Genomic DNA, 115,343 nt, shown 5'->3' with positions numbered 1-115,343 from the left:
CAACCATGCCTGGGGCGTCATGGACGTGCTGGCCGTCACCGACTTTCCGGATGTCCGCTTCAAGTCATTGATACAGTCCGCCAACCACGGCAGCATCATCATCATCCCGCGGGAAGGCGGCTATCTTTTCAGGCTGTATATCGAACTCGACAAGCTCGATGCCGGCGAGAGGATTTCCAATCGCAACATCACGGCCGACGACCTGATCGCGGCGGCGCGGCGCATTTTCAAACCCTATTCGCTCGACGTGAAAGAGGTTCCGTGGTGGTCGGTCTATGAGATCGGCCAGCGCCTGTGCGACAAGTTCGATGACGTGCCGGAAGCGGACGTCGCGAAACGTCTGCCGCGTGTGTTCATCGCCGGCGACGCCTGCCACACCCACAGCCCGAAAGCGGGCCAGGGCATGAACGTATCCATGCAGGACGGCTTCAATCTCGGATGGAAGCTGGCGTCAGTCTTGCGGAAGCGCTGCCTACCCAGCCTCCTGCACAGCTATTCGGCCGAACGCCAGGCTATCGCCAGGGAACTGATCGACTTCGACCGCGAATGGGCTGCCTTGCTCGCGTCGAGCAAGGGGTTCGATCCGGCCGAGACGCAGCGCTATTTCGTGAGGCACGGGCGCTACACCGCGGGAACCGCGGCCCGTTACCGGCCCTCGCTCCTGACCGGCGAACCAACTTATCAGCATCTGGCCGAGGGGCTGACGATCGGCATGCGCTTTCATTCCGCGCCGGTCGTCCGTCTGGCCGACGCCAAGCCGGTTCACCTCGGCCACGCGGTCAAGGCGGACGGCCGCTGGCGCATTTTTGCCTTTGCCGGCGCGGAGGATCCCGCGGCGCCCAACTCCGGCATCCGGGCCCTGTGCGACTTCCTCGCCGAGGCGCAGGCCTCTCCTGTGCGGAAATACACCCCTGATAACAAGGACATCGACTCGGTGATCGATGTTCGCGCGGTTTTCCAGCAACATCATCACGCGCTCATCATCGAGGCGATGCCGTCCTTCCTGCTTCCGGGGAAGGGGCGTTATGGACTTCGCGACTACGAAAAAATGTTCTGCGCCGACCTGACAGGCGACAACGACATCTTCACGATGCGTGGCATCGATCGCGAACGGGGATGCATGGTGGTTGTGCGGCCAGACCAGTACGTGGCGCACGTTCTGCCGCTCGATGGCTATCGGCCGCTCACGACATTCTTCGATGGCTTCATGACCCAACCGGACTGAACGCAGCCAACGCCCACTATTTGAGGTTTTGAGGACGTCGGCCGTAGCTTTTGCTTTGGCGTAAACGCGGACGCACAGCTTCCACGAAAGTGCGTTTCACACCTGGAACGAGGCATTCCTCGGTCGCTGCAGACCTAAATGGTCGCGCAGGGTCGTCCCGTGATAGTCGGTGCGGAACAGGCCCCGCTCCTGAAGTATCGGCACCACGAGCTGCACGAAGTCCTCAAAACCCTCGTGGAAATACGGCGGCATCACGTTGAATCCGTCAGCTGCGTATTCTTCGAACCATTGCTGCAGGGTGTCGGCGATGCGCTCTGCCGAGCCGCACAGCACCCAATGGCCCCGCGCTGCGGCGGTGAGATTATAGAGATCACGCAGCGTCATGTTCTCGCGCCGGGCCTTGGCGAGCATGACGCTGGCGAAGCTGTGATAAGCGTCCGACGGCTGAAGGTCGGGAACAGGTCCATCCAGGTCGTAGGCCGACATGTCCCGGCCGAAGCGTTCGGAGAGCATGGCGATCGCGTTGCTGCCGCTGACAAAGCTCTGCAGCACGTTGAGCTTCTCGAACGCCTCCTTGTCGGTGCGGCCAACGATCGGCATGACGCCGGGTAGTACCGTAACGTCCTCGGCCTTGCGCCCAAAGGCCGACAGGCGGTCCTTGAGTGACGCATAGCCGGCCTTGGCTTCGTCGATGTCCTGCACGACCGAGAACACGATGTCCGCCGTGCGCGCAGCGAGCGATTGGCCGGCCTCGGATCCACCGGCTTGCAGCACCACCGGATGGCCCTGGGGGCTGCGGCCGATGTTGAGCGGTCCCTTCACCTTGAAGAACGCGCCATCGTGGTCGATCGAGCGCAGCTTGGTGGGATCGATGTAGAGCCCGCTCATGCGGTTGGCGACGATGGCATCATCCGCCCAGCCGTCCCACAGTCCCTTGACGACGTCGAGGAATTCGCCCGCCATCTCGTAGCGGCGGGCGTGGTCGGGATGAATGGTGCCGAAATTGGCGGCGGTCGCGGGATTAGCCGTCGTCACCGCATTCCACGCGGCGCGGCCGTTGCTGATGTGATCAAGCGAGGCGAACACGCGCGCGACCGTGAAGGGATCGCTGTAGGTGGTGGAGACGGTGGCGCCCAATCCGATGTGGCTGGTCGACGTCGAGAGTGCGGCCAGCATCGTCAGCGGTTCGAGCCGCAGCGTGTAGGACGGGTGCGCGGCAGCGTCAGCATAGAGGTTGTCGCCCATGAAGATCAGGTCGAACTTGCCGCGCTCGGCGATGCGGCCGATCTCCTGAATCGCGGAAAAATCCTGAAAACTGTCCACCGCGCCTGGATATCGCCAGCCGGCGACATGGCTGCCGGTGCCCAGGATGAACAGGCCGAGATGCATCTGTCGTTTCATCGGGTCACGTCCAAAACAGAACTTTGCGTTCGAGAAAGCCGATCAGGCCGAAGAAGCTCAGGCTCGCCGCCGAGGCAACGAAGATCGCCGCCCAGACCTGCACGAAGTCGATCTGCAGCACGGCCTGGTAGATCACCCAGCCGAGCCCGCCATAGGCGCCGAGCATTTCGGTGATGATCGCCACGATGACGCTGCGGACGGTGGAGACGCGCATCCCGGCAAGCAGCAGCGGCAAGGCGGTCGGCAGGCGCAGGCGCCACAGGATGTTCAGCCGCCCCGCGCCAAAACTGCGCATCAGATCGATGGCGCGGCGATCGACACGATCAAGCCCGGCAAGCGTCGACAGGAAGACGGTGAAGCTCACCGCCATCGCCACCATCACCATCTTTGACGCCACGCCGATGCCGAACCAGAGCAGGATCAGCGGCGAGTAGGCGACCACGGGCACCGAGTTGATGGCGGTGGCTGCAGGCAGGATCACGGCGCGGAGCGGCGGAAGCATGGTGATGGCGACCGCAAGGCCGATGCCGATGAGGCAGCCGAGCCCGTAGCCCACCAGCGCTTCGAGCACGGTGTAGCCCGCGGCCTCACCCAGCAGCGCGCGCTTGGACCAGACGCCGGCCAGAATTTCGCTGACGGCGGGAAGGACGTAGGACGGCAGATGCAGTCCGCGCGCGAGCCCTTCCCAGCAAACCACCAGCAGGACCGCGCCGAGAATGCCCCGTTGCACGGCAAGTGGAGAAGAGGCGAGGGGCGAGCTGCTCATTGCTCCGCGCTCCAGAAAACCAGCCGCCGTTCGGCCGCGGCGACGACGGCGTAGAAGCTGGTGCCGAGCAGCGCCGAGGCCAGCAGCGCGCCCCAGATCGCGACCACGTTCTCGGTGAACATGGCCTGCAGCAGCAATACGCCAAGACCGGTGGTGTCACCGAACCATTCGCCGACAATCGCGCCGACAAGGCTGAGCGATGAAGCGAGCCGCAGCGCCACGAATATCTGCGGCAGCGCGGTGGGAAGCTGCAGGCGGAGCAGCAGCTGGCCGTTCGAGGCGCCAAAGCTCCTCATCAGCGCCACCTGCTTGGGATCGACCGTCTCGAGGCCGAGCAGCGTGTTGACCGTCACGGGGAAGAATGTGAGATAGAACGCGATCACCGCCTTGGCGAGCAGGGTATTGCCGAACCAAAGCACCACCAGCGCGCCAAAAGCGATGACGGGAATGGTCTGCGACACCACGAAGATCGGGAAGATCATCTCACGCAGCGTCCGCACGCGAAAGAAGGCGATGCCGGTAAGCACGCCGAAGGCGCTGCCAGTGACGAATCCGATCAGCGTTTCGGAAAGCGTCCGCAGGAAACCGTTGACATAGGCACCGGGCGTCGCCGCGATTGCCATCAGGATCGTGCTGAGGCGCGGCAGGTAAGCGGGCCTGATGCCGAACAGGAGCACCGCAGCTTCCCAGATCAGGGCCGTGGCGGCTAGCCCGAGCAGCAGACGCAGTGCCTTCCGCAACCAGCCGGGCAGGCCGGCCGGTCGCAAGCCTGCTGCTGTCTTGTCTTCGACGAGCGATGCCGTCGAACCGGTGCTCACGGCAACCGCTCGGTAACAGGCACGCTCCCGATGAAGCTTGCGTCATAGGCGACGGCAAGATCGAGCGATTTGGAGATCACGCCGTATTTCAGGAAGAAGTCGTGAGCGGTCTTGACGGCGTCGGGGTCGATCCAGAACAGGCCGCTTTGCGCTGCCTTGCCCGCCGTCATCAGACGCTTCACTTCCGTGAGCATGAACTCCTGTTGCGGGCGATCGAGCGTCGGAGCAACGGCCATCACGGCGTCGACGGCGCCTTTCGGATCGGCGAAGGCGTCTTTCCAGCCCTTGATCGAGGCACGCAGGAACGCCTTGACGAGGTCGGGTTTTTCCTTGGCGGTCGTCTCCGCGACGATCAGCGTATCGCGAGGGAACGTGATGCCGTAGTCCTCGGCGACGAAGGTCTTCAGGCTGTCCTTCGGCATGCGCGACTGGATGGTGTAGAATTCGTTGTAATAGGTCGCCGTGATCACATCGACATTGCCGTCGACGAACGGCGTCACCGAGACCTGCTGCGGCTGGATTTTGAGTTCGTCGGCCTTGATGCCTTCCTTCGCCAGCATGCCGTTCAGCACGTGGTTGGCGCCGGTGAACCAGGTGGTGACGGTCTTGCCCTTGAAGTCCTGCAGCGTCTTGACCGGTCCGTCCTTGCGGGTGACGAAGATGAACGGCGTGATCTGGTGCGAAACGCCGATGCAGACGATCGGCAGGCCCTTGTCGCGCGCGGCGAACACGCTGTCGGTACCGCCGGACAGGCCGAACGTATCGGCGCCGGTCGCGACCAGATTTTCAGTCAGCAGGTTGGGGCCGCCCGGATTGATGGCGAGATCGATGCCTTCGGCCTTGTAGTAGCCCTTGGCCAGCGCGACGTAGAAGCCGGCGAACTGGGCCTGCGGCAGCCATTTCAGTCGAAGGCTCGCTTTGGTGAGGGTTTGGGCCGCGGCGGGAAGCGAGGTTGGCAGCGAGCCGGCTGTCAGCGCGACGGCGGTAAAGGCGGCGAGGGCGTGGCGTCGGCTCAGCATGGTTTACTCCTGGCGTCGGTATGAGGATCAGTTGCGATAGGACGGATCGGTGCGGTCGAGCTGGCGCATCAGTGCCGGCCATTCGCGCTCGCCGGGAACCAGGATGTCGCCCTGCAATTCCCAGAACTGCCGAGCGGCCTTCTCGCAAATTTCGTGCGGCGGCATCACCAGGGCGGCGCCGGCGGCGGCCGCCGACTGCATCTGCAGCTGGATGCGCGCGGCGCGTTCGAAATAATACAGCAGCATGAAGGCCTCGCCCGGCGTGCGGCCGACGGTCAGGATGCCGTGGTTGCGCATCAACATGACCTTGTGCACTCCGAGGTCGCGCACCAGCCGCGCCTGCTCGTCGAGATCGATGGCGACGCCTTCGTAGTCGTGGAAGGCCTGACGGTCATAGAAGCGCATCGCGAACTGGCTGAGCGGCAGCAAGCCCTTCTCCTGGCCGGAGACCGCGACGCTGGCGTCGGAATGGGTGTGCAGCACGCAGGCGGCGTCGTGGTTCGACGTGTGGATCGCGGCATGGATGACGAAGGCGGCGACATTGACGCTGTGCGGGGTGTCGTCGAGCTTGTCGCCTCTGGTGTTGATCTTCACCAGGGTCGACGCGGTGATCTCGTCGAACAGCAGGCCGTAGGGGTTGATGAGGAACTGGTCTTCATGTCCCGGCACGCGCGCCGAAATGTGGTTGTAGATCAGGTCGTCCATGCCGAGCCTGGCGACCATGCGATAGCAGGCGGCGAGCTTGACGCGAGCCTCCCATTCGGCGGGATCGATGCTGCGCGCCGCGGGAGAGGGCGGTTGGCTGATTGATTTGACGTTCACGTGGCCTTCTCCTGGGCAACGGCGGACTGGAAGGATTTCATGCTCTCCTCCTCGATGGCATCGAGCAGGGTGCGCTTGAGGCGGACGAATTCGGGAGCGGTGACGATCTCCGGCCGGCGCGGGCGCGGCAGATCGACGACCTGTTCGAGCTTCACCGAGCCGGGGCGGGCGGTCATGACAAGCACGCGATCGCCGAGGAAGATCGCCTCGTCGACGTCATGGGTGATGAAAAGAATGGTGCGCCGGTATTTTTGCCAGACGTCGAGCAGCCAGCGCTGCATCATCGCGCGCGTCAGCGCATCGAGCGCGCCGAACGGTTCGTCCAGCAGCATCAGGTCGCGCTCGAACAGAAACGTGCGCATCAGCGCCACGCGCTGACGCATACCGCCGGACAATTGATGCGGATACTGCTTCTCGAAACCGGCGAGGCCGAACTCGGGCAGCATCTTGAGCGCCTTCGCCCGGGCCTCCGCGCGCGGCACGCCCTCGACCTCGAGCGCGAGGATGGCGTTGTCCACGACATTGCGCCAGGGCAAGAGCAGATCCCGCTGCGGCATGAAGGAAACGCGGCCGAGCAGATTTGCGGCGTGGCAGCTGTTGCCTTCAAAGCGCAGGATGCCGCCGGCGTCCGGCTCTTCCAGGCCCGCGACGATATTGAAGAGCGTGCTCTTGCCGCAGCCGCTGGGGCCGACCACGGTGACGAACTCGCCCGGGGCGACGCTGGCCTCGAGGCCCGACAGAGCCGTGACCGCGCCGTACGTCTTGGTCAGCGCGCGCAGCTCAAGCAGCGGTGCGGGCTTCGCTGCAGCCTCCGGCGATCCGGCAATGGGCATGTCTTTGGTTTGGATCGCAGCCTGCACGGAGGGCCCTTTGTATAATGATGGCCATCTCACGCATACGCAGATGGGCCGCTCCCGCTTTGCTTAGCAACTCGTGTGCCAGAGCTGTTTTCGACAGATTGGGCATGAAATTTGCCGGGCTTTGGCGTCTAATGTGGGCGAGTCGCTGGCATCTTCGGGTGAATCCGGGCTTCTGATTGGAACAATCTGAGCCATCTTGTATACTCAGTGGATGGTTGGAGAAACAATGTGACGATCCTTGGTGCACAGAATGCAGGCAAACGTGCCAAAAATGGGCAGGCTTCCGTTGCCCAGATCCCCGGCGTGACGCTGGCGGAGAGCCTGCGCCAACAGCTCGAAGGGGCGATCGCGGCCGGCCACCTCGAGCCCGGTAGCCGGCTCGATGAACAGGAGATCGCGCAGCGCTTCGGCGTCTCGCGGACCCCGGTGCGGGAGGCATTCCGACTGATGGCCGCCAACAATCTGGTCGAGTTACGCGGGCGTCAGGGCGCGACCGTGCGCGCCATCAAGGCCGAGGCGCTGATCGAGATGTTCCAGGTGATGGCCGAGCTCGAAGGGCTATGCGCGCGGCTCGCCGCGCGGCGGGTGTCGCAGGCCTGGGGGATTGAAATATCAGAGATTCATCAACGGCTTGTGGCTGCCGGCGAAACCGGCGACATCGATGTGTTTTATGACGTCAATCAGGAATTCCACGAGGCGATCTACGAAGCTTCGCGCAACGCCTTTCTGGCCGATCAGACACGAAAACTGCGCAACCAGGTGGCGGCCTATCGCCGCCGGGTGACGCGAATGCCGAACCGGATCGCCGACACCGTGCGCGAGCACGAGGCGATCATGCAGGCGATCCTGGCCCATGATCCGGAGCGGGCTCACAACACCATGCGCGACCACGTCAATCTGCTTGGCGACAACCTCCTGGACTTTCTCGCAGCCTTTAAGTAGCCGTCGGATCTCTTGGTATGCAAATTGCTTAGATTTGTATATCTGAATTGCGTCCTGGAGATTTGGCGTGGAACTTAAGCTGAGAAACAAGACGGCTCTGATCACTGGCGCCTCGAAAGGCATCGGGCTTGCGGTGGCCGAGGTGTTTGCCGCCGAAGGATGCCATTTGCATCTGGCGGCCCGCAACGGCGAGGCCATGCTGACGGCCAAGCAAGATCTCGAAGCCCGCCATGGCGTGAAGGTGACGATTCACGCGCTGGACCTGTCGGGCACGGCGGCGATGGAGCAACTCGCGGCAGAAGTCGGCGACATCGACATCCTGATCAACAATGCCGGCGATATACCGGCCGGTTCGCTGGAGATTCTCGACGACGCCGCCTGGCGCCGCGGCTTCGATCTCAAGGTGTTCGGCTACATCACCCTGTCGCGTCTTTACTATCCGCGGATGAAGGGCAAGGACGGCGTCATCCTCAACATCATCGGCAATTCCGGTGAGAACTGGGATGCGAGCTATATCGCGGGCAGCACAGGTAATGCGGCGCTGATGTCCTTTACCAAAGCGCTCGGCGGGGCCAGCCTCAATCACGGGGTTCGCGTCGTTGCCGTCAATCCGGGTCCGGTCGCCACCGACCGCATGCTCAAGATCATGAAGCGCAAGGCGATCGACATGCTCGGCGACGAGGGCCGCTGGGAAGAACTGTTCGACAAATATCCCGGCAAGCGTCCGGCCACATCAGAGGAAGTCGCAGATCTCGTCGCGTTCCTGTCCTCACCCAAGGCCGGCTACATCACGGGCACCGTGGTGACGATCGACGGCGGCATCGCCGCCCGCGGCTCCGTGATCTGAGACGCAAGGCCATGTCCAAGCTTGAATCCACTGCGCTGACCCGTAACCGCTATTTCGACGAGCTTTCGGCGACGCCGGGCCTCTATTGGCTCGGGCAGAACACCAATCACATCGAAAGCCATCCGGCGGTGCGCGAGGCGATGCTGCACTCCATCGAGGCCGGCGAGTTCAACGCCTATGCGCCGCCGCTGGGCTTCGAGGCGCTGCGCAGCGCGATCGTGACCGATCTCGGCACGCCCGGCGCGGAAGCGCTCGTGACCGAAGGCGGCGTCAATGCGCTGGCGATGATCTGCCGCGCGCGGTGCAGGCCAGGCACAACGCTCGTCACCACCGATCCGACCTGGAAATGGCCGTGCCTGTTCGCGCGCCAGCAGGGCGCGGAGGTGATCGAGATCCCGATCTACGATCCCGCCTGTAACTACCGCCTGACGGCAGACGCGCTGAAGGCGCATGTCGACGAGCGCACAGCGATCATCTATCTGGTCGATCCCAACAATCCGCTCGGCATCCGCTATTCCAGCGAGGAGATCGAAAGCTTTGCGGCGATCGCGCGCGATTGCGGTGCGCTGCTGGTGCACGATTGCACCTATCGTGATTTCGCCGATGGCCATACCCCGGCACTACATGCGGCACCGGAAGGCGCCGTCGTCTCGATGAGTTTTTCCAAATGGCTCGGCCTCGCCGGGCTGCGCATCGGGGCTCTGGTCGCGGCACCCAGGCTGTTCGAGGAATTGGCGCAGACCTCGACCAGCGTGCTGGGCGCGAGCGTCGTTGCCCAGCGTGCCGCGCAAGCCGGGCTCGCCGTCAAGAGCGAATGGATGAGCAAGGTCCGCAGCATCGATCGCGCCAACAAGGCAATGATCCGGGAGGCAGCGGTAGCGATCGAGGGGCTTGTGCTGCCGATTTTCCCTTCGCACGGCAATTTCCTGGTGCTGGAAACCATCGCGGCCGGCATCCGTCCCGAAGCCCTGGTCGAATGCTATCGCCGGCAGGGCATCATGATCCGCCAGGGCACCTATCACACGCAACGCTTCGGCGATCGCTTCGTGAAGGTGAGCACCTCCGTTCCGTCGTCCTGGGTGGAAAAGTTCTGCACGCTGCTGCCGGAGATGGTGGCGCAGGCGCGCACGCTGAACGATTTGCCGCCGCAATTCTGAAAGGTCTTGCCGATGTCAGTTATCACCACCAGGGATGACGTTAAGCTGTATGTCGAGGAGGCGGGCGAGGGCACGCCAATCCTCTTTATCCATGAATTCGGCGGCAACCACGCGAGCTGGGAGCCGCAGCTGCGCTATTTCAGCCGCCGTCACCGCTGCATTACCTATGCCGCGCGCGGCTATCCGCCGTCGGACGTACCTGACAGCGTTGATGCCTATTCGCAAGCCATCGCTGCGGACGATGCCGTCGCCGTGCTCGACGCCCTGAAAATCGACAAGGCGCACATCGTCGGGCTTTCGATGGGCGGCTTCTGCACCGTGCATTTTGGGCTGCGGACGCCGCAGCGCGCGCGCTCGCTCACCGTCGCCGGCGCCGGCTATGGCTGCGAGAAGGAGTACGAGGAGTATTTTCGCGGTGTTTCGCTGGAAGTTGCCGACAATTTTGAAAAGCAGGGAGCCAGGGAATTCTCGAAGATCTATGCGCTCGGCGCGAGCAGGGTGCAGTTCCAGAACAAGGATCCGCGCGGCTGGCAGGAGTTCGCCGACCGCCTCGCCACCCATTCCGATCGCGGCGCAGCCAACACCATGCGCGGCGTACAGGCGCGCCGGCCCTCGTTCTACGATCTCGAGGACGAACTGAAACAGATGCAGGTGCCGACCCTGGTGGTGGTCGGCGACGAGGACGATCACTGCCTGCAGCCGGGCATCTTCCTGAAGAAGACGATTCCGGCTTGCGGGCTCTCGGTTTTCCCGAAAACTGGCCACACCCTCAATCTCGAGGAGCCTGCGGCGTTCAATGCGCTGCTGGCCGAGTTCATCGCCCAGGTCGAGGCCGGCCGCTGGCTGCCGCGCGATCCGCGCGCGCTGCCGGGCCAAATCATGCGCACCAAATAGATCGATGGCCCCCATTTGCATGATCAACGCCGATCGACTCTGGACGCGGTTGATGGCGCTCGCCGAGATCGGCGCGACGCCGGCCGGCGGCGTCAACCGTCAGGCGTTGAGCGACGGCGAGATTGCTGCCTGGCACCGCGTCATCGGCTGGGCGCGGGAAGCCGGTTTGACGGCGGCGACCGATGCGGCGGGTAATTTGTTCCTGACGCTGGCCGGACGCGATCGCGCCGCGCCGCCGCTCCTCGTCGGCAGTCATCTTGACAGTCAGCCGACCGGCGGAAAGTTCGATGGTGCGGCGGGCGTCATGGCCGCGCTTGAGGTGGCAGTGTCTTTCACGGAGCGTGGCGAGACGCCAGCGCGTGATCTGGTCGTGGTCGCCTGGATGAACGAGGAAGGTTGTCGCTTCGCGCCCGGCATGATGGGCTCGGAAGCGTTTATCGGCGTGCGCGGCATCGAGGCGATCCGCGCCGTGCGCGATGCGAGCGGTATCAGCGTCGGCGAAGCACTTGACCGGTTGCATGCGGCGTTTCCCGACCTGCCGCGCAAGCCGCTCGGCTTTGCGGCCGCGGCGTATCTCGAACTGCACATCGAGCAGGGGCCGCTGCTGGAAGCTGCAGGCCACACTATCGGCGTCGTCACCGGCATCCAGGGCAAAAAGACGTTTGAGGGCGTGGTCGCGGGTGCTGAGGGGCACGCCGGCACGCTGCCGCAACAGCAGCGACGCGATGCGCTGGCTGCTTTCGCGCGGATAGCGGCAGCGCTTCACGCCCAGATCGGCGCCATCGATGCCGAGATCAAGTTCACCATCGGCCGGGTCACGGTCGAACCGAACGCGCCATCGGTGGTGCCGTCGCGTGTTACCTTCAGCATTGACCTGCGGCATCCGGACAATGCCGTGCTCGATGCGGCCGCCGCCCGCGTCGCCGCGCTCTGCCATCAGCACGCGCCGCCCTGCACCGTCATGATTGACCCGCTGGTTGATGCGCCATCGAATGACTTCGATCTCAATCTGCGGGAGCGCATCGGGCGAGCGGCGCACAACCAGGGCTTGCCTTTCATGGCCATCCTGTCCGCTGCCGGCCACGACGCGCGCCATCTCGCCAAGATGTGCCCGGCCGCGATGATTTTCATCCCTTGCCGGGACGGTGTGAGCCATGTCGAGCACGAATGGGCCGAGCCTGATCATGTTGCCGCAGGCGCTTCCGTCCTGGCGCAGGTGTTGCGTGAGCTTGCACTTGCCGATCAGCCATTCGTCGTCGGGGCCTGAGGAGCGCTTCATGTCGATAGTTTCCAGCCAGGATTACCGCGATGCGATGTCGTGTCTTGGCGCCGCGGTCAATATCGTCACTACCGATGGTAACGCAGGACGAGCCGGCTTCACCGCATCCGCCATCTGCAGCGTGACCGATGATCCGCCGACTTTGCTGGTATGCATGAACCGCGGATCATCCGCCTATGCCAGCGTGACAGGGAATGGCGTGCTTTGTGTGAACGTACTATCGGGCCGACACGAGCGACTGTCGCGGCTGTTCGGCGGCGGGATCCCGGTCGACGAACGATTTGCGGCGGCGGCGTGGTCGACCTTGGAAACGGGTGCGTCCGTTTTGATCGACTGCGCGGTCTCCTTCGACTGCAGCATCGTCGACGTCGCCAACGTTGGTACGCATGACGTATTGTTCTGCCGTGTGGTCGCACTGCGGAGATCGGACTGCACGGACAATTTGATCTACTTTGGCCGCGACTACCACGTGGTGAGGGCCGGTCTGACCTGAGGTCGGCGACGCTTGGCACCGCGGCCACGTGCTCTCGCGCCCGGTCCGTTTTTATGTGCGAGCTGAGGCGCCGTGGGGGCGCACCAGATTGTCCGCCCATGCCTCTGCAATGTGCGCCAAAATGAGTTCCTGATTGCGGTCGAGCAGGAGCTCGAGCACGCGCGGTGGCGTCAGTGGCAGTTCCTGGACGCGCTTTCCTGTCGCATTCGCGACCGCGCATGCGATGGCCGCGCCGACATTGAGGATGGGCACTTCGCCGGCACCCTTGGTGCCGAACGGTCCGATTGACGGCGCACCCTCGTAGAGGCTGATTTCGACCGGCACGACATCAAGCGCCAGCGGCACGCGATAGGTTTCGAAGCCGCTCTGGTTGACGCGGCCGTTGGTGCCGATCGTGACCTCTTCGTGCAAGGCATAGCCCAGTCCCTGCACGACGCCGCCCTGGATCTGGCCCTGGATAGCGCGCGGGTTCAGCGCGCGGCCGACATCCTGGACGACGCGATAGCAGAGCACTTCGACATGTCCAGTCTCCCTGTCGACGGCGACCTCGCAGTCATGGACAGCGAATACGGGGATGTCGATCGCGTCGATGAAGTGGCCAGCAACGCATCCCGGCATCGCCGGCACGCCGGCTCCCGTGAAGGCGCCGGTGCCGGAGACCGGTCCGATCTGGGCCTGGGCGCGGGTCGCAACCTCCGCGACCGTGCGGCCCGAACCGGGCGCGCCGGCGATCTCGATTCGTCCCTGGCGCATCACGAGGTCTTCCGGGGCCGCCTCGATCATGTCAGAGGCGACCTTGAGCAGCTTTGTGCGTACTTCCTGCGCGGCCGACAGACTGGCTGCGCCGAGCGCGACCGTGGTGCGGCCGCCGCCGACGCCGACATCGTAGCCGGCCGCATCGGTGTCGGCGGCGCGCACGATCACGTTTTCTGGGTCAATGCCGAGCGTGCTGGCGACGATCTGGGGAAGGCTCTGCATCATCGAACCGGAGCCGATCTCGACGCCTGACGTCACCAGCGTGACGGTGCCATCGGCGTTCATGTTCACGGTTGCCGCCGAAGGACCGACAAAGACGAACCAGGTGCCGACCGTGGTGGCGCGGCCAAACAGCCGGCCGTCGGCAAGCTTGCGGGGCGGGGCGGCCGCGTCGCGCAGCGTGTCCATCCGCGCGAGCATCGGGCCGAGCACGTCGCCCTCGAACACCTGGCCGGTGGCGCCGAGATCGCCATCGCCGAGCACGTTGCGGCGGCGGAAGGCGAGGGGATCGATACCGATCCGGGCGGCGATCTCGTCGGTGTGCCGTTCCAACGCGAAGGTGTTGTAGACGCCGTTGCAACAGCGGAACGCCCCGTTCGGAGCGGTGTTGGTGTAGACCGCACGCGAGACCAGCCTCACCGCGCCGAGCCGGTAGTTGCCGCCGAGCGTGTGCGCGGTCATGGTGGTCAGGAAGATCTGTTCTCCGCCATAGGCCCCGCAGTCCATCAGGACGACGGCTTCGCGCCCGACGATCTCGCCTTCGCGTGTCACCGCCGAGCGAATGCGGATCTCGGCATTCTCGCGGAACAGGCAGGTCAGCATCTCCTCCTCCCGCGAGTTGACCAGCCGGACCGGCCGGCCGCTGGCGCGGGCAAGCAGGGCGGCGAAGGGTTCGACAGCAAGATCGAATTTGAGGCCGAAGCCGCCGCCGACCGGCGGTACCGTGACGCGCACCTGCGATGCGGCGACACCCAGGAGCCGTGCGGTTGCGTTGCGGATGCCCCAGGGTACCTGGGTCGAGGTTTCGATGTGGAAACGGCCGTCTTCGTAGCTTGCGACCACCGCGCGTGGCTCGAAGGCGACATGGTTTTGGCGGCCGACGCGGAAGACGCTCTCGATGATCTCGACGTCCGGTCTCGCGAAGGCGCCATCGACATCGCCGCGGACCACGGTCGCCTCCCAGGCGACGTTACCTTCGCGTGCCCCGCCCTCAAGCAGGATCTCATGGTCGCGCCAGCCGGGATGAACGAGCGGCGCGTCAGGCGCAAGCGCCTCTGCCATGGTGAGCACGGCCGTCACGGGCGCGATCTCGACCTCGATTGCCGCGAGGGCAGCCTGGGCCTGGGCAAACGTGTCGGCGGCGATGGCGGCCAGCGGTTCGCCGTCGTAGCGGACCACGTCGCGAGCAAACAGCGGATGATCGGCGATGCCGATTCCGATCTTGCCGGGCGCGTCGGCGGCGGTCACCACGGCGCGCACGCCGGGCATGCGCGCGGCTTTGGCGGTGTCGAGGCGGACGATGCGTCCCGAGGGGACGCTGGCGCGTAGCACCGCGGCGTGCAACATGCCCGGTAGATAACGATCGACGGTGTAGCGCGTGTGGCCGCGCAGCTTGTCGCCGGCATCGCGGCGTCGGAAATCCATGGTTGCGGAAACGTCGGCCATCGCTGGGCCTCCCATCATGTCGCGGTGAGCGCCCGCACGGCCGCTTCGACGATGCTCTCATATCCGGTGCACCGGCAGATGTTGCCGGTCAGCGCGGAGCGGACGTCGTCGCGCGTTGCGCCCGGCGTTGCCTTCAGGAGATGCGTCAAGGTCACCACCATGCCGGGAAAACACATGCCGCATTGCACGGCGTCGCAGGCTTCGAGCGCCTGCTGGATCGGGTTCAATGTGCCATTTGCGGCGAGGCCTTCGACGGTGCGGACCTCGCAACCCTGCGCGAGCGCCGCGGGCATCAGACACGATAAAGTGGGCCTGTCGTCGACCAGCACCATACAGGCGCCGCAAAAGCCCTCGCGGCAGACCGGCTTGACGCCGGTCAGGTGAAACTCCTCGCGCAGGACGTCGACCAGCGGCGTGACGGGATCGGCGGTGAAGCCGCGACGATCGCCGTTGACGTTCAGGCTCAGGGCCATGTTCACCTCCATCAACATCGGCGCTCAGCTGCCAAGCGCGGCGACGGCCGCGCGACGCACAAGGCTTGGCAACACGCTCACGCGGTACCAGGCCGGCACCTCGACGCTGTCGCGGCCGGTGAATTCATCGGCCAGTTCGGCCGCGACCTTGGTAGCCTGTGTCGGATCCAGCACGTGGCCGAGCAACGCCGCTTCGAGCCGGACCCAGCGGCGCCCGACCGGTTCGACCGAACCGACGGCGATCCGAACGGCCTGCACACGGTTTGCCGGATCGATCGCCACCGCGAGGCTGACGATGGCGACCGGGTAGTCGCCCGACTGGCGCAGCGGCAGGCGGGCATGGGCGGTCTTGCGCGCGTTCCGCGGCACGACGATCCGCGTGAGCAGCCGGCCGGGTGCGAGTCTCGATCGCATCCTGAGGAACTGTTCCAGACCGATCCGCTCACGATCGTTTCGGCTGGCAATTTCGACCTCGGCGTTGAGGCAGAGCAGCGCCGGCACACAATCCGCCGCGGCGAACGCCGACGCCGAGAGGTTGCCCCCGATCGTTGCCATCGTGCGGATCGCCGGGTTGGCGGAGCGGCCGGCGGCCGCCGCGAGGACGCCGAACTCGGGGAGACCGGCCAAAGCCATTGCCAACGCCGCGTGTGTGACCGCGGCGCCAATCTCGATCGTGTCGGTGCCGATCTGGACCGCGCTCAGTTCGGGGATTTTCCCGATCGCGACATAGTGCGCCTTGAGCTGCTCGTGCCGGATCGCAGACCGCATGATCCAGGTGCCACCGGCAAAGGGAGCGCCAGCGGCGCCGTAGTCGCTCAGCGCATCGAGTGCTGCCGGCAGCGAGGGCGCGACGTAGAACGATCCCGCCGGACCGCTTTGCAGGAGGGGATTAGTCGTCATTGGCGCCGCTCCAGTCGCAGGCGATCGAGCAGCACGCCGATGATGACGATCGCGCCCAGCACGACCATCTGGACGTACCCGTCGATGCGGGTGAGATTCATGCCGTTGGAGAGGATGGTGACGAACAAGGCGCCGAGCACCGCGGTGCCGACCCCGCCGCGTCCGCCGGCGAGGCTAGTTCCGCCGACCACGGCGCCTGCAATCGCCTGCAGCGACAGCGAGCCGCCGAGATTAGGTTCGCCCGAGCCGGTGCGTGCCGTCATCATGATGGCGCCGAGGGCGGCGAGGGCCGAGCACAGCACATAGGTGAGAACCAGGATGCGCTTCACCGGCAAGCCCGCCACCGCTGCGGCGCGCGGGTTGGTGCCGATGATGTAGAGCGAGCGACCGAAGACGGTACGTGCCAGCATCAGTTGCAGCACGATGCCGATCGCGACGGTGATTGCGATGGCGGCGGGGACACCGAATATGTTGCCGCCGTAGAAGATCTGCGAGAACGGGCCCGGCACGCCCTGCACGGGCCGTCCGGCCGACAGCGTCGTCGCAACGCCGATCGCGATATTGTAGCTGCCGAGGGTTGCGACAAAGGGGTTCACGCCGAGCAGTGCGATCACCACGCCATTGAACAGGCCGCACGCGATGCCAAGGCCGAAGCCGGCGCCAAGTCCGGCGAGCAGGACGGTGGCCGTATCGTGGCCCGATGCGGTGGCGCCGGCCATCGCCAGCGCGGTGCCGACACTGACCATCGATACCGTCGGACCAAGGGCAAGATCGAAGCCGCGTGTCAGGATGACCACGGTCTGCGCCATGGCGAAGAGCGCGAGATAGCTGGTCTGCTGGGCGATGTTGAGCAGATTGGCCGGGGACAGCACCCGGCTGTCGACGGCGGCAAAGCCGAGCAGCAGCACGACCAGCGCGATCGGCAGCATCGCGCGCCAGAGCCATTCGGCCGGAAGCCATTTCGTATGGCCGGTGTCCTTGGCGGCGACCGACAATTCGAGGTCAGACACGGGACTTCCTCCGTCGGCTGAGTTCGTCGAGCGCCACGGCCGCTACCATGATGACGCCAAGGAAAACCGGCTGCAGGCGGGAGTCGATGTGCAGGAGGTTGAGCGCGTTGCCGAGGATGGTCAGAAACAGCGCGCTGATGGCGACGATCTCGACCCGGCCGACGCCACCGCGCAGGCTGACCCCGCCGATCACGGCGGCGGCGATCGACTGCAGCATCATGCGGTCGCCGCCAAAGCTGGCCTGGCCGGAGCCTACCTGCGCGGTAAGCAATATGCCGGCGAGGGCGGCGAGCACGCTGGAGAGGACATAGGTGCCGACGATGTGGCGCTGGATCGACACGCCGGACACCACGGCCGCATCGACGTTGCCGCCGATCGCATAGACGTAGCGGCCGAACAAGGTTCGCCGCTGCGCGAACATCGTCACGAGGATGACGGCGAGTGCGAGGTAGACAGCGGTCGGCAGGCCGAACACCTGGGCGCGCCCAAAACCTTTTACGAAAGCCTCGGGCATGCCGTAGACCGGGATGCCGCTGGTGATCATGAGGCCGACGCCGGCGGTCGCCGACATCGTGCCGAGCGTCACCACGAAGCCCGAGACCTTGAGTTTCGCCACGCAGAAGCCGTTGACGAGCCCGACCAGCAGTCCGCAGCCGAGCCCGGCAGCGACGCCACTTGCGATGACGAGGGCGTTGTTGCCGGGATACGCGACCGCCGCGGCCGCCATGGTCTTTGCGGTCACCACACTGGCGAGCGCGACGACGGCGCCGACCGAGAGGTCAAAACCGCCCGCGATGATCACCAGCGCCTGGCCGCAAGCGACGATCGCGAGAAACGATGCGTTGCGCAGGATGTTGAGGATGTTGATGATGCCGTAAAACTGGGGATCGATCGCCGACATGCCGGCGATAAGCGCGACCAGCAGCGCCGGCAGCAATCCGATCCGTCCGGCGATCGATCGGCCAGAGCCGATGGAAGTCCGAGGTTGGGTGGCGGTGAGGGCCGTGCTCATGCGACCTCCGCCGCAAGGTGATCGCGGAAGAAGCTCGCAAGCACGTTCTGCTCGGTCTTCTCGGCGCCTTTCAGCTCGGTGGCGACCCGGCCATGGTGCATGACGTAGAGCCGGTTCGATAGCGCCAGCACCTCCGGCAATTCGGACGACACCACGATGACCGCGGCGCCGGCCTCGACGAGACGCTTCATGAATTCGTAGACCTCGAGCTTGGCGCCGACGTCGATACCGACGCTCGGCTCGTCGAACAGGAAGACGGTCAGCTCGCGCGTCAGCGCGCGCCCGAGCATCACCTTCTGGCGGTTGCCGCCGGACAGCGCGCCTGCTGCCCGCTCGATGTTGGGCGGCCTGAGCTGCAACTGCTCCATGATGCCGGAGATCGTGATGCGCTCCGCAGCCTGTCGCAGCACGCCGAAGCGGGCGAACGCGGGCAGGTCTAGTCCGGTCATCGAGGCGTTCTCGCGGATCGGACGCGACAGCGCGAGCCCTTCGGCGATCCGGTTGGCGGGAAAATAGGCGATGCCATGCTTCAGGCTGCGCCGCGGCGCCGGGAATTCGTAACGCAAGCCATCGATCCGGACCACGCCCGAAGCCATCGGCTCCAGCCCGTAGATGGCGCGGATCAGCTCCGATTTGCCGCAGCCGACGAGGCCTGCAATGCCGGTGATCTCGCCAGCCTGGGCGTAGAAGTTCACGTCGCGAACGCTGCCGTCGGTCAAGGTGAGGTTTTCGACGTCGACCATAACCTTGCCCGGCTTGTGCGCGATCGTCGGAAACAGCAGGTCGATCTTGCGGCCAGTCATCAGTTCGACCAGTTCGCCGTCGGTCGACGTGGCGGCATCGAGGGTGCGGATATGGCGGCCGTCGCGCAGCACGGTGACGCGGTCGGCAAGCGCCCGGATCTCGCGCATGCGGTGCGAGACATAGATCAGCCCGACATTCTGGCTCTTCAGCCGGGCAATCAGCTCGAACAGCCGTCCGGTCTCGCGCTCTGTCAGCGAGGCGGTCGGCTCGTCGAGGATGAGCAGGCGCACCCGGCCGAGCAGCGCCTTGGCGATCTCCGTCATCTGCTGGTGCGCGCGCGAGAGATCGTCGACCCGCTGCGACGGATCAAGGTCGAAGCCGAGTTCGTCGATCAGCGCCCGGGCTCGCTTGCGCATCTCGCGCGCCCGCAACACGCCGCCGCTCGAGACTTCGCGGCCGAGGAACAGGTTCTCTTCCACCGTGAGGCTTGGAACCAGCGAGAATTCCTGGAACACCGGGCTGATGCCGATCGCGCGCGCCCGCTGCGGCGTGAGGTGGCGGATTTCCTCGCCGCCGAAATGGAATGTGCCTTCGTCGGGCGGAAACGTCCCTGACACCACATTGATCAGGGTCGATTTGCCGGCGCCGTTCTCGCCGAACAGCACATGCAGTTCGCCGGCACGGACATCGAGATCGACCCGGTCGAGCGCGCGGACGCCGGTGAATCGTTTTGAGGTCCCCCGCAATGCGAGCAGGGGTTCGGCCTGCTTCAAGTCGATGCCGACATCCATCCGCGTCTCCGTAGGCGGCCGGTAGCGGGCGGGAGTTGCTTGTCTCCCGCCGTATTGCCGGGGCTTACTTAGGACTTACTTGGCCTTGACCGAGTAGACCGGCTTCCAGCTTCCGGGCGCCAGCACGAGGCCCATCTGCAGCTTCGGCACGGTGGTCTTGTCGACTGCCGAGGCCAGCGGCTGGGCCAGGCTCATCACCGGCTTCTTCTCGATCAGACGCACGGCCTGATCGACCGAGACGGCGCCTTCGCCGACCGGGTACTGGGTCGCAAAGGCGAGGACGTCGCCGCGGTTCAGTGCATCGAGCATGGCCTGGTTCTCGTAGGAGGACATGATCTTCATGTCGCTGCGGCCGGCTTCCGCGACCGCGCCGATCGCCGCTTCAGCGGTGGGTGCGGTGCCCCAGATCACGTTCATGCCCGGATAGGCCTGCAGCGCGTCCTGAATCAACTGGAGTTGGACCGCAACGCCGGAGTCGCCGAACTTCTCGGCAAGGACCTTGGCGTTCGGATTCTTCGCCACCGCCTTCTTGAAACCTTCGTTGAAGGATTCCGCCCAGCCCGAGCCGGCGGGGCCTGGGAATGTCACGATGTTGAGCTTGGCGTCGGGCTTGGCCTGCGCCAGCAGGCCTTCGCCGGTCACCCCGCCCATGGCGACGAAGTCGACATAGATCGCGGCGGGCAGGGCGTTGGGCGGCAGCGGATTGGCGACACCGACGACCGGCACGCCCTTGGCCTTGGCTTCCTCGAATTTCTTGCTGAGACCCGCACCGGATATCGCGCCGACGATGATCGCGTCGGCGCCGCTCGCCATGCAATCGTCGAATTGCGAGAGCTGCTTCGGCAGGTTCTCGTAGCCGCCGGCCTCGTAGAGGGTCATGTTGACGTTCATCGTCTCGGCCTGCTTGACGATGCCGTAGGCGACCGCCACCCAAAAGCTGTCCTTCATATGCGGAAACAGCACGCAGAGCTTGTAGGGCTTCTCGGCCTTCGGCAGCGGTGTGTACTCCGCCGGCTTCGGTGTACCGGACGAGGCGTCGTAGACCTTCATCGGAAACCAGGGCGTCTCGGCCGCGGCGGGCGAGATCGCCGCAAGTGCGAGGCCCGCGGCGATGCAGAGCGTCGAGCGGATCGGCCGAAGCCGGTTGACGGGAAGGTACGTCGTACGGGTCATAGCTCTATCCTCATGGTTCGAATGAAAGGGCGAGGGCCGACGAGTTCGGATCCTCATTTGCATGCGCGCGCCGCGCCGCCCGTGGGCGACGCGGTTGCCGGCGGGGATTAGTCCGCGGCCCAATTTGCGACCGAGCGTCGCTCGAATACCTCGCGGAACTGACGCGTGGATTCAGGAAGGAGAGCGCCGGTGCCCCAGTCGAGGATCACGGCGTGCTGGCGGATCACGTCGAGCGTATCGATCGCGCCGCTGCGAAAACGTTGCGCCACCACTTCCGGGTCGAGCCGCGCCTTGGCGACGCGTTCGGCCCTGATTTTAGCGCGGAGTGCATCGGTAGCGGCCCGGTCGATCTCATATTCGCAGAGCTCGGCGTCGATGGTCTGAACCACCACACCATAGTCCTTGGCGGCGCGTGCGACCGAGACGTAGTCGTCCTTGATGTCTTCGATCACAAGACGCGGGTCGCGCAAGAGCGGATCGCCGAACCCGCCGCCACCGGCGGTGGGACGCGAGAACACGTCGCCTTCACCGATCGGCACATCGGAGAAGATCGAACCCAGCCGTTCTTCGGCGGCGGCGCCGGCGCGATGCAAGGTCAGGCCATGCGGCATCGAAGGCAAGCCGCCTTCAATGCCCCAGACCACGGCGCGCTCGCGGTCGCAGATATAGGAGATCACCGTCTTCTCCGCCTGCAACATCCGCGAGGTCTTCACCACCCCTGCACCGCCGCGCCATTTGCCGGGGCCGGGCGAGTCCGTGAGGATTTCACACTTGGTGGTCAGGATCGGATTGGCGCGCTCCTGGCCCTCGACAGGCTGCGACATCAGGCCGGTGCCGAAGCAGGCGGTCGTGACGTTGCTGCCGTCCTTGCCATTGCGTCCGCCCCAGCCGCCCGGCAGCCAGTCGTAGAACATGAAGATCGGCTTGTCGGAGCTGCGGGCGTCGAGACCGCCGGTCAGCAGATACTCGAGATTGAAGGCGCAGGCGAGCGCGCGCTCCGGCATCAGCTTCGACCACATCTCGTAGATCGAGTTCATGATCTTCTCGAACGGCATCAGGAAGCCGGTGACTGCGATTGGCCATTTGGCATCGACGATCGAGCCCTCGGGCGCGATGATGTCGAAGCAACGGTAGAAGCCGGAGTTGAGTGGCAAGTCGGGAAAGAAGGTCTTCATGCCCGCCGCAACGGCCGAGAAGGTGGCGCCGAAGGCCGAATTGTAGATCGAGCCTATGGTCGGATGGCTGCCGGTGAAATCATAGATCGCACGGTCGCCCTTGATCGTCATCTTGATTCGGATCGGGATCATCCCTTCGCCACCGGCCGGGTCGCGATCGATGAAGTCGACTGTCTCCCATTCACCGTCGGGGAGCGCGGCGATGCGCTGGCGCGCCGAGCGCTCGACATAGTCCTGGACCGCGGCAAGTCCCGTCTCGACGGTGTCGCGGCCGTATTTGTTGACGAGGCGAAGGATTTCGCGCTCACAGACTTGCGTTGCCTGGGCCTGCGCCTGGATGTCGCCAATGATCGAAGCCGGATCGCGCGTGTTCGAGGCGATCAAGTGCGCGACGTCCCTGCGCAGGCCGGCCTTGTCAAACAGGCGTACCGGGGTGATGCGCAGCCCCTCGCGGAACATCTCGCGGGCGGCGACGTCGAACGACCCGGGCACGCTGCCGCCGACATCAGACCAGTGTCCGTTCGACTGGCTGAAGGCGATGATCTTGCCGTCGGCAAAGATCGGCCGGATCAGGCGCACGTCGGAAAAATGCGTGCCGCCGGCATAGGGGTCATTGATCGCATAGACGTCGCCTTCATGCATGTCGCCCTCGAAGTGGCGCATGACGTCCTGGCAGGTGAAGTGCAGCGTTCCGACATGGACGGCGATGTCCTGATTGCCCTGGGCTGCACATTCGCCCTTGGCGTCGTGCAGCGCACTCGAGAAATCGCGGTTATAGATCACGAAGGAATAGCAGGTCCGCAGCACCTGCTCGCCCATCTGGTCGACGCTGGTGATGAAGGAGTTCTTCAGGACTTCGAAGGTTACAGGGTCGAGCGCAAGATTGCCGGCCATCGGCTCACTCCTTCACGCGGATGATGATGTTGAGGTATTTATCGACTTCCGCGCTGGCGCCGGGCGGCACCACGGTGGTCGCGTCGACTTGTTCGATGATCGCGGGACCCTGGAAGCTGAAGCCGCAGGGCAGGTCGTCGCGCTGGAACACCGGCGTGTCGAGCCCGTTGCCGTCGAACCATACCCGGCGCCGGTCGACCGGCTCCGGGATCGCTCCGGTAGGTTTGTGCACGGCGAACTCGGCCTTGGGGACGATGCCAACGGCCTTCAGGTTGAGACGGAAGAAGCTGACGGGAGAATCGTCGCGGCGGAAATTGTATTCGCGCTGATGCTCGGCGTGGAAGCTCTTGACGAGGTCGGCGATCCCGCCGATCGGGCGCGGCGCGCTGACGGCGAGCGACCGCCACTGGCCGCGATACATCATATCGATCGACCTCTGCAGCACGATGTCCTGCTGGGCGACGCCTTCGTGGGTCAGCCGCGCCAGGGCTTCTTTCTCCAGCGCGGCGAACTGCGCCTCGATGTCGGCGGAATCGGCCTCGTCGGCGCCGACCATGCAGCTTTGCGAGAAGTCGTGCTGCATGTCGACCAGGAGGCATCCGAGCGCCGAGGTCACGCCGGGATTGGGCGGCACGATCACGACGGGGATCGCGAGTTCGCGGGCGACATCGACGCCATGCAGGGCGCCGGCGCCGCCAAAAGCGACGAGTGCGAAGTCGCGCGGATCGTAGCCGCGGCTGATCGAGATCAGCCGTACCGCATCCGACATGTTGGCGTTGGCAACTTTCAGGATCGCGTCGGCTGCCTCGTGCAGGCCGAAACCGAACGGCTTTGCGACGCCTTCCTCGACGGCCTTGCGCGCAAGCTCGGGATCGAGCATCACCTTGCCGCCGGCCAGGCTGGTGCCGAGTCGACCCATCGTGACATTGGCGTCGGTATTGGTCGGCTGCGTATTGCCATTGCCGTAACAGGCCGGGCCTGGATAGGCGCCGGCCGATTGCGGGCCGTTGCGCAGGGAGCCGGCCGGATCGGTCCAGGCGAGCGATCCCCCGCCCGCGCCGATGGTGAGCACCTCGATGGACGCAAAGCGGATCGGGTAGCCGTATTCGATGTACCAGTCCTTGGTGATGCGTGACTGACCCTCATAGGCCAGCGACACGTCGGTCGAGGTACCGCCCATGTCGAGGCCGATCGAATTGGGAAAGCCGCAGAGGCCCGCGATATAGCGGCTGGCAATCGCGCCGGCGGCAATGCCGGAACCTGCGAGGCGTGCGGCGAAATCCTTGACGCTCGCCGGTGTCATGACGCCGCCGCCGGTGTGCAGCAGCAGGAGATCGCGGGTGTAGCCTTCATCGGCAAGGCGGTCGCCGAGGCGGCTCGTATAGCTGACGACGACCGGGCTGACGACGGCGTTGACGACCGTCGTCGAGAATCGCTCGTGCTCGAAGATTTCGGGAAGCACCTGCGAGGAGATCGACACCGGAATGTCCGGCATCTCCGCCAGCAGGATGTCGCGCATCGCGCGCTCATTCTCGCCATTGAGGTAGGCGTTCATGAAACAGACCGCGATCGCGGCCACGCCCCGGCGCTTTAGAATGCGCGCGACCTGGCGTGCGGCGTCAGTGTCGAGCGGCTGGATCACCTTGCCGGCCGCATCGACGCGTTCGGGTACGGTCAGCCGGTCGCGTCGCGGCACGTAGGGTTTGACGACGTCCTTGTAGGTGTCCCAGAGGTCTTCCTTGTTGGCGCGCCGGATCTCGATGACGTCGCGGAAGCCTTCGGTAGTCACCACGGCCGTGCGCGGAAGGCGGCGCGTGATCAGTGCGTTGGTCGCAACCGTGGTGCCGTGCGAGAACAGCGCCACCCTGGACAAATCGATGCCGGCCTTGGAGACGCCGCCCATGATCCCCTCGATGGGATCCCGGGTCGTGGATGTTTTCTCGATGCGGATGAGGCCGGTGGCCTCGTCCATGATGCAGATGTCGGTAAAGGTGCCGCCGACGTCGACGGCCACGCGAAGATTTTGCACGATACGGCTTCCTTTCCAACGCGTGCCGGGCGAGGTCGGGACGACGGTTCAGGCGCGCCGGATCGATGATCCGGCTGCCGCTGACGGCCCGTTCGACCGGCGGATTTCGAAAGTTGTCGCGAGGATTATAGGCAGGCCTTCGGTGAGGCTTCTTGACGCTGAGCGCAGGAAGATTTGTGCCAGAGAGCACGAACGGCTCAGCCGTCGCGTCGACTCCAGCCTGCCCAGGAAGCAATCAAGGGTCGGATCAGGAAGAGTACTGGCGCCGTCATTGCTTCATGGATAGGCTGCGCGCGACGCTGCCCGCGCCTCGCTCGGCGTGCAGCCGAACCGGCCGCGGTAGTTGCGGCTGAACTGCGCCTGGTCGCCGAATCCCCAATGGTAGGCAATTTCGGAGATGCTCTTGCGACAGTGCGGATCGCGCAGCATGGCATCGCACATCAGCAGGCGCTGGGCGCGGATATAGGTGCTCACGGTGACGCCTTCGCCTTCAAAGATCTGGTGCAGATATCTGAGAGAAATGCCGCAACCGTCCGCCACCGTCTGCGGCGTCAGCCGCATGTCGTCGAGGCGTGTACGGATAAAGTGCTCGCAGCGATGCAGATGCGCATTGCGGATCGTGGACGAGTGACCCGCCAGCACGCGCTCGTCGGACTCGACCGCCATCGCCAGCAAATCGATGAGATGCTTGCCCATCATGGTTCGGGCAGTCTCGTCCATTTCCTCGATGCGCTCGCCGGACAGGCGGAGCGTATCGACGAAGAGCGCGCCGACGCTGCGGCTGGCGTCGAATTGCAAGGTAGCGAGGCGTTCGGGGCGCGAGATCCGCCCGCGCAGCACGGCGCTTGGGATTTTCAGCACCCAGAGCGCGGCGGGATCGTGGTGGCTGAACTCATAGGGTAAATGGCTGCGCTCGATCAGGAAGGCGCCCGGTCGGCAGCGGATGTCCTTGCCGTCCTGCTCAAAGCGGATCTCGGCGAGCTCGGGCACGGTGATCAGGAAGCATTCCTCGCGTTCATTGACGAGGTGGCGTTCGTGCCGCTTGTAAAGCAGGCCGTCGCAGACGTTGCGGGAGATCGATACCGGCCCGAGCGACCATGCGCCCAGTCTGCCGTGGAAGTCATGGCCGCCGAGAAAACGAAGGTCCAGCGAGTAGTAGATGTCGGAGACGGCCTTCTGCCAGAACTGGCGGCGATGATGGGTAGGGATGTCGTTGGTCGCGAAAGTGGTCTGCATCTTGCGCTCCGTCACTGCCGTCGACTACGGGGTCTTAGGTTCTCTCCTGACCAGGACCATCGGCCGTGCCAATGCTGTGACGACTGCGAAAGGCGTCGATCCGATTTCCGATGGCCGCACTCATGCTGCACTCCCGTTGCCGCCGTCGTCAGCTTGGCGAGGGCGGCAGGATGACGTCAAGTCCAATACAAGGGGAAGCCGATATTTTAGGCCGCGCGTGCTCAATTTCGATCAAGACAACCGAAGGATGGAGGTCGCGGTCAGCGACAACCTCCCGGACGGAGTCCGGTCCGCCGCCGGCGGCAGGCCGCGCAAGTCCTTCGCGATCGCGCAGATAATCCAACCGTGCTTCATCGCATTGAGGGAGCAAGATAAGCCGCTGAAAGGCAAAGACTATCTTTTCCATCGCCCCCATGAAGGATTGGTGCGAGAAGGCGGCATGCGCACGATGTGTGCGCCGAGAGATCAGAGAAAATCGAGCAACATCCAGCGTGCGCAAGCCGACCTGAACGGGCTGGGGTATCAGCGGCGGGTCGATCGTTTCAAGAACGTGTATATGAAGACTGCGGTTTGCTGGTTGGCCGCGCTCAAAGTTAAATCCTTCGTCTATGGAAAAATCCCGCCCCCAAAAGAGGCGCGTGTCGATCGCCGGCATGCATATCGATCGCGCTTCAGCGGTCCCGATCCACCTGCAGATCGCCGCGCATCTCCGGAACGGCATTCTGCAGGGGAGGCTTCCGGCCGGCACGCAGTTTCTCGGCTCGCGGGAGATCGCGCGCGAACTGGGCTGTTCACGAACGGTGATTCTGACCGCGTGGGATTTGCTCTATGCCGAAGGTTACCTGGAATCGACCCCGCGTGGAGGCGTCACCGTGGCGTCGGTCAAGCAGGCGCAAGCGAGCCCGGCGCTAGCGGCGGTGTCCTCGTCAGGAGAGGATTCAATTGCTATCGAGATTGGCCCGGTCTCTGATCGCTGGCGATCGCTGCTGGCATTCGAATACGACACCAACTGGAAGTCCGAATTCAGCCCCGGTGCGCCGGATGTTTCCAGCTTTCCATTCAAGGAATGGGCGAGGCTGTTGCGTCAGGCTTGGCAGAATCCGAAAAACTCCGACTGTCTGGACCTTCCGCCTGAGGGGCATCCGGCGTTGCGGAGCGAAATCGCCAATTTCCTTGGATCGGTGCGTGGTCTGGTCTGCACGCCGGGCAACGTGGCCGTGACCTCCGGCACGTCAGGTGCACTGGATTTCTGCAGCCGCATGATCCTCGATCAGGGCGACGAGGTGTGGGTCGAGGAGCCCGGGTTCGTCGAAGCCCGGTGGACGCTGACCGCGGCCGGCGCGAAACTCATTCCGGTGCCTGTCGACGACAAGGGCCTCTGCGTTTACGAGGGAATTCGGCTGGCGCCGCATGCCAAGCTCGTGGTCGTGACGCCGTCGCATCAATATCCGATTGGCGTCAGCATGGGTCTTGAGCGGCGGCTCGAGCTTTTGGACTGGGCGAACAAGAATGACGCCTGGATCATCGAAGATGATTACAATTCGGAGTTCAGGCATCAGGACAGCATGATTGCCTCGCTGCGGTCGCTCGATCGCGATGGACGCGTGATCTACCTAGGGACTTTTTCGAAGCTGATGATGCCGAGCTTGCGTATCGGCTACATGATCGCCGACGAACGTCTCATCAGGGCGTTCTCGAAAGGTCGCGCCCGGATCGATGTCCACACATCGGGAATCGGGCAGGTGGCACTGGCGGAATTCATGCGGGAAGGCCACCTGGTGAGACATCTGCGGCGAATGCGGAAGGTTTATGCCGCGCGGCGGGCTGCCTTGATTGACGCGATCACCACATTGATGCCTGATGATCTGACCGTGTCATCCGCGGCGACCGGGCTCCATTTGGTCGCCTTCTTCACCGATCGAATGCGGGCCCGGATGAGCGATGCAGAGGCGGTAAGGCTCCTGCTGCAAACCGGCATTCACGTGCAGCCGCTGTCGCAGAACTATCTCGGCGAACCCACGCAACAGGGATTGGTGTTCGGATATGGGCGGCTGCAGACAGAGGATGCACGCCGGTTGATATCCAAAATGGCCGCGTGCCTCAGTGCTTCATAGCTGCAGCAGATCAGCTTGAGCCATCGGAGCCGCGGCTCCGGGGACGGCGAGTGTGCATCTTCCGTGGGCATCGATGCCCGGATTAATGCAGAAGACTTTGGAAGAGCGGCACCGCTTGAGTGGCTGGCCTACCTGTTTGCGGCAACTCTGGCTCTATGCGATGGCACGACCGGTCTGTCACAAATTCGCCGGTGGCCTTCACAGGGGAAGCAGGGTGATGATGACGGATCGTGGAGTCTCGTTGAAACTACTGATCGGCGCGGCCTATCTCTAGCTCGACTTTCGCGATTTGAGTCGCAACGTGGCTTCTGTCGTCGCCCCCGGCCTTGTTCGGTGCGCTGAGAAGGAAGGCAATGGCTGAACAAGGAATGAAATGAGCGGCTTGAACAGGGAATGGGAAGTCGGAACCGATATCGGGGGCACGTTCACGGACATCATTGCCATCCGGCGTGACCCCGCCGAAACCCGGATCGCCAAGGTTCCGTCGCGTCCGCATGCGCCGGTCGATGCGATGCTCGAAGCCCTTGAGGCCGTCGGGCTGCAGAAGGATCAGGTCAAACGCTTCGTCCATGGCACCACACGGGTAACCAATGCGATCGTCGAGGAGCGCCTCCCAAAGGTTGCGCTCATCGCCACCGCGGGATTCGAGGATGTGCTGGATATCGGTCGCTACCGGCGCCGTGATCTGTACCGCCTCGATATCCCGCCGAAATCGCCATCATTGGTGCCACGCGAGCTTTGCTTCGGTCTGGTCGAGCGGCTCGACCACGAAGGCAATGTGCTGAAGCCGTTGCAGGATCTGGAGATCAATCGTCTGGTGACCTGGCTGAAGCAGACGGGTGTGCAAAGCGTGGCGGTGGCCCTGCTGCATGCCTACGCCAATCCGGTACATGAGAGGATGCTGGCCGAACGGCTCAAGGCGATCGTGCCGCATGTCTCGCTGTCGCATGAGGTCAATCCGGAAGCCCGCGAATACGAGCGCACGTCGTCGACGGTGTTCAATGCTGCGGCGATGCCGATTGCCGTCGAATATTTGAGTGAGCTGGAGCTGCGCTTGCCGATTGGACCTGGCCTGCAGGTGTTCCATTCCGCCGGAGCCATGGTGCCGATTGCTGCGGTCAAGCGGCGTCCGCTGGTGATGGCGATGTCCGGGCCCGCGGCCGGTGTGTCGGCGTCGGTCAGCATCGCGCGCCAGCTCGGCACGCCGAGAATGCTCACCTTCGACATGGGCGGCACCACCACCGACGTCTGTCTGATCATCGACGGGCAGGCGGAGATGGCGGACGGCCGAATGCTCGGGGATCGGCCGCTGCGCCAGCCGATGCTGGCGGTTCACTCGATCGGGGCGGGAGGTGGTTCGATCGTGCGCAATGGACCAGGCGGCTTGACCGTAGGACCCCATAGCGCGGGGTCGGAACCCGGCCCGGCCTGCTATGGCCGCGGCGGTACGGCGCCGACGATCACCGATGCCAACGCGGTGCTCGGCTATCTCAATCCCGAAACGCGGCTCGGAGACCGTATCAACCTCGACATCGAGGCTGCCCGGCGCGCTATCTTGCCCATCGCGCAAACGCTGAAACTGGACCTTGAGGAGACCGCCCTCGGCATCGTCAAGGTCGCCAATGCAACCATGGCAAGGGCGCTGCGCCGGGTGACGGTGGAACGCGGCATCGACGGCCGCGACTGTACGCTCCTTGCCTTCGGCGGCGGTGGTCCGATGCATGCGGCGGGAATGGCGGATCTCTACGGCATCGGTTCGATCGTGGTGCCCAACGCATCAAGCGCATTTTCCGCGCTTGGCTGTCTCACCGCCGATTTCAGCTTTCTGCAGCAGCAGACCTTCCGTGTCGCATTGGATGGTATCGATCTCGCTCGGGTGTTGGAGCGGATCGAGACCCTGATCGGGCAGGCGTCGGAACCATTGATTGCCAACGGCGTTGCGCGCGCAGAGATCGACGTCGAACTGGTCGCCCTGATGCGCTATGCCGCGCAGAACGACGCCATTGCCGTGCCGTTCTCCCTGCCTCTGAATACCACGCGCCTGCGGGACGATTTTCTCGTTCGTCACCACGAACTGTTCGGCTATGCGACGGCGGAGAGTTGCGTCATCGAATCGGTGCGCGTGCAGGCGCGGCGGCCATCGACCACCATCGTCGATCGCCCCACGACCGCCGTTCGCAAGTTGCAGGTGGCTTCGCGCCGATGCACGTTCGATGGCCGCCATGACGTAGCGACGGTGATCGTGGACCGCGCCTCGATGAAGGAACCGGTCCGCGGGCCCGCGATCGTTGAAGATGCGTGGTCCACTATTGTGGTCCCCCCGGGCTGGCAGGCCAAACCGGACTCGATCGGTCATCTCTTTTTGACGAAGGTGACGCCATGAGGCTCGATCCGTTTACCGTTGAGGTGATCCGGCATGGATTGTCGGCGGCAGCCGAGGAAATGAGTCTGGTGATGACGCGTTCGGCACGCTCGCCACTGCTGCGCGAAGCCGGCGATCTGTCATCTGCGATCACCGATGCGAAGGGCGATCTGGTCGGTCAGGGCCGGGACATCCCGATCCACCTCGGGGCCATGGCTTACACCGTTCCGGAACTGCTGAAAGTTGTGCCCGTAGGCAGCCTGAACGACGGCGACGTGCTGATCTATAATCTTGGCGCGCTGGGCGGCAACCATCTTAACGACGTCAAAGTGGTCCGGCCGGTCTTTGTCGACGGTGATATCGTCGCATTCGCGATCAGCCTCGCGCATTGGCCCGATATCGGCGGGACATGGCCGGGCAGCTACTTCGCCAAGGCCATCGATACTTTTCAGGAGGCGATGCGCATTCCGCCGGTTCTGATTGCGACAGCGGGCGGAGTGAATACGCCGATCATGCAGCTTCTGAAGGCCAATGTACGCGATCCCGAAGCGTGCGAAGGCGATCTGCTCGGACAGATCGCGGCAACCAAGGCGGGCGAAAAGCGCATCGTCGAGCTTTGCCGGCACCACGGCACCGATGTGTTCGCCGCGGCGTTGGCGCGTCTGCATGACCTGTCGGAGATCGAGATGCGGGAGGCCATCCGCGAATTGCCTGATGGCGTCTATCAGGGCGAAGATTACCTGGACGATGGCGGCGCGGGCGGTGAACCCGCCCGTATTCACGTCAAGATCACCATCGCCGGCGACGAGGCCACGTTTGATCTGTCCGGCAGCGCCGACCGGGCCGCGAATTTCTGCAACACGACGCCGTTCATTGCGCGTTCCGCGGTTGCCTATTCAGCACGCATCATGAGCGGGCGTGAGATGCAGCAAAATGCCGGAGCCTTGCGGCCGCTCACGATCATCACGCGCCAGGGTTCGATTCTGGAGCCGGGGTGGACGGCGGCCGTCGCGGCGGGAAATCACGAAACCTCAATGCGCATCGTCGATGCCATCTTCCAAGCGATGCAGGACGCGATTCCGGAACGCTTGTCGGCGGGCGGGACGACGACCGCCAGTGTGCTCTTCTTCGCCGAGCCGCGCTCGGACGGCTCCTGGAAGATGCTGTACGAGGTCCATGGCGGCGGCGAGGGCGCGCGCCATGATCGTGACGGCGTTTCGGCGACGCGTGTGCACCTGGCCAATACGTCCAACACGCCGGCCGAAGTGATCGAGGCCAACTACAAGATCCGGGTCGAGCAGCAATCCATTCGCCGCGAGTCCGGTGGCGCCGGAAAATATCGCGGCGGCGACGGCGTGGTGCGTTCCTATCGGATTCTCGCGCCGTCCATGCATCTGACAACATGTATCGAGCGAATGGTGATCCCGCCATTCGGCGCGCAGGGCGGCCAACCCGGCGAGACCTGCCGGGTATCACTGGTCAGAAACGGCGCGAATGTCGAAATCGATGGCAAATCGAATCTGGTGTTGCAGCGCGACGATCTTGTCACCATCGAGAGCTGCGGTGGCGGCGGTTATGGAGCGGCAAATGAGGTTTCTCGATGAGTAGGCTCTTGCGAACCGGCCTGAATGCGGGCGACAGCGCGCCGCTTACCGTCGTCGGCGGTGAGGGGGTCTATTTTCATCTCGAGGATGGCCGTCGCCTGATCGATGGAAGCAATACCGGTGGCGGCCTTGGCCATCGTCATCCGGCGATGGTGGAAGCGATCCGTCGCGCCGCGGATACACCCGTCGTGAACGAAGGTTGGACCTGGATCGGGCGCGAGCAAGCCGCTGACGATCTGATCCGGGTCGCCTTCGAGGGTGAAGAGGACTGGGTCGGCGCCGTTCGCTTTTGCATCAGCGGAAGCGAAGCGAATGACATGGCGCTCTCGCTTTGCCAGGCATTGACGCAGCGCACGGCGCTCGCTACCCGCGAGCGCGCCTATCACGGCCTGGTCGGTCTGTCCCGCAGCATGACCGTCCAGCCACAATGGCATGGCGGTCTCGCGGTGCATGCCGGTGGCTCGCAACTGCCTGCGGTGATGGCACCGGTCCGCATTCTGCCCGCGCCCGATGGCGCGATCTACGGCGCACCGCCGAACAATCCGCCGGCGAAACAGTATCTCGCCGATGCCGCAAGCACCCTGTCGGACACTGCTGCAACCATCATCGACTATACGCAAGGCGGCATCTACTATGACGCCGAATATCAGGACCAGCTGGCGCTGCACGCCCGCGAGGCTGGATCGGTCTGGATCGCCGACGAAGTGGTGACCGGCGCTGGGCGGGCGGGGCGATGGTTCGCGTTTCAAGGTGGCGAGAGCCGTCCGGACATCGTGACGCTCGGCAAATCGCTGGGGGGCGGCGCCGCGGCGGTCGCGGCGGTCGTGGTGTCGAAAGCCATCGTCGAGCAGCTCAAGGGCAAGAGTTGGCAGAACTACGGAACGTTGCGCGGGCATCCGATCAGCATGGCCGCCGTCAGCGCCTACCTCGGCGTGGTCACCAGCGAAGACATCCTGTCCCGGGTACGCCAGCTCGAGGGACTGTTCGCAAAGCGTCTGCTCGAGATCGCGCGGCGGCATCCCAGCGTAAGTCGCGTGGCGGGCCAGGGCCTGCATTGGACCATCGAGCTGCACGGGCCCGACTGGCGCACGTGGCACGCGGACACTTTTGAGGATCCCGTCGCTTCCCGCGTGGCGTTGCGCGGCCTTGAGGCGGGCGCGGTGATCGGAACCAGCGGTGAACAGACCTCGCTGTTCCTTGCGCCGCCTTTGGTGATCTCCGCGGATGAATCCCATCAGCTGCTCGATGCGCTGGATCACGGTTTGCAGGTTGCGGATGAAGAGCATGAGCGCCATGCCGCACCGAGCCGCGGCCGACAGGAGGGCTGGACTGAGTCATGAGGACACACCGCCGGTGAGCAGCGTTTCTCCGCTCTGCCGGTTGGCGAGCCCTGGCACCTGCCGATGCCTGACTGCACGCTCTACCATGCGCTGGCGCGCGCCGCGGGGGCGGCGAGCAGAAACGCAGAACTGACGTGCATCACGAGGACTGTCTCCGGAATTGACTTCGTGTGAACCAAAACTTTAACTGCTGGCTCGATTGAGCCGGACAAGACTCCGAGCTTCACAGGCTGCTGCTTCATTTTCATGCAAGCGCCGCCTTAAATGGAAGCGCCCAGAAAGGTATCCATGCGCGTCATCAATGTTGCCGCCGCCCAGTTGGGTCCGATTCAGAAAGCCGACAGCCGCGAAACCGTCGTCAAGCGCATGATCGCGCTGATGGATGAAGCCAAGGCGAGGGGCGCCGATCTGATCGTCTATCCGGAGCTTGCCCTCACCACGTTCTTTCCGCGCTGGTACATGGAGGGCCAGGCTGAGGTCGACACGTGGTTCGAACGCGAGATGCCGAACGCGGCGACAAGGCCCTTGTTTGAAAGGGCGGCCCACCACAAGATCGCAATGAATTTTGGCTACGCCGAACTGACGCCGGATGGGCATCATTTCAACACCTGCATCCTCACCGACAAGTCCGGAACAATTGTCGGCAAGTACCGCAAGGTTCATCTGCCCGGTCATTCTGAGTTCGACACGAAACGCGCCTTCCAGCATCTGGAGAAGCGCTACTTCGAGCCCGGCGATCTCGGTTTCAACGTCTGGCGTGCGCTCGGCGGAATCTTCGGCATGGCCGTCTGCAATGACCGGCGCTGGCCGGAGACCTACCGCGTGATGGGCCTGCAAGGCGTCGAGATGGTGCTGATCGGCTACAACACGCCCTCGGTCAATGCCGAGAAGAGCGAGGAGGGGCCCGAGAAGCGGCTGTTCCACAATCGGCTGTCAGCGCAGGCCGGCGCCTACCAGAACTCTACCTGGGTCGTGTGCGTTGCCAAGGCCGGGGTCGAGGATGGCCACCCCTTGATCGGTGGCAGCCTGATCGTTAATCCGGATGGCGAGATCGTCGTCGAGGCGAAAACCGAAGAAGACGAATTGCTGGTGTATCCTTGCGACCTCGACGCCACCGATTTCGGCAAGAAAACCATCTTCAACTTCGCCAACCACCGCCGCATCGAGCATTATGGCCTGATTACCAGCCGCACCGGTGCGGTGCCGCCTCCGGAAAACTAGATGTCGGGCATCTCCTTCCGCGAACTTGATCCGCACGACCGGTACAAGTTGTTGTGTGGGGTCGTGGTGCCACGGCCGATCGCGTTGGTCACCACGCTCGACGAGAACAACAAAGTCAACGCGGCACCGTTCAGCTTCTTCAACGTGTTCTCCGAAGATCCACCACTCGTGGTGCTCGGCTTGCAACACAAGGCCGATCACAGCCCCAAGGACACCACCCGCAACATCCACCGCAGCGGAGAGTTCGTCGTGCATATGGTCGACGAGGCGCTCGCAGCCACGATGAACGACTGTGCCGTCGACTTTCCCTCCGGCAGCAGCGAAGTGGAGGCGACGGGGCTGAAGACATTGCCATCGGTCGATGTCGCCGTGCCGCGGCTGGCGGCGGCCCCCTTTGCGCTGGAATGCCGGCAACATGTTGCACTTGCTTTCGGGCCCGGCCGCGAACTCCTTGTGGGGGAAGTGCTGCGCCTGCATGCCCGCGACGGCCTGATCGATCCGGAGAGGATGTATGTCGATTTCGACGCCTACCGGCCGATCGGGCGCTTGTTCGGCAATCTCTACGCCGCCCAGCGCGATACCTTCGCGCTGACGCGCGAAAGCCACGCGCAGTGGCTCGCGCGCAACGGAGCGGCCGAAACGTCCGAGCAGAGTCAGTGATGCGCGAACTGTACGGTGCCCAGCGCCATGGTCACGGCCGCCTGGGTCGGGTCGATCACGGGAATCCCGAGCGCCTGCTCCAGCGGCCTGCGGTGACGCGCCATGCCGGCGCAGCCCATCACGATGGCGCCAGATCCGTCTTCGTCCTTGAGCGCGCGCCCGACCTCGATCATCTTCGCGAGCGTTCCTTCGCCCGACGCCGTCTCCGCCACGCTCATGTTGAGGGGGCGCTCCCGCGTCAGGCGATCCATCAATCCCATTTGCCTGAGGTAGCGGACATGGCGGCGAATCGAGCGCTGCGCGATTGCGATGACGCCGAACGTTTCGGCGCGCGCGAGCGCCGTCAGCACGCCGCATTCGGCGATGCCGAACACTGGCCGATCGGTTGCTTCGCGGCAGACATGCAGACCCGGATCGCTGTAGCAGGCGATCACAAAGGCGGCCGAATGGTTATCGCCTTCGACGAGACGGCGCAGCGGCATCGCCACGCCATCGACATCGGCCTGGCTTTCGATCCCGTAGGGCCCTTCAGCCAACGTTTCGCAGACGATCTCCGGTCCGCCCTCAAAGCCGAGCGGCTTAAGTGCGTCTTCCAGCCCTTGCGTCACGAGGCGATTTGAATTGGGATTGATGACGAGAATGCGTTTCCTGGACATCATGTTTTCCTGCTGGACGGCGCATCGGCCGATGCCGTGGGGCCGAGGCGCAAAGAGACTTCGATGGAAGCAATGACCATGCCATCGAGCGATGCATGGTCCACTGTCTGCTCCCAAAGCGCAAGGGAGTGTAGCGACATGATCTGTGCTTTTATGCAGCGGACGCCCGACTTGCGATTCAGGACCTGATACTTGGAGAGTTTGCCATGACCGAACCCGCCTACGACCTTCTCATTCGCGGCGGACGCGTCGCGACCGTCAGCGATGTGTTCGAGGCCGACGTCGCCATTTCCGGTGAGACGATCGTCGCGGTCGGCCGCGGGTTGCCGGCCGGGCGACGCGAGATCGATGCGCGCGGCAAGCTGGTGCTGCCCGGCGGCGTCGACAGCCACGCCCATATCGAACAGCTTTCGGCCGCGGGTATCATGAACGCCGACACGTTCGAGAGCGCGACGGTCTCGGCGGCGTTCGGCGGCACCACCAGCGTGATCTCGTTCGCGGCCCAGCACGTCGGCATGAAACTGCCGCAGGTGATGGAGGACTATCATGCGCTGGCCAAGAAGGGCGCGGTGATCGACTACGCCTTTCATATGATCATCGCCGATCCGACAAAGGAAACGCTGGAAGCGGATCTGCCGGCATTGATCAAGCAGGGCCATGGCTCGATCAAGATCTTCATGACCTATGACCGCCTGAAGATCGATGACGAGCCGCTGCTCGACATTCTGCTGGCGGCGCGTGACGGCGGCGCGATGCTCTGCGCCCATGCCGAGAACCACGGGATCATTTCCTGGATGGTGAAGCGGCTGCTCGCGCGCGGTTATACCCATCCGAAATATCACGCTATCAGCCACGCCCGCGTTTCGGAAGCGGAGGCGTTCACGCGATTGATTGGCATGGCTGCGCTGATCGACCAACCGATCATGATCTTCCACGTCTCGACGGCGGAAGGCGCCAAGGTCATCCGCGATGCGCGCGGGCAGGGGCTGAAGGTGTTCGCGGAGACCTGCCCGCAATATCTCTTTCTCACTGCCGATGATCTCGACAAGCCCGGCGTGGAAGGCGCCAAATGGATGTGCAGCCCGCCGCCGCGGCGCGCCGCCGACCAGGAAGCGCTGTGGCAGGCGTTGGCGCTCGGCGATCTCCAGACCGTGTCGTCCGACCACGCGCCGTACCGATTCGACGAAACCGGTAAACTGCGGGCCGGCCCCAATCCCAATTTCAAGCAGGTGGCGAACGGTTTGCCGGGCCTTGAAGTCCGGTTGCCGCTGCTGTTCGACGCCATGGTTTCCAGGGGACGCCTGGGACTCGAGAAATTCGTCGAACTGACCGCGACGGCACCTGCAAAGATCTACAATCTGCATCCGCGGAAAGGCTCGATCGCGGTTGGCGCCGATGCGGATATCGCGATCTGGGACCCGGCGCGAGAGGTGACGCTGAGCGATGAAATGATGCATGACCTCACTGGCTATACGCCCTTCGCCGGCCGCAAGCTGCGCGGCTGGCCGGTGACCGTGCTATCGCGCGGGCGCGTCATCGTGTCGGACGGCAAACGTTCGGTCGAAGCAGGCTCAGGGCGTTTCCTCGCACGCACGGGAGGAGAGGCGGCGAAGCCGACCGGCCGGCTGGTATCGGATATGGACCCGGAACAGAATTTCGGGGCGAGGCTCTTGTGATCTGTCCGTCGCGACGAGTTCGGATTGAGAAATGAGAATCCTTGTTTTCGGCGGCACCGGTTTTGTTGGGCTCAATATCGCCGCGACATTGCTGGCGCGTGGTCATGCGGTGACGTTGTTCGACCGCGCGGGCTTGCCGCCTGACGCAGCCAGGGATCTTGCCTCTCACGCGGATCGGCTGACCGTCATCCAGGGCGATATCACCGATCAGAATGCCGTCGGGCAGGCGATCGCAGCTAGCTATGAGGCGATCATTCTCGGAGCCGCAATCACGGCCGGTCCGGAGCGCGAGGCAAAGGATCCCGAGACCATTCTGCGGGTCAACCTGCTGGCTCAGATGCCGGTCCTGATCGCGGCGCAGCGCGCTGGCGTCAAGCGCATCATCAATCTGTCGTCCGCAGCTGCCTACGGCGCCAGCGCATTCCGGAACGCGGTGCTTGATGAGGAGACGCCTTGCGATCCGGCTTCGCTCTACGCCATTACCAAACTCGCGTCGGAGAAAGTGGCCGCGCGCCTTTCCACCCTATGGCAATGCCAAATTGTCAGCGTTCGGCTGAGCGCCGTATTCGGCCCGTGGGAGCGGAGCAACGAGGTGCGCGACACGCCAAGCCCGCAGGTGCAGATTCTGGCCGCGATGCAGGAGAAACGCGAGGCCGTTCTGTCGCGTCCGGGCGTCAGGGACTGGATCTACGCTGTGGATGTCGCGGAAGCCGTGACCTTGCTGATCGAGGCGGAGCAGCCGAAGCATCAGCTCTACAATATTTCGACCGGCGTGGAATGGCCGGTGCTGCAATGGGGGCAGGATTTGGCCGCATTGTGCCCCGGCTTGATCTGTCGGCTGGCAGAGGCGGGAGAAGCGCCGTCAGTCGATCTGCACAGTCCAGCCGACCGTGCGCCGCTTTCGGTCACGCGCATGGCGGACGAGTTCGGCTGGCGCGCACGGTTTGGCTGCGCCGATTCCGTCGTCGAACTGAGCAACTGGTGGAAAGAACATCGAGGGAAAGCCTGACATGAGACTGGCAGGACGGACGGCGATCGTGACCGGCGCCGGCTCCGGCATTGGCCGGGCCAGCGCGGTGCTTTTCGCGAAGGAAGGCGCTTTTGTTTCGCTGGTCGATCGCGACAGTGCGGGCTTGCAGGAGACGCTGGCGGCGATCGAGGGCGTGAAGGGTGAAGCATCGCTCCATGTCGGCGATGTCAGCGAGGCCGATTTCGCACAAGCTGTGGTTAGCGACGTGATGGCGCGGCGCGGCCGGCTCGACGTGCTGATGGCTGCAGCCGGCTTTTCCTGCGGGGGGACCGTTCTGACCACCGATCCCGCCGATTGGGACGCGGTGTTTCGGACCAATGTCGGCGGCACCTGGCTATGGGCGCGCGCGGCAGTGCCGGAGATGCAGCGGCAGGGCAGCGGCTCGATCATCACGCTCGCCTCGCAACTTGCGATCGCCGGCGGCAAGGGCAACAGCGCCTATATCGCCGCGAAGGGGGCCATCATCAGCCTGACCCGGACGATGGCGGTGGATTTCGCCACGGACGGGATCCGCGTCAATGCGATCGCGCCGGGGGCCATCGACACACCGATGCTGCGACGGAGTTTTGCCCGTCACGCGGACCCCGAGCCGGTGCGCGAAGCGTCCCGCAACCGCCATGCCATGAAGCGATTTGGCCAAGCGGTGGAGGTGGCCCAGGCCGCGCTCCATCTTGCCAGCGATGCGTCTTCCTTTACGACCGGCACCGTCATGGTGGTCGATGGCGGTTGGCTCGCGGCATGAATAGCTTGCTCGCTCTCGAAGCCCAGGTTCGCGCCGATCTTGCCAAGACTGCGCATCCGGATGCTGCGTGGCTGACGCCGAAGCTTGGGCCCGACGGCAGACCCGCGCTGGACGTGCTCGTGGTGGGCGCCGGGCAATCAGGTCTTGCGACAGCGTTCGGGCTGATGCGCTCGCAGGTGAGCAACATCCTCGTGCTCGACAAATCCGAGGAGGGGCAGGAAGGACCGTGGCTGACTTACGCCCGCATGCATACGCTGCGGAGTCCGAAGCATTTCACCGGGCCCGACCTTGATATTCCCAGCCTGACTTATCAGTCCTGGCACGAGGCGCGGTTCGGCGAAGAGGATTGGCGCAATCTCGATCTAATTCCGCGCGCGCTGTGGGCGGAATATCTGCTCTGGTTCAGGCGCGTGCTGGACCTGCCGGTGCGGAATGGTTGCGAGGTCATCGAGATCTCGCCTGCGGCCGGTGGATTGCTCGCGGCCAAGGTGCAAACGGCTGATGGTTTCGATATTGTCTTTGCGCGCAAGATTGTGCTGGCGACGGGGCAGGAAGGCATGGGCGACTGGACCATGCCGGAGCCGCTACGCCATCTGCCGTCGTCGGTTTGCGCGCATGCGGCCCAGCCGATCGACTTCGCCCGCTTGCGCGGCAAGAATGTTGCGGTGATCGGCGCCGGCGCCTCGGCCTTCGACAATGCCGCGACCGCACTGGAGGCAGGCGCGGCCGAGGTGGACCTGTTTTGCCGCAGGGCGGAGATCCAGGTAATCCAGCCCTACCGCTGGCTCACGTTCCGCGGCTTCCTGCGTCACTTCTGTGATCTGGATGATGCCTGGCGCTGGCGCTTCATGCGCGCTGTTCTGGAGATGCGGGAAGGTTTTCCGCAAGCAACCTACGACCGCTGCGCGCGTCATCCCAATTTTCGCCTGCAGGAGGGGGCACCGATCGAAGCCGCCACGGAAACGGCCGACGGCGTCGACTTGCGGACGCCGCGGGGCGTGTTCGCAGCCGACTTCGTGATTTGCGGCACAGGGATCGACATGAATTTTGCTGGCCGGCCCGAACTGCGAAACAGCGCCGCCAACATCGCGACCTGGGCCGACCGCTACCAGCCGCCGCCGGACGAACGTAGCCCGCGGCTCCGACGTTTTCCCTATCTCGCTGACGACTACGCGCTGATGGAGCGGGTCGCCGGTGAAACACCGTGGATCGCGAACATACATGTCTTCGCGATCGCCTCCACCATGAGCTTCGGTGCGTCGGGCTCATCGATCAATGCGATGACCACGGCCGTGCCGAAGCTGGTGCATGGGTTGACACGCGGCCTGTTTCGCGCGGACATCGAGCGGCACTGGGCTTCGTTCAAGGCGTATGACGTGCCCCAGGCCGTCGTCGTGCGGCAAGCACCGACGATGGGTGAGGAACGGTGAACGGTTTTCAACGGCGTTTGGGAAGCTCGGCTCATACCTACTATGCTCCTGCCTCTGGCGGTTCCGGTTGGCATATCCCTTGCTTTAAGTTGATGTTCTCATTCAGAAAATAAACCTGACAAAATAGGGAATAAGTTCGATGGGCGTTACAGGATCCAGGCGTCTGCTTTCGGCGGTTGCCTTTGTCGCGTTTTCACTGGCCGCCGGATCGGTGCAGGCGCAAACGCGAGCGGAAACGCTGCGCTACGTCACCGGCGCATCGGTCAATACGCTCGAGCCGAATGTTCCGGGTTCGACCCGCGAAGCCTTTGCGGTGAGTCTCAGCACCTACGACCGGCTCGTGTCATTTGGCCGCAAGCAACTCAATGGCAAATGGGTGTTTGACCTCAGCAAGATCACCGGAGAGCTGGCGGAATCCTACGAGGTCAGCCCGGACGGGCTGAAGATGACTTTTCGCCTGCGCAAGGACGCGAAATTCCAGGATGGCACACCGGTCACCGCTGATGACGTCAAGTGGTCGCTCGACCGCGTCGTCACGGCGCCGATCCTCGGCAAGGCGCAGCTTCTCACGGGATCGTTGACATCAGCCGATCAGTTCAAGGTCGTCGACCCCTTGACCATCGAGGTGACGCTGCCGAAGCCGGACAAGCTGGCCTTGCCGAATCTCGCCACCGTCTACCCGATCATCATCAACTCCAAGGTCGCCAAGTCGCATGCGACAGCGGAGGATCCCTGGGCAACTGCGTGGTTGAAGGAGAACACGGCCGGCAGCGGCGCCTACAGGATCGAGACGTTCAAGCCGGGTGAACAGGTGATCATGGTGCGTAACGAGGCCTGGAACCGCGGCACGACCGACAAGTCGGCGTTCTTCAAACGCGTCATCGTGCAGTCGGTGCCGGAGCCGGCGACCCGCGCCAATCTGGTCGAGCGTGGCGACGCCGATATCGTCGTCGATCTGCAGGCGAGCGACGTCCAGTCGCTCGAAGCCAAGGCCAAGCTGAAGGTGATCTCGACGCCGCAATACAATTCCGTCACCTTCGTTTCGATGAACAATCAAATCCCGCCGTTCGACAACGTCAATGTTCGCCGCGCCGTCGCTTTTGCGCTGCCCTATGACGACATGTTCAAGGCGGCGCTGTTCGGCCGCGGGTCGCCGCTGTTTGGCGCAACATGGGCTGATGGCAAGCCATCGAGCGGCGCCTATCCTGTACCGCAGCCGGTGAAACTCGACCTCGATAAGGCCAAGGAATATCTGAAGGCGGCCGGCATGCCGGACGGCTTCTCGACCACGTTCAGCTTTAACGTCGGCCAGGCTTCCACCGCCGAGCCGATGGCTGCGCTAGTGAAGGAATCGCTGGCCAAGATCGGCATCAAGGTCGATATCCAGAAGCTGCCGGATGCGCAGATGTCGACGCAGATCAACGAGAAGAAGCTGCCCTTCTTTACCGAGGGCATCGTCGCCTGGTTGCCTTCGCCAGACTATTTCTACCGCAACTTCTACACTGGCAATCAGCGCTGGAACTACTCGTCGATCAACAATGCCGAACTGATGGAGATCGCGCAGAAGGCCCGCTTCGAGCCCGATGCGGCCAAGTACGAGGAAGACGGCAGGAAGCTCAACGCCATCCATTTCACCGAGATGCCGCAGATTCCGCTCTGGCAGCCCAGCCAGGACGCGGTCATGGCAGCCTCGGTCGAAGGCTACACCTACCAGTTCCACCGGCAGGTCGATTATCGCGATCTCAGTCGCAAGTAACCGGCGGGTACGATGGCGGCCTTTGGAGCAACGGTGATACGGGCGGGCAGGCGTTTCCTGTCCTCGCTGCCGGCGCTGTTTGGCGTGCTCGTCTTCACCTTCCTCTTGATGCGCGTGCTGCCGGGCGATCCGGCGGTGTTCTTCGCCTCCGGACCGAATTCCGGCAAGGAGGAGATCGAAGCCATCCGCAAGCAGATGGGTCTCGACAAGCCGATGCCGGAACAATTGGCGCTCTATTTGTACGACGTCGGCAGCGGAAACCTAGGCCGGTCGATGATGACCGGCCAGCTCGTGACCAAGGATCTGCGCGAGCGACTGCCGGCCTCGCTCGAACTCACCTTCACTGCATTGCTGATCGCGCTGGTGTCGGCGGTGCCGCTTGGTGTACTGGCGGCCCTGAGACCGGGCTCCATCATCGACCACGGCGTGCGGTTTTTCTGCGCGCTCGGCGTCTGTGTGCCGACGTTCGTTTCGGGCCTGTTGCTGATCTATGTTTTCTATTATCTGCTCGGGCTCGCGCCCGATCCAACTGGGCGGGTCGATATCTTCGCGTCACTGCCGCCAAGGCGGACCGGCTTCCTGTTGATCGACTTCCTGCTCGCAGGCGACATCGATGGATGGTGGGCCGCCTTCAGACAACTGATCCTGCCGGCACTGAGCATGGCGCTGTTCGTGGTGGCGCCGCTGGCGCGCATCACGCGGGCCTCGATGCTGGTCTCGCTCGGCAGCGATTTCGTGCGTACCGCACGTTCCGTTGGTCTTCCCTGGTGGCGGGTCGTCGTCACCTATGCACTGCGCAACGCCATCCTGCCGGTCATCACCATCGCAGGCATCGTGTTCTCGACCATGCTCGGCGCCAATGTCCTGGTGGAGAAGGTGTTTTCCTGGCCAGGCGTCGCCTCCTACGCGCTCGATGCGCTGCTCTCCTCCGATTATGCGCCGGTGCAGGGCTTTGTGCTGCTGATGGCCACCGTGTTCGTAATCGTCAATCTGCTGGTGGATATCCTTTACGGCATCGCCGATCCACGGGTGACAATCGGATGACCTCAGCAACACTTCGCCATGCCGGCTGGATTTTGCGCGGCAACCCGCTTACCGCCGTTGCCGCTACCGGAGTCTTCCTGCTCACGCTGATCGCGATTTTCGGACCGTGGATCGTGCCGTATGATCCGATCGTCTCGAACGTGTCGCAGGCCCTGATGCCGCCGAGCGCGGCGCACATCGCCGGCACCGATCAGCTCGGCCGCGACGTGTTCAGCCGCCTTATCGTCGCGGCACGGCTCGATCTCGCCATCGCCGTCTCGGCGGTCGGAATCTCCTTTGCCATCGGCGCCGTCATCGGTGCGATCTGCGGCTATACCGGCGGCCGGCTCGATCGCGGCGTCGGCCGCTTCGTCGACGTCGTGATGGCCTTTCCGCTTTTCGTGCTGGCGATGGCGATGGTCGCCGCGCTGGGCAACCGGGTCGAGAACATCATCATCGCGACCGCCATCATCAACCTGCCGTTCTACATCCGCTTTGCGCGGGCGGAGGTGAATGTCCGCCGCAATGTCGGCTGGGTCGAAGCAGCGCGCGCTTGCGGCGACAGCCACCTCTCGGTCGTGCTGCGCTTCCTGCTGCCGAACGTGCTGCCGGCCATGGCGGTGCAGATATCGCTCAATCTCGGCTGGGCGATCCTCAATGCGGCCGGACTGTCCTTTATCGGTCTCGGCGTCAAACCGCCGACGCCGGAATGGGGCATCATGGTTGCCGAAGGCGCGCGCTTCATTTCGACAGGCAAATGGTGGCTGGTTGCGTTCCCCGGGTTGGCGCTGATGCTGACCGTGCTGTGCTTCAACCTCCTCGGCGACGGCGTGCGCGATATTCTCGACCCCCGCATGCGCACATGACACCATCGCTGCTGGCATTAAACGACCTGCACGTCACCTTCTCGACACGGCGCGGGCTCGTCGAGGCGGTGCGCGGCGTAACACTGTCGCTCGGTGCGGGCGAAATGCTCGGCCTGGTCGGCGAGAGCGGTTCGGGCAAGTCCGTGACGGGTTTTGCGATCACGCGGCTGCTCGATGCGGCCGGCCGTATCACGGCAGGCAATATCCGGTTTCGCGGGCAGGACATCACGCGGATATCAGGGAGTGATTTCCGTCATCTGCACGGCGCGGCGATGGCGATGATCTTTCAGAATCCTCGCGCGGCGCTCAACCCAATCCGCGCCGTCGGCGACCAGATCGCCGATGCCATCACGGCGCATAAGCGAATGCCGCGGGATCAGGCGCGCGCGCAGGCGCTGGAACTGTTGCGCGCCGTGCAAATCCGTGATCCCGAAAAGCGGATGGCCGCTTATCCGCACGAACTCTCCGGCGGTATGTGCCAGCGCGTGATGATCGCGATGGCGATTTCCTGTAATCCCGCACTGCTTATCGCGGACGAGCCCACTACCGGCCTCGACGTTACGACGCAAAAGGTCGTGATGGATTTGTTGACCGGGATTGCCGCCGAGCGCGGTATGGCAACCATTCTGATCACCCATGACCTCGGTCTCGCCGCCCGTTACTGTCGTCGCGTCGTGGTGATGGAGCAAGGCCGGCTGGTCGAGGAGGCCGAACCGCTGACACTGTTCCGAGCGCCGCAGCATTCCTACACCAAGCGCCTTGTGGCGGCTTCGCCCACGGCGACGTCCCGGATCGCGGATTTGGTGCCGGAAGAGGAGAGGGGCCGCGACGTGGCGATCCAGATCGCACCCAAATCGCCGGCTGCACCGGGTACGCCGCCGCTGCTGGAGGTACAGAAACTCGCAAAGCGCTTCGATCAGGGGGCCCCGGCGGTCGCGGACTTTTCGATGATGATCAATGCCGGCGAGAGCGTCGGCTTGGTCGGCGAGTCCGGTTCCGGCAAGAGCACGACGTCGCGCATCATCTGCCGGTTGATCGATCCGAGCGAGGGCGAGATCGCGTTCGAGGGACAGTCGATCGGCCATATCCCGGCCCGCGATTTTCACCGCTCGCCGTTTCGCAAGGATATCCAGATCGTCTTTCAGGATCCGAACGACAGCCTCAACCCGCGCTTTACCGCCTTTGACTGCATCGCCCATCCGTTGTTGCGGCTGGGTGGCATGCGCCCCGGCGATGCGCTGCGGCAGCGGGTGGAGGAGTGTGCACGACGGGTCGGATTGGGGGTCGAATTGCTGACGCGCTTCCCGCATCAGCTTTCGGGTGGCCAGAAGGCCCGTGTCGGCATTGCCCGCGCCATCGCCTGCCGGCCGCGCCTCCTGGTGCTGGACGAGCCGACGGCGGCGTTGGATGTATCGGTACAGGCGGTGGTGCTGCAACTGCTCGACCGGCTGCGACGTGAGGATGGCTTGGCCTTCCTCTTCGTCAGCCACGACCTCAACGTCGTTCGCATGATGTGCGACCGGACCATCGTGCTGCAAAATGGCCGCATCGTCGAACAGGGCGAGAGCCGGGCGATGTTCGACAATCCGAAAACCGCTTACACACGCGAGCTGGTTGAAGCCGTGCCGCATATCGAGCTGGAACTGGCTGCGTCCGTAACCTGATATTGACGGGCGCAAAGTCGCAGAGTCGCTTTCGCCGACCCCCGATAGGCCGACAAGTCCGGCACCCGGCGGCCAGCGCGGTGTAGAGCGCGCGGGCGAGATCGGCAGGGCTTTGGCGTTCCAGGCTTTGGCGTTCCATCCCGTATGGTCCTCTTTTACGATGCGCAATGACGGCGGAGTGCGGCAAATCAACCCGACGGGCAAATCACTTCGAATTTCCAGAAATCGTGTCAATCCCCAAAATAAAAAAGATTTCGCTTTTCCAGAAGGCCAAATCAGGAGCATATCTATCGCCATCCCGTCCTGCTCAGAGGGGCGTTGGCCATCGTCGCGAACGTAGGACGGGGATGCGATGGACGTCGATGTTGCGACTGACGAGCGCGACAGAGGCGTACGGCAAAGACGCGTGGTCCTGATGCCCCGTATGCTGGCGTCAAGCGCCCGATAGGCTAACGCCTGGAGGGAGCGACGGTGACAACGAGCACGGCCCGACCGGGGAGATCGCGTTATAAGCCGTAAAGCCATTGCGCAGGGAAGGCTGGGTGTTCTCCGCTGCCCTGTATGCTCGTGTGCACCTTGTTTTGTGCAAACCGCACACGAGACCGCGGGTGCAGCGCGCACCCGGTCTTCCCTGCGCCCTCTCAATCGAGGGCAAGGAATCTCTGGCAAGCTCGGGCATATCAGGCCGCGAGATCGCAGATTCATGTCCGCGTGTTCATGCTGGCAACCTGTTCTTTACAGTTTCGAGCCATTCAAAGTTTGGAACGCAGGCGATAGCTTGATGGCGATCACATCAGGGCGTATCGATTTCCCTGCGCTGACGGGTTGACCGCGCAGAGTTCGTTCTCTGAGCGCCTTGTGGCCTCCGCGGCCGCCCGCCATGGCGTGAACGAGAGGATGCGAGTAGTCATGCAGCAAGATACTGATAGCGAATCTGCCAGCGTCGAGATGCATCGGTCCATCATGATCGCCTTCTGCGATGTCCTTCGCTCCACCCAGCTGCCGCCGATGACGGTAATGAGTCTCGCTGCGTCCGCTCTCGGTGCCGTCTACAAGGAAGTCGCCGATCAGCATCGGTGTGATGGCGGATGCACCTGCGGCTGGAAACCGAATCTGCGTGCGGATGTCGAAGCTCTGCAGGCAGCGCTAGCGTCAAAAATACAAGCTGCCCCGTCGGCTGATTTGCGCGTCATGCAGGCAGTCGGACGCGCATGAGTCTTGATGTGCGATCCCGGCCGACCTGTGCTTAGCGGTTGGCCGTCTACGCTGATCCCGCGGTCTGCTTCGTGAATCTGATGATGTTCACGGCCGGTGATCGTTAGCGTCGATGAGGCCGGATCGAAGGCGTGCCCCAAGCCTGTGCTCGCCGGTATGCTTGCGTCGGGCGCCAAAATGGCAAATGACGGCATCGAGGCTTTCGCCGGGCATTCGCAACCTGCGCCCATGCTCGGCCAGCCAGACCTCGATCGTTGCGATCGACGCCTTCCCAAGCCCGGGTATTTCCGAAAGCTCCTGCTTTGTGTGCAACGATAGTATTTCCGGCAGGAAAGCAGCGCGATCGGCCGTGTGCCGTACCACCAACGGTGCGTACGGCGCATTTTCCGTCAACTGAATGATCCGATCCGGTAAAACTGATTCAGACTTAATGGTTGTGCTCTTTGTCTTGGCCATATGAGACAGACTCACCTTTGACATGACGGGCAGGCTGAATTGGATCGCTTCTAAGTCTGCTCGCAAAAAAGCGCGGTTGCGTCAAATCTCACGGCGCATTCATGCGTGTGCGTTGCCGGAGAGGTTTGGAACATTTCTAATGGTGACAGGACGTTCGGCTTGTTGCTCCAATGACTGGCTTTTTAAGCAAGGCGCGCGAGCGGTTTGGATCGTTTTCGATGGTTCTTTCAAATTGTTCTAAGCTTGGTTCGATGCCAAATTTTGATCGATTCAAGATCGGCATCACCCGATGCTATCGTCCTGATGTGAGTGACAACGATCGGGTTGCTGTCCTTGCGACTCGTTCCTGGTGTTATGTGATGTCATCAACGCCCGAAACCGGGGCCTATTGAGCTGAACGTGATGAGCATGAGCATGTTTTTGGCTGAGCGGGAATTGACGGAACTGATTGCGTGGCGGCACGAGCTCCACAGCAAGCCTGAACTGTCAGGGCAGGAAGAGAAGACCGCGCAAGCCGTACAGGCGCTTCTCCATGCAACTGGTGCCGACAAGGTCGTCACGGGACTTGGCGGGCATGGCCTGCTCGGGATCTACCAAGGAGATGCGCCTGGCCCGACGATCATGCTTCGCGCCGAGCTGGATGGATTGCCGATTCAGGAAATCTCGACTCTGCCGTATCGGTCGTCGGTACCAGGAAAAGCGCATCTTTGCGGTCACGACGGCCACATGACGATTTTGGCGGCAGTGGCGCGCGGCTTGGGCCGTCAACGTCCGCAACGAGGGCGTGCCATACTCCTGTTCCAGCCGGCGGAAGAGGATGGATCTGGCGCCGCTGCCGTCCTCGCCGACGAGAAGTTTGAGCAGGTGCAGCCCGATTTTGTGTTCTCGTTGCACAATTTGCCGGGACTTCCCCTTGGGCAAGTTTCGATCGCCGAGGGGCTGGTCAACTGCGCCTCTCGCGGTATGCAGATCAAACTTTCCGGGGGAACCTCGCATGCGTCAAGCCCCGAACTCGGCGTTTCGCCGCAGGCAGCCATCGCGAGGCTGTTGGGCGAGATCGATGCGCTCGGACGGGGCGGAGCGCTCGACGAAGATTTTTCGATGGTGACGGTCACCCATGCGAGGCTGGGGGAACCGGCGTTTGGCATCTCGCCTGGTCATGCTGAGGTCTGGGCGACACTCAGGACGCTGACCGATTCGAAAATGGACGCCCTTCGCGCGCAGGCCGAAAGCCTGGTCCAGAGCGTGGCGGCAAGCGAAGGTCTGAAGGCGGAGATCATCTATCGCGATGTGTTCAATCATTGCATGAATGACGCGGCGGCCGTCGCCCATCTCCGGAACGCGCTGGATGCAGAAGGCGTGCAGTATTCCAGGCAGGGGCTGCCGATGCGGGGGTCGGAGGATTTTGGACGTTTCAACTACCGGTCAAAGGCCGCGATGTTTTTCCTGGGGGCGGGCACGCGGCATCCCGGCCTGCATCAGCCGGACTATGATTTTCCGGACGAATTGATCGAAATAGGCTCGCGGGTCTTCATCCGTGCATTACGTAATTTGTTGGGATGAGATGGCGCGCAGTTTGGAATTGACGTTTGATAACTGACGTCCCGCACGTGATTCAGTTTCGCGCGCAGCTTGCAAATTTAGAACGCTTAAAAATTCAGGTGCAACAATTTAGAACGATTAGAAACTATGCGGTGTTGCTCGATCGCCACTGATGCAATCTGTTGTGCGCACGTAACGTTACCTTAGATGGCTTCTACTCGCTGTTTCCCCTCGCGAAGATAGAACGGCCTCAGGGACCTGCTTATGGGCTTTGGGGTGGAAGTATGACGTATAATATTGCGGCCAGAAATATTGTGCGCGCTGTTTCGTTGGGCGCGGTAAGTTATCTTGCTCTTTCTCTCGATTTTGCCAGCGGTCAGAAAGCGTTCGCGCAGAGTTTGCCGCCCGTCACAGTGGATGCTCCGGCGCAGCAGCGAGCGCGGCCCGCGGCACGGAGGTCGCAAACGTCCACGTCGCGCGTGCAACGCCGCGTCGCTGCGCCGGCGCCTCGCCGCGTCGAACCGGTTCCCTATGTAACGCCTTCAACCGGAACTCTCGGTGCGCCTCCGGCCCCCTATGCGGGCGGACAGGTCGCGTCGGGCGGAAGCCTCGGACTTCTCGGCAACCGCGGCGTGATGAATACGCCGTTCAACCAGACCAGCTACACAGCGGAGTTGATCGCGAATCAGCAGGCGCGCACCATCCGCGACGTGCTGGCGAACGATCCTTCCGTCAGAGTGGTACAGGCGGCAGGAGGCGGCGCCGACAGTCTGTTCATCCGCGGCTTCTACTACGACAGCGGCGATTATAGTTTGAACGGTCTGGCCGGAATCGCACCATACTATTCCACGGGTGCGAATTTCGTCGAACGCGTCGAGGTCCTGAAGGGCCCGAGCGCCTTGCTCAACGGCATGACGGTTGGCGGCACCGGTGCAACGAGCGGCGGCGCCGTCGGCGGCACCGTCAATCTGATCACCAAGCATGCTCCGGATGTCGACATTACGCGGCTGACGGGGACCTATGTTTCCCAATCGCAGTTCGGACAGATCACCGATGTCAGCCGGCGATATGGCGAGCACAAGGAGTGGGGCGTCCGGCTGAACAGCACCTATTCGAATGGCAATACACCGTGGAATCGCCAGACCGACGAATTCGGCAATGCGGTTCTGGGCCTGGACTATCGGGGCGAGAACGCGCGCGTGGAAGTCGATATCGGCTACCAAGCGGACAATCTGAATCCGCCGATGCGTTTTTTCAACGTGCCTACGACGACAACACTGATTCCCCCGCCGCCGAAGCCCGGTCACAATTTCCAGGTTCCGTGGGCCTACTACGCGCCGACGGATTTTTTCACGACCGTGAGAGGCGAGGTGGACCTTGCCGACAACCTGACCGCCTATGCGGCGTTCGGTTACCACGACAGCAACATCAACTATGCATACCCTTCGCCGAATATCTCCAACACCGTGCCGGGACAGTTGACGACTCCCCCGGGAGCATTCCAGTTGGGAGGCTTATGGTCGCGCCCGTTTATGGGGAAGGAGACGTTTGAGACGTATGCGGGTGAAGCGGGCGTTCGTGCAACGGTCGACACGGGTCCCGTCAGACATGCCTTGAACTTCAACTATTCGGAGAACGACCGAACCTATAACCAGCAGATCCGGACGCGTTCCGCCAATCCGCTGACTGACATTATCTTCTGGAATCTCTACACCGAGCCGACCAATATTCCGAAGCCCAACTTCACGACATTGTCCGCAAGTCAGGTCACCGGTGTGAACCTGAAGAGCTTTGGCGTGTCGGATACGATGTCGACGTGGAACGATCGGGTCCAGTTGACCGTCGGTGTTCGTCGCCAGACCGCAGGGAGTGAGATAAACAACCTATTCGCGACAGCGGCTTCGCCGAACCGGCCGTTTCAGTCTGAAAGCTTGTGGACCCCGGCCTATGCTCTTGTCGTGAAACCGGTCGAGAACATCTCGCTTTACGCGAACTATATTGAAGGGCTTCAGACACCGGCTGTGGTTGGCGGCGCGTTCGCCAACGTTGGTACGGTGTTTCCCCCCGGCAAAACCACTCAGGCTGAAGCCGGTGTGAAGTTCGATACGGGCCGCTTCACCACGACCCTGAGCATGTTCGAGATCGAGCAGCGGAGCATTATCGCCGTAGGAACGGGTGCGACGGCGACCCAGCAACTCAACGGCAGGCAGCGCAACCGCGGCACCGAACTCAATGTGTTCGGCGAGATCGCGCCTTGGTTTAGGGTGCTCGGCGGCGTGGCTTTTATCGAGGGCAAGCAGGTCAACACACCCAATGGAGTAACTGACGGCAGGACGGCCGTCGGCGTTCCCTCCTTCAACGCCAATATCGGTGCGGAGTGGGATACGCCGCTGCGTGACCTGACGCTCACGGGCAGGCTGATCTATACCAGTTCGCAATATGTCAACGTCACCAACACACTGTCCATACCGGAATGGACGAGGTTCGATCTTGGGGCGAGATACACGCTGACGTCGCCCTGGAACGGCAAGCCGATCGTGATCCGTGCCAACGTCGAGAACGTCTTCAACAAGTCCTATTGGGCCTCGGCCTATAGCGGTGTGATCACGCTCGCCGCCCCGCGTACCTATCTGGTGTCGACGACGTTCAACTTCTGAGCGCTGCGTCACTCTCATCACCGGCAATTCGTGCCGTCGCGGACCCCGTCCGCGGCGGCATTTTCTTGTTCGGATGTTGTGCCGTTCGCATTCGGCGGAGTTGATGACAATGTGATGAAAAAAAATGCCGAGAGTTTGTGCGGGTTTATCGAGAACGAAAATGTTCCAGCTCGGAAGATTAGAATTCGCCAAAATATGGATCGCTTTGCAAATCAGTCGCTTGTTGAGCGCACCCTGCGGCTACGCGGAGGTTGTACCGTTCGCTTACTCGCCACCTTGGAGCTATTAAAAACTGCGTCGCCGATATTGCTTTGACCATCATTTGCTTCTGACCTAGTCAAACGGCATTGCTTCGTTTTCTGAAAGGTGCCGGGCCATGATGGTTTTTGACAGAGAAGACGTCACCTTCACCGTCGTCATCAATCACGAAGAGCAATATTCGATCTGGCCGACGTTCAAGGACATTCCGAACGGCTGGACGGCAGTCGGCAAGACCGGCACCAAGAAGGAATGCCTCGATCACATCGAGCAGGTGTGGACCGACATGCGTCCGTTGACGCTGCGCAAATTCATGGACGAAGCGGTTCCAGCGCCGAAATCGGCTTAGCAAACGGAGCCCGTCTTCCGATGCGGCTTTTTTGTCTGCCTTACTCCGGCGGCAGCGCCATGTTCTATGCACGGTGGCGCAGGCTGCTGCCGGCGTGGATCGACGTCCGGCCGGTCGAGTGGCCCGGACGCGGCGCGCGCATGGACGAGCCATTGGCGACCGATCCCCGCGAACTCGCCGCGCAATTGGCCGGGGAGATTCACGCCCGGCTTGAGGGTCCTTACGCGCTGTTCGGGCACAGCCTCGGCGCGCTGATTGCGTTTGAAGTTGCCCATAGCCTGCTCGATCGCGGCGCACCGGCGCCCGCCATTTTCTTCGGATCGGGCACGGAGGCACCGGCCGTTCGAGACGGAAGCAAATGGCGCCTGCCGCTGAGCGACGATGCGCTGCTGAGGGAGCTGCGCAATCTTCAGGGGACGCCCGACGAAGCACTGGCGAATGCGGAGCTCATGCGATCGGCGTTGCCGGTGTTGCGCGCCGATTTCCTGATGTGTGGTGCCTATACCTATCGGCCGCGGTCTCCGCTGCCGTGTCCCATCCACATCTTCGGCGGCATCGACGACGAGACCAGCCGCCAATCGCTGGAAGCCTGGCAGCAGGAGACCTCAGCCGAATTCGCGCTCGACATGCTGCCGGGACATCACTTCTTCATTCACACGCAGCAAGCCGAACTGCTCGACCTGGTCGGATCGGCCCTGGCCCGGCAATCGGGACGGTCGATTGGTTCGCATTGGAGCAAGGATCATGAGCGCATTCTCCGTCCTGCCACTCGTTGAGGGCAAGAGCCTTCCGTTGTTGCTGAAGGCCGACAAGGCCGGGCAGCCGCTCGGCGCGGCGCTTCCGATGTTGCGCGAAACCATCGCCCGGCATTTGACCGATTGCGGCGGCATCGTGTTTCGTGACTTCTCTCTCGATGGCCCCGACGCGTTCCGGGCTTTCGCGGCCGATTTCGGCCATCCGCTGCTCAGCTACGAGTTCGGATCGACGCCGCGCTCGCAGGTAACTTCCGGCGTCTACACGTCCACCGAATACCCGCCGCACCAGCATATCCCGCTGCATAACGAGCAGGCCTATACCCGGGATTGGCCGATGAAGATCTGGTTCTATTGCATGCAGCCGGCACAAGAGGGCGGCGAGACGCCGATCGCCGACAGCCGCGCGATCTATCGTGACATGCCGTCAGCCATTCGGGAGCGTTTCGCCGAAAAGGGCGTGATGTATGTCCGCAATTACGGCAACGGGCTCGATGTCGACTGGCAGCAGGTGTTCGGCACCGAGTCCCGGTCGGAGGTCGAGGCCTATTGCGCCCGGCACGACATCGACTGCGAATGGAAAGAAGACGGCGAGCTGCGTACGCGCCAGATCTGCCAGGGCACGGCACGTCACCCCGTGACGGGCGACTGGGTCTGGTTCAATCAGGCTCATTTGTTTCACGTCTCGAATCTCGAGCCGGAGGTGCGTGAGGGCTTGCTCGACGTCGTCGGCGATGAGGTCGAGCTGCCGCGCAACGTGTTCTACGGCGACGGGTCGCGGATCGACGACGAGACGCTGACCACCGTGCGCAACGTGCTGGAGGCGCACAAGATCAGCTTTCCCTGGCAGGCCGGCGATGTCGTCATGCTCGACAACATGCTCACCGCCCATGCGCGCGCGCCGTTCAAGGGCCCGCGCAAGGTGATCGTCGCCATGGCCGAAGCACATCGGCAGAGCTAATCGTCCCTTGCTGCCCGCGAGGCGAGAATTTCCGGACTGGATTTCGAGAAAATGTATCAAGACAATCTCGTCGAACGACTACGTGGCCACGCAGCGTTGCGTCCGGATCGGGTGGCGTTGCGTTTTGTCGATGGAGATGATGTCGCCGATGAACTGACGTTCGCCGCGCTTGACGCCCGGATAAGGTCTGTGGCGGCCCAGTTGCAGCAATTGGGCGGCGCGGGCGAACGAGCGATCATCCTCCTGCCCAGCGGGCTCGACTATGCCGTGGCATTCTATGCCTGTCTGTATGCGGGTGTGATCGCGGTTCCGGCGTATCCACCTGAGGGGGCTGCCGATCGCTATGCGGGCCGTCTCAACGGCATTCTGCGCGATGCGGCGCCACGCTCCATTCTGACGGGATCGAATCAGCGTGCTGGCGTGGAAGCAGCGCTTCCCGGACTGACCAATGTCCGGATTATCGAGGTCGATGCGATATCGTCTGAATTCGCTGCGGAATGGCGAGAGACAAGCCCTGCGCCGGATGCCGTCGCTTTCCTGCAGTACACGTCGGGGTCGACGTCGCAGCCGAAGGGGGTTTGCGTCTCGCACGCCAATTTGACGGCTAACGAGAAGGCCATCCAGGCCGTCGCAGGAGGAACGCTCGACGATGTTTTCGTCAGCTGGCTGCCGCTCTATCACGACATGGGACTAATCGGTGGACTGCTGAATCCACTGTTCACCGGCTTTACCGCTGTCTTAATGTCGCCGCGCAATTTTCTCGAGCGGCCTCGACGGTGGCTTGAGGCTATCGACCGTCACGGCGGAACGATCAGCGGTGGACCCGATTTTGCCTACGCGTTGTGTGCTGATCGGGTTTCCGATGACACGATCGGCCGGCTCGACCTGAGCCGTTGGAGATTCGCATTCTCCGGCTCGGAGTTTGTCCGCAAAACCACGCTTGAGAGATTCGGTGAGCGATTTGAGCGGACCGGTTTTGATCGACGCGCGTTGACCGCCTGCTACGGTCTGGCTGAGGCGACGCTGCTGGTGACGGCAGGAAGCCCAACGACCGAATCCGTCAACCATACGCTCGATACAGTGGCGCTCGCGGCGGGTCATATTGCGAACGCCGGTGAAGGCACCGACCTGGTCGCCTGCGGTCAGACGGTCGGCGATCATGTCACGTGCATCATGCGCACGGATGGATCGACGGTCACAGAGGCTGACGAGGTCGGCGAGATCTGGGTCGCCGGTCCCAGCGTTGCGCTCGGGTACTGGAATAATCCGGAAGCCACGTCCAAGGCATTCGTCGAGCGGGATGGCATGCGCTGGCTGCGCACCGGAGATCTCGGCTTCATTCGGGACGGCACGCTGGTCGTCACCGGCCGGCTCAAGGATCTCCTGATCGTTCGTGGTCAGAACGTCTATCCGACGGATGTCGAGCAGGCGGTCGAGGCCGACGTCAAGTTGGTTCGCAGCGGTCGGGTGGCCGCTTTTGCGGTCGAGATCGACGGACGGGAAAGCATTGGAGTCGCGGCCGAGTTCAGCCGTGTTGTTCTCAAGCGCAGCGATCCAGAGGCTCTTGCTCAGGCTATCGGCGAGGCTGTGCTTCGACAGGCTCAGGAATATCCGGCTGTCATCATCCTGTTGAATCCGCAGGGGATGCCGCTGACGACCAGCGGGAAGCTGCAGCGTTCGGCCTGCAGCGCGCGTTGGGCCGACAACACGCTCGACAGTTTCATGGTCTTCGAAAGAGGGCGTCGTCGCGATGGCGCCGCATTGACGGCGCCCGCGGGCGATACCGAGCGCGCCCTGGCGTCGATCTGGCGCGACGCGCTCGGCGTGCAGGCTGTCCACCGAGAAGACGATTTCTTCGTATTGGGCGGAAACTCGATCACGGCCGGACAGACCGCCGCCGCGATCCGCGAACGATTCGGCGTCGAGCTGGAACTGCGCAGCTTCTTCGACGCGCCGACGCTCGCAGCCTTCGCAGGCCGGATCGATACCCTGGTGGGGGAAGGCGCGGGGCGGGCTCTCCCGCCGATCCAGCGGGCGGCGCCGGCAAGCCGCATGATCTTGTCCCATGCCCAGGAACGGCTGTGGTTTCTCTGGAACATGGACCCCGGCGGAACGGCCTACACGGTTGCCAGCACGGTCCGTCTCAAAGGAAAGCTCGATCATGCCGCCTTGTCGTGGGCGATTGCGGAAATCGTCCAGCGCCATGAGGTGTTGCGCACCACGTTTGTCGCGCAGTGGGGCCGCGCAAGGCAGGTGATTCACGACTCCCTCAATGTTGGCATGCGGCACGAGGATCTCCGCTCATATCCCGCGCGCCAGCGCGCCGAATATGCCGCGGAGTTCGGCCAGACCGAACTCGCCAGATCGTTCGATCTCGTCAACGGACCGTTGTTGCGAGCGGCCCTGTTGCAGTTCTCAGACGACGAGCACGAATTGTTGCTGCTGGCCCACCACATTGCCGTCGATGGCTGGTCCCTCAACGTGATGCTCCAGGAGTTGGCGGGGCTTTATCGCAGCTTCATCCGGGAGGACGCTGGTCCACCGCCGGTACCGATGATTCAATATGCGGATTTCGCAAGCTGGCAACGCGATTGGCTCGCGGGAGGTGAGGCAGGCCGGCAGCTAGCTTATTGGCGCTCAAAGCTGGGTGACACGCACCCGGTGTTGGCTCTGCCCCATGACCGGCCGCGTCTGGCGACGCAAAGCCATGGCGGAGATACGATTGGCCTTGCGATCGAAGGCGCGCTGGCCTCCCGGCTCCGCGAGATCGCGGGAAAACATCGCGCGAGCGTCTTCATGCTGCTGCTCGCGGCGTATCAGGCACTGCTATATCGCTATACCGGCCAGAGCGATGTGCGCGTCGGTGTACCCGTAGCCGGGCGTCGTCATGCGCAGCTCGAACGATTGATCGGTTGCTTCGTCAATACGCTGGTGCTGCGTGCGGAATTCGTCGATGGAGCGACGTTCCCGGACCTGCTCCAACAGGTCAAGGAAGCGGTGATCGAAGCGCTATCCCATCAGGACCTTCCGTTCGAAGCGCTGGTCGACGGTCTGCGGCCGGAACGCAGCGGCGGTCACAACCCGCTGTTTCAGGCGAAGTTCAACTATATGAAGGCGCCCAGTGGATTTGAGGGCGTCGAAGGGCTGGTCGCCGAGATCGACATCCTGGACCTCGCGGGCTCGCACTTCGATCTCGCGCTCGACATCGTCGATGGCGCCGGTGGCATGAAGGCGACCTTCAACTATGCCACCGATCTTTTCGACGCCGCGACGATCGCGCGGCTGGCGGCGCAGTTCGGCTCGCTGCTCCGTCAGATCGCAGAAGATCCGGAGCGCCTTGTCTCGGACTTTGTGATCGATGCTGCGAACCGGCAGGTGGTGCCAGGCCAGACTGCTGCGTTTCGATTCACCGATGTGCTCAGCCTTTATCGTGCATCGACGGTCGATCGGCAAACCGCGGTCGCCATCCAATGCGGCGGCGAGACATTGACTTTCGCCGACCTCGAGCGGAAGTCGAATGATATCGCCCGCACCCTCGCTGCCAGAGGCGTGACACGGGAAACGCCAGTTGGGCTCTGGATCGAGCGCTCGCCGGCATTCGTGGCGGCGCTGCTCGGCGTGCTCAAGGCCGGCGGCGCCTATGTGCCGCTTGATCCGAAATGGCCGGTGGAACGGGTCCGAGGCATCCTGGCGGATGGCGGGATCGAGATCGTGTTGGCGGCCGGTGAGAAGCTGGCCGAGGCGCTTACGCTTGATTGCCTTGTGCTCGATGCGGACGCCGAGGCCACCTCCGAAGAGTTAGTGAGCGTGCTTCCGGACAGCACGATCCATCCGGCGCAGACCGCTTATGTGATCTACACGTCGGGATCGACCGGAGCGCCCAAGGGCGTCGCCGTGTCGCACGGTGCGCTGGCCAATTATGTCCAGGCCCTGCTGCAACGCGTGCAGCCGTCGCCGAGTGCAAGCATGGCGATGGTTTCTACCGTCGCGGCCGATCTCGGCCACACCGTGCTGTTCGGCGCACTTGCCTCCGGGGCGACGCTGAATCTATTGGTTCCGGAAGCCATCCTCGATGCGGATTTGTTTGCGAAGGCGATGCGGGATGGCGACGTCGGCATTCTCAAGATCGTGCCCAGTCATCTGCGCGGCCTGTTGCAGGCGTCACGCTCGGCCGATCTCTTGCCCCGCGAGGTCCTGATTCTCGGCGGTGAGGCCTGCGACGCTGATCTGTTGAACGAAATTCGTCAATTGCGGCCGCAATGCCGAGTTCTCAATCACTATGGTCCGACGGAAACGACGGTCGGGGCGGTTACGCATGAATGGGAGCCTGCAGGTGAGGCAGGTTCGGTTCCGATCGGCTTGCCGCTCGCCAATCTGCGCGCCCATGTGCTGGATGATGCGCTGAACGAGGTGCCCATCGGCGTCATCGGTGAACTCTATATTGGAGGCGCCGGGCTCGCGCGGGGTTATCGTGGCCAGCCCGGCCTGACCGCCGAACGCTTCGTGCCGAATCCGTTCGGGCCGGCCGGGGAACGGCTGTACAGGACGGGGGATCGGGTTCGTTGCGATCAGTCGGGGCGGTTGGTGTTCCTCGGACGTGGCGACGATCAGATCAAGTTGCGTGGCTATCGCATCGAGCTTGACGAGGTGGCGCGCGCGGTCAAGGCGTTGCAGGAGATCGATGACGCGGTGGTGATTGCCCGCGCCATCGGGACGGACGCCGAACGGCAGGAGCTCGTCGCGTATTGCGTTCCCCGCGCCGGCTTGGCGCCGACGGCGGAGGCAACCAAGCAGCAACTGGCTGCCGTCCTGCCGGAATACATGGTGCCGTCGCGGGTCGTTCTGCTGGAGCGCCTGCCGCTGACGCCAAACGGCAAGGTGGATCGCAAGGCGCTGCCGGAGCCGGATCAAGACACGATCGTCGCGAACTACTCGGCCCCCGAGGGAGCGACCGAAGAGGCGATCGCTGCGGTCTGGCGCGAGGTGCTCGGCCGGGAGCAAATTGGCCGCAACGACAATTTCTTTGAACTCGGCGGCGATTCAATTCTCAGCCTGCAGATCATCGCGCGGCTGCGCAAGCGTGGCATTCGTCTGACGCCGAAACAGGTCTTTGGACAGCAAACCGTGGCGCGCCTGGCAACGGTAGCGACGATCACAACGGTGCCTGTCGCAAGGAAAGAGAAGTCGAAGTCGGAGACCATCGCCGGGAGCGACCGGGTAACCGGTGGGCATCGCCTGCTGCCGATCCAGACCCGCTTCTTCGATGAGGACGCCGGCAACCGGAGTCACTGGAACCAGGCCGTGCTGCTGGTCCCGCAGTCGCGGCTGGACTGGGAGCTGCTGCGACGTGCGCTCGCTGCGGTCGTTGATCATCACGATGCGTTGCGCTTGCGCTTCGAGCAGGTGGACCGCACGTGGCGGGCAGAATATGGCGCAGCGCCGGCGCCGTCAGACTTGTTGTGGGTTCGCACCGATGTCGGCGACGCGGCGCAGGTCACGGCGATTGCGTCCGCCGCGCAGGAGAGCCTGTCGCTGTCATCGGGTCCCTTGTTGCGCGCGGCAGCAATGGATCTTGCCGATGGCAGTCAACGACTGCTGATCGCGATTCATCATCTTGCGGTTGACGGCGTGTCGTGGCGGGTTCTGCTGGAAGACCTGGCCGCAGCTTACGGCCAGCTGAAGCAGGGCGCTGCCACTGTTTCGCTGCCGCCGAAGAGCGAATCCTATGCGTCGTGGGGGGAGCGGCTGCACGCCTATGCGGCCGCCCCGGAGCTCGCCGATGAGCTGTCGTTCTGGCTCGCGCGCGGAGCGGATACAACTCTGCCATGCGACAACGATCACGGTGGTCCGGATCTCGTCGGGGACGGTGATGAGGTGTCGTTGATCCTCGATACCGAATTGACGTCGAGGCTGCTGCGGGAAGCGCCATCCGCCTATCGGACGCAGGTCAATGATCTGTTGCTGGCGAGCCTGGTGCGCGCCGTCTCGCGCTGGTGCGGGCTCGAAGGTTTGACGATCGAACTCGAGGGGCATGGCCGTGAGGACATTTTTCCCGGGACGGATATTTCCCGCACGGTGGGCTGGTTTACAACAACGTTCCCGGTGCGCCTCCATGGTGGATCAAGCGACGACGCATCACTGATAAAATCGGTCAAGGAAAATCTCCGCGCCGTCCCGAACCGTGGACTTGGCTACGGCGTGTTGCGCTATCTCGGTTCAGAGGAGCAACGCAACGCGTTGGCGCGACTGGCGGAACCGCAGATCGTGTTGAACTATCTCGGCCGGTTCGACGGCAGCGTGGGAGCTTCCTCGCTTTTCGACTTCGCACCTGAGAGTTCAGGCCCATCACGAAGTGATGCCGCTCGGCTGAGGGGCTGGCTGAACATCACAGGTCAGGTGCGCGAGGGGTGTTTGCTTCTGTCCATTGGATACGGGCGCAAACGTTATCGGCGGGAGACAGTCGAACGGCTGGCGCACATGTACGAGACCGTCCTGCGCGAACTGGTGACGCATTGCTGCAGCGGTGCATCTGGCATGACACCGTCCGATGTTGCGTTGTCCGGCCTTGATCAGGCCGATCTCGACCGGCTGGGGACTGCTCTGGACCTGCGCGGTGTCGAGGACATCTATCCGCTTTCGCCGATGCAGCAGGGCATGCTGTTCCACGCGCTCCGGGATGGTGCTGACGACGTCTATGTGAACCAGGTCGGGCTCGAAGTGTTCGGCTTCGATGCCGGCAAGCTGAAAGCGGCGTGGCAGGCGGTGAGCGACCGGCACGCCGCATTGCGGACCGGATTCGTCTGGGAGCATTTGTCGGGCTCAGCGCAGCAGGTGGTATATCGCCATGTGGCGGTGCCCTTTGTCGAGGAGGATTGGCGCGATCGGGTGGCGGCGCTGGAAGGCGGCGGCGAACGCGCCGAGCTGGATGCCGCGCTGGCCGAAGTATCACGGCGTGAGCGTGAAAATGGTTTTGATGTCTCGCGCCCCCCACTGCAGCGGGTGCGTTTGATCCGGCTCGATGACGCCAGGCACTGGCTGATCTGGACCCATCATCACATCTTTATCGACGGCTGGAGCTCGGCGCGGCTGGTTGCGGAGGTGCTGCAGCATGTGAGCGGCGGCACGCTGCCGACTGTGCAAGGCAATTATCGCGACTATATCGCATGGCTGCAAGGCCGGGATCATGTAGGAGCCGCCGCGTTCTGGCGCGATGCGCTGGCAAAGCTTGATACGCCGACCTTGCTGGCGAATGCGCTGGCATCGAACGGCATGGCGCCGGAGGCCACAGGTCACGCCAGCATCGCGCTTGCGGTGAGCGCGGAATTGACCGAACGGTTGAAGTCATTTGCGAAGCGGGAGCGCGTGACCCTCAACACGCTCGTTCAGGGGGCGTGGGGGCAGCTGTTGCGGCGGCGTTCGGGGCAGGGCGCAATCTCGTTCGGGGTGACAGTATCGGGCCGTCCGGCGGAGCTGGCAGGCTCCGAGGAGATGGTCGGCCTGTTCATCAACACGCTGCCGATCGTCGACGCACCAAACCCGGAAGCCAGTGTCGGCGATTGGCTGCGCCAGTTGCAGGAGCAGAACCTGGCCTTGCGCGAGCACGGCTGGACGCCGCTGTACGAGATCCAGCGTCTTGCCGGTCATGCCGGGCAGACCCTGTTCGACAGCATCTTGGTGTTCGAAAATTATCCGATCGATGAAGCGTTGCGGAAAACCGGCGAGGGCGGTCCTCGCCTCGGGCGCGTGGAGCACGTCACGCCCACCAACTATGCGCTGGCGGTCGCGGTGTTCGCCGGAGCGGATGCGCTCAATCTGGAGTTCAATTACGACCGGGCCCGTTTCGACGCAGCCGGGATCGGGCGTCTGCGCGACAGCTTGCGCGGATTGCTGGAGCTGATCGCGGCCAATGCCGAGCGGCCGGTGGGTGAACTCGGATTGCCCGACCATGATGAAGCAAGGCGAATTCTGGACTGGAGCGGTGCCACGAACTTGGTGGCATCGCGGTCTTCCTATGTCGGCGTCGTCGCGCAGATCGAGGCGCGGGCCGCGCAGGCGCCTTCGTCGGTCGCACTGGTGTGGGGCGAGACGTCCGTCAGCTATGGTGAACTGAACGCGCGGGCGAACCGGCTGGCGCGGCGTCTTCGTCGCTGGGGCATCGGTCCGGATCGGCTGGTCGGTCTGGCGCTGGCGCGTAGCCCGGACATGATGGTCGCACTGCTGGCTGTCCTGAAGGCCGGCGGCGCCTATCTTCCCCTCGATCCGGACTATCCGGACGATCGCCTCGCCCACATGCTGCGCGACAGTGCGACGAAGCTGGTATTGACGGAAAGCGCGCTGCTCAAGCGTTTTGCGCCAGTGCTCCGCGACACCGGGGTCGAGGCCTTGCGCCTGGACGAGCCGCAGCAGTGGCGCGCCGGTGACGATGCAAGCAACCTCGATTTCGAAATCCACCGGGACAGCCTGGCCTATGTGATCTACACCTCGGGTTCGACGGGAACACCGAAGGGCGTGGCAGTCTCGCACGGACCGCTCGCCATGCATTGCGAGGCGATCGGCCGGCTGTACGGCATGAACTCGGGCGATCGGGAGTTTCAGTCGGCTTCGATCAATTTCGACATCGCCCACGAAAGATGGCTGGTGCCGCTGATGACAGGCGGGTCGCTCATCCTGCCGTCCAAGCCAGGTCTGCTGATCGACGACCTAGTCGGCGAAATCGAGCGTAATTCGGTCACGGTACTCTTCCTGCCTCCGGCCTATGCCGACCAGTTGAGTGAAGCGTTGCGGCACAGCGGCCGACGCCTTTCGCTGAGAGTCTGCATCGTGGGCGGCGAGGCCTGGTCGGACACGGGAATTAGGGCGTTTCGGCGGGCTGTCAATGCCGGTCTTCTGATCAACGCTTATGGTCCGACCGAGACCGTGATCGCGCCAACGGCATGGACTGTCGACGAGGCTGCGTTGACGCCGGGTCAGTACGCGCCGATCGGACGGCCCGTTGGTCTGCGGTCCGCCTACATTCTCGACGCTGAACTCAACATGGTCCCGCCCGGCGTAACCGGCGAGTTGTTCATCGGTGGTGTGGGGCTGGCACGGGGCTATCTGAAACGCGGCGCACTGACGGCGGAACGGTTCATTCCGGATCCGTTCGGTGGTAGCGGCGGGCGTCTCTACCGGACCGGTGATCTGGCGCGGTGGCGGGCTGACGGCGTGATCGAATATGTCGGGCGCGCGGACCATCAAGTGAAGATTCGCGGTTTCCGGATCGAATTGGGAGAGATCGAAGCGCGTTTGCTGGAGCAGCGCGGCGTAAGCGCCGCCGTCGTGGTGACACGCGAGATAAGGGCGGGACGTCAGCTGATCGCCTACGCAAGCGGCGAGCGGACGCTCGACGGCGAGGCGCTGCGCCAGGCGTTGTCGGCCATGCTGCCCGACTACATGGTTCCCACGACAATCGTGGTGCTCGAGCAACTGCCGCTGACCCCGAATGGCAAGATCGATCGGCGAGCACTGCCGCCACCAGACGAGGACGCAGCGGCGCGTCGCCGTTATGCGGCGCCCGAGGACGAAATCGAGATCGCGCTGGCGAAGATCTGGACCGAGTTGCTTGGCGTCGAGCGGATTGGACGCAATGATCATTTCTTCGAGCTCGGCGGACACTCATTGCTTGCGGTGCGGCTGCTCAGCCGGGTGTCGCAGGATCTCGGCGTATCGATCCAGATTTCAGATCTGTTCGTTCATCCGGAGCTCGCCCAGTTCGCCCGGATCGTTTCGATCAGGCTGATCGAACGTGAGTTCGATGCAGAAGAACTTCAAGATCTGATCGCATCGGGATTGTGACAATGGCAGATTCACTGAAACCCGATTTGCGGGAGCTGGATGCAGAAGGATTGAAAAAACTCCTGGCGTTGGCCAAGGGCCGGAGCCGCAACGCCAACAGGGGAGAATCCGTCTCGATACCGGCGGTGCCGCGCGACGGGCCGCTTGCATTGTCCTTTGCGCAGCAACGGCTTTGGCTGCTGGCGCAACTCGACGGCACCAGCACCAACTATCACATTCGCGGCGCGTTGCGCCTTGTGGGCGAACTCGACGTCACCGCCTGGCGTCGCAGTCTGGACCAGCTGTTTGCGCGTCACGAATCCCTGCGCAGCATTTTTCGTGTTGCCGATGGACAGCCTTGCGTCGAGCTGTTGCCTGCCGGTCAGGGCCTGCCTCCGCTAGTACATGATTTGCGGGCCGAACCGGAGTGCGAGCAGGTGCTTGAGCGCCTGTGCCGCGACGAGGCGAATACGCCCTTCGATCTCTCCGAAGGGCCGTTGATCCGTGGTCGTCTCATCCGGATTGCGGAGCGCGAGTATCTGTTCTTGCTAACCCAGCATCATATCGTTTCCGATGGCTGGTCCATCGGTGTGCTCGTGCGTGAGCTGGGCGCCTTGTATCGGGCTTTCACGGCCGGCGAGAGTGATCCGCTGCCGGGGCTGACGATTCAGTATCCTGACTATGCCGCCTGGCAACGCCAGTGGCTGACGGGAGAACGATTGCAGCGGCAGGTCGACCATTGGCGGCAGACGCTGGCGGGTGCGCCGGCCTTGCTCGAACTGCCGACCGATCGGCCGCGACAGCCGGTCAGGTCTCTCGCCGGCGCGTCATTGCCGATCGAGATCGACGCCGAGCTTGCACGCGGCATCAAACGGCTAAGCCAATCTCATCGCACGACCGCATTCATGACGGTGCTGGCGGCATGGGCGGCCGTGCTGTCGAGGCTTTCAGGTCAGATCGATGTCGTGATCGGTACGCCGACGGCCAATCGCAACCGGCGCGAAATCGAGGGTCTGGTCGGCTTCTTCGTCAATATGCTGGCGCTCCGCGTCGATTTGTCGGGCGAACCTGACGTGGCTGAGCTGTTGACCCGCGTGCGCGGTGCGGCGCTGGCGGCCCAGGACCATCAGGATTTGCCGTTCGAGCAACTCGTCGAAATCATTCAGCCGCCGCGGCGTCTGGATCATGCCCCGGTGTTTCAGGTCGTGTTCGCCTGGCAGAATAACGAACCGGCAGAACTTGAATTGCCGGGCCTGAAAGTCGAAATTACAAACACCGCTCTCAACGAGGTCAAGTTCGATCTTGAACTCAACCTGAGCGAGGCCGACGGCCGCATCGTCGGAGCCCTGAACTACGCGACGGCACTGTTCGACGAGGCAACCGTCGAGCGTCATCGGGACTATCTGCTGGCCATGCTGCGAGCCATGGTCGCCGATGCGGGTCAGGTCGTCGACCGGATTGATGTGGCTGATGTCGAAGAGCGCGAACTCGTTCTGGAGACTTGGAACCAGACCGCTACGCCGTGCCCGTCCGAACATTGCATCCACGAATTGTTCGCAGAGCAGGTCCGAGCCGCACCCGATGCCGTTGCGCTGGTGCACGAAGATATTCGCCTGAGTTACGGCGAGCTGGATGCAAGGGCCAACCAGCTCGCGCACTATCTGATTGAGCGGGGCTCGGGTCCGGACCAGCCGGTCGCGATCTGCCTGGAACGCAGCATCGCCATGGTCGTCAGCCTGCTGGCCGTACTCAAGGCGGGCAGCGCCTATCTGCCGCTGGATCCCGCTTATCCAGCCGAACGGCTGCGGCAGATCGTCGATGACGCAAAGCCAAAGCTGTTGATTTGCGACGATGCCGGGCGCGCGGCGCTCGCAAGTACGGTGTGCGAGATCGTCGATCTGGAGGCGGCCGCGCCTGTTATCGCCGGGTTGGCGAAGTCAACTCCGGATGTCGATGGGCTGACATCAGGTCATCTTGCCTACATCATCTATACGTCGGGTTCTACCGGCGCGCCAAAAGGCGTGATGGTCGAGCATCGCGGCCTGGTGAACCTGGCGCTGGCTCAACGGGCGCTGCTTGAAGTTTCCTCGCGCAGCCGCGTCGTTCAATTCGCTTCATTCAGCTTTGACGCCAGCACGTGGGAAATCGTCATGGCCCTGTGCTCCGGGGCCGAATTGTTTCTGCTCGGCCCGCGAGAGCATCGCAGCGCGGCGGAGCTGCTGGATTATCTGGCACACAACGGCATTACGCACGCAACCCTGCCGCCCGCCTTCCTCCAGGGGCGGACGGACCTTGATCGCCTGGCATCACTGCGGGTGCTTGTCCTCGCCGGTGAATTGCCCAAGGCCGAGCTGGTCAAGGGCGTGCCGTCAAGCGTGGCCGTTTTCAACGGCTACGGTCCCACGGAGACGACCGTCTGCGCCACAACCTGGCTGCGGCCGATGGACTTTGAAGGCGGCGTCGTCCCGATCGGTCGCCCGCTTCCCAACACGCGGATTTACCTGCTGGACAGATTCGGCGCGCCGGTTCCGCTCGGGGCGATCGGCGAGATCTATGTCGGCGGAGCAGGGGTCGCGCGCGGGTTTCTCAATCGTGCCGATCTGACCGCAGAACGGTTCGTGTTCGATCTCTTCAGCGGCGATGCAGGGGCGCGGATGTATCGCACCGGTGATCTCGGCCGCTATTTGCCGGATGGCAATATCGAGTTCCTCGGCCGCAATGACCATCAGGTCAAGATCCGCGGCTTCCGCATCGAGTTGGGCGAGATCGAATTTCGCTTGAACGAGCACGCCGGCGTGGCCGATGCGGTGGTGCTGGCGCGCCAGGATCACGACGGCGACCAGCGGCTGGTTGCCTATGTGGTGCCGTCGGCGTCGGATGACGACGGCGGTGATTTAGCGGCTGCACTGCGCGGCCATCTTCGGGCCTGCTTGCCGGAATATATGGTGCCGTCGGCTTTCGTGCGACTGGACGCGCTGCCGCTCACGCCGAACGGCAAGGTCGATCGAAAGGCGCTGCCGTCGCCCGAGGACGATGCCTTCGTGCGCCGAGACTATGAAGCACCGCAAGGCGAACGCGAAGAAACGGTTGCCAAGGTCTGGACCGAGCTGCTTGGCGTCGAACGCATTGGGCGGAACGATCACTTCTTTGAACTCGGCGGCCACTCGCTGCTCGCAGTCCGCATGCTGGAGCGGTTGCAGCGGCATTCGCTCAGCGCGGACGTGCGCACGCTGTTCGCCAAGCCGGTGCTGACTGATTTCGCCGCGAGCCTTGATGGCGGCGGCGTGGCCGACGTGCCGGCCAACCTGATCCCGATGCTGGCCACGGCGATCACGCCCGGTATGTTGCCGCTGATCGCGCTCGAGCAATCCGACATCGACAGCATTGCGTCGAAGGTTCCCGGTGGCGTTGCCAACATCCAGGATATCTACGGATTGTCGCCGCTTCAGGACGGCATCCTGTTTCACCACCTGCTGGCAGCGGAGGGCGACCCTTATCTGCTGGCCGGGCAGATGGCGTTTGCAAACCGCGATTTGCTCGACCGCTATCTCGCAGCCGTTCGGCAGGTGATCGATCGTCACGACATTCTCCGCACCTCCATTGCATGGGAGGGCTTGTCCACCCCGGCGCAGGTAGTCTGGCGACAGGCACCCTTGATTGTGACCGAGGTCGGGCTGGACCGCGAAAGCCCGGCGCACGAACAGCTTGCGCAGCGTTTTGATCCGCGACGGAACAGGATCGATCTTGGCCAGGCGCCGCTGCTCCGCTTTGCGGTGGCCCGCGATCCCGGCAAGGATCGCTGGCTGCTGCTGGTCTTGCTGCATCACCTGATCGGCGATCACTCCACCCTGGAGGTGATGCATGACGAAGTCCGGAAGATATTGTCCGGGCGTCATGAACTCGCGGCTCCGTATCGGTTCCGAAATCTCGTGGCCCAGACGCAGGGAGTGGAAGCTACGGCCGGGCATGAGCGCTTTTTCCGCAGCATGCTGTCGGATATCGATGAACCGACCACGCCGTTTGGTCTGGACAGGGTGCACGGCGACGGCCGTGGCGTGGCGGAAGCCCGGCGAACGCTGTCGCAATCGCTCAACGGACGGCTGCGCGTTCAGGCGCGTCGTCTGGGAGTGAGCCTCGCCAGTCTCTGCCATCTCGCCTGGGGCCAGGTGGTGGCGCGGAGCAGCGGACGCGAGCGCGTCGTGTTCGGCACGGTGCTGTTCGGCCGCATGCATACCGGCGCCGGTGGTGACCGCACCATGGGGTTATTCATCAACACATTGCCGCTGCGGCTCGACCTCGACGGCACCGCGGTCGAAGATAGCGTTCGCCGTGCGCACGCCCGGCTCGCCGAACTGATGGTGCATGAACATGCCTCGCTGGCGCTTGCGCAACGCTGCAGCAAGGTTGCGGCGCCGGCCCCCTTGTTCAGTTCGATCCTGAACTACCGCCATAACGCCATGCCGGCCGGCTCGACCGCGGATGAGACCGCCGCCGGTGTCGACGGCATCGAGTGGCTCGGTGGTGAAGAGCGCACCAATTATCCCTTGATGCTGTCGGTCGAGGATTACGGTCAGGCATTGGGTCTGACGGCGCAAGCGATCCATCCGCTCTCGCCCGAACGCGTCTGCGCGTTGATGCAGCATGCACTCGAGCAACTGGCCGATAGTCTGGAGCGACGGCCGCAGTTTCCCGTCCGGCAACTCGACATTTTGCCGCCTGAGGAGCGCGAACTCCTGCTCGATACGTGGAATCGGGCGGACGCCGGGTATCCGCGAGACCGCTGCCTTCATGCGCAGTTCGAAGAGCAGGTCCGCCGGTCCCCGGATGCGATCGCGCTGGTGTTTGGCGATGCGGTGCTGAGTTATGGCGAGCTTAACACGCGCGCCAACAGGCTGGCGCGGGGATTGCGGGATTACAGAGTCGGGACGGACGTGGTGGTCGGTCTGGCGCTGGAGCGTGGTGCCGCCATGATGGTGGCGCTACTGGCGGTGCTCAAGGCCGGCGGCGCCTATCTGCCGCTCGATCCGGATTATCCGGCGGAGCGGCTTTCGCACATGCTGCGCGACAGCGGCGCGGCGCTGGTGCTGACGCAGTCGTCGTTGCTGGAGCAATTTGCTCCCGTGCTCAAGGAGACCGGCGCCGAGGTATGGCTGCTCGACGAGGCGGCGGGCGGTGAGGGTGGTGATGCCGGTAATCTGGATGTTGCGATTCACCCCGAGAGCCTGGCCTATGTGATCTACACCTCAGGCTCGACCGGCTTGCCCAAGGGCGTGATGGTCCGTCACGACGCAGTGACGAACTTCCTGGCGACGATGGCGGAGCGGCCGGGAATGACGCCACAGGACCGCGTGCTCGGCCTGACCTCGCTGTCGTTCGACATTGCCGTGCTGGAGCTGTGGCTGCCGCTCACGCTGGGCGCGCGGGTGGTGCTGGCGGATCGTGCCGCGGCGCATGATCCGGGCCAGCTCAAGGCGATGGTGGCGGCCCAGGGCGTGACGATGATCCAGGCGACGCCGTCGACCTGGCGGATGCTGCTCGATCACGATGGGCCATCGCTTCCGGCAAGCTGCCGCATATTGTGCGGCGGCGAGGCGCTGCCGCCGGATCTTTCGCGGCGGCTTGTAGCGCAGGCCGGCGAGGTCTGGAACCTGTACGGTCCGACCGAGACGACCGTGTGGTCGGCCCGTCACCGCCTTGACGCGCAGGACGACCGCCCGGTGCTTGGTGGCCCGATCGGCAACACCACGTTGCACATCCTGGACAACGATCTCAACCTTGCACCGGTCGGGGTTACGGGCGAACTCTATATCGGCGGCGAGGGACTCGCGCGCGGCTATTGGCGGCGCGGCGCGCTGACGGCGGAACGTTTTATTCCCGATCCGTTCGGCCCCTCTGGGACACGGCTGTATCGCACCGGTGACGTGGCGCGGTGGCGCGCCGACGGTGTGATCGAATATATCGGCCGCTCGGATCATCAGGTGAAGATCCGCGGCTTCCGGATCGAGCTTGGCGAGATCGAGGCGCGGCTGATGGAACAGGCCGCGGTGCGCTCAGCCGTGGTGGTGGCGCGCGAGGTCGGCGCTGGCCGCCAGTTGGTGGGCTATGTCAGCGGCGAGGCGTCGCTGGATGGGTCGGTGCTCAAGACCGCGCTGTCATCGGTGCTGCCGGACTACATGGTCCCGGCGCGGATCATGGTGCTGGATCGATTGCCACTGACGCCGAACGGCAAGATCGATCGCAAGGCGCTGCCGACGCCGGATCAACTTGCCGCCGCCGAGCATGTCGCGCCGCGCACCCCGACCGAGGCGGCGCTGGCCGCGATCTGGGCCGACCTGCTGCGCCAGCCCAACATCGGCGTCACCGACAACTTCTTCGAGCTCGGTGGGGATTCTCTCACCGCCGTCCAACTCATCAGCCGTATCAAGCGCGATCTCGGCCATGATCTGCCGCTGAACCGCCTGTTTGAAATGACGACCATTGAGACGATGGCGGCTGGCATCGCCCCGGAGATTCAGGTCGAGAAGCGCGGCGACGACATCGCGGCGATGCTCGACATGTTGAAGGAAGTCGAATTTTCCGATGAGTGACACCGCCACCACACAGAAGCAGCAGCTTCGCGACATCTCACGGCGATTGATGCGCCTTGATGCGAACAAGCAGCGTGCGTTCCTGACGCAGCTGGCGGCCAAGGGCGTTAACCTGGCCATGCTGCCGATTGCGCGCCAGGAACGGACGCGCGCGCCGCTTTCCTTTGCGCAGTCGCGCCTCTGGTTCCTGTGGCGAATGGATCCGGACAGCGCGGCCTACAACATCCCGGCGACTGTGCGGGTGCGCGGTAAACTCGATGTGCATGCGATGCAGCAGGCGTTCGACAGGCTGGTTATGAGGCACAGCGCGCTTCGCACTGTGTTTCGGCAAGAGGGCAGGGAAGCCGAGCAGATCCTGCTCGATCCGCAACCGGTCGAGATCAGACACGTCAAGATAGATGGCCGTGACCGCGAGCAGCAGGCTCGCCTGCTGGCGCGCGAGGAAGCCGCACGACCCTTCGATCTCGAGGCCGGCCCGCTTATGCGGGTCGCAGTGCTGACGCTGGGAGAAGACGACAGGTTTGTCGTGGTCAGCCTGCACCATATTGTGGCCGATGGCTGGTCGATGGGGGTGCTGGTCCAGGAGTTCTGGCAGCTGTACGCGGCCGTTGCGCGGGGCGAGGCGCCGGCGCTGCCTGAGCTTGATGTTGAATATATCGACTATGCCGAATGGCAGCAGCTCTGGATGAGCGCGGTCGACGGCGAGCGGCAGATCGACTATTGGACGACCCGCCTGAAGGATCCGGCGGTGCTGCAGCTTCCCATCGATCGGGCACGGCCGGCGGAACCCGACCTCGCCGGCGCAGCGGTTCGCGTGGACCTTGATCCGGGGCTTGCCGATGCCCTGCGTGCTCTGGCGCGCAAGCACCAGACGACGCTGTTCGCCGTCCTGCTGGCGAGCTTCAAGCTGCTGCTCTATCGCTATACCGGCCAATCCGACATCGGCGTCGGCGTCCCGGTCGCCAATCGCCACCGGGACGAGACCCGGGGAATGATCGGGCTGTTCGTCAACACCCAGGTGCTGCGCACGCAACTCGACGGGCGCGCGACCATCGCGGACTTCATCGCTAGCGTCCATGCAGCCACGATCGAAGCCCAGGAGAACCAGGATCTTCCGTTCGAGCGGCTGTTGGAGGCACTGCAGCCCAAGCGCAGCCTGAGCCAGAATCCTCTCTTCCAGGTTCTCTACAACCACCAGCGTCGCCGGACATCGGACAATTCGCTCGGCCTGACCGGCCTGCAAATCGAAAAAATCGAACCCAATGTCGACACCGTCAAGTTCGATCTGGCGCTCGACAGCGAAGAGGGACCGTCAGGAGAGATACGCGCGATATTCACCTACGCAACGGCACTGTTCGACGCGGCGACGATCGAACGCCTTGCGGCGCATTGGATCACGCTCCTCAAGACGATGGCTCAGGATTCGTCGCAGTCCATCGCCGGCATCGCGCTGCTTTGCGAGCAGGAGCTGACTCAAATCAGGAGCTGGAACGGAGCAGACGCCGGTTCGGCGACGCCGTTCACACCCGTGCACCAGACGGTAGCCCGCTTTGCCGCGAAAACACCCGATGCGCCGGCGCTCGTCTTCGGCGACGACGTTATCTCGTATGAGGAGCTCAACCGTCGCGCCAACCGCCTTGCGCATCGCCTGATCCGTCTTGGTGTCACCAGTTCCGACCTGGTCGGCCTGTCGGCGCAACGTTCGCCATCTCTCGTCGTGGCGCTGCTGGCCGTGCTGAAGACGGGCGCCGCCTATCTGCCGCTTGATCCCGACCACCCGGTCAAGCGGCAGCTCGCCACCATGTGCGACGCCGGCGTGCGTTTTGTGCTGACGGATGTCGCCGGTGAAGCGCTGATCCCGCAACAGGACGGTATCGAAGTTGTTCCGTTTGACGCTGATGATCCTGACCAGGATATGGAGAGCAATCCCGCAATCGCCGTGGCAGCGCAAAGCCTCGCCTATGTGATCTACACGTCGGGTTCGACCGGAATGCCGAAAGGTGTCGCGGTCGAGCATGGACCGTTTGCGATGCATTGCGAGGTGACCGCCGGGCTCTACGATATGGACCGGCATTCCCGCGAATTGCATTTCCTGTCCTTTACGTTCGACGGTGCGCATGAACGGCTCTGGACCGCGCTGACCTGCGGCGCCGCGCTTGTGATGCGGGACGGGAATCTGTGGTCGGCCGAGCAGACGCTGGATGTCATGCGCAAACAGCGCGTCACCAACGCCGGCTTTCCACCGGCTTACCTGCAGCAGCTCGCCGACTTTGCGGCATGGCGCGGCGATCCACCGCCGGTTTCGCTCTATTCTTTCGGCGGCGAGGCGATGCCGAAAGCAGGCTTCGACAAGGTCAAGCGCGCGCTCAAGCCGAGGACCTTGATCAACGGTTACGGCCCGACTGAAACCGTCGTGACGCCGCTGGTCTGGAAGGTCGATGCCAGCGAAGAGATTGAGGGCAGTTATGCCCCTATCGGCCGCCCGGTCGGCCGACGGTCGGCTTATGTCCTCGATGCCGATCTGAACATCGTGCCGGTCGGCGTGACCGGCGAACTGTTCATCGGCGGCGAAGGGTTGGCGCGGGGCTACTGGCGGCGCGGCGCGTTGACGGCGGAGCGATTCATCCCCGACCCCTTTGGCGCGCCGGGCATGCGGCTATACCGCACCGGCGATCTTGCCCGATGGCGTCCGGATGGCGTGATTGAATATCTCGGCCGCTCCGATCATCAGGTCAAGATCCGCGGTTTCCGGATTGAGCTCGGCGAAATCGAGGCGTGGCTGATGCGTCAGCCCGGCGTGCAATCGGCGGTCGTCGTTGCCCACGACGCCGGGGCAACGCACCAGCTGGTGGGTTATGTCTGTGGTGAAGGCGCGCCCGACGAGAAGGCAATCCGCGCCGCACTCTCGGACGGGCTGCCGGACTACATGGTGCCGGCCCGCATCATCAGGCTTGAAAGTCTGCCGCTCACCGCGCATGGCAAGGTGGATCGGGAAGCCTTGCCGGTCCCCGATATGCACGCCGCCGCAGCACACGTCGCGCCGCGCACCGCGACGGAGACGACGCTTGCCGCGATCTGGGCGGAGCTCCTTGGGCAGCCCCTGATTGGCGTCGACGACAATTTCTTCGAACTTGGCGGCGATTCAATCATCTCGCTGCAGATGGTGGGTCGCGCCCGTCAGGCCGGCCTGCTGATCGAGCCACGTGATGTTTTCCGGCACCAGACATTGCAGGAACTGGCGCTGGCGGCGCGCACGGAACAGGCGGTGCCGGACGCCGAGCGCGAGAAGGATCTGGCGGGCAGCGAGCATCCGCTGTTGCCTATTCAAGCTCGGTTCTTCGGCGAGGATGCCGGCGAACGCCATCACTGGAACCAGGCAGTATTGTTGATGCCGCAGTCGCGGCTGGATTGGGCGGTCATGGAGCGCACGGTCGCTGCTATCGTGGCGCATCACGATGCGCTGCGCCTTCGCTTCGAAGAGATCAACGGTGCCTGGCGGGCGTCCTATGGCGCCGCGCCCCCGGTCTCGGAAATATTCTGGATTCGGAGCGGCGTACGCGATGCGGCCGAGGTGACCGCGCTGGCGTCAGCAGCCCAAGCCAGCCTGTCATTGCAAGGACCGCTGTTGCGCGTGGTCGGAATGGACCTTGCCGACGGCAGCCAGCGGCTCCTGATATCGGTGCATCATCTCGTCATCGACGGTGTGTCATGGCGGGTCTTGCTGGAAGACGTCGCATCGGTTTACGGCCAGATGGCGCAGGGCGCGGCACCCGTTGCGTTGACGCCAAAGAGCCAATCCTATTCATCCTGGGCCGCGCGCTTGAAAGCGCATGCAGACAGCGCCGAACTGGCGGCCGAGCTGCCGTATTGGATGGAACGCAAGCCCAACGCCAATCTGCCCTGCGATAACGATCATGGCGACGTCGATAGGGTTGCCGAGGGCGAGGAAATCCTGCTGACGTTCGACGCGGGGCTGACGACACGGCTGCTCAAGGAAGCGCCGTCGGCCTACCGGACCCAGGTCAACGATCTGCTGCTGGCGGCGTTGGCGCGCGCGGTATCGTGCTGGAGCAGGATTGACGACGTTCTTGTCGAACTCGAAGGCCATGGCCGGGAAGATATTTTCGCGGGCGCCGAGATCTCACGTACGGTGGGCTGGTTCACCACTGCGTTCCCTGTCCGCTTGCCAGGTGGTTCGGGGAACGACGCTGCGCTGATCAAGGCGGTCAAGGAGGAACTGCGGGCGATCCCTGCGCGCGGGCTGGGCTATGGTATTCTGCGCTATCTCGGCACCGAAGAGCAGCGCCATGCGCTTTCCGCAATCCCCGAGCCGCGTATCGTTTTCAATTATCTCGGCCAGTTCGATGCGAGCCTGGGTGAGGGGGCCTCGTTCAAGGTTGCGCCCGAGAGCGCCGGCGCCGCACGCAGTGCGAGCGCGCCGCTTGGCCGCTGGCTCAGCATCAACGGCCAGGTGCGCGACGGACTGCTGCGACTGTCGTTCAGTTTCGGTCGCCGGCGCTACCAGCGTGCCACGGTGGAACGCCTCGCAGAGCACTATGCGGCGGCCTTGCGTGGGCTGGTGGACCATTGCACCGGCGGTGCGCGCGGGATTACGCCGTCGGACGTTGAGCTCTCCCGTTTGAGCCAGGCTGATCTCGATGTCCTGACTGCAACGATCGATTGCCGAGAGATCGAGGACATCTATCCGCTGTCGCCGATGCAGCAGGGCATGTTGTTCCACGCGTTGCGCGACGGCGAAAGCGGAAATTATGTCAATCAGGTCGGCCTGGAAATCCGTGGCATCGATCCCGGCAGGCTGCGGGCGGCCTGGCAGGAAGTGAGCGCCCGGCACGCGGTACTGCGCACTGGTTTCGCCTGGCGCGAACTGTCGGGCGCAGCCCAGCAGGTGGTGTATCGTCATGTGACGCTGCCGTTCGTCGAAGAAGACTGGTGCGAACAGGCGGCCAGCATGGACCGCAGCGAACTCGAAGCCGCGCTGGCGTTGGCGTCGCAGGCCGAGCGGGCCGAAGGTTTCGATTTGTCGCATGCGCCCCTGCAGCGGGTGCGGCTGATCAGACTCGGGGAAGACCGCCACTGGCTGATCTGGACGCATCACCACATTCTGCTCGACGGCTGGAGTTCGGCGCGACTGGTGGCCGAGATACTGCAGCATGAACGCGGCAGCCGATTGCCTGCGGTGCACGGCCGTTACCGTGACTATATCGGCTGGCTGCAAAGGCAGGATCGCGAAGCGTCGGCGGCGTTCTGGCGTACCGCCTTGGCCGAGCTGGACGAGCCGACCTTCCTGGCGGATGTGCTGGGCGGACCTTCAAGCACGGGCGCATCCGGCCACGGTTCGCTCGATCTGCTTCTCACTCCTGATCTGACCGCAAGATTGCAGGCGTTCGCCAGGCGCGAGCGCGTGACGTTGAACACGCTCCTGCAGGGTGCGTGGGCGCAACTGTTGCGGCGTCATACCGGGCAGCGCGTTGTGTGTTTCGGAGCGACGGTGTCGGGCAGGCCTGCGGAGATCGCCGGGTCCGAGGAAATGGTCGGCCTCTTCATCAACACCCTGCCGGTGGTTGATCAGGCAAAACCGCAAGCCGAAATCGGTACGTGGCTTCGCGACCTGCAGGCGCGCAACATTGATCTGCGCGACCATGGCTGGATGCCGCTCTACGAGATCCAGCGCTTGGCGGGACGATCCGGCCGGCCGCTGTTCGACAGCATCCTGGTGTTCGAGAACTATCCGATCGATGAAGCCCTGCGCGGCGAGAATGAAAGCGGTTCGCGCTTTGGACGGGTCGAGCAGGTCTCGATCACTAATTATGCGCTCACGGTAGCGGTATTCGCCAAGACCGACGGCATCAATCTCGGTTTCCGGTATGACCGCGGCCGGTTCGATCAGGACCAGATAAGCTATCTGCAAGCCTGTTTGTCGCGCCTGCTCGCGCAGATCGTGACGGATGCCGCCGCGCCGCTTGGCGAACTCACCGGGCTCGATGTCGATGAGGTCAGGCAAATGCTCGCCTGGAGTGGCGGCGCCATCGAGCCGAACAAGATTCCGGAGTTTGGTGGCGGTATCGTTGCGCAGATCGAGGCGCGTGCCGCTGCTTTGCCGTCGTCGATCGCGTTGGTGTCCGGCGATCAACAGGTCAGCTATGGCGAGTTGAACGCTCGTGCCAATCGTCTGGCGCGGCAGTTGCGGGACCGCGGTATCGGCAGCGACCAGCTGGTCGGTGTCGCACTGGAGCGCAGCGTCGAGCTGATCGTCGGCGTTCTCGCGGTGCTGAAAGCGGGTGGAGGCTATCTGCCGCTCGACCCGGATTATCCGGCTGACCGGCTGCTGCATATGCTGCGGGACAGTGGCGCCAGGCTGGTGCTGACTCAAAGCCGGTTGCTTGAACGCCTCGCGCCCGTGATTGTGGAAGCGGCCGCGGAGGCCTGGACGATCGACGCGGAGAATAAGACCGGGGCAGCGGAGCAGGGCAATCTCGATATCGCGCTTGATCCGGCCAGTCTCGCCTATGTGATGTACACGTCGGGATCGACCGGCATGCCAAAGGGCGTTGCCTGCTCGCATGGCGCGCTGGCCGCTCGGCTCGGCTGGATGCAGGCTGAATACCGCCTCGATGCCTGCGAGACCCTGCTGCAGAAAACACCGTTCAGCTTCGACGTGTCGGTGTGGGAAATTCTGTGGCCGCTGGCGGCCGGTGCGCGCCTTGCGATCGCCGCGCCCGGCGCACATCGCGAACCGCGGCTTCTCATTGACGCGGTCGTTGCCCACGATGTGACGACGCTGCATTTCGTGCCGCCGATGCTCGAGCATTTCATTGCTGAGCCGGAGGTGGAACGCTGCGTGACGCTCAAGCGGCTGTTTGCCGGCGGCGAAGCCTTGCCTGCGGAGTTGAAGGCGCGCGTGCTCGCAGCCTTCCCCAGGGTTCGCTTCGACAACCGCTACGGTCCGACCGAGGCCCTGATCAACGCGACGTTCTGGAATTGCCGCGACGACGGCGCGGTGCGCGTGCCGATCGGACGACCGATCCCGGGCACGGCCATTCGCATCCTTGACGCCGCGCTGAACTTGGTTCCGACCGGGGTGACGGGCGAGTTGTTCATCGGAGGCGTCGGGCTGGCGCGCGGCTATTGGCAGCGCCAGGGGTTGACGGCGGAACGGTTCATCCCCGACCCGTTCGGCGGTCCCGGCGAGCGGCTGTACCGGACGGGCGATCTGGCGCGCTGGCGCCCGGACGGCGCCATCGAGTATGTCGGGCGGTCCGATCATCAGATCAAGATCCGAGGTTTCCGCATCGAGCTCGGAGAGATCGAAGCGCGGCTGCTCGAGCAGCGCGGTGTGCGCTCCGCGGTGGTGGTTGCCCGCGAGGTGGGCTTGGGACGCCAGCTCTTCGGTTACGTTTGCGGCGCAGATGATCTTGACGGAACAGCGCTGCGCGCGGCGCTGTCATCCGTACTGCCCGATTACATGGTGCCGTCGCGGATCATTACGCTGGAACGGCTTCCGCTGGCGCCGAACGGCAAGGTCGACCGGCGTGCGCTCCCGGCACCGGACGCGATCGACACCGGCTCGGAGCACCTGGCGCCGCGTACCCCGGCGGAAATGGCGCTCGCGGCGATCTGGGCCGAACTGCTCGGCCGGCCTGTCGTGGGACTATCCGACAATTTCTTCGAACTCGGCGGCGATTCGATCATCTCGCTGCAGATGGTGAGCCGGGCCCGACGGGCCGGTTACCTGATCGAACCGCGCGATGTGTTCCAGCATCAGACGCTGGAAGCCCTGGCGTTTGCGGCGCGTGCCGAGCAACTGAACGTGACGCGCGCCGAGCAAGGGTTGATTGCCGGCTCACATCCATTGCTGCCGATCCAGACCCGGTTCTTCGCAGACGATGTCGGAGAACGCGACCACTGGAACCAGGCGGTGCTGTTGCGGCCGAGCGACCGGCTTGATTGGGAGGTTATCGGACGCGCGATAGCGGCCGTGCTCAATCATCACGACGCGTTGCGGCTTCGCTTCGAAGCGAGGGACGGCGTGTGGCGTGCGGAGCATGGCGCCGCGCCGGATACGGCTGAACTCTTGTGGGTCCGAAGCGCGGTTGACGGCGAAGCCGTCACGGCACTTGCATCGTCGGCGCAGGCAAGCCTGTCGCTGGCCAATGGTCCGCTGCTGCGTGCGGTCGGCATCGACGTTGCCGACGGTAGTCAGCGTCTGCTGATCGTGATCCATCATCTGGTTGTAGACGGCGTGTCATGGCGGGTGCTGCTGGAGGACGTCGCAGCGGCGTACAGCCAGTTGACGCAAGGCAACACGGTTGCGCTTCCGCCGAAGAGCCATGCCTACGCCCTGTGGGGGGCCCGGCTGGAGGCTTACGCAGCGTCGTCCGAGCTCGCGGCAGAGCTGCCCTATTGGGTGGAGCGCTCCGGACGTGCGGATGTTCCGTGCGACGACGATCACGGTGGTATCGATTACGTCGCCGACGCCGATGAAATCTCGCTGTCGTTCGACGCAGAACTGACGCAACGCCTGCTGACTGACGCTCCTTCCGCCTACCGCACGCAAATAAACGACCTTCTCCTCGCCGGCCTGGCACGCGCCGTGTGGCAATGGAGCGGCCAGGACGAGGTCCTGGTCGAGCTGGAAGGCCACGGCCGCGAGGACCTGTTCGGGGATATCGACATCTCGCGCACGGTCGGCTGGTTCACGACCGCGTTTCCGGTGCGTCTGGCGGGCGGCTCGCAGCATCCGTCGTCGTTGATCAAGACCGCGAAGGAAGAACTTCGTGCCATTCCTGGCCGCGGATTGGGCTACGGCGTGTTGCGCTATCTCGGTTCCGAAGGGCAGCGCGCGGCGCTGTCGAGAGCGACCGAACCGAAGATCACGTTCAATTATCTCGGCCAGATCGACGGCGGCGCCGGAGAGGCCTTTGCCATGGCGCCGGAAAGCGCGGGGCCCTCGCGGAGCGCATCGAGCCCTTTGCGGCGCTGGCTCAGCGTCAACGGCACGGTGCGCGAGGGGCAGTTGCGACTGTCGTTCGGCTTCGGCCGCAAGCGCTATCGGCGCGAGACGATCGAGCGGCTGGCCGCGTTGTACGGGGCGGCGCTGCGGGAGTTGGTCGATCACTGCACCAGCGGTGCATGCGGGCTGACACCATCGGATGTGGCGTTGTCCGGGCTCAGCCAGACCGATCTCGACCGGCTGGAACTCGACTGGCGCCAGATCGAGGATGTCTATCCCTTGTCGCCGATGCAGCAGGGCATGCTGTTCCATGCGATGCACGACGGCGAGAGCGGACTTTATGTCAACCAGGTTGCCGCCGAAATACATGGCCTTGATGCCGGCAACCTTCGTCTGGCCTGGCAGGCGGTCAGCGACCGCCATGCGGTGCTGCGAACCGGGTTTGTCTGGCGCGACCTGTCGGGTTCGGCGCAACAGGTGGTCTATCGCCACGCCGAGGTGCCGTTCGTCGAGGAGGATTGGCGGACGCGGGTTGCGGTGCTGGAGCAGTCCCGACTGGATGCTGCCCTGACGGACGTCTCGCGGCAGGAACGCCTCGAAGGCTTTGACCTGTCGCGGCCGCCCTTGCAGCGGGTCCGGCTGATTCGTTTGGGAGAAGACCGTCACTGGCTGATCTGGACCCATCATCACATCCTGCTCGACGGATGGAGTTCGGCGCGACTGATCGCCGAGGTGCTGCAATACAGCGGCGATGGCCGGTTGCCAGCCTTGCAGCGCCGCTATCGGGACTACATCGGCTGGCTGCAGAGCAGGGATCGCGACGCCGCAGCCACGTTCTGGCGCACGGCGATGGCGGAACGGGGGGAGCCGGGTCTGCTCTCGGATGGCTCGGCGGAACGCTCGAGCGGAGCAACGCCGGGTCACGGTGCGTTGGCGCTGGAAATGGACGTCGCGCTGACCGCGCGGCTGCAGCAATTTGTGGCGCGGGAGCGGGTGACGCTCAACACATTGGTGCAGGCCGCATGGGCGCAATTGCTGCGCCAGCATACCGGGCAGGGCACGGTCTGCTTCGGCGTCACCGTGTCGGGCCGGCCGTCGGAGCTCGCAGGCGCCGAAGACATGGTGGGCCTCTTCATCAACACCTTGCCGGTCGTCGACAGCGTCGGTGCGCAGCAGAAAATCGGCGCATGGTTGCGCGAGCTGCAGGATCGCAATCTGACCATGCGCGAATTCGGCTGGACGCCACTCTATGAAATCCAGCGCCTGGCGGGACGTCCCGGACGGCCGCTGTTCGACAGCATCCTGGTATTCGAGAATTATCCGGTCGACAGTGCGCTCAAGGAGAAGAACCAGCGCGTCCGTGTCGGCGAGACAAGGATCACGGAGACCAGCAACTATCCGCTGTTCGCGAGCGTCGGTCTCGATGAGCGGCTGCGGCTGGTGCTCAACTATCAGCGCAAGCATTTTGACGAGGCGCAGGTGGCGCGGCTGCAGGCCGCCTTCGTGCGGTTGCTGGAGGCGTTGAGCGCCGATGCGGATCGACCGGTCGGTATGATCGCGGCAAACGATCCTGTGGATGAGGCGCTGCTCTTGCGCATGAACAGTACCCGTCGTGACCAACCACGCCGGGGAATTGTCGCGCAGTTCGAAGAGCAGGTTCGCCGGTCCCCGGATTCGATCGCGCTGGTGTTTGGCGATGCGGCGCTGAGCTATGGCGAGCTGAACAAGCGCGCCAACAGGCTGGCGCGGGGCTTGCGGGATTGCGGTGTCGGCACGGACGTGGTGGTCGGTCTGGCGCTGGAGCGTGGCGCCGCCATGATGGTGGCGCTGCTGGCGGTGCTCAAGGCGGGCGGGGCGTATCTGCCGCTCGATCCGGATTACCCGCCGGAGCGGCTTTCGCACATGCTGCGCGACAGCGGCGCAGCGCTGGTGCTGACGCAGTCGTCGTTGCTGGAGCAGTTTGCCCCGGTGCTCAAGGAGACCGGTGCCGAAGCGTGGCTGCTCGACGAGCAGGATAGAGGCGGGGACCATGACGCCGGCAATCTCGACGTCGCGGTCCACCCCGAGAGTCTGGCCTATGTGATCTACACCTCAGGCTCGACCGGCCTGCCCAAAGGCGTGATGGTCCGCCACGACGCGGTGACGAACTTTCTGGCGACGATGGCGGAGCGGCCGGGAATGACGCCACAGGACCGCGTGCTCGGCCTGACCTCGCTGTCGTTCGACATTGCGGTGCTGGAACTGTGGCTGCCGCTCACGCTGGGGGCGCGGGTGGTGCTGGCGGATCGTGCCGCGGCGCATGATCCGGGCCAGCTCAAGGCGATGGTGGCGGCCCAGGGCGTGACGATGATCCAGGCGACGCCGTCGACCTGGCGGATGCTGCTCGATCACGATGGGCCATCGCTTCCGGCAAGCTGCCGCATATTGTGCGGCGGCGAGGCGCTGCCGCCGGATCTTTCGCGGCGGCTTGTAGCGCAGGCCGGCGAGGTCTGGAATCTGTACGGCCCGACCGAAACCACGGTGTGGTCGGCCCGTCATCGCCTCGATGCGCAGGACGACCGCCCGCTGCTGGGCGGCCCGATCGGCAACACCACGCTGCACATCCTGGACCACGATCTCAATCTCGCGCCGGTCGGCGTTGCCGGAGAGCTCTATATCGGCGGCGAGGGACTGGCCCGCGGCTACTGGCAGCGCGGCGCGCTGACGGCGGAGCGTTTTATTCCCGATCCTTTCGGCACTCCAGGTACACGGCTATACCGAACCGGCGACGTGGCGCGGTGGCGGGCCGACGGCGTGATCGAATATATCGGCCGCTCGGATCATCAGGTGAAGATCCGCGGCTTCCGGATCGAGCTCGGCGAGATCGAGGCTCGGCTGATGGAACAGGCCGCGGTGCGGTCGGCGGTGGTGGTGGCGCGCGAGGTCGGCGCGGGCCGCCAGTTGGTGGGCTATGTCAGCGGCGAGGCGTCGCTGGATGGGTCGGTGCTCAAGACCGCGCTGTCATCGGTGCTGCCGGACTACATGGTCCCGGCGCGGATCATGGTGCTGGATCGATTGCCGCTGACGCCGAACGGCAAGATCGACCGCAAGGCGCTGCCGGCGCCGGATCAACTTGCCGCAGCCGAACATGTCGCGCCGCGCACGCCGACCGAGGCGGCGCTGGCCGCGATCTGGGCCGACCTGCTGCGCCAGCCCAACGTCGGCGTCACCGACAATTTCTTCGAGCTCGGTGGGGACTCGATCATTTCGCTGCAAATGGTCAGCCGCGCACGCCGCGAAGGCGTCTTGATCGAGCCGCGGGACTGCTTTCAGCATCAAACAATCGAAACGCTCGCAGCAATATCCAGGCAGGTTCGGCCGCCAACGGAAGCGCCGGCGCCAGTGCGGGGCTCGCTCTCGGGCCTGAGCAGCGAGCAGCTCGAAAAGCTCGGTCTCGACTGGAGCCGCATCGAGGACATCTACCCCTTGTCGCCGATGCAGCAGGGCATGCTGTTCCACAGCCAGCGTGATGCCGGCAGTGGCGTTTACGTCAATCAGGTCAGCGTTGAAATCCGTGGGCTCGACCCCGAACGCTTCCGGTCCTCCTGGCGCGAGGTGACCGCGCGTCATCCGATGCTTCGGACCGGATTCCTGTGGCGCGAGCTATCCGGATCGCCGCTGCAAGCCGTCTATCGCGACGCAGCCGCGCCGTTCGAACAGGAAGACTGGCGCGGGCAAATCGTTACCGACGAACGCATCGCGGCGGCTCTAGCCGGCGAGCGTGCCGCCGAATTTGATCTCTCGGCGCCGCCCCTGCAAAGGGTTCGATTGCTCCGCCTCGAGGACGATTTCTATCGCCTTATCTGGACCTATCATCACATCCTGATGGACGGCTGGAGCTCGGCACGGTTTGTCGGAGAAGTCCTGGAGCGTTATTACGGCGGATCGCCCGCGGCGAACCCGACGCACTACCGCGACTATATCGCGTGGCTGGTGGCGCAGGACGCGCAAGCGGCGGAACGCTTCTGGCGCGAGCAACTGAAGCCCTTTGACGAGCCGACGCAACTCGCCGATGCCTTCGGTTCTCGTCGTCATCCGGCTTCCGGTCACGCGCGCTGTTACACGCGGCTCGGCGAGACGGCGACCGCGCAGTTGAAGGTATTTGCTCGCCGTGAGCGGATCACGCTCAATACTATTGTCCAGGGCGTGTGGGCGTTGTTATTGCAGCGCTATACAGGCCAGCAGACCGTGACTTTCGGCGTCACCGTTGCCGGTCGCCCAGCCGGCCTCGATGGATCGCAGCAGATGCTCGGTCTTTTCATCAACACATTGCCCGTGATCGAATCGCCGTCGCTTGCAAGCACGGTCGGAGAATGGTTGCGGGCGCTTCAGGATCGCAACCTGGCAATCCGGGATTATGAACACACGCCGCTCTACGACATTCAGAGCTGGGCCGGCCGCGCCGGTCAGACGATGTTCGACAGCATCATCGTCTTCGAAAATTATCCGATCGAACGCAGCATGCTGCAGAAGGGGGATGGCTCGCTGCAATTCGGCGGCCTGAAGAATGTCGACGTGACGAACTATCCGATGGACCTGTCGGTCCTCGTCGAGGACACGCTTCAAGTCGAATACACCTATATGCCGAGCCATTTTACGCCAGCGCAGGCCGAGCAGATCAGGATGCAGTTCGAGCACCTGCTGGCGGCACTGACGCGGGACGCTTCGCTCTTGCTTGGCGGCATCGATCCGGTCACGACGGTCGATGCCGGTCTTGCCGATAACTGCAATCGCCACGCGGTACCTGCCGTTGCATTGCCGCTGGTGCATGAGGCGATCAGCGCACATGCCAAGCGTCATCCGGAACGAACGGCAATTACCATCGGCGGTAAGGTGCTCTCGTTCGGAGCGCTCGACGCCAAAGCCAATCGTCTTGCCCATCACCTGATTGGCCGCGGGCTCAAACCCGAGCAGCGCGTCGGTGTCGTGGTCGAACGAACCGAAGTCACGATGGTCGCGCTGCTCGCCGTCCTCAAGGCGGGCGGGGCGTACGTTCCGCTTGATCCGGAGCTTCCGTCCGAGCGACGCAAGTTTGTCATGCGCGATGCCGGGATTTCGCTCCTGCTGGCGGGGCAGCTCGAAGAAGGACTGGATGCGGTTGAAAGAATCTCTCTTGCCACATTCGATTTCGGTGCCGGCCCGGACCATGCGCCGCAACCGGATTTGCACCCCGAGAACTTGGCCTATCTGATCTACACCTCCGGTTCGACAGGGACACCAAAGGGCGTGTCGGTTGCCCACGGGCCGCTTGCGATGCATTGTCACGTCACGGGAAGCCTCTACGAGATCGACGAGGGCTCGTGCGAACTGCATTTCCTGTCGCTGGCTTTCGACGGCGCGCATGAGCGATGGCTGACGGTGCTCTCGCACGGCGCGCGGCTGCTGATGCGCGATGCGGAGCTGTGGACGCCGGAGCAAACCGTCAACGCTTTGCATGCGCATCGTGTCAGCCATATCGGCCTGCCGCCCGCCTATCTTCAGCAAGTCGCGGAATGGGTCGAGCAGGCGGGCAACCCGCCGCCGGTCAAACTATACTCGTTCGGCGGCGAGGCGATGCCGAAGGCGGGCTTTGACAAGGTCAAGCGCGTCCTGAAACCGCGCATCCTGATCAACGGGTATGGTCCGACCGAAACCGTGGTCACGCCCCTGGTTTGGAAGGTCGATGGCGCGGCTGAATGCGATACGCCGTACGCGCCGATCGGTCTGCCGGTCGGTGATCGCAGCGCCTACATTCTCGATAGCTCGCTCAATATCATTCCCGCCGGCGTCGCCGGTGAGCTCTATCTCGGAGGCTTTGGGCTGGCGCGCGGCTATCACGGCAAAGCGGGCATTACAGCGGAGCGTTTCGTGCCCGACCCATTCGCAACGGAGCCGGGGGCGCGACTTTACCGTACCGGCGACCTGGCGCGATGGCGCGAAGACGGCACCATTGAATATCTCGGCCGCAGCGACGACCAGGTCAAGATCAACGGCTTCCGGATCGAACTTGGCGAGATCCAGACTTCGCTTCTTCGTCACGAGGAGATCGAGCAGGCGGCGGTCGTGGCGCTGCCCGGCGCTGCCGGAAGCCAGCTCGTTGCCTATGTTGCGCCGAAGGCGGCAAAGGCCTCGTCGGGGGCGTCTGCAGAGGCGCTGGTCGACAGATTGACCGATTTCCTGAGGCAGACATTGCCGGTCTACATGGTGCCGGCGCGGATCATGGTGCTTGATCGCCTGCCGGTCATGTCGAGCGGAAAGGTTGACCGGCGTGCGCTGCCGGCTCCCGACACCACGGTGCGAACCCACGTTGCCCCGCAGGGGGCTGCGGAAACCGCGATGGCGCGCCTGTGGGCCGACATTCTCAAGCTGCCGCAAGTCGGCGTGACCGACAATTTCTTTGAACTCGGTGGCAACTCGATCCTCAGTCTCAAGGTTGTTGCCCGGCTCCGTCAGGACAAGACTTTCGGCATCGAGATCAAGCTTCGCGATCTCCTGCAGAAGCCGACGATCCGGGCGCTGCTGGCTGATACCAGTGCCGCCGCTGCAGCGGCGCCGTCGGCGTTGCTGCCGCTGAACGTTGCGATTCCTGGAACGCAGCCGGTGTTCTGTGTGCATGGTGGTTTCGGCACCGTCTTCGATTATGGACCGCTGGCGCGACGCCTCCAAGGACGCCGGCAGGTGATCGGGTTGCAGTCCCGGATGCTGGTCGACCGTTCGTGGAGCGACCGGTCGCTCGAGGCGATGGCTGCGGATTATGCAGATGAGATCAGGCGTGTGCAGTCGCGCGGTCCCTATAGTCTCGTTGGCTGGTCGCTGGGAGGGCTTCTCGTCAGCCTTGTTGCGGCCGAGCTCGAACGAAGCGGTGAACGTGTGGATCGTCTTGTCTTGGTCGACAGCTTCGTGCTGCGGACGCACGGCGGATCGAACCGGCAGGAAGCCGTAGCCCACTGGGCCGATGATCTCGCGGGATTGCTGTCGGCCGTTGTTCCGAACGCTACATCGGGCCGCATCCATCCGCACGTGGAAGCAGCGAAACGCGTCGGCATGCCGGAGACGACCGAAAACGTTCGGCGTCTGGCCGCACAGGTATTGGAGACGGTGCAGGGATCCTTGGCGGACGACACACTGCTCGGCGTCGACGACCTGTCCAGCGCCTTCGCTGTCGGGCGGCATCTGAAAACCCTGACGCAAAACGCCGCGCCGCCGCGCCGTCTCGCGGCTGCGCCGCTGTGCTGGTGGACGTCAGACCGTCTTACGCAGCGCGATCGGCTGGAGGCGCAGCTCCCGAATGCCGTTGACCGCGGCATTGTTGGGGACGACCATTTTACGATCCTCAGGGATGGCGATTTTCTCGATGAGATATGCGCGCTGCTGGCTCCGGAGGCGACATCGACAACGTCGCAGGACCAGGTGCCGGAACCGGCGGAGTGAACGATCGCATGAGCCTTGATCCCGATATCGCAGCGCTCCTCGAGATGGTTCAGCTTGGGACCGAGAGCGGTGCACGCGTTCCGTTTCCGCAACTGACCGCCATACAGGCACGCGCGGATTTCGATGCTTCTTCGCCGTTGCTCGACGTCGACCCTCCGGCGCTGGCGTTTGAACGCCAGCTCTCCCTGCCGACGCGCGATGGGGATGCCATCGCCGCGCGGCTGTACGCCCGGCGGGAGCCGGACGCGCAAAATCCCACGCCCGTTCTGCTTTATATGCACGGCGGCGGCTTTGTCGTCGGAAGTCTCGATTCGCATCAGCCCTTGTGCCGCGGCCTCGCCGCCGATAGCGGTGCGGCGGTGCTGTCGATTGGTTATCGGCTGGCCCCGGAGCATAAATTTCCGACGGCGTTCGAGGATGCCGTCGATGCGCTGGCCTGGATCGGTCGCGAGGGGGAGGCGGCCGGGCTGGACGCGGGCCGCGTTGCTGTTGGCGGCGATAGCGCTGGCGGAACGCTTGCCGCAGCACTTGCGATCGCGGCCAGGGCTGACCCAAGCTTGCCGCAGCCCGTTCTGCAGGTTCTCGCCTACCCAGGCCTGAGCGCACGGCAGACCTCGGATTCCTATAACCGGTATGGCTCGGGTTTTCTGCTCGAGCGGGACACCGTCGATTGGTTCTTCCGGCAATATCTCCGCAACGATTCCGACCGCGACGATTGGCGCTTTGCGCCGCTGGCCGCGCACGATCTCTCTGGGTTGGCGCCGGCGCTTTTCGTGCTTGCCGAATATGATCCGCTGGTGGATGAGGGGTGCGATTATGCGGCACGGCTCCGTGCCGCCGGCGTTTCCGTCGATCTCCAGATCTATCCGGGCATGATCCATGAGTTTTTGCGGATGGGAAATGTCGTTACCGATGCCTTGCAGGCGCGGGCGGCGATCGGGCAGGCCCTGACAAACGCGTTTCGTGCCTCCAGCGGCAGGGCTTGGACGGACACGAGGATTGAAGGTATGTCATAATGGCCTTCTGTCCCCTGGCCTTGGCCGCAAGAGCTCTTTGAGCCGATTTCCATGAACAAAAAGCCTGTCATTGTCCCCGATTGCCGGCCGTCGCGCCGCGCTGTTCTCACCGCAGGCGTGAGCCTTGCCGGGGGCGTGCTGCTCGGCAACTGGCCGCTTTGCGCAACGCAAGCTGCCACGTCACAGCCCGGGCCGCGCGTTGCCGCGCTCGGTTGGGCCTGTGCACAGACGCTGCTGGCGCTAGGGGTCGTGCCGCTCGTGGTCCCGGAGATCGAGCGCTACGGCAGGCTGGTCGTCGAGCCCGGCATCCCGTCCAGCGTTCAGGAAATCGGCCTGCGTTCGGAGCCGAATCTCGAACTGCTGCAGAGTTTCGCGCCTGACATTATCATCATCGATCCCAGTATCACTGCCGCAATACCCCGGCTCAAGCTGATCGCCCCGGTCGAGATCTTCACGATTTTCAAGCCCGGTCGCCATCCTCTGGAAACGGCGCGCAGTTCGACGATGGAGCTCGCGCAGCGGGTCGGCATGCAGGCCGCGTGCGAAGCCTATCTGGCGCGTTTCGATGCGGCGATGGCTTTGTATCGTGAGCAGCTTCGCAATCGCGGGGGCAAACCGCTCTATCTTGTCAGCGAGATCGCACGCAATCGTGCGCTCGTGTTCGGTCCGAACAGCCTCTATCAGGAGGTGCTGAACCAGTTCGGATTGAAGAACGCATGGACCGGGCAGAGCGGTCCGTGGGGACATACCAGCGTCGGCCTTGAGGTGCTCGCGGCGGTTCCGGATGCGCGGCTGATCCTGATGAGTTCGCGGGTCGCGGATATCGAAGCGCTGCTGACGTCGAGCCCGGTGTTGCGCACCCTGCCGTTCCTCCGGTCGGGGCGGCTGACGGTGCTGGGAAATCAGTTCTTCTATGGCGGCGTGCCGGCAGCTGAGCGCTTCGCCCGCCTTCTCGCCGAACGTCTGCCGCAGGAAAAAAATGAGCAAGGTTGAGGCGCTGCCCGCCCGCTCCGGGATCGCGATGCATCCGGCGGTGCTGATCGGGTTGCTGTTTGCAGCAGCGGCTGCGTTGACGTGGCGGCATCTGTCGGGGTTTCTGCCGGCCAACGCATGGTTGCCGGTGCTGTGGCGGCCCGAAATCAACGATCCGCAACAGATGCTGGTGCATTTCACCGTGTTTCCGCGCATAGCGGTGGCGCTGCTGGCTGGCGCAGCGCTGGGCCTCGCAGGAACGGTCTGTCAGCAGGTGCTGCGCAATCCGCTTGCTGAACCGAGCACCCTCGGTGTCCTGAACGGAGCCTATCTCGCGCTGTCCGTGACAACCCTGTGGGCGCCGTCGCTGCTCACCTTCGGCCGTGAGTGGATTGCGTTGCTGGGCGGATTCGCTGCGTTTCTGTGCGTGTTCGGTCTCACCTGGCGCCGTGCGCTATCGCCGGTCGTGCTGGTGCTTGCCGGGCTGATCGTTGCTTATTATTGCGCGGTGACGACCCAGGCCCTGATATTGCTGAACCACGAATACCTGATCGGCCTGTTCATCTGGGGCGCGGGTTTCCTCAATCAGCAGGACTGGAACAACGTCGCGTTCCTTGCGCCGCGTTTCATCATTTCCTTCGTCCTGATCGCGGCCATGGTCCGCCCGCTGACCTTGCTCGGCTTCGACGACGAGACCGCACGCAATCTCGGCCTCGGATTGACCGGCGCGCGGGTCTGCGCGCTTGGCATCGCAATCGCGCTCAGCGCTTCGGTTGTCAGCGTGGTCGGCGTGATGGGCTTCGTGGGCCTTTCCGCGCCGGCCATCGTCATGCTGTCAGGCGCGCGCCGTTTTCGCGACCGGCTGATCTGGGCGCCACTTTGCGGCGCACTGCTGTTGTGGTTGACCGATGAGCTCGTGCTGCTGATCCCGCCCGGCTATCGCGAAATGCCGGCTGGCGCCGCCACGGCCCTGATCGGCGCGCCGATGTTGCTGCTGTTGCTGCCGCGGCTTCGGGCCACCGCGCCGGTGGGAAACCTCACGCCATCCGTTCCACCACGTCTCGACCATCCCTGGCGGGTGATCCTGTTCGGTCTGGCCTTGCTGCTGCTCGTGGTCTGGATCGCGCTTGCCGTCGGGGTTGGTTCAGAGGGCTGGAGTTGGAGCGGCCTTGCCGGCATCCAGGAGTTTCTGCCGTGGCGCTGGCCGCGCGTGGTGTCGGCCTTGGCTGCGGGGGCAACGCTGGCGGTGGCCGGCACGCTGCTGCAACGCATGACCGGAAACCCAATGGCGGCTCCAGAGGTGATGGGGATCAGCTATGGCGCCGCGATGGGTGTCCTGGTCCTGCTGTACGTATTGCCCTCACACACGCGCGCGGCGCAGATTGCAGCCGGCGCGATCGGCGCCTTCAGCGTGCTCGGCCTGGTTTTGCTGTTCAGCCGGCGATCTGAATTCAGCCCGGAGCGTGTGCTGCTGGCGGGCGTGGCCATGAGCGCGGCCTTCGGCGCGATCATGGCCATGGTGCTCGCAACCGGTGACCCCCGCATCGGCATGCTTCTGTCGTTGCTGGCGGGTTCGCTTTATCAGATCGGTCCGACCGAGGCTGCGATATTGGCCGTCGCCGCGATCATCCTGCTGGCGCTGGTGCCGATGTTGTCGCGCTGGCTCGATATCCTGCCGCTCGGTCAGGCGGCCTCGCGCTCGGTGGGTGTATCCATGACGAGAAGTCGCATCATCATCATGCTGCTGACCGCGTTGTTGACCGCGACCGCGACCCTGATGGTCGGGCTCCTTAGCCTGGTCGGCTTCATCGCGCCGCATATGGCGCGGATGATGGGGGCGCAACGCGCGCTGCATCAGGCGGCGCTGGCCGGACTGATTGGCGCCACCCTGATGGTCTTCGCGGACTGGGCGGGGCGGATGGTGATATTCCCGTTCCAGATGCCGGCCGGCATCTTCGCGATGATGCTCGCTGGTCCTTATCTGGTGTGGCTGTTGCGCCCGCGGCGCGCGTAACGGGCTGCGATGGAAAGGCGGATGATCCGACCTTTCATCGCGCAAAGCTGATGAGGTGGCTTTGATCCGGAGACGGCATCACCCCCATCGGGATGCCGTAGATGGTTTCAAGTTCGGCCGGCGTCATGATCCTGTCAGGCGTGCCCCGGGTTATCAGTCTGCCCGAATGCAGCGCGATGATCTCGTCGCAGAAGCGGGCCGCCATGTTGACGTCGTGGAGAACGACGACAATTCCGAGGTTGCGCTCGCGGGCGAGCTGCTGCACCAGCGACAGAACCTCGATCTGATGGGCGATGTCGAGCGCTGAAATCGGCTCGTCGAGCAGCAGGCACTCGGCGTCCTGCGCGACCAGCATGGCGATCCAGACCCGCTGGCGCTCGCCGCCTGACAGTGTGTCGGCGAGCCGGTCCGCAAACGGCTCGATGTGGGTGAGCGCCATGGCTTCCGCGACCTTGTTGCGGTCGGTATCGCCAAATCGGCCGAGCGCGCCATGCCACGGATAGCGGCCCAGCGCGACCAGCTCCTTGACCAGCATGCCGGCGGCGGGCGGGGTTTGCTGCGGCAGGTAAGCCACCTTTCGCGCGTATTCCCGATCGCTCCATTCCCGCAATGGACGCCCTTCAAAGCGGATCGTACCGGAGGAGTTTGGCTGCTGCCGCGCCAGCATCTTCAGCAAGGTCGATTTGCCGGAGCCATTGTGTCCGATCAGGCCGACGACGCTGCGAGCGGGAAGGGTCAGGGTCAGCGGCTCGAGCAACGCGCGGCCTGCCACCGCGAAGCCGACCTGGTCCAGTTCAAACAAGGGCATCGCCGCGTCGCGCGTCGCCGGGGCGGTTTCGGTTGGCAGAACTGCGTGCATGGGAAGCGCCCGGTGGAAACTATGTGATGCAAGGAGAACGCAGCCCGGCTGGTCCACGTATCGGACGTCGGGACGTCATGGCTGACGCAGGCTCCAATACGCGACCGCAAGATGCTGCTCGCGGGAAAGTTTTCGCTCATCGCGCAAATGGTTTCGCAGCGCCTTCAGCGCCTGTGCTTCGCAAGCGACCCATGCAAAGACCTCGCGATGATCGGGCCATCGCAGGGCCTTGACGGCATCGACCAGCAGCTGCGTTGTCCCGGCCGGACGGTCGCCGCGATGCAGCCAGCGAACCGACATGCCGGCTGGCGCGATCAGCGGAACCTCCTCGAGCTGGTCGGCGACTTCGATGAAGACCTCACCCATTGCCGTCGCCGGCAGTGTTTCGAGGATGCGCGCGATGGCGGGCAGGGCGGTTTCGTCGCCTGCCAGCAGAAACCAGCGCGCCGGACGAATACCTCGCCCGAGCGGACCGGCCATGCCGCAGATGGCGCCCGATTGCGCATTGAGCGCGAATGCGGAGCCAGGTCCGGCATGGTCATGAACCACGAAATCGATGTCGATTTCGCGGGTCCGCAGATCGATGCGACGGATCGTGTAGTAGCGCGTGACAGGCCTGCGGTCCGGTTCCGGCCACATGATACGTCCGTCCGCGGCAGGCCACGGCCATTCAGGCTTGGCGAGGCCCTCCGGTGGAAAGTACAGCCGGACGTGCAGGTCATCGTCATCCAGGAAACGTGTGATGTCGTCCCCGGTGAAAGTCAACCGGCGCATGCGGGGCGTGAGATCGAACGCCGCCTTGAGCCGTACCTCGCGGAAATTAGCCAACGTCCCGCCATCGGATTCATGGCCGGACCAGACGATAGCGGGTGCCTCGTCGCCTGCGAACTCGATGACGTGGGAGGCTACGACCGAACGCAGCATTTCGAGGTGACCCTTGTCGTTGGCCTCGACACGAATCCTGAGTGTCTCGGCCTCGACGGCGAGCGAGCTGGTTCCAAACGGCAGTTTCGCCACCATCAGGCCGCCCTGATCCTCGAAGGCGATGTCGTGCTCGGCCAGATGATCAATCATTCGGGCAGCAAGACCGGCGGCATCGGCGAGCTGGATGCGGGTTTCGGAAACGAGCGAATCCAAAGTCATTCTCCAGTCGGGCCTGCTCCAGTCGGGCCTGTCCGATGCTGGCCTGCGAGCGCTTCGATTTCCGGGTATCGCGGTCCGATACAGCGGCCGGATCCATGTCCTACGCGCTCTTCGGCTGCGATGCAAAGGGAGTACTACCCGACATTTTATTGAACGCGTTGCCGTTCACAAATTAGAATCGATCGAAAAAGACCGGAAAATAAGCGCTGGAATAGCGATACTGCCATCATGTATTCGCATCACTCCGGCATGGCTGTTCGTGCCACCACGGGCCGTGTAGGTTCGCTCCAGCTTTAATCCAGCGCGGCACTCATGATGATCCCACTAAGCGGCCTGACCGCGCAGATATTGCATCTCCTGCGGCCGTATTGGCCGATTGTGCTCGGTGGCGTCGTCCTCGGTATTGTCGGCGGCGCCAGCGTTGCGGGGCTGCTAGCGGTCGTCAATCGCGGCCTCTATGCGTCGCAGAGCGATGTCGTGACGCTGCTTTTTGCCTTTGCGGGCCTGTGTTCGCTGATCCTGATTGGTTCGATCGGTTCCGATATAAGCGCCAATTATGTCGGACAACGGATCATTGCCGAGCTCCGGAAGTCGCTTGCGGCCAAGATTTTGGCGGCGCCGATCGACCAACTCGAGATTTACCGCACCCATCGCCTGATCCCGGTTCTCACCCAGGACGTCGACACGATCAGCGATTTCGCGTTCTTCTTCTCGTCCTTCTTCGTGTCCGTCGTCATCACTTTCGGCTGCATGGTTTACCTGGCGGTATTGTCGTGGCCGCTGTTTCTGATCACGGGATTGGTCATCATCCTGGGTTCGCTGGCGCATGCCTTTGCGCGAACGCGAGGGGTTCGGGGCTTCAATGCCGCCCGCGACTCGGAAGATGAGTTGCAGAAGCACTACCGGGCGATCGCGGAGGGCGCGAAGGAATTGCGCCTGAACCGCATCCGCCGGCAGCGCGTGTACGTCGACAAGCTACAGCGTACCGTCGACCACATCAGCAAGGTGCAGATCAAGTCGATCAATCTCTTCGTCACCGCACGGGCCTTCGGTACGATGCTGTTCTTCGTGGTGATCGGCGTAGCGCTGACCCTGCGGCCATTCCTTTGGCCGGACAGTCCCGCCTCGGTCTCCAGCGGTTTTGTGTTGGTGCTGCTCTATATGCGAGGTCCTATTGACCAGGTGATAGGCATTCTGCCCGCACTCGGCCGCGCACAGGTGGCGATGCGCCGCATCGCCGAGCTCTCGGAACAGTTCTCTACGCCGGAACAGGATTTGCTGGCTGCATCTTCGACCGCGCCGGAAGCGTCAGCCAGGATCGAATCGATCGAACTCCGCGGGGTGTCATACGCCTTCCGCACCGTGCCCGGCAGCAATCCTTTCGTGCTTGGGCCGATTGACCTGCATATCCGACAGGGGGACATCGTTTTCATTGTCGGCGAAAATGGCAGCGGAAAAACCACCCTCATCAAGCTGCTGCTGGGCCTTTATGCCCCGCAGAGTGGCGCGGTGCTTCGCGATGGCCTGTCGGTCGTAACGGAAACGCGCGATGACTACCGGCAGCTCTTCACGACAATCTTTTCCGACTACTACCTGTTTGAAGATCTTTTGCAGGGAGCGGGAATGGTGCCCGATATCGCCGAGCGGTATCTTGAGCGATTGGAGGTCGCGCACAAGGTTTCGGTTGAAAATGGCGTATTCACGACAACGGATCTGTCCACCGGCCAGCGCAAGCGACTGGCTCTGATGAATGCCTGGCTCGAGGAGCGGCCCGTTCTGGTTTTCGATGAGTGGGCGGCGGATCAAGATCCGGCGTTCCGGCACATCTTCTACACCGAATTGCTGCCCGACCTGAAGCGCCTGGGCAAGACGATCATCGTGATCTCACATGACGACCGTTATTTTGGCGCGGCGGACCACCTTGTGCGGCTCCGGCATGGCAAAATTGTCGCTGGCGAGGCGAGGGCTCATAACGTCATGGAGCCGTCATCTGTTCCAACCGGTGCGTCTCTTTAGACCTATTTTATTCTCCCGGAAAATTTGAATCTAAGTTCCGGCGCCACCGGCGCTGGCCTTGAGCAGGGCATGCAACGTCCCGGCCTGGTCATTCATTGGTTTTGTAAGGAATCTAAACTGGGTGCGTTGGCATTCCTTGTCATCCTGCACGGGAGTGATTTACATCGCGTGCGTGAGCGAAGATCGCGTCTTGTTTGAAGCAATCACGTCAATACGAGTGCCGGATGAACAAAGCGTCGAGCTCCGCGAAAGACCCTCATGCGTTTCCGGTCGGGCCGCGCGCCGCCGCGACGGTCCTTCAAGACGGTGCGGAGCTGCGGGTCGTTGCTGGTGGCGCTACGATGATGCGCCTGCGTCTCGATGAGCAGCTGGATCATCTGAAGATGCTCGATGCTCCCGACGATCCGCGGCTTGCGGTGCGGGCGGTTTCAGCGGCTGCAGAGGCAATGTTCGGATGGCGCCCGGGTCTCGACCGGATTTTTCTGGATTCGGTCCGGGAATCGATTGCGCGCGAATTGCTGGACGATGGCCTCGCTGTCGTGGCCGGAAGCAACCTCGTGCTGCTTCCGGATTTGGTCATGCAGCGTCGTGACAACTGGCTGGTCGATGCCGAGCGGCCGCCAATGCCGCAACTGCACGTCATGACGGGTGGCAAACGGCATCCGCGACGTCCGCAAAAGCCGATGGGGATGGTGTATGCCCGCTTCATCCCCTGGCTCGCCGAGGTCATCTCGTTCCGTGTTGCGGATCTGAATGATGATCTTCATTTGCTGCACCGCTGGATGAACGATCCTCGCGTCGACGCCTTCTGGGACGAAGCCGGCGATCTCGAAAAGCATCGCAAGTATCTGTCCACTATTCTGGCCGATCCGCACATGCTGCCGCTGATCGGCTGCTTCGGCGACGCGCCATTCGGCTATTTCGAGGTCTATTGGGCCAAGGAAAACCGTATCGCGCCGTTCTACGATGCCGATGATTACGATCGGGGCTGGCACGTTGTGGTCGGAGAGGACGCATATCGTGGACGCCGCTACATCAGTGCGTGGTTGCCGTCGCTGATGCACTACATGTTCCTGGATGATTGCCGAACGCAGCGGATCGTCGGCGAGCCGGCGGCGGCGCATTCGCAGCAACTCCGCAACCTCGAACTCTCGGGATTCGCGAAGCTCAAGAACTTCGATTTTCCACACAAGCGGGCCACCCTGGTCATGCTGCTGCGCGAGCGCTTCTTTGGTGACCGGCTGTGGCTACCGGCGACGGCCGGTCCGGCACCCACAGCCTAACGCGCGAACGGAGCGCAGCTTTATGTCTCACCAGCTTGCCATCGAGCACGACGTCATTGGCGTCGGATTCGGGCCGTCCAATCTCGCGCTTGCGATCGCGCTGGACGAGTGCGCCAGAAGGTCACGCTTGAAATGCACTCCTCTTTTCGTCGAGAGGCAGCGCCAATTTACCTGGCATGGCGGCATGCTTTTGCCGGGTAGCGATATGCAGATATCGTTTCTCAAGGATCTGGTTTCGTTGCGTGATCCGACCAGTCCGTTCACCTTTGTGAACTATCTGCACAAGCACGGCCGCTTGCAGGATTTCATCAACTGTCGGACGTTCTATCCGAGCAGGATGGAATTCAACGATTATCTGCGGTGGGTGGCAGCGCAGTTCAAGTCACAAGCGGCTTACGGCGAAGCCGTCGTTGCCATCGAACCCGTAACAGCGGGGCAGTCGGTGACGTCGTTGCGGGTCTATTCACGCACGTTCGCCGGCGGTGAAACGGTGCGGCTTGCGAAGAATCTGGTGGTTGCGGCGGGAGGTAAGCCCAATATCCCGCAGGTCTTCACGAAAATCGCCGATGATTCCAGATTGTTCCACTCAAGCCGCTACCTCGATACGGTCGAGTCCGCCGGCCTCGGCGGCAAGGCGGCATGCGTGGCCGTTATCGGGGGAGGGCAGAGCGCGGTCGAGGTGACGGTCGATCTTCGAAACCGTTTTCCGCACGCGAACGTTGACCTGATCTTTCGCGGCCATGCATTAAAGCCGTCCGACAGCAGCCCGTTCGTCAACGAAATCTTCAATCCGGATTATACGGATTTCATCTACGCCCAGCCGGACGAGCGCCGGGATGCGATCGTTCGCAATTTTCGAAATACCAACTATGCCGTGGTCGATTCCGATCTGCTCGATCAGTTGTATCGCTTGCTATACCAGCAACGCGTCAGCGGCACGACGGGCATCGAATTGCATCCGCGCAGCGAGATCACAAAGGTGCTCGCGGCCGTCGAAGGCATTGAGATTCGAACAGTCGATAAATTCGACGGTCGAGATCACCGCTCTTGCTACGATGCCGTTATTCTTGCAACCGGCTATGACAGGGAAACGCCACACCCGTTTCTGGAGCCGATACGGCGCTATATCCAGGACGACGTTGTCGACCGTAATTACAGGCTCGCCACAAGCCCTGCGTTTCGGCCGCAAATCCATCTCCAGGGGTATTCCGAGGCGTCTCACGGCCTGAGCGACACGTTGCTCTCCGTTCTGGCCACCCGTTCGCAGGAGATCGCCGAGTCATTGCTTTTGACGATCTCGCGCCGCGAACTCATAGCTTAGCCTTCAGGCGGCGGGAGCTATCAGCCGCCATTGCGAGATGGGCCCAAGCGCAGCTGGTAGCGAAAGAACGGCGGGTGACGGGCCGGCGTCGATGATCACCGAATTCGGTGGAATGATGAATCCAAGCGCCGCTGCCTTTAGGATGGCTTCCTTGAGGGTCCAGTAGCGAAGAAATAGCCGCGACCGCAATGCGGCAGGGGTGCTCCACAGGATCTCACGCTCTTCGCGAGCCAGGACGATCTCACTCACGGAATCCAGATCGGGGATTTCTCGCAAGGGCTCGACATCGACACCGACCGGCGAACGCGCAGCAGCGACGGCGACCACACCTCTTGCGTGACTCAGGCTGAAGTCGATGTTTGGCGAGTCTGTGACAAGCATCGGCTTGCCGTGCTCGGACGGTCGGAACCGCAAGGCGTCGGCGGCGTGCCCCACAATGCTCCCCAGCAAAAGGCGGACGCCGGCATGTGCGGCGAGGTAGCTGTTTCGATCCTCAATGTGCACGAAGCGCACCAGGCGGCTGGCTTCCTCGACGTCGAGCACCGCGGCAGCTTGCTCGAAGCTGAGCGTGCCCAGTCCTTCGGTGCCTTGGTCATGAGAGGGATGCACTGCCGCTAGCCAGAAGGCGATGTCCTCCGGTCTTAACTGCTCGGTCAGGCCTGAGATACCTGGACTGGTCAGCCATCGCACACCCAGCTCTTCTTGCGGAATTCTGCATTTGGTTGCGATAGACCACGCGACGGTATCTCGTGCATTGGCCGTCGTTAGCGATATTGCGAGTTTGTCCTTTCCAGCGTCGTCTGTTAGCGCCATGTCCATCGGCCATTTGGAGAGATTTTGTTGCAATTACGCCGCGGCGTTCCGCTTAGAATGTCGATTTTCCGTACGCTGCCCACATTCTATTGGAGTGTTTCCCGACATGCGTCGAGGTTGGCGCGCATGATCTCGGTACAAACTTGCGCAATTGGTCTAGTTTGGAGTGTACTCGTTCGTGCTTCATCGCATTGAGAGAGTAATGTAAGCTGTCGAGAAATCAAAATATCCCTTCTCCGGCACCCCCATGATGGGTGGAGCGACAAAGGTGCTGACGCCAACCGCTGAACAGATTGCCTGGGCCGACGAGGTCATTGAAGCGATGGCGGCGGCCGAACGCGAAAGGCGCGGGGCACTCAAGGACAGGAGCGGTGAGATGGTCGCTCTCATGCACGTCAAGTTGGCCAGGAAACTGCTCGACCGGGCAGCCACATCGGGGGAAAGTCGTGAGCGCACTTGAGGGGATCCGGGTACTCGACCTCGGCACGTTCATCGCGGGGCCGCATTGCGCCACCATTCTCGGTGAATTCGGTGCCGAGGTTATCAAGATCGAGCCGCCAAAGACCGGTGACTCGCTTCGGCGTCTTGGAACAAATACCGAATGCGGAGATACGCTGGTTTGGCTCTCCGAAGCCCGCAACAAAAAATGCGTGACGCTGGATCTCGGGACCGAGCGCGGGCGGGAACTGCTGAAGCGCCTCGCCGCGAAATGCGACGTCATCGTCGAGAATTTTCGGCCCGGCACGTTGGAAAAATGGGGGCTCGGCTATGAGGAGCTCAAGAAGATCAATCCCGGTGCGATCCTGGTGCGTATCTCGGCCTACGGGCAGGATGGACCGATGCGGACGCAGCCGGGCTTTGCCCGAATCGCGCACGCGTTTTCCGGCCTGACCTATCTTGCCGGCGAGCCCGGCGGTATTCCCGTTGTTCCAGGTTCGACCTCGCTGGCCGATTACATGTCGGGCATGTACGGCGCCATCGGCGCACTGGTTGCGCTGCGGGCCCGCGAGGCTACCGGCGAGGGGCAATGCGTCGATCTCGCACTGTACGAATCGGTGTTTCGCGTGCTCGACGAAATTGCGCCTGCCTATCAGAAGTTCGGCTATGTGCGCGAGCGGATGGGCGCCGACGCGGTCAATGTCTGCCCGCACAGCCACTACGAGACCAAGGACGGCAAATGGATCGCGATCGCCTGCACCAGTGATCAGATGTTCGCGCGGCTGGCGGAAGCGATGGGGCAACCGGAACTGGCCTCGGCGGAACGATATGGTCCGCAGACGCTGCGGCTGGCGGCCCGCGGCGAGGTCAACCGCATCGTCGCCGAATGGGTCGCTTCGCTCGACCTCGATAGCGTCCTTGCGCTTTGTTCGAGGGGAGGCGTGCCGGCCAGTCTGATCTTCAGCATCGCGGATATTTTCGAAGACCCGCAATACCGCGCCCGGGGTAACATCCAAATGACGGACTCGCGCGCCGGCGAGATCGCGGTTCCCGGCGTCGTGCCCCGGCTGTCGGAAACGCCCGGCGAGATCCGCTGGCTTGGCGCGGGGCTGGGTGCCCAAAACGAGGATATCTACAAAGGTCTGCTCGAACTAAGCAGCGCAGAGATCGAAGATTTACGGATCTCCGGTGTGATTTAAGAGATCACCACGGCTTGGTATCTTCTGAGTGCGCGCTTGACCGTCACATCATAGCGCCGGGCTGCAGCCTTGCTCCGCCGGCAGTTCCTCGGCATTGGGGTCGCCCGGCGCCGTCGCCCAGGCCAGTTCGACGAGCGTTACGATCCGCCGACCGGCACCGTCAAGCTGGCAAACGATGAGGCCCTGCTCCTCGATGTAGGTCAGCAGACGCCGTGCACGGCGCAACGAATGTGAGCCATAGGCGCGGCAATCGCTGCATCGCCCGGGCAGGGCCAACCTTCCTTCGCGGCGCGGGCAATCATCATGAAGACGCCCTGCATATCCTCCGGCAGAAGTGAGGCGCGGACCGAGACATCCTGCCACCCGTCATCCTCTGCCATATCGGAGCCGAGCCCGGCGCGGGCGCGCGTCAGCATGCGACGGAAGTCGCCCAGGTCCGGCACAGCCGAACCGAGGCCCTCTATTCGGCAGCGGACGACGAACTCCTGATAGAGGACGCCGATGGCACGGAATCCCGCGTCGGGTTCCGCCATGACGGCGCGCAGAATACGGTCCACGCGCTCACGCCGCTCCGCCAGTTCCTCAGCGCTGAGTGGCTGCTCCACCGCTTCGGGACGGATCTCCAGCGCCGCGGTTTTCGCCGCCATGAGCTGGCCGAGGAGGTCTGGCGGCGACCGGCGCTGGGGCCGATTATTCTCGGGCGGCGGCGCTGCCAGGATGATGGCGCGTGCGTCCAGTGTCGCTTCCGGCAGGGGCATCAGGCGCGGGGTCGCGTTGCGCGGCGTGGTGTCCGTCGGACCAATGCGCAGCCCTAGCGGACGGCGGGACAGCGCCGGTCCCAGCGCCATGAATTGCCCGCGCTCCAGATCCCGGAAGGCCTCTGCCTGTCGCCGCTCCATGCCCAGAAGGTCGGCGGCGCGCGCCATGTCGATATCCGCAAGCCCGCGTTTGCGGCCACGGCACATCAGGTTCGTCATGGCGCCGAGCGAGAGTTTGCGCGCCTCGTCCGAAACCTCGCCGGCGACTGCCGGCGCGAAGAGCTGCGCCTCATCCACCACCACCAGCATCGGGTACCAGTGGTCGCGGGCGACCTCGAAAAGCCCGTCCAGGAAGGCGGCGGCGCGCCGCATCTGGTTCTCGGCATCGAGCCCCTCGAGATTGAGCACCGTGGAGACACGAAGTATGCTCGCTCGCTCGCCGGCGACCTGCAGACCCCGCTCGGTATGGTCCTGAGCATCGATCAGGAGGTGGCCGAAACGGTCGGCAAGCGCAACAAAGTCGCCTTCGGGGTCGATGATGGACTGCTGCACCCAGGGGGCGCTCTGTTCCAGCAGCCGGCGCAGCAGATGGGATTTGCCGGAGCCCGAATTGCCCTGCACCAGCAGGCGAGTCGCCAGCAGTTCCTCAAGGTCCAGGTTAGCCGGGGCGCCTGCCGTCGTGTGTCCCATCTCGATCGCAACGGTCATGGCTCGACTCAAAAGTCTCCCTGCGGAGGCGAGCTTAACAACCTGATCGCAGCCCGTCGAGCGCCCATGGCCGACCACTCCGTTTTCTCCAGGGCTGGTCGAACGCCATCAGCCCAGATGGATGCCTTCACGCACCGGAGGCGGCTGCCGAGGTTGTGGACGAAGGTTGTCGGCGAGTGCGTGAGCGCCGGCCAGACCGACATCGTTCGGTCTGCGACCTGTGTCGACAAGCGCATGGCAATTCGTCGAACGGCCGATATTGGCGCAAATCGGCCGTCTGGCGAGAAGCGAGGTGATCTGCGTCGCTCGGTCCCGCCTGCCCGGCCATTGGATTGACAGTTTGGACAGCGGTATCGGACACTCAATTCCATCGTTTTCCGAGATCATCCGTGGTATCGCTATACAACGATATTCTCGCATGAGAACCGGGCGCCAAGTTCCGGATAACTGCAGATTTCACCGCCTACGATGCGATCGCCGATCGGGAGGGAAAATGTCATGATCAAAAATTCTCTGACTCTAATTGCGGCTCTGGGTGCCATAGCCGGACTAGTTGTTACTTCACCCGCTGGCGCTCAGGAGCGCGCGGTCAAGATCGCAGGCTTCGGTGCCAAGTCGGGTGTCGTGCGCGTCTTCGGCATCAACAGCGAAGCGGCGCTGAAGGCGGCGCTCGAGCAAATCAACAATGCCGGCGGCGTCACGCTCGGCGACGGCACCAAGGGCAAGATCGCCCTCGAATATTACGATGATCGCTGCAATGCCGAAGAAGGCATTTCGGTCGTGCGACGCATCGCCTCGACGGATGCGATCATTGCTGTCGGACCGACTTGCTCGAATGTCGCTGAATCGCTGTTCGGCATTCTGCAGAAGAAAGTCGGCGACAGCTCGGACTCCGGGCTTCAATTCCCGATCATCGCCGACGTCGCGGCGAAAGGCGGACTTGCCAAGATTTCGGAGTGGGCATTCCGCAATGTGCCGAGCGAATTCGAGATGTATAAGTCGCTGTTTGCCTGGGTGAAGACGCAGTACCCGGACGTCAAGACGATTTACGGCGGCGTGGAAAAGGATTTCGCGCATTCCAACGCGACCTTTGGCGTCATCAAGGCGCAGGCTGAAGCCAGCGGCCTCCAGTTGCTGGGCCAGGGCGAGTGGCTTCTGAACGACACGACGTTCTCAACCCAGGTGCGCGAGATGAAGCGCGCCAACCCGGACGTGGTAGCGATTTCCGCCCATCCGTTCACGACATGCGGAGTGCTCAAGGAAATGCAGCGCCAGGGCGTCAAGCCGAAGCTGCTCATCGGCCTTACGTCGTCGTCGTCGATCGAGACGCTGCAGGGCTGCGGAGCACAGGCCGAAGGCATTGTGATCCCGACCAGCTTTGCGCCGGTCACTCCGGAAGCCACCAAGGCGGCTGAACTGGTTGCAAAATTCGGTGGCAGCGCCGATCTGCACAGCGCCGCGGCTTATGAGATCGCGTTCATCCTGAAGAACGTGATCGAATCCCAGAAGGTCATGGGTAAGCCTGACACGGTTGCCGCGGATAGGGAGAAGATGCGCGCGGGGCTCGCGGCATTGAAAGAGACCGACGGTCTGCTCGGCAAGGTCGGCCGTACGGCCGATCGCGAGGCGATCAAGCCGTTCCTGTTCGTCCACGCCAAGAACAGTGCCTGGGAGGTCCTGTACAAGCCGGCATCCTGACCGCTGCAAAGCGAGGCGAACCGGTCCTGGCCCGGTTTGCCTCGCCTGCCCATCGACGCTCTATTGATGTGTTCCGGGATCATTCAGGCCCGGTGTTCGACGCGGAAATCCGGATTCCCAAGGCATGTCCTATCTCGACGTCATTGACACGCTGCAATCGATTGCCGATGGCGTTCTGTTCGGCGCGACCTATTCCCTGCTCGGAATCGGCTTCACGCTGGTGTTCGGCGTGATGCACAAGATCAACTTGTCCTACGCCGCGGCGTCGATCGGCGCGGCGTACGCCAGCCTGATTGTCCTGTCGGTCGTCAAGGCACCGGCGATTTTCATATTTCTGCTGGCGGGCCTCTCCGGCGGCATCATCGGCGGCGTGATCTATATCGTCTGCTTCCGCTTCATTCCCCAGGCCAATCCGCTCGCCACGCTGATGTCAACGGTCGGCGCGCTGCTCCTGATCGACGAGATCATCGTGCATGCGACGGTGGGTATCCCGGTGCCCTATCCCGCGCTGTTTTCCGACGTGATAGTCAATGCTGGACCTTTCACCCTGCGCGGCGATCTGATGTTCATGTTCGCTCTCGGCTGCCTATCGATGCTGCTGCTGCTGGGGTTGCTCTACCGCACCAAGCTCGGCATCGCGACGCGCGCGGTCTCGCAGCAGTCCGCCGCGGCGCAGCTGTGCGGAATTTCGATCCCGCGCGTCAACGGTCTGACCTTCGTGATCACAGGCGTGGTCGGCGGCATCGCCGGCGCCATGATCGGGGCCGCCATCGGCGTGCTGTCGCCGCTATTGTCGCTGCCGCTGACCACCAAGGGGCTGATCGTCACCGTGATCGGCGGATTGGGCTCTATACCGGGCGCGATCATCGCCGGTCTCTTGGTCGGGGGTTTCGAAAACCTGTTTCAGTATTTCCGCGGCGTCACCGAGCGCGACCTCTATGTCATGCTGCTGCTGTTTGCGTTTCTGGTATTCCGGCCGGGCGGCATTTTCTCCCCCGCCGCTGGGCGGGATTGAGGAGACCGCATGGATTTTTATCTCGGGCTCGCCCAGATCGTCGGTGTCCACACATTGCTGGGGCTTTCCGCCTATTGCGTTCTGCTGACCGGACAGGTCAGCCTGGCGCAGGCCGGCTTCTTCGCGATCGGCGCCTATGTAGCGGCGATGCTGACGGTGCTCGCCGGCTGGCATATTCTCCCTGCGATTGCCGCAGCTTCCTTCGTTGCCGGCGTAGTCGCCTGCGCGGTCGGCTTCCCCGCGCTGCGCGTCAAAGGCCTGATGCTGGTGGTCGCGACGCTGGCGTTCGGCGAGGCGGTGCGGCTGTTCTTCTTCAACTTCGATTATCAGGTTGCAAGGGGCGAAGTGAAGATTGGCCCGGCTGGCGGCGAAGGTTTTCGGCAGATCAGGTTTTTCCCGGAGCACGGCTGGTCGACGCTGGACGTTCTCTTGTTCATCTGGCTGTTTGTCGCGCTGGTGATGGCGGCATTATGGTGGATGGACCGCTCGCGCGCCGGCGCCGTGCTGCGCGCCGTGGGTGAGGACGAAGTCGCAGCCCAAAGCGCCGGGATCAATGTGACCGCGGTCAAGGTGGCCGCGATGACCGTCGGCGGCCTCATCGCCGGTCTTGGGGGTGGCATCTTCGCCCACTACACTGCCCATATCGAGCACGCCCAGTTCGGCGTCGCGCTTGCCACCTTCGCGATCGCCTATCCGATCCTCGGCGGGCTCTCGAGCGTGTTCGGGACCTTGATCGCCGTCATCTTCGTCCAAGGTTTTTTGATCGAGGGGCTGCGCTTCCTCGGCGACTGGCGCAACCTGTTGTTCGGGGGCCTCATTCTGCTGGCCATGAATGTCAGGCCGCGCGGACTTATCGACGCGGCGACGATCGCCGGCATCAAACGCTTGCGAATTCGCAACAGGGAGCCGGGCAATGCTCGAACTCAAGGGGCTGAGTAAACATTTCGGCGGCGTCCGCGCGGTCGACGGCCTCGATTTGAGGGTTACGCAGGGCGAGGTGTTTGGCCTGATCGGGCCGAACGGCTCCGGCAAGTCGACGGTCGTCAATCTCGTCTGCGGCCTGTTTCCGGTCACGGCCGGCCAGGTCCTGTTGCGCAACGAGGACATCACCTCCCTTGCCTCGCATGTGCGGGTGGCGTGCGGGGTTACCCGCACATTTCAGAACATCAGGTTGTTCGGCCAACTCAGCGTCTGGCAGAATTTGTGGGTGGCGCAGAACGCGGTCGAACACCGCAGCGAAGGCTTTCTGCGCCGCTGGCTCGGCGGTCCGGGCCGCGCGCGCGAGGAAATTGACCGGATCCTTGAGTTTTCCGATCTGTCGGGCAAGCGCGACGAACTCGCGGGTAATCTCGCGTTCGGCGAACAGCGCCGCCTCGAACTCGCCCGCGCTATCGTTGCAAAGCCGGCCCTGCTGCTGCTCGACGAGCCGGCCGCGGGAATGAACGCCGAGGAGATTGACCAGCTCGACGCGCGCATCCGCAAGCTGAAGCAGGATGGACTCACGGTGCTGCTGATCGAGCATCACATGGAGCTGGTGATGGCGGTGACGGATCGCATTGCAGTTCTCAACTTCGGTCAGAAGATCGCCGAGGGCACGCCGGACGAAGTGCAGACCAACCGGCTGGTCCAGGAAGCCTATCTCGGCGTGGCGGAGGCGGCGTGATGGAGGCGATGCTCGAGATCGTCGACGTCGTCACGGCCTACGGCAAGATCGAGGCGCTGAAGGGCGTCTCGCTCAGCGCAAACCGGGGCCGCATCACCTGCCTTCTCGGGCCGAACGGTGCAGGCAAGACGACGCTGATGATGACGGTCGCCGGAGTCCTGAAGCCGCGCCAGGGCTCGATCAAACTTGAGGGGAACGAACTTGTCGGCCTCTCGCCAGCCCGCATCGTCGGCAACGGTGTCGCACTGGTCCCGGAGAACCGGCTGGTGTTCCCCCAGATGAGTGTGCGTGAGAACCTGCTCGCGGGCGCCTACCAGCGCAACAGTTCTGGCGAGGTCGCCGCCGACATCGAGCAGATGTATACGCGCTTTCCACCTCTGAAGGAGCGCCGCGAGCAGCTTGCCGGAACGCTGTCCGGCGGCGAGCAGCAAATGCTGGCGGTGGCGCGCGCGCTGATGTCGCGTCCGCGGGTTCTGCTGATGGATGAGCCGTCGCTCGGCCTAGCTCCTATCGTCGTCAAGGAAATCTTCGGTATCATCGCCGAACTGAACCGCGAGGGCGTGACGATTTTCCTGGTCGAGCAAAACGCCCATCTGGCGCTGCAGGTCGCACACCATTTCTATCTCATGGAACAGGGTCGCGTGACGTTCTCCGGAACTCCAGGTGAACTGGCGGAGGACGAAGTCATCAAGCGTGCCTATCTTGGCACGCGTCGCTCGGCCGGCTGACCGGATCGGCGCGCTCATGATCCCCTTCATCCAGACCACGCTCGACGGTCTGATGGTCGGTTCCTCATACGGGCTTCTTGCGCTCGGCTTCGCGTTGATCTTCGGCGTCATGCGCCGGCTCAATCTGAGTTATGGGCCCTCGATCATGGTCGGCGCCTATCTCGGCACGCTTCTCTACATTCAGTTCGGCGCACCGACATACGTCGTGGCGATCGTCGCGGTCGCCGGTTCGGTGATGGCCGGCGTCTATGTCGAGCGGCTTTGTTTTGCTCCGCTCGGCGTTGGCGCGGGCGTTGCCTCGATGGTATCGAGTTTCGCAATCTGGATGCAACTCGAACAAGCGAGCCTGCTGATGTTGCCGCGTCACAGCTATCCGTTCCCGTCGCTGACCAGCGGCGAGCTCTTATCTCTGGGACCGCTCGTCGTGCGTTCTGACTATCTCATCATGCTCGCCGTGATGCTGGCGATCACCGCTGCCCTCCACGTGTTGCTCTATCGCTCACGGTTCGGTCTCGGACTGCGCGCGATCATTGAGAACAGCCTCGCTGCAAGCCTTTCCGGGATCGATGTCCGGAGTACGATGCTCAAGGCCTTTGCGCTGGCGTCGGCGATCGGCGGCGTCGCCGGCTTTCTCGTGCTGTCGGCCAATCAGCAGGTGACTGCGATGCTCGGGATGTGGGCGACCTTGAAAGGGCTGATCGCCATGATGATCGGCGGGCTGGGTTCGATTCCAGGCGCGATTGTCGGCGGTCTCGTTCTCGGCGTCATCGAAGTCCACAGCCAGGCTTTGTTCGGGCCGCAGGTTCGCGATCTGGCCGCCTATGGCGTGCTGTTCGTCCTGCTGGTGCTGCGGCCGGGCGGGATCTTCGGCACGGCGGCGGTCGGCGAGGGCATGGCTCATCGGGGAGGGGATCGATGGACGACCACCTGACCGGCATCCTCTCCAATATCGGCGTGATCTCCTTCGTCGCTTTGTCCGCTTACCTGCTGCTGCTGACCGGGGAAATCTCCTTCGGCCAACAGGCCTTCTTCGCCATCGGCGCCTACACGGCCGGCATCGTCACCGCGATGTGGCAGTTGCCGTTTTGGCTCGGGCTCGGTGCGGGCGCGGCGACAGGTGGAGCCGCCGCCTTGTTCGTGGGATTGCCGACGCTGCGGCTGCACGGGCTGCAATTTGCCATCGCCACGCTCGCCTTTGCGGAGGCGGTGCGGATCCTGTTCGAACTATTCCGCTATCAGGTCGTGCGGGACGGCGAACCGGTCGGGCCGAACGGCATCGAGGGTTTCCGCAATATCCGGTACATCTTCGAGCACGATGTCAGCGCGACGCAGTTCATGTTGATCATCTACGGGTTGCTTGGCGCGACGCTGTTTGGATTTTTTCTTCTCGAACGATCGCGGCTTGGCGTCGCCTTTCGCATGATCGGGCAGGACGGCCTGCTCGCCGCCGCGCACGGCGTCCCGGTTTTCCGTGTGAAGCTGATTGCGGCCTGTCTTGCCGGCGCGATCGCTGGTCTCGGCGGCGGGCTCTATGCGCATCTCACGACCTATCTCGAGCCCGCCATCTTCGACGTGATGCTCGGGGTGCATAGCCTGGCCTATGGCTTGATCGGCGGCCTCGGCACCGCGTTTGGACCGCTGCTCGGCGTTGTCATCGACATCGGCCTTCTGGAGTCGACGCGCTGGTTTGCCGGCTATCGCATGATCGTCTTTGGCGGTCTCGTTGCGGTGCTGCTCATCGTGCGCCCACGTGGGCTGCTCGACGAGCGGCTGGTACATCGGGTCCGGCGTAGGGTCAGCCGTCGGCCACCGCCGACGCCCGCAAACGCCACTATTCTCGGAGAGGAGTCGTCATGATCGCCGCGCGAAACTCTTTGCTGTCACTATTAATCGTGACGGGTTCGTTCGGAAGCGGACTGGCAGCCGGCGTCAAGGCCAGGGCGGAGGTGAGTTGCGCTGCCACGGCGAAGCCGCTCGAATACGACTGCACCATCAAGCTATCCGACTCACGAAGCGGAGCGGCGCTGACCGACGTCGAGGTGACGGTTAGAGCCGATATGCCATCGATGCCGATGGCTCATAACGTGAAACCTGCCAAGGCCATGCCGGGCAACGAGCCGGGAACCTACCGCGCTCACATCAAGCTTGAGATGCACGGAGACTGGGTCGTCAAGCTCGATCTCGTCGGCCCCGTCAGGGACCGCATCGTCAAGTCCATGCGGTTCGAGCCGAAACCGTGACCGCTCCCGGATTGAATAGGAAAGAGTAAAGACCTTATCAGTCAGCTTGCACGCAAGTTCCATGACATCCGATCGACGAACGGCTGCTTCTGGCGCAAAGCGGTCGTTGACATGCAAAACCTGTGAAGCTCCCTGTTACGGCCGGATAGCTACCCTGTTAGCCCAGAATGATTCCCTGTTAATTGGAGTAGGGAATTACGTCCGAAACGGCTTCGTTGCGGCGGTCCCTGACGATTTGCCAAAGTCTCCAAGTCGCCAAAATCGCCAATTTCCCTGTAAAAGTCCCTGTTAGCAGGGAATCCGCTTGGAGACGGGTGCGATCACCACTGCGTCGCCAGCCAGGCAGCGCCTAACCCCTTGAAATAACGCAATTCGCCGGCTTTGGCTGGAGAGTTGCCTCGCGACTGTATCACGCGCCTGTAGGAGTGTTTACGTGCGCGTGGTCCAGCATGTCTTCAGGCGAGGCGCGGTCTACTGGTGGCGTCGGCGGCTGCTCAAGAAAACCGGGGAGAGAGCCAGGGCGGCGTGACCTGTGTCTCATGGTTTGGACACAGTGGGGTTTTTCGTTGTTCGAGAGCTGCGATTTCACGCTGACCAGGCGCTCCCGGACAGTCATCCTGCAGGCCGCCTGACGCTCCTTCGACTTCACGGGCACGAACCGCATTCTCCGCCGGGTGACTGCCTCCCGAGGCCTCGGCATCGGCAGCATCGTTGTTTCTGGCCACCCGCCACTGGAGAACGCATTGCGCTACTAAAGCCTACGCAACGGCGACCATCGCATCGATTGTTACGTGGCCGGGAACCATGACGTCGCAATAAATCCCGAAATCACGACCGTGACGTTTGACCACTCTGCGCAGGATTTCGACGTCCAGCGGCAAGCGATCCTGCTCGATCGTGATGAAGCCGCAGCGTCCGCAGGGCTTCTTGCCCCGCAACACGACCTCTCCGATTCTGATCTCCCGGCCGATCCAGTCTTTTTCAGGCATTGCCTCGTCCTCATCCTGCCAGTCGACAAGAATGTTCGGACGGAAGCGGCGCGTGTCGATGATGCTGTCGGGCAATTCTCGGCCAAGGCTGCGCAGTGCAGCCGTGGTCACGAGATGGATCGGCGCGTGCTCGTAGCGAGGACGGAAACCGCCCGATCCGATGGGGTCGAACGGCTTCAGCATCGGCTTGAAGCCGAAGGTCGTCGACAAGGCGTCCCGCATCGAGGCGTCTTCCGGGCCAGCCCAACTCCTGCCATCGACCGAAACGGCGACGCCGCCATCAGCAATCTTGGCATGCGCGCGCGGCACGCCGATGAAGTGCTTTTCCCGTCCAGGGGAGGCGATGCGGCCGGTTGCTTCATCGAGCACTCCCCAGATCCGGTCGCCGGCAATGCCGCCTGCCTCGACGCGAGCCACGGCGAGCTGTTCGCCTGCCATGGAGCTCACCGGATAGCGCCAGAGTTCTGCGACCTTACCCTTCATAGGCGCTTGAGCCTCACACCTTATAGACGACCTGGGACTGGGCAGACGTCATCCCGACCATCAAGGCCATGGCAACGAGCGCTTTCCTGAAAAGCATAGTGATAACCTTCGAATTGACGAACCGATGGAGTAACTGGATCTTCGACGGATGCACTTCTTAGACTAGTCCAACTTCAGCTCAACGCGTGACCGGCCAATCCGTAAACCCACGGCTCGTTTTCCTTTCGGTTCAGGAATCGCCGTCCCTTGGACATGGTTATGACCGTCTCGCTTATCCCGAGGCGGCTCTGCTGAAGATAGTCAGCAAACAGACCCGTCTGCTCGCGCGTATCGACGCGGGCGAACCGTCCCGTGAGCTCCTTAAGATGTACGGCCGTGAGATGGATCGCGTCACAATCATTGCTGGCGACGATGGGACCGATCACGTGACCACGCCCGAACTCGCGCTTCATGGAGTAGCCGACGATCTCGCCGCCGCGGCTTAGAACGCAGATTGACGCACCTTCCGACAGCAAGGCAAGCAGCTTCTGGCGGCTTGTTCCGAATGCACGCTCATCCAGCGCTGCGATCTCCTGAAGATTTTCGGCTGACAGCGACCTCAGTTCACCGTCCAGAACTGGCACCGCAGGGAGCGATGATACGACCTCACCTTGCCACTGATATACGACCGCTTCCTTGCTGAAGCCCAGCGAAAGATAAAGATGATAGGCGGCATCGGTCGAGTTCAGGCTCAAATTCCGATCGCCACACCGTTCGAACACCTGTTCCATGAGCCATCGGCCACTACCTTGTGCTTGGGTGCGCGGCGATGTGATTACCAGGCCGATGGTGGCGAATTCGCGTCCGTGCGGGAACCACATCGCGCTTCCGAAAACGCGCCCGATGCCGTCAACAGCGACGATGCCCTGACCGGCGCGGCGCAGGAAATCCCAGTCCTTGGGCCGATGCGGCCAGCCAACCGCAATCGAGAGAGCGTGGAGCAGCTTCACATCAACTTCGCGAATGTCCCGCGCGACCAATTCGAAGGACTTCAGGCGTACCGATCGTCCCATTCATCCGTCCCTTCGCGGAATGCCAAAGTCTATGGCTTGTCGTGCCTTCTGATCCTGCTGCCGGACTATGGCAGCAGACGTGTTTGCCGCAGCATTGCACGGAAAGGCAGCAGGTTTCACCTGTTTTGGGCAGGTCTTCGAAATCTTCGGCCTATAGCGCAACGCAATTCGGCAGGGAAAGCTCCTGCTTGCGGTTACGCTGTCGATATCCAGCGAACAACGTTGGCAGAGTGGGCCCCATGAAGGTTGAAGAAATCCGCGCGAGGCTCGTCGCGTTTCCTGTTTTGGGGCTCAATGCCGCGGCTGGACTTCATCAGCAGGCCGGCACCGACACGATCATCTGCGATCCCGGCGATGCCAGTCATGCCCATCGCCTCTATGAGTACATCGAGACCGGCGAACTCGCTGCGTGCCAACAAATGGTCGAGCATCTCGGCGCGCGCCTCGCCGTGTGACACGAAGGGTTCGTCAATGGGGTTTCTTTTCAATTCCGATGCGGCAAGAGGGACAGTTTTCCGCCAGATCTTTGCGCGCGAGCTCCCCGATCTGGAGTTTTACCAATGTAGCGAAAGCATCGACCCGGAAGAGATACGGTATCTGCTGACCTGGAATGTGCCGGACGATGTCTCGCGTTATCGCAATCTGGAGGTGCTCTTTTCCATCGGTGCAGGGGTTGATCAGTTCAAGCCGGAGATCATACCCGACCATGTGAAAGTGGTTCGCATGGTCGAGGATGGCATCATACGCATGATGCAAGAGTACGTCGTCCTTGGCGTGCTGGCGCTCCATCGCGAGACGCTCGCATATCGGGAGCAGCAGAGCAGGGCCATGTGGCAAGCCCTCCCCAGTCCGCAGACGGCGGAGCGCCGCGTGGGTTTCCTGGGCCTTGGCATGCTGGCGCATGCGGCAATCGACCGCCTCAAACCCTTTGGATTTCCTCTTGCCGCATGGAGCCGCAGCAAAAAGGTGGTCGAGGGGGTCACCTGCTTTCACGGCGAAGATCAGCTTGCCGGCTTTCTGATGGAGACGGATATTCTGGTCTGTCTCCTGCCGCTGACGGAGCAGACCCGTGGCATTCTGAACGCAAGGCTCTTCTCGTTCTTGCCGATGGGAGCGCGACTGCTGCATGTTGGCCGCGGCCCGCAGCTTGACCAGACCGCACTCATCGAGGCGCTCGACGGCGGCCGCCTTGCAGCAGCTATGCTCGATGTCACCGACCCCGAGCCGCTGCCGGAAGGCCATGCGCTCTGGTCGCACCCGAAGGTGATGATAACGCCGCATATCGCCTCCGTGACGCAACCGCATACGGCAGCACTATCCGTCGTAGAAAACATCCGGCGCCACCGCGCCGGGAAAAGTCCGATCGGTCTTGTCGATCGAACGCGCGGCTACTAACCAGGAAACAATGCCATGTCACTTCTGATTACAATCGACGCCAATCCGGACTTCGCACCAAAGAACGCCTTGCCTGATCCGGAGCGACTCATTTCGGGCAATCCATCCTTCAAGACCTGGGCGCAGGACGCTTCGAAAGGCGAGAAGGTGCTAACCGGGGTCTGGGAAGCAACGCCCGGCGAGACCCATTCCATCAAGGGCACCACCTACGAGTTTTGCCACATCATCTCGGGTCTCATCGAGATTGAGGAAAAGGACGGTGAGACGAAGACTTACCGCGCCGGCGACAGCTTTGTGATGAAACCGGGGTTCGTCGGCGTCTGGCGCACGATCGAGACCGTGCGAAAGATCTACGTCTGCGCTTATGACTGAGCATAAGCTCAGAGCGGTCCAAATAGGCGGCCCGCCAGAACAATCGACTTTCCAAGCCGGGCCTGACCCGATTCAACGCCGTCAGGCAGGTCATTCTCGATGAAAAATGCGGCGGTCGATCCTGTACTGCTCGGATAAGACGATTCTATTTCAATAATCGCAAATCCAACAGCGTGCTCGTCGAACTCACGTCGAGCAGACTCGCTCGTGGGCAAGGACGAGAAGCGACTACACATCGCAGTGACGGCGGGGTTGGCCCCGAAGGGAAAAGAAGATGATCGCATTGAAGGACAAGGATCTGTTTCGCCAGCAGGCGTTGATCGGCGGCAACTGGCGGGATGCGGACGCGAAATCAACCGTCGATGTCATCGATCCTGCCAGTCAGCAAGTTCTTGGCACCATTCCCGATATGGGCCGCGACGAGACCAGGGCTGCAATTGACGCTGCGGCCGATGCTTTCAAGCGCTGGAAGAAAAAGACTCATGCTGAGCGTGCAGCGCTTTTGGAGCGATGGCATGAGCTCATGCGGCAACATGAGCAGGATCTGGCGCTTTTGCTGACGCTGGAACAGGGCAAGCCGCTCGCTGAATCGCTCGGAGAAATCCGCTATGGGGCATCCTTCGTAAAATGGTTTGCGGAAGAGGCACGCAGGATCAATGGCTCGACTATCCCTTCACCCACTGCCGACCGCCGCATTCTGGTACTGAAAGAGGCGGTAGGTGTTTGCGGGATCATCACCCCCTGGAATTTCCCTAACGCCATGATTACGCGCAAGGTGGCCCCAGCGCTGGCTGCGGGCTGCACCGTGGTAATCAAGCCATCTGAATTTACGCCTTTCTCGGCGCTCGCGATCGGCGTTCTGGCGGAGCGGGCAGGGATTCCGGCGGGCGTCATCAATATCGTGACTGGCATGCCCGCGGAAATCGGCAATGAGCTTATGGCCAACGAAGCCGTGCGCAAGATCTCGTTTACCGGATCGACTCGCGTAGGCGCGTTGCTGATGAAAGGCGCCGCCGACAACATCAAGAAGCTCAGTCTTGAACTCGGCGGTAATGCGCCCTTCATCGTCTTTGACGATGCCGACGTCGACCTGGCGGTTGAGGCGGCGATTGCGTCGAAGTTCCGCAATGGTGGACAGACCTGCGTCTGCTGCAATCGCATCCTCGTACAATCAGGTATTTACGACGCTTTCGCAGGAAAACTCGCCAGCCGGGTCGCGAAAATGAAGGTCGGCGCCGGCACGGAAGAAGGGGTCGCAATCGGGCCGATGATCAATGGCGCGGCGATAGAAAAGATCAAGCGGCACGTCTCAGACGCCTTGGATAAAGGCGCGAGGATCATCTCGCAGAGCGAAGGTATGCCGCAAGGTCGGCAATATGCCCGTCCCGTCGTCCTCGGTGACGCAACGACCGAGATGCTCTTGGCTTCAGAAGAGACTTTCGGACCGGTCGCTCCGCTTTTCCGCTTCAAGACCGAGGACGAAGCGATTGCGATCGCAAACGGCACGCCATTCGGCCTTGCTGCCTATTTCTACACGGAAAACCTCAAGCGCTCATGGCGTGTTGCCGAGGCGCTAGAGTTCGGAATGGTAGGCTTGAACACTGGCCTGATCTCAACCGAGGTTGCGCCTTTC

The 115,343-nt window shown here is 63.2% G+C and carries 75 protein-coding genes and 2 pseudogenes (2 of these 77 cut by a window edge); 50 read left to right on the top strand and 27 right to left on the bottom strand.

The genetic code is table 11. The features are described 5' to 3' along the window. On the top strand, positions 1 to 1,225 hold the 3' portion of the coding sequence (locus tag JQ567_RS07615; RefSeq protein WP_212438243.1) for an FAD-binding monooxygenase. It extends 701 nt beyond the left edge of the window; only the last 1,225 of its 1,926 coding nucleotides appear in the window; its start codon lies off the left edge, out of view; it ends in the stop codon at positions 1,223 to 1,225. A gap of 96 nt (positions 1,226 to 1,321) precedes the next feature. Here the strand turns inward: JQ567_RS07615 and JQ567_RS07610 are convergent, their stop codons facing one another. The 6 genes from JQ567_RS07610 to JQ567_RS07585 are packed head-to-tail and all read right to left on the bottom strand — an operon-like array spanning position 1,322 to position 6,884. Next, positions 1,322 to 2,626: an LLM class flavin-dependent oxidoreductase gene (locus tag JQ567_RS07610; RefSeq protein WP_212438242.1), complete on the bottom strand. Its 1,305-nt coding sequence runs from the start codon at positions 2,624 to 2,626 to the stop codon at positions 1,322 to 1,324. 4 nt (positions 2,627 to 2,630) lie between these two features. Next, on the bottom strand, positions 2,631 to 3,392 hold the full coding sequence (locus JQ567_RS07605) for an ABC transporter permease (protein ID WP_212438241.1): 762 nt from the start codon (positions 3,390 to 3,392) through the stop codon (positions 2,631 to 2,633). Beyond that, positions 3,389 to 4,210 carry an ABC transporter permease gene (locus JQ567_RS07600; RefSeq protein ID WP_212438240.1) on the bottom strand — a complete coding sequence of 274 codons (822 nt, stop codon included), beginning with the start codon at positions 4,208 to 4,210 and terminating at the stop codon, positions 3,389 to 3,391. Before JQ567_RS07600 ends, JQ567_RS07605 begins: the two co-directional genes overlap by 4 nt. Beyond that, a complete protein-coding gene (locus JQ567_RS07595) occupies positions 4,207 to 5,229 on the bottom strand; it encodes an ABC transporter substrate-binding protein (protein ID WP_212438239.1) in 1,023 nt (340 codons plus the stop codon). The genes JQ567_RS07600 and JQ567_RS07595 overlap by 4 nt, the downstream gene beginning before the upstream one ends. A gap of 27 nt (positions 5,230 to 5,256) precedes the next feature. After that, entirely contained in the window at positions 5,257 to 6,051 is a 795-nt protein-coding gene (locus JQ567_RS07590; protein ID WP_312017366.1) for a class II aldolase/adducin family protein, read from the bottom strand. Next, positions 6,048 to 6,884: an ABC transporter ATP-binding protein gene (locus JQ567_RS07585; RefSeq protein ID WP_212438238.1), complete on the bottom strand. Its 837-nt coding sequence runs from the start codon at positions 6,882 to 6,884 to the stop codon at positions 6,048 to 6,050. The genes JQ567_RS07590 and JQ567_RS07585 overlap by 4 nt, the downstream gene beginning before the upstream one ends. 255 nt (positions 6,885 to 7,139) lie before the next feature. Between JQ567_RS07585 and JQ567_RS07580 the strand changes: the two genes are divergently transcribed. From JQ567_RS07580 to JQ567_RS07555, 6 genes are all read left to right on the top strand, one after another. Next, positions 7,140 to 7,853 carry a GntR family transcriptional regulator gene (locus tag JQ567_RS07580; RefSeq protein WP_312017365.1) on the top strand — a complete coding sequence of 238 codons (714 nt, stop codon included), beginning with the start codon at positions 7,140 to 7,142 and terminating at the stop codon, positions 7,851 to 7,853. Between the two features lie 67 nt (positions 7,854 to 7,920). Beyond that, complete coding sequence (locus tag JQ567_RS07575; RefSeq protein ID WP_212438237.1) at positions 7,921 to 8,700, top strand: SDR family oxidoreductase; 780 nt, start codon at positions 7,921 to 7,923, stop codon at positions 8,698 to 8,700. Positions 8,701 to 8,711: 11 nt separating this feature from the next. Continuing rightward, positions 8,712 to 9,857: a pyridoxal phosphate-dependent aminotransferase gene (locus JQ567_RS07570; RefSeq protein ID WP_212438236.1), complete on the top strand. Its 1,146-nt coding sequence runs from the start codon at positions 8,712 to 8,714 to the stop codon at positions 9,855 to 9,857. A gap of 12 nt (positions 9,858 to 9,869) precedes the next feature. After that, on the top strand, positions 9,870 to 10,751 hold the full coding sequence (locus JQ567_RS07565; RefSeq protein ID WP_212438235.1) for an alpha/beta fold hydrolase: 882 nt from the start codon (positions 9,870 to 9,872) through the stop codon (positions 10,749 to 10,751). 4 nt (positions 10,752 to 10,755) lie between these two features. Beyond that, a complete protein-coding gene (locus JQ567_RS07560; protein ID WP_212438234.1) occupies positions 10,756 to 12,018 on the top strand; it encodes a hydantoinase/carbamoylase family amidase in 1,263 nt (420 codons plus the stop codon). A gap of 10 nt (positions 12,019 to 12,028) precedes the next feature. Beyond that, positions 12,029 to 12,523 carry a flavin reductase gene (locus tag JQ567_RS07555; protein ID WP_212438233.1) on the top strand — a complete coding sequence of 165 codons (495 nt, stop codon included), beginning with the start codon at positions 12,029 to 12,031 and terminating at the stop codon, positions 12,521 to 12,523. A 51-nt stretch (positions 12,524 to 12,574) separates the two neighbouring features. Here the strand turns inward: JQ567_RS07555 and JQ567_RS07550 are convergent, their stop codons facing one another. The 11 genes from JQ567_RS07550 to JQ567_RS07500 form a co-directional block, all read right to left on the bottom strand. Then, on the bottom strand, positions 12,575 to 14,944 hold the full coding sequence (locus JQ567_RS07550; protein WP_212438232.1) for a xanthine dehydrogenase family protein molybdopterin-binding subunit: 2,370 nt from the start codon (positions 14,942 to 14,944) through the stop codon (positions 12,575 to 12,577). A 14-nt stretch (positions 14,945 to 14,958) separates the two neighbouring features. Next, positions 14,959 to 15,417 carry a (2Fe-2S)-binding protein gene (locus JQ567_RS07545; RefSeq protein WP_212438231.1) on the bottom strand — a complete coding sequence of 153 codons (459 nt, stop codon included), beginning with the start codon at positions 15,415 to 15,417 and terminating at the stop codon, positions 14,959 to 14,961. Positions 15,418 to 15,441: 24 nt separating this feature from the next. Then, positions 15,442 to 16,317: a xanthine dehydrogenase family protein subunit M gene (locus JQ567_RS07540; protein ID WP_212438230.1), complete on the bottom strand. Its 876-nt coding sequence runs from the start codon at positions 16,315 to 16,317 to the stop codon at positions 15,442 to 15,444. Beyond that, a complete protein-coding gene (locus JQ567_RS07535; protein WP_212438229.1) occupies positions 16,314 to 17,327 on the bottom strand; it encodes an ABC transporter permease in 1,014 nt (337 codons plus the stop codon). The genes JQ567_RS07540 and JQ567_RS07535 overlap by 4 nt, the downstream gene beginning before the upstream one ends. Further along, complete coding sequence (locus tag JQ567_RS07530; RefSeq protein ID WP_212438228.1) at positions 17,320 to 18,339, bottom strand: ABC transporter permease; 1,020 nt, start codon at positions 18,337 to 18,339, stop codon at positions 17,320 to 17,322. Before JQ567_RS07530 ends, JQ567_RS07535 begins: the two co-directional genes overlap by 8 nt. Further along, on the bottom strand, positions 18,336 to 19,874 hold the full coding sequence (locus JQ567_RS07525; protein ID WP_212438227.1) for a sugar ABC transporter ATP-binding protein: 1,539 nt from the start codon (positions 19,872 to 19,874) through the stop codon (positions 18,336 to 18,338). Before JQ567_RS07525 ends, JQ567_RS07530 begins: the two co-directional genes overlap by 4 nt. Positions 19,875 to 19,949: 75 nt before the next feature. Further along, positions 19,950 to 21,047 carry a TMAO reductase system periplasmic protein TorT gene (gene torT, locus JQ567_RS07520; protein WP_212438226.1) on the bottom strand — a complete coding sequence of 366 codons (1,098 nt, stop codon included), beginning with the start codon at positions 21,045 to 21,047 and terminating at the stop codon, positions 19,950 to 19,952. A gap of 107 nt (positions 21,048 to 21,154) precedes the next feature. Beyond that, positions 21,155 to 23,116, bottom strand: coding sequence for a hydantoinase B/oxoprolinase family protein (locus JQ567_RS07515; protein ID WP_212438225.1), 1,962 nt, complete (start codon positions 23,114 to 23,116; stop codon positions 21,155 to 21,157). Between the two features lie 4 nt (positions 23,117 to 23,120). Continuing rightward, positions 23,121 to 25,145, bottom strand: coding sequence for a hydantoinase/oxoprolinase family protein (locus JQ567_RS07510; protein ID WP_212438224.1), 2,025 nt, complete (start codon positions 25,143 to 25,145; stop codon positions 23,121 to 23,123). 276 nt (positions 25,146 to 25,421) lie between these two features. Beyond that, on the bottom strand, positions 25,422 to 26,381 hold the full coding sequence (locus JQ567_RS07505) for a helix-turn-helix domain-containing protein (protein ID WP_212438223.1): 960 nt from the start codon (positions 26,379 to 26,381) through the stop codon (positions 25,422 to 25,424). A 148-nt stretch (positions 26,382 to 26,529) separates the two neighbouring features. After that, positions 26,530 to 27,036, bottom strand: coding sequence for a hypothetical protein (locus JQ567_RS07500; RefSeq protein ID WP_212438222.1), 507 nt, complete (start codon positions 27,034 to 27,036; stop codon positions 26,530 to 26,532). On the opposite strand from JQ567_RS07500, the gene JQ567_RS07495 reads away from it, so the two are divergent. The 6 genes from JQ567_RS07495 (at position 26,990) to JQ567_RS07470 (ending at position 35,682) form a co-directional block, all read left to right on the top strand. Further along, positions 26,990 to 28,495, top strand: coding sequence for a PLP-dependent aminotransferase family protein (locus JQ567_RS07495; RefSeq protein WP_212438221.1), 1,506 nt, complete (start codon positions 26,990 to 26,992; stop codon positions 28,493 to 28,495). The two genes, JQ567_RS07500 and JQ567_RS07495, sit on opposite strands and share 47 nt — an antisense overlap. Before the next feature lie 373 nt (positions 28,496 to 28,868). After that, positions 28,869 to 30,878 carry a hydantoinase/oxoprolinase family protein gene (locus tag JQ567_RS07490; protein WP_212438220.1) on the top strand — a complete coding sequence of 670 codons (2,010 nt, stop codon included), beginning with the start codon at positions 28,869 to 28,871 and terminating at the stop codon, positions 30,876 to 30,878. After that, positions 30,875 to 32,461 carry a hydantoinase B/oxoprolinase family protein gene (locus JQ567_RS07485; protein WP_212438219.1) on the top strand — a complete coding sequence of 529 codons (1,587 nt, stop codon included), beginning with the start codon at positions 30,875 to 30,877 and terminating at the stop codon, positions 32,459 to 32,461. The genes JQ567_RS07490 and JQ567_RS07485 overlap by 4 nt, the downstream gene beginning before the upstream one ends. Further along, positions 32,458 to 33,801, top strand: a complete 1,344-nt coding sequence (locus JQ567_RS07480; protein ID WP_212438218.1) for an aminotransferase class III-fold pyridoxal phosphate-dependent enzyme — start codon at positions 32,458 to 32,460, stop codon at positions 33,799 to 33,801. Before JQ567_RS07485 ends, JQ567_RS07480 begins: the two co-directional genes overlap by 4 nt. A gap of 288 nt (positions 33,802 to 34,089) precedes the next feature. Continuing rightward, positions 34,090 to 35,022: an N-carbamoyl-D-amino-acid hydrolase gene (locus JQ567_RS07475; RefSeq protein WP_212438217.1), complete on the top strand. Its 933-nt coding sequence runs from the start codon at positions 34,090 to 34,092 to the stop codon at positions 35,020 to 35,022. Continuing rightward, complete coding sequence (locus JQ567_RS07470; protein WP_212438216.1) at positions 35,023 to 35,682, top strand: flavin reductase family protein; 660 nt, start codon at positions 35,023 to 35,025, stop codon at positions 35,680 to 35,682. Here the strand turns inward: JQ567_RS07470 and JQ567_RS07465 are convergent. Then, positions 35,676 to 36,338, bottom strand: a complete 663-nt coding sequence (locus JQ567_RS07465; RefSeq protein ID WP_212438215.1) for an aspartate/glutamate racemase family protein — start codon at positions 36,336 to 36,338, stop codon at positions 35,676 to 35,678. The two genes, JQ567_RS07470 and JQ567_RS07465, sit on opposite strands and share 7 nt — an antisense overlap. 206 nt (positions 36,339 to 36,544) lie before the next feature. Here JQ567_RS07465 and hydA point away from each other — a divergent pair, with 206 nt between their 5' ends. The 9 genes from hydA (at position 36,545) to JQ567_RS07420 (ending at position 47,740) form a co-directional block, all read left to right on the top strand. Then, positions 36,545 to 38,014, top strand: a complete 1,470-nt coding sequence (gene hydA / locus JQ567_RS07460; protein ID WP_212438214.1) for a dihydropyrimidinase — start codon at positions 36,545 to 36,547, stop codon at positions 38,012 to 38,014. Positions 38,015 to 38,045: 31 nt separating this feature from the next. Next, positions 38,046 to 39,023, top strand: a complete 978-nt coding sequence (locus JQ567_RS07455; RefSeq protein ID WP_212438213.1) for an NAD(P)-dependent oxidoreductase — start codon at positions 38,046 to 38,048, stop codon at positions 39,021 to 39,023. 1 nt (position 39,024) lies between these two features. Next, positions 39,025 to 39,786: an SDR family oxidoreductase gene (locus tag JQ567_RS07450; protein ID WP_212438212.1), complete on the top strand. Its 762-nt coding sequence runs from the start codon at positions 39,025 to 39,027 to the stop codon at positions 39,784 to 39,786. After that, positions 39,783 to 41,216: an NAD(P)-binding domain-containing protein gene (locus tag JQ567_RS07445; RefSeq protein ID WP_212438211.1), complete on the top strand. Its 1,434-nt coding sequence runs from the start codon at positions 39,783 to 39,785 to the stop codon at positions 41,214 to 41,216. Before JQ567_RS07450 ends, JQ567_RS07445 begins: the two co-directional genes overlap by 4 nt. 139 nt (positions 41,217 to 41,355) lie before the next feature. Continuing rightward, the gene (locus JQ567_RS07440) at positions 41,356 to 42,972 is read left to right on the top strand and encodes an ABC transporter substrate-binding protein (protein ID WP_212438210.1); all 1,617 of its coding nucleotides are present in this window, start codon (positions 41,356 to 41,358) and stop codon (positions 42,970 to 42,972) included. A gap of 12 nt (positions 42,973 to 42,984) precedes the next feature. Further along, positions 42,985 to 44,016, top strand: coding sequence for an ABC transporter permease (locus JQ567_RS07435; RefSeq protein WP_212438209.1), 1,032 nt, complete (start codon positions 42,985 to 42,987; stop codon positions 44,014 to 44,016). Beyond that, positions 44,013 to 44,861, top strand: a complete 849-nt coding sequence (locus JQ567_RS07430) for an ABC transporter permease (protein ID WP_212032481.1) — start codon at positions 44,013 to 44,015, stop codon at positions 44,859 to 44,861. The genes JQ567_RS07435 and JQ567_RS07430 overlap by 4 nt, the downstream gene beginning before the upstream one ends. Next, positions 44,858 to 46,525 carry an ABC transporter ATP-binding protein gene (nikE, locus tag JQ567_RS07425; protein WP_212438208.1) on the top strand — a complete coding sequence of 556 codons (1,668 nt, stop codon included), beginning with the start codon at positions 44,858 to 44,860 and terminating at the stop codon, positions 46,523 to 46,525. Before JQ567_RS07430 ends, nikE begins: the two co-directional genes overlap by 4 nt. Before the next feature lie 909 nt (positions 46,526 to 47,434). After that, positions 47,435 to 47,740, top strand: a complete 306-nt coding sequence (locus JQ567_RS07420; protein WP_212438207.1) for a hypothetical protein — start codon at positions 47,435 to 47,437, stop codon at positions 47,738 to 47,740. 87 nt (positions 47,741 to 47,827) lie between these two features. Here JQ567_RS07420 and JQ567_RS07415 read toward each other — a convergent pair whose 3' ends face one another. Next, complete coding sequence (locus JQ567_RS07415) at positions 47,828 to 48,196, bottom strand: hypothetical protein (RefSeq protein WP_212438206.1); 369 nt, start codon at positions 48,194 to 48,196, stop codon at positions 47,828 to 47,830. 414 nt (positions 48,197 to 48,610) lie between these two features. Here JQ567_RS07415 and JQ567_RS07410 point away from each other — a divergent pair, with 414 nt between their 5' ends. From JQ567_RS07410 to fhuB, 11 genes are all read left to right on the top strand, one after another. Beyond that, on the top strand, positions 48,611 to 49,759 hold the full coding sequence (locus JQ567_RS07410) for an amidohydrolase (protein ID WP_212438318.1): 1,149 nt from the start codon (positions 48,611 to 48,613) through the stop codon (positions 49,757 to 49,759). A gap of 263 nt (positions 49,760 to 50,022) precedes the next feature. Continuing rightward, positions 50,023 to 52,395 carry a TonB-dependent siderophore receptor gene (locus JQ567_RS07405; RefSeq protein ID WP_212438205.1) on the top strand — a complete coding sequence of 791 codons (2,373 nt, stop codon included), beginning with the start codon at positions 50,023 to 50,025 and terminating at the stop codon, positions 52,393 to 52,395. A gap of 376 nt (positions 52,396 to 52,771) precedes the next feature. Continuing rightward, complete coding sequence (locus JQ567_RS07400; protein ID WP_212438204.1) at positions 52,772 to 53,002, top strand: MbtH family protein; 231 nt, start codon at positions 52,772 to 52,774, stop codon at positions 53,000 to 53,002. 20 nt (positions 53,003 to 53,022) lie between these two features. Continuing rightward, positions 53,023 to 53,778: a thioesterase II family protein gene (locus tag JQ567_RS07395; protein WP_212438203.1), complete on the top strand. Its 756-nt coding sequence runs from the start codon at positions 53,023 to 53,025 to the stop codon at positions 53,776 to 53,778. After that, positions 53,747 to 54,715: a TauD/TfdA family dioxygenase gene (locus JQ567_RS07390; protein WP_212438202.1), complete on the top strand. Its 969-nt coding sequence runs from the start codon at positions 53,747 to 53,749 to the stop codon at positions 54,713 to 54,715. The genes JQ567_RS07395 and JQ567_RS07390 overlap by 32 nt, the downstream gene beginning before the upstream one ends. Positions 54,716 to 54,766: 51 nt before the next feature. Continuing rightward, positions 54,767 to 64,549 (top strand): non-ribosomal peptide synthetase, encoded by a 9,783-nt coding sequence (locus JQ567_RS07385; RefSeq protein ID WP_212438201.1) that lies wholly within the window; start codon positions 54,767 to 54,769, stop codon positions 64,547 to 64,549. A 2-nt stretch (positions 64,550 to 64,551) separates the two neighbouring features. Beyond that, positions 64,552 to 71,115, top strand: coding sequence for a non-ribosomal peptide synthetase (locus tag JQ567_RS07380; protein ID WP_212438200.1), 6,564 nt, complete (start codon positions 64,552 to 64,554; stop codon positions 71,113 to 71,115). Beyond that, complete coding sequence (locus JQ567_RS07375; RefSeq protein WP_212438199.1) at positions 71,108 to 87,535, top strand: non-ribosomal peptide synthase/polyketide synthase; 16,428 nt, start codon at positions 71,108 to 71,110, stop codon at positions 87,533 to 87,535. The genes JQ567_RS07380 and JQ567_RS07375 overlap by 8 nt, the downstream gene beginning before the upstream one ends. 137 nt (positions 87,536 to 87,672) lie before the next feature. Further along, positions 87,673 to 88,551 carry an alpha/beta hydrolase gene (locus tag JQ567_RS07370; protein ID WP_249165305.1) on the top strand — a complete coding sequence of 293 codons (879 nt, stop codon included), beginning with the start codon at positions 87,673 to 87,675 and terminating at the stop codon, positions 88,549 to 88,551. 135 nt (positions 88,552 to 88,686) lie between these two features. Continuing rightward, positions 88,687 to 89,544: an ABC transporter substrate-binding protein gene (locus tag JQ567_RS07365; RefSeq protein ID WP_212438197.1), complete on the top strand. Its 858-nt coding sequence runs from the start codon at positions 88,687 to 88,689 to the stop codon at positions 89,542 to 89,544. Next, on the top strand, positions 89,531 to 91,537 hold the full coding sequence (gene fhuB, locus JQ567_RS07360; protein ID WP_212438196.1) for a Fe(3+)-hydroxamate ABC transporter permease FhuB: 2,007 nt from the start codon (positions 89,531 to 89,533) through the stop codon (positions 91,535 to 91,537). The genes JQ567_RS07365 and fhuB overlap by 14 nt, the downstream gene beginning before the upstream one ends. Positions 91,538 to 91,571: 34 nt before the next feature. Here fhuB and JQ567_RS07355 read toward each other — a convergent pair whose 3' ends face one another. Beyond that, positions 91,572 to 92,396, bottom strand: a complete 825-nt coding sequence (locus JQ567_RS07355; RefSeq protein WP_249165304.1) for an ATP-binding cassette domain-containing protein — start codon at positions 92,394 to 92,396, stop codon at positions 91,572 to 91,574. A 75-nt stretch (positions 92,397 to 92,471) separates the two neighbouring features. Beyond that, entirely contained in the window at positions 92,472 to 93,533 is a 1,062-nt protein-coding gene (locus JQ567_RS07350) for a siderophore-interacting protein (RefSeq protein ID WP_212438195.1), read from the bottom strand. Positions 93,534 to 93,851: 318 nt separating this feature from the next. On the opposite strand from JQ567_RS07350, the gene JQ567_RS07345 reads away from it, so the two are divergent. After that, the gene (locus JQ567_RS07345) at positions 93,852 to 95,555 is read left to right on the top strand and encodes a cyclic peptide export ABC transporter (protein WP_212438194.1); all 1,704 of its coding nucleotides are present in this window, start codon (positions 93,852 to 93,854) and stop codon (positions 95,553 to 95,555) included. 203 nt (positions 95,556 to 95,758) lie between these two features. Here JQ567_RS07345 and JQ567_RS38090 read toward each other — a convergent pair whose 3' ends face one another. Next, on the bottom strand, positions 95,759 to 95,932 hold the full coding sequence (locus JQ567_RS38090) for a hypothetical protein (protein ID WP_249165331.1): 174 nt from the start codon (positions 95,930 to 95,932) through the stop codon (positions 95,759 to 95,761). 138 nt (positions 95,933 to 96,070) lie between these two features. On the opposite strand from JQ567_RS38090, the gene JQ567_RS07340 reads away from it, so the two are divergent. Both JQ567_RS07340 and JQ567_RS07335 read left to right on the top strand, forming a co-directional pair. Further along, a complete protein-coding gene (locus JQ567_RS07340) occupies positions 96,071 to 96,838 on the top strand; it encodes a GNAT family N-acetyltransferase (protein ID WP_312017363.1) in 768 nt (255 codons plus the stop codon). Between the two features lie 22 nt (positions 96,839 to 96,860). Further along, complete coding sequence (locus tag JQ567_RS07335) at positions 96,861 to 98,159, top strand: lysine N(6)-hydroxylase/L-ornithine N(5)-oxygenase family protein (RefSeq protein WP_212438192.1); 1,299 nt, start codon at positions 96,861 to 96,863, stop codon at positions 98,157 to 98,159. A 3-nt stretch (positions 98,160 to 98,162) separates the two neighbouring features. On the opposite strand, the gene JQ567_RS07330 is transcribed toward JQ567_RS07335, so the two are convergent. Further along, positions 98,163 to 99,005: a 4'-phosphopantetheinyl transferase superfamily protein gene (locus JQ567_RS07330; RefSeq protein ID WP_212438191.1), complete on the bottom strand. Its 843-nt coding sequence runs from the start codon at positions 99,003 to 99,005 to the stop codon at positions 98,163 to 98,165. A gap of 235 nt (positions 99,006 to 99,240) precedes the next feature. On the opposite strand from JQ567_RS07330, the gene JQ567_RS07325 reads away from it, so the two are divergent. Together JQ567_RS07325 and JQ567_RS07320 are read left to right on the top strand one after the other, a co-directional pair. Continuing rightward, positions 99,241 to 99,432, top strand: a complete 192-nt coding sequence (locus JQ567_RS07325; RefSeq protein ID WP_212438190.1) for a hypothetical protein — start codon at positions 99,241 to 99,243, stop codon at positions 99,430 to 99,432. Beyond that, positions 99,419 to 100,609, top strand: coding sequence for a CaiB/BaiF CoA-transferase family protein (locus JQ567_RS07320; RefSeq protein ID WP_212438189.1), 1,191 nt, complete (start codon positions 99,419 to 99,421; stop codon positions 100,607 to 100,609). Before JQ567_RS07325 ends, JQ567_RS07320 begins: the two co-directional genes overlap by 14 nt. A 48-nt stretch (positions 100,610 to 100,657) precedes the next feature. Here the strand turns inward: JQ567_RS07320 and JQ567_RS07315 are convergent. Further along, positions 100,658 to 102,075, bottom strand: a pseudogene (locus JQ567_RS07315) (helicase HerA domain-containing protein). A gap of 498 nt (positions 102,076 to 102,573) precedes the next feature. Between JQ567_RS07315 and JQ567_RS07310 the strand changes: the two are divergent. The 8 genes from JQ567_RS07310 (at position 102,574) to JQ567_RS07275 (ending at position 109,419) form a co-directional block, all read left to right on the top strand. Then, positions 102,574 to 103,773, top strand: a complete 1,200-nt coding sequence (locus JQ567_RS07310) for an ABC transporter substrate-binding protein (RefSeq protein ID WP_212438188.1) — start codon at positions 102,574 to 102,576, stop codon at positions 103,771 to 103,773. A gap of 124 nt (positions 103,774 to 103,897) precedes the next feature. Next, the gene (locus JQ567_RS07305; protein WP_212438187.1) at positions 103,898 to 104,788 is read left to right on the top strand and encodes a branched-chain amino acid ABC transporter permease; all 891 of its coding nucleotides are present in this window, start codon (positions 103,898 to 103,900) and stop codon (positions 104,786 to 104,788) included. A gap of 9 nt (positions 104,789 to 104,797) precedes the next feature. Further along, a complete protein-coding gene (locus JQ567_RS07300) occupies positions 104,798 to 105,727 on the top strand; it encodes a branched-chain amino acid ABC transporter permease (protein WP_212438186.1) in 930 nt (309 codons plus the stop codon). Beyond that, a complete protein-coding gene (locus JQ567_RS07295) occupies positions 105,702 to 106,451 on the top strand; it encodes an ABC transporter ATP-binding protein (protein ID WP_212438185.1) in 750 nt (249 codons plus the stop codon). Before JQ567_RS07300 ends, JQ567_RS07295 begins: the two co-directional genes overlap by 26 nt. Further along, positions 106,451 to 107,179: an ABC transporter ATP-binding protein gene (locus JQ567_RS07290; RefSeq protein ID WP_312017362.1), complete on the top strand. Its 729-nt coding sequence runs from the start codon at positions 106,451 to 106,453 to the stop codon at positions 107,177 to 107,179. The genes JQ567_RS07295 and JQ567_RS07290 overlap by 1 nt, the downstream gene beginning before the upstream one ends. A gap of 16 nt (positions 107,180 to 107,195) precedes the next feature. Then, the gene (locus JQ567_RS07285; protein ID WP_212438184.1) at positions 107,196 to 108,110 is read left to right on the top strand and encodes a branched-chain amino acid ABC transporter permease; all 915 of its coding nucleotides are present in this window, start codon (positions 107,196 to 107,198) and stop codon (positions 108,108 to 108,110) included. Beyond that, a complete protein-coding gene (locus JQ567_RS07280) occupies positions 108,095 to 109,036 on the top strand; it encodes a branched-chain amino acid ABC transporter permease (protein ID WP_212438183.1) in 942 nt (313 codons plus the stop codon). Before JQ567_RS07285 ends, JQ567_RS07280 begins: the two co-directional genes overlap by 16 nt. Further along, entirely contained in the window at positions 109,033 to 109,419 is a 387-nt protein-coding gene (locus tag JQ567_RS07275) for a FixH family protein (RefSeq protein ID WP_212438182.1), read from the top strand. Before JQ567_RS07280 ends, JQ567_RS07275 begins: the two co-directional genes overlap by 4 nt. A 568-nt stretch (positions 109,420 to 109,987) precedes the next feature. Here the strand turns inward: JQ567_RS07275 and JQ567_RS38085 are convergent. The 3 genes and pseudogenes from JQ567_RS38085 to JQ567_RS07265 all read right to left on the bottom strand — a co-directional run. Beyond that, a pseudogene (locus tag JQ567_RS38085) lies at positions 109,988 to 110,132 on the bottom strand (IS110 family transposase); the annotation flags it as partial. Positions 110,133 to 110,177: 45 nt separating this feature from the next. Continuing rightward, positions 110,178 to 110,891 (bottom strand): MOSC domain-containing protein, encoded by a 714-nt coding sequence (locus tag JQ567_RS07270; protein ID WP_283816469.1) that lies wholly within the window; start codon positions 110,889 to 110,891, stop codon positions 110,178 to 110,180. A 173-nt stretch (positions 110,892 to 111,064) separates the two neighbouring features. Next, complete coding sequence (locus JQ567_RS07265) at positions 111,065 to 111,943, bottom strand: GNAT family N-acetyltransferase (RefSeq protein ID WP_212438181.1); 879 nt, start codon at positions 111,941 to 111,943, stop codon at positions 111,065 to 111,067. Positions 111,944 to 112,182: 239 nt separating this feature from the next. Here JQ567_RS07265 and JQ567_RS07260 point away from each other — a divergent pair, with 239 nt between their 5' ends. The 4 genes from JQ567_RS07260 to JQ567_RS07245 form a co-directional block, all read left to right on the top strand. Continuing rightward, positions 112,183 to 112,398: a hypothetical protein gene (locus JQ567_RS07260; RefSeq protein ID WP_212438180.1), complete on the top strand. Its 216-nt coding sequence runs from the start codon at positions 112,183 to 112,185 to the stop codon at positions 112,396 to 112,398. A 16-nt stretch (positions 112,399 to 112,414) separates the two neighbouring features. Further along, positions 112,415 to 113,338, top strand: coding sequence for a glyoxylate/hydroxypyruvate reductase A (locus JQ567_RS07255; RefSeq protein ID WP_212438179.1), 924 nt, complete (start codon positions 112,415 to 112,417; stop codon positions 113,336 to 113,338). Between the two features lie 15 nt (positions 113,339 to 113,353). Continuing rightward, positions 113,354 to 113,710 carry a cupin domain-containing protein gene (locus JQ567_RS07250; RefSeq protein WP_212438178.1) on the top strand — a complete coding sequence of 119 codons (357 nt, stop codon included), beginning with the start codon at positions 113,354 to 113,356 and terminating at the stop codon, positions 113,708 to 113,710. Between the two features lie 274 nt (positions 113,711 to 113,984). Continuing rightward, positions 113,985 to 115,343 carry the 5' portion of an NAD-dependent succinate-semialdehyde dehydrogenase gene (locus JQ567_RS07245; RefSeq protein ID WP_212438177.1) on the top strand. It continues 99 nt past the right edge of the window, so only the first 1,359 of its 1,458 coding nucleotides appear in the window; the start codon lies at positions 113,985 to 113,987; its stop codon lies off the right edge, out of view.

This window comes from Bradyrhizobium sp. AUGA SZCCT0431 (genome assembly GCF_018131065.1).
Classification (GTDB): Bacteria; Pseudomonadota; Alphaproteobacteria; order Rhizobiales; family Xanthobacteraceae; genus Bradyrhizobium.
This window is presented reverse-complemented; position numbering and strand designations above follow the sequence as displayed.

Bases quoted from the DNA above. Each gene is read 5' to 3' on its own strand.
- JQ567_RS07610 (WP_212438242.1), bottom strand. From the start codon at position 2,626: ATGAAACGACAGATGCATCTCGGCCTGTTCATCCTGGGCACCGGCAGC.
- JQ567_RS07605 (WP_212438241.1), bottom strand. From the start codon at position 3,392: ATGAGCAGCTCGCCCCTCGCCTCTTCTCCACTTGCCGTGCAACGGGGC.
- JQ567_RS07595 (WP_212438239.1), bottom strand. From the start codon at position 5,229: ATGCTGAGCCGACGCCACGCCCTCGCCGCCTTTACCGCCGTCGCGCTG.
- JQ567_RS07585 (WP_212438238.1), bottom strand. From the start codon at position 6,884: ATGCCCATTGCCGGATCGCCGGAGGCTGCAGCGAAGCCCGCACCGCTG.
- JQ567_RS07570 (WP_212438236.1), top strand. From the start codon at position 8,712: ATGTCCAAGCTTGAATCCACTGCGCTGACCCGTAACCGCTATTTCGAC.
- JQ567_RS07565 (WP_212438235.1), top strand. From the start codon at position 9,870: ATGTCAGTTATCACCACCAGGGATGACGTTAAGCTGTATGTCGAGGAG.
- JQ567_RS07560 (WP_212438234.1), top strand. From the start codon at position 10,756: ATGGCCCCCATTTGCATGATCAACGCCGATCGACTCTGGACGCGGTTG.
- JQ567_RS07555 (WP_212438233.1), top strand. From the start codon at position 12,029: ATGTCGATAGTTTCCAGCCAGGATTACCGCGATGCGATGTCGTGTCTT.
- JQ567_RS07550 (WP_212438232.1), bottom strand. From the start codon at position 14,944: ATGGCCGACGTTTCCGCAACCATGGATTTCCGACGCCGCGATGCCGGC.
- JQ567_RS07545 (WP_212438231.1), bottom strand. From the start codon at position 15,417: ATGGCCCTGAGCCTGAACGTCAACGGCGATCGTCGCGGCTTCACCGCC.
- JQ567_RS07540 (WP_212438230.1), bottom strand. From the start codon at position 16,317: ATGACGACTAATCCCCTCCTGCAAAGCGGTCCGGCGGGATCGTTCTAC.
- JQ567_RS07530 (WP_212438228.1), bottom strand. From the start codon at position 18,339: ATGAGCACGGCCCTCACCGCCACCCAACCTCGGACTTCCATCGGCTCT.
- JQ567_RS07525 (WP_212438227.1), bottom strand. From the start codon at position 19,874: ATGGATGTCGGCATCGACTTGAAGCAGGCCGAACCCCTGCTCGCATTG.
- torT (WP_212438226.1), bottom strand. From the start codon at position 21,047: ATGACCCGTACGACGTACCTTCCCGTCAACCGGCTTCGGCCGATCCGC.
- JQ567_RS07515 (WP_212438225.1), bottom strand. From the start codon at position 23,116: ATGGCCGGCAATCTTGCGCTCGACCCTGTAACCTTCGAAGTCCTGAAG.
- JQ567_RS07505 (WP_212438223.1), bottom strand. From the start codon at position 26,381: ATGCAGACCACTTTCGCGACCAACGACATCCCTACCCATCATCGCCGC.
- JQ567_RS07495 (WP_212438221.1), top strand. From the start codon at position 26,990: ATGGAAAAATCCCGCCCCCAAAAGAGGCGCGTGTCGATCGCCGGCATG.
- JQ567_RS07500 (WP_212438222.1), bottom strand. From the start codon at position 27,036: ATGCCGGCGATCGACACGCGCCTCTTTTGGGGGCGGGATTTTTCCATA.
- JQ567_RS07490 (WP_212438220.1), top strand. From the start codon at position 28,869: ATGAGCGGCTTGAACAGGGAATGGGAAGTCGGAACCGATATCGGGGGC.
- JQ567_RS07485 (WP_212438219.1), top strand. From the start codon at position 30,875: ATGAGGCTCGATCCGTTTACCGTTGAGGTGATCCGGCATGGATTGTCG.
- JQ567_RS07480 (WP_212438218.1), top strand. From the start codon at position 32,458: ATGAGTAGGCTCTTGCGAACCGGCCTGAATGCGGGCGACAGCGCGCCG.
- JQ567_RS07475 (WP_212438217.1), top strand. From the start codon at position 34,090: ATGCGCGTCATCAATGTTGCCGCCGCCCAGTTGGGTCCGATTCAGAAA.
- JQ567_RS07470 (WP_212438216.1), top strand. From the start codon at position 35,023: ATGTCGGGCATCTCCTTCCGCGAACTTGATCCGCACGACCGGTACAAG.
- JQ567_RS07465 (WP_212438215.1), bottom strand. From the start codon at position 36,338: ATGTCCAGGAAACGCATTCTCGTCATCAATCCCAATTCAAATCGCCTC.
- hydA (WP_212438214.1), top strand. From the start codon at position 36,545: ATGACCGAACCCGCCTACGACCTTCTCATTCGCGGCGGACGCGTCGCG.
- JQ567_RS07455 (WP_212438213.1), top strand. From the start codon at position 38,046: ATGAGAATCCTTGTTTTCGGCGGCACCGGTTTTGTTGGGCTCAATATC.
- JQ567_RS07450 (WP_212438212.1), top strand. From the start codon at position 39,025: ATGAGACTGGCAGGACGGACGGCGATCGTGACCGGCGCCGGCTCCGGC.
- JQ567_RS07445 (WP_212438211.1), top strand. From the start codon at position 39,783: ATGAATAGCTTGCTCGCTCTCGAAGCCCAGGTTCGCGCCGATCTTGCC.
- JQ567_RS07440 (WP_212438210.1), top strand. From the start codon at position 41,356: ATGGGCGTTACAGGATCCAGGCGTCTGCTTTCGGCGGTTGCCTTTGTC.
- JQ567_RS07435 (WP_212438209.1), top strand. From the start codon at position 42,985: ATGGCGGCCTTTGGAGCAACGGTGATACGGGCGGGCAGGCGTTTCCTG.
- JQ567_RS07430 (WP_212032481.1), top strand. From the start codon at position 44,013: ATGACCTCAGCAACACTTCGCCATGCCGGCTGGATTTTGCGCGGCAAC.
- nikE (WP_212438208.1), top strand. From the start codon at position 44,858: ATGACACCATCGCTGCTGGCATTAAACGACCTGCACGTCACCTTCTCG.
- JQ567_RS07420 (WP_212438207.1), top strand. From the start codon at position 47,435: ATGCAGCAAGATACTGATAGCGAATCTGCCAGCGTCGAGATGCATCGG.
- JQ567_RS07415 (WP_212438206.1), bottom strand. From the start codon at position 48,196: ATGGCCAAGACAAAGAGCACAACCATTAAGTCTGAATCAGTTTTACCG.
- JQ567_RS07410 (WP_212438318.1), top strand. From the start codon at position 48,611: ATGTTTTTGGCTGAGCGGGAATTGACGGAACTGATTGCGTGGCGGCAC.
- JQ567_RS07405 (WP_212438205.1), top strand. From the start codon at position 50,023: ATGACGTATAATATTGCGGCCAGAAATATTGTGCGCGCTGTTTCGTTG.
- JQ567_RS07400 (WP_212438204.1), top strand. From the start codon at position 52,772: ATGATGGTTTTTGACAGAGAAGACGTCACCTTCACCGTCGTCATCAAT.
- JQ567_RS07395 (WP_212438203.1), top strand. From the start codon at position 53,023: ATGCGGCTTTTTTGTCTGCCTTACTCCGGCGGCAGCGCCATGTTCTAT.
- JQ567_RS07390 (WP_212438202.1), top strand. From the start codon at position 53,747: ATGAGCGCATTCTCCGTCCTGCCACTCGTTGAGGGCAAGAGCCTTCCG.
- JQ567_RS07385 (WP_212438201.1), top strand. From the start codon at position 54,767: ATGTATCAAGACAATCTCGTCGAACGACTACGTGGCCACGCAGCGTTG.
- JQ567_RS07380 (WP_212438200.1), top strand. From the start codon at position 64,552: ATGGCAGATTCACTGAAACCCGATTTGCGGGAGCTGGATGCAGAAGGA.
- JQ567_RS07375 (WP_212438199.1), top strand. From the start codon at position 71,108: ATGAGTGACACCGCCACCACACAGAAGCAGCAGCTTCGCGACATCTCA.
- fhuB (WP_212438196.1), top strand. From the start codon at position 89,531: ATGAGCAAGGTTGAGGCGCTGCCCGCCCGCTCCGGGATCGCGATGCAT.
- JQ567_RS07355 (WP_249165304.1), bottom strand. From the start codon at position 92,396: ATGCACGCAGTTCTGCCAACCGAAACCGCCCCGGCGACGCGCGACGCG.
- JQ567_RS07345 (WP_212438194.1), top strand. From the start codon at position 93,852: ATGATGATCCCACTAAGCGGCCTGACCGCGCAGATATTGCATCTCCTG.
- JQ567_RS38090 (WP_249165331.1), bottom strand. From the start codon at position 95,932: ATGATCCAGCTGCTCATCGAGACGCAGGCGCATCATCGTAGCGCCACC.
- JQ567_RS07335 (WP_212438192.1), top strand. From the start codon at position 96,861: ATGTCTCACCAGCTTGCCATCGAGCACGACGTCATTGGCGTCGGATTC.
- JQ567_RS07310 (WP_212438188.1), top strand. From the start codon at position 102,574: ATGATCAAAAATTCTCTGACTCTAATTGCGGCTCTGGGTGCCATAGCC.
- JQ567_RS07305 (WP_212438187.1), top strand. From the start codon at position 103,898: ATGTCCTATCTCGACGTCATTGACACGCTGCAATCGATTGCCGATGGC.
- JQ567_RS07300 (WP_212438186.1), top strand. From the start codon at position 104,798: ATGGATTTTTATCTCGGGCTCGCCCAGATCGTCGGTGTCCACACATTG.
- JQ567_RS07295 (WP_212438185.1), top strand. From the start codon at position 105,702: ATGCTCGAACTCAAGGGGCTGAGTAAACATTTCGGCGGCGTCCGCGCG.
- JQ567_RS07290 (WP_312017362.1), top strand. From the start codon at position 106,451: ATGGAGGCGATGCTCGAGATCGTCGACGTCGTCACGGCCTACGGCAAG.
- JQ567_RS07285 (WP_212438184.1), top strand. From the start codon at position 107,196: ATGATCCCCTTCATCCAGACCACGCTCGACGGTCTGATGGTCGGTTCC.
- JQ567_RS07280 (WP_212438183.1), top strand. From the start codon at position 108,095: ATGGACGACCACCTGACCGGCATCCTCTCCAATATCGGCGTGATCTCC.
- JQ567_RS07275 (WP_212438182.1), top strand. From the start codon at position 109,033: ATGATCGCCGCGCGAAACTCTTTGCTGTCACTATTAATCGTGACGGGT.
- JQ567_RS07270 (WP_283816469.1), bottom strand. From the start codon at position 110,891: ATGAAGGGTAAGGTCGCAGAACTCTGGCGCTATCCGGTGAGCTCCATG.
- JQ567_RS07265 (WP_212438181.1), bottom strand. From the start codon at position 111,943: ATGGGACGATCGGTACGCCTGAAGTCCTTCGAATTGGTCGCGCGGGAC.
- JQ567_RS07260 (WP_212438180.1), top strand. From the start codon at position 112,183: ATGAAGGTTGAAGAAATCCGCGCGAGGCTCGTCGCGTTTCCTGTTTTG.
- JQ567_RS07255 (WP_212438179.1), top strand. From the start codon at position 112,415: ATGGGGTTTCTTTTCAATTCCGATGCGGCAAGAGGGACAGTTTTCCGC.
- JQ567_RS07250 (WP_212438178.1), top strand. From the start codon at position 113,354: ATGTCACTTCTGATTACAATCGACGCCAATCCGGACTTCGCACCAAAG.